This window comes from Colwellia psychrerythraea, assembly GCF_000764185.1.
Classification (GTDB): Bacteria; Pseudomonadota; Gammaproteobacteria; order Enterobacterales; family Alteromonadaceae; genus Colwellia; species Colwellia psychrerythraea_B.
The window spans coordinates 1-115,343 of the sequence record NZ_JQEC01000045.1 but is presented as its reverse complement, the minus strand read 5'-3'; the positions used below and the strand labels follow the sequence as shown (position 1 = coordinate 115,343).

The following is a 115,343-nucleotide window of genomic DNA, read 5'->3' as shown; positions in this document are numbered from 1 at the left end:
AAAGCCAATTGATAGGGTACGGCGAAGAAAATACCTTGAATAGATAGTTGTGGATTAGACTGGGTAAACTTTCTTGAATTGATACCCACTAAAATGCCATTGCTGTTAATAAGTGCACCACCTGAGTTGCCCTCATTGATAGCAGCATCCATCTGTAAAAACTCTAAGTAACTGGTGTTGCTAAGACCATTACGGCCGGTCGCGCTAATTATGCCTTGAGTTACGGTTTGGCCCAAATTGAGTGGATTACCTATGGCAAGTACGATATCGCCTACTAATGATGTTTGTTGCTCTTTTTGTGGTATCACTGGCAAGTTACTTGCGTTGACTTTTAAAACAGCTAAGTCAGTGTAGTGATCAAAGCCTATGAGTTCGGCTGGGTATATTTGACCACTTTGCAGTAGTACCTGAATAAGGTCTGCTTGGCGAATGACATGCAGGTTAGTTAAAATATATCCATGTGTATCCATAATTACCCCTGAGCCCAAACGAGTGCTTTTACGGGCTTTACGGCCATATTGGGGGTTCACTTCAATTTGTTCAGAGTAAATATTGACAACGGCAGGGCTGGATATGCTAACTGCTTTGGCAAAAGATAATGGAGCTTGTTGTGCTTGACTACCCTTGAAGAGGCTAGTAGCTAAACTGGTATCATCTAGTCCGGGGATTAATCCTGGCATGAGCAGCAATAATGCTACCGCCAATAAGACGCCGTAACTGATTGCTGTGAAGGTATATTTGATTGAAGAGAAGAATTTCAAAGGGTATCTTATTTTATCTGTACTAATATTTTTTAGTGTAACATAAAACAAGCTGATGATATTGACTGCAATTTTTAATGCCTTGCTGTCAATATCATCAGTCTAAGATGGAAAGCTAACAATTTAAAATAGCTTATTATCGGATCATAATATATTGGGCATGATTATCGCGAACAATGTTTAGCGCTAGTACACCAGTTTTATCTTTAAGGAAGTCACGCAGTTGTGCAATATCTTTAATACGGCTGCGGTTAACACCAGTGATTATATCGCCTGCTTTTAACCCAGCAATTTGCGCTGGTGAGTCTTTAGCAATTTGTTCTATAATTACAGCCTTCCTCTTAGTATCATTCTCTAATTGAGCACCATCTAACATACGGTGAATACTTGCTGCGGTAATCTCGCTACTTTGGTCTTGCTTTAATTTAACTGTAAAAATTTTATCATCGCCATCTCTTATTACTGTTAATTTGACTTTTTTATTAGCGCCAATTGAACCTATTTTTGCACGAAGTTCAAAGAAGCTTTTAATTTTTTTACCGTTCACTGCAATGATCACATCACCGGCCTTAATACCTGCTTCATCAGCGGCTGAGTCGGGCATTACCTGCTCAATAAAACCACCTTGACTGATATTTAACTCCATAGCCTTGGCAATCTCGCTATTAACACTGCGACCTGATACACCAAGAATACCGCGATGTACTTCACCAAATTCAATTATTTGCTTAATGAGGTTGTGCATCATATTACTAGGAATAGCAAAACCAATACCTACATTGCCGCCACCTGGCCCTAAAATAGCTGTATTTATACCAATTAATTCACCGCGTAAGTTAACGAGAGCACCACCCGAGTTACCACTGTTTATTGCCGCGTCAGTTTGAATAAAGTCTTCATAATGCTCAATATTCAAGTTACTACGGCCAAGGGCACTAACAATGCCTGAGGTTACTGTTTGCCCTAAGCCAAAAGGGCTACCAATAGCCACAGTGAAGTCGCCGACACGTAAGTTATCGGAATCGGCCAGTTTAATTTCACTTATATTTTCAGATTCTATTTGCAGTAAGGCAATATCACTCTTTGCATCACTGCCTAATTTTTTAGCTTCTAATTGACGGCCATCTTTTAATGTGATCATTATCTGATCGGCATTTTCGATAACATGGTTATTAGTAACAATATAACCTTTGTCGCTATCAATAATTACGCCTGAGCCTAACCCGCGAAACGGTCGTTGTTGTGGCTGGTTTTGTCCTTTATTGCCAAAGAAAAACTTGAAGGCATCAGGTACATTTTCTTGTGGTACTTTATGAGTACCTATTACTGAGATACTGACAACAGCGGGCGTGGCATGTTCAAGCATAGGAGCCAAACTTGGCATAACGTGTCCATCTACTTGTGCTGGCCAATTGGCTAGGGCAGGAGCGCTAGATAGCGCTAGCGTAGATGAAAATATTGCCGCACTGATAACTAGGGATAATTTAGAATGCTTCGACTTTGATAATTTAGCTGGATTTTTCATATTTAAGAGTTCTCCGAGAATTATTGTTATTTCAACAAAAAAAGTTAACAACAGTTAACTTTTATAAATACTCCCAAATAGACTGCTCTAAAAGGCTTTAGTTCAGTCGAGTGAGTATCAAATTACTCTGCAGTTGTAACTGTTTGCTTCTGATCGGCGAATAAACCGCTTGGGTTATCAGAATAATCTAGTGGTGCTTCAGTGATAGAATCAACCGTATCAGTGCTTCTTTTTTGATGACGTAATGTCGCTGTTTGCGCAAGTTGCTGTTGAGTCTCAGCAGAGAAAAACGGCATGTTTTCTACTTCAACAGTCGTTGCTTGTTGTAATAATTGAGTGCTCTCTTGCATCTGTTTCATTGCCGTTTGACAAGTACTGTTCATTTGTTCCAATAACTTGGCGGAACTTGATAAATGATCGGCAACATCTAGCTTGTACTGATCTAAAGCCGCTTCACTTTTGTTGACTTGTTCAGCTAATTTACGTTGTTCTTGGTTGCTATTAGAAAGAAGACGAGTTGCGAAAAAACCACCAATGCCGCCGATGATAAAAATGACTAGAGCGATTACTATATTCATAGGGTGTACCTTACATTGTGAAGAGAAATTAATTCGTTTGGGTAAATATGGTGCTTGTTTGGTATAAATATGGTGCCGAGATAGATTATACTACCATCAAAACAATTTGCTGAGCTAATGCTTAGTTAAATATCTTAAAAAATAGCTCTTTTTCAAGTGAATGGTAACGGATATATGTACCATTAAGTATTGATTTAAATTACATAGGCTCTCAATGATAAAGCTCTCTCCTATTAATAAATATAAGCAAGATTTAACTAGAGATGATTTTCTTTTTGATGCGGCACAAGAAAATGCTGTTATTCATCTTCAGCGTTTATATGACGATTTACAAAACAAACCCTTAGCAGTATCAGGTTTTAAAAAAGTACTTAATCGCTGGAAAAAAATATATAAAAAACAAGAGCAGAAGCCCATTAAAGGCTTATATTTTTGGGGAGGCGTTGGTCGAGGCAAGACCTACTTGGTTGATACCTTTTATGACAGCTTACCTTTTACTAATAAAACACGTGTGCACTTTCATCGTTTTATGCACAGGGTACATCAAGAATTAAAAGCGTTAACTGGACAATCTGATCCACTGAAAATCATTGCTAAAAAGTTTGCTGATGAAACTCAAATAATTTGCTTTGACGAATTTTTTGTCTCAGACATAACTGATGCCATGATCTTAGGTACTTTATTTGAAGAGTTATTTGCCCATAATGTCACCTTAGTGGCAACATCTAATATCATCCCTGATGACCTGTATCGTAATGGTTTACAGCGAGAGCGATTTATACCGGCAATAAAGTTGATAAACGAACATACCCTTATTGTTAATGTCGATAGTGGCGTTGATTACCGCTTGAGAACGCTAGAACAAGCTGAAATATTTCATTTTCCCCTTGATGTACAAGCTGAGGAGAACTTAAAACATTATTTTAAGCAACTATCTGTAGATGATGGCAAAGCAGGGCAATCGATAGAGATTAATAATCGCCAATTAGAAACTGTTTTGGTCAGTGATGGTGTGGTATATTTTGACTTCTCTGTACTTTGTGAAAGTGCACGTAGCCAAGGTGATTATATGGAGATTAGTCAACTGTATAACACAGTGTTAATGGCTAATGTTAAAGAAATGGGCCCTGATACAGATGATACCACGCGCCGATTTATAGCCTTAGTTGATGAGTTTTATGAACGCAATGTAAAGCTAATCATGTCTGCAGAATTGGCCTTAGAAGACTTATATAGCGGTGGTCGTTTAGCCTTTGAATTCAAGCGTTGCTTAAGCCGTTTACAAGAAATGCAATCACACGATTACCTTGCTAGTGAGCACATTCCCTAAGCCATAAATATTAGCCCAGCACTAGCTAGTTTTTAACTGAATATTAAAAAAGCCCGACTCACGATTAAAATGAGTCGGGCTTTTTATTGTGATTTATCCACGCTTAGTACATTAGGTTATGAGTACATCACCTATTACCACAAAGCATTAATACATTAACGTATATAGTTTTCGACGAAATTTTGCGGCAAGAGGAGCGCCATCAGGTAAGGCTTTTAATACATCTAAAAATAGCTCTTTACTTTTCTCTTTAGTACTCTCATCACCTGCTTGAACTAATCGAAATAAAATTGTTAAGGCTTCTTCTTGGCGGTTAACTTGGCTGTACTGAGTGGCAAGCTGCTGATTGAGATTAATATCGTCAGGTGCTGTTTTTAATTGCGCTTCTAATGCTTTAATCTCAGGTGAGTTTTCCGCTTGCTCTGCTAGTTCAACTTTCGCTACTAATGCTTGATATTCACTATCTTGATCAACCATCATTATGGTGTCTAATAATGCTTTCGCTTCAGCGGTTTTTCCTGTTTGTAAGTAAACGTCAATTAATACTAATTTAATGTCCGCACGACTATTATCAATTTGGTAGGCTTGGCTGATGGCATTTTGTGCCTCGACCAGCTGATTATCGCTAAGTGCTGCTTTCGCTTGTCCTAATAATATATCTTCTTGCTTAGGCAAGTGTTTACCTAAAAATTCAGCAATACTAGCATCATCTTGTGGTCCGGAAAGACCATCAAGTGGCTGAGCATCTTTTAGTAAAATAGCGGTAGGTAAGCCTTTAATGCCAAATTGCTCAGCGATCTGACCTTGGCTTTGACAATCTACTGTCGCCAACGTTATATGGTGACTTAATCCTGATAGCTTAGCGGCTAGTTTATCTCGCAGCTCAACACTTTCGGGAACTTGTTGGGCCCAAAAGCTAACCAGCACTAATTTACTTTTTGACTCTTCTACAACGACTTGTTGAAAGTTATCTAGGGTAACGGCAATCATATCTGTTTCTCAAATGTGTTGGTGTTGATGATCTTAATTATTAAAATTTTCACTATAAAACGGACAACTACGGAACGTTTTAACATGTCATCGGTGATGTTTTTTATTTACTTGATGAGCCTAACCTAAGATAAACCAAAGTAAGCCGAGGCCTAGGACTAGCCGGTAGATGACAAATGGCATCATGCCTAATTTTTCTAATAAAATTAGGAAGTAATGAATACAAGCATAAGCACTGACAAAAGCTATCAAACTGCCTAAGCCCATGGCAAACCAATCAACTGCTTCACTGGATAAAACCAATTTTAAGGTTAAATAACTCCCAGCCATTGCTATGGCTGGAATAGAAAGTAAAAATGAAAAACGAGCGGCGTTATCACGGCTTAAACCCAGCATTAAACCAATGGTCATAGTTATACCTGAGCGAGATGTACCAGGTATTAAAGCAATCGCTTGTGCTAAGCCAATTAACATTGCGCCTTTAAGGCCTAATTTTTCCATCGGTTTATGTGTCGTGCGCTTACCTGCTTTTATATCAGCAAAGCCTAAAAGGAAGCCAAACAATAAGGTTGTTGAGGCAATTACTAAGGCTGAGCGTAAATGTTCTTCGATAAAGTCTTTACCTAATAAACCAAATAAACCTGCTGGAATTGTTGCCAATAAAATCCACCAAGCGAGTTTACCATCAAAACTATCGCGACCTTTTTCAGGGCCAACATCAACAGTGCCTAACCAGGCAACAGCCATTACACCAACTTCTTTGCGAAAATACATTATCACAGCTAACAATGTACCTACATGTACGGCAACGTCAAATGCTAACCCTTGATCCTGCCAGCCTAAGATTTGAGAGGGCAATATGAGATGGGCAGAACTGGAAATAGGTAAAAATTCGGTTAACCCTTGCAATAGGGCAAGGATAATAATTTCTAAAGTAGTCATGTGTCGTTAGTTGTCCTTTAACTTGTAATGTGAACGTTTTATGCGGGTCACTCTACCAGCAGTTAGCGACAATGCTAAGCTGTTGTGTGTTTTTATTGTAATCTTGCCACAATTTTTCATAACAATTATTTAATATTGGGTGGGCTAATTTAGGTGCAACTTGACTCAGAGGCCATAAGACAAAAGCATTTTTAGTGATTTCATCGCGAGGTAACTGCGCCGGTTGGTCAATAACTAAATTATCATATAATAATAAATCTAGGTCTAAGGTACGTGGACTAAACTTTTTTGCGTTATGGTCGCGACCGTGAAAAAACTCTATTTCACGTAACATAGTAGCCACCTGCTCGACACTGTGTCGGCATTTTATACCTATCACCATATTGTAAAAATCAGGCCCATTAAAGCCTATCGCTTCACATTCAAATAATGAAGATAAAGTTAACTGTTCAAATGATAGATCAAATGCTTTAGCTAATGAGATTAAGCCTTGTTTAACATTTTGCTCACGTTCAACATTACTGCCTAATGAGATATAGATTTGAGCCATTAAAGTATTGTCTCTGTGGTTTGTTTACCACGTTCTATTTCTACACCAACAGTTTGGGCATTGTGTACAGCGCCAGGTTTTCCAATGAAGAGCTTTAGCCATGGAATTTGGTATTGAGTCATCAAATAGTGCGCTAAACGCTCTGCCAGCGTTTCAATTAAATCAACGGGGTTTTCATTAGCAAATCGTTCGATAGCTAAAGAAATATCGGCATAATCTAAGGTTTTAGCTAATTCGTCATTTTGTGCAGCGTTGGCAGTATTCCAGCCCATGGCAAGATCAATGACCAAGGTTTGTTTTATCTCTTTCTCCCACTGAAAAAAACCAATCGTGGTTTGAATACTTAAACCTTTAATAAACACCTTATCCATGACTTACCTGTTACGTTGTTAGAAGAACTATTGCAGTAATTATGCAATTGTTACAAAATAAGGAGCGATTTTACCTGCGAAGTGCTAGAAAAACTAGCAGAGATGGAGATAGAATAATAATTCTATTCTTTTTATGCCAATAATGGATTTAGTCTTTTAAATGTTATTACTCACGTTCACTATGATCATTGTTGCTTATTTTATTGGCTCTATTTCTAGTGCAATATTAGTGTGCAAATTTTTAGGCTTGCCGGACCCTAGAACTACGGGGTCAAAAAATCCTGGTGCGACCAATGTTTTGCGCATGAGTAATAAGCTTACTGCGGCAACAGTATTATTTTTAGATATTCTCAAAGGTACTATCCCTGTATGGGGAGCGTATTTTCTAAAAATAGAACCAATATATTTAGGGTTTATTGGTGTGGCCGCTTGTTTAGGTCACATGTATCCAATATTTTTTAATTTTAAAGGCGGGAAAGCAGTAGCAACAGCGCTAGGTACTTTGTTACCTATTGGTTTTACTTTGGGGGGGTTATTAATTCTTACTTGGGTATTAGTGGTGAAGCTTACTAAGTATTCAAGTTTAGCGGCTATTGTCACTGTATCTATTGCGCCAGTTTTTGTCTATTTCTTAAAACCTTTGTATGTTTATCCAACCTTGATGCTTAGTGCTCTAATAATATTTCGACATCGCGAAAATATTAAACGTTTATTTAAAGGCACAGAAAGCAAAATTACCCATAAAATATAATAAAGCCCTTAATCTGAGTTATTCAAAATTAAGGGCGACACATAAACTTGCTTGCTATTTTACCAGCGGCAATGAACCTAGCACCCATCTCGGGTTGGCTTTAAAAGTCAAGTCAGCATCAGTACCGGCTTTTAAACGCTGCAAACCGGCATAAGCTATCATGTAGTCCCGAATATTAGCGGTACAAAACTCAGGGTATACTATCGATAATTTGCTATTTTACCGGCGGTAATGAATCTAGCGCCCATCTTGGGTTGGCTTTAAAGGTTAAGTCAGCATCAGTACCGGCTTTTAAACGCTGAAAATCGGCATAAGCTATCATGTAGTCCCGAATATTAGCGGTACAAAACTCAGGGTATACTATCGATAATTTGCTATTTTACCGGCGGTAATGAATCTAGCGCCCATCTTGGGTTGGCTTTAAAGGTTAAGTCAGCATCAGTACCGGCTTTTAAACGCTGCAAACCGGCATAAGCTATCATGTAGTCCCGAATATTAGCGGTACAAAACTCAGGGTATACTATCGATAATTTGCTATTTTACCGGTGGTAATGAATCTAGCGCCCATCTTGGGTTGGCTTTAAAGGTTAAGTCAGCATCAGTACCGGCTTTTAAACGCTGCAAACCAGCATAAGCTATCATGGCACCGTTATCAGTACAAAACTCAGGTCGAGGATAAAAAACGCTGCCGCCAAGTTTTTTAGTCGTTACGCCAAGTTTCTCACGTAGCGCTGTGTTGGCACTAACACCACCGGCAATGACTAATCGACTTAACTTCTCTTGTTGTAGCGCACGTTTACATTTTATTGCTAAGGTCTCGACTACCGCATGTTGAAACGCATGGGCGATATCAGCATGGGTTTGCTTTAATTGACTGTCCGATAAAGTCGGTTCAATGTTAATACACTCTTTTCGCACTAACGTGCCCGCAGCTGTTTTTAAACCACTAAAGCTAAAATCTAATCCTGGTCTGTCTGTCATCGGACGAGGTAATTTAAAGCGTCCGGCAAGTCCACTTTCAGCCATCTTAGATAACGCAGGACCACCAGGGTAATCTAGCCCTAGTAATTTTGCGGTTTTATCAAAAGCTTCACCAGCGGCATCATCAACCGATTCACCCAGTAATTTATATTCACCAATAGCGTCGACACGTACTAACATGGTATGTCCACCAGACACTAATAAAGCGACAAAAGGAAATTCAGGCACATCATCTTCAAGCATAGGTGCTAATAAGTGACCTTCCATGTGATGCACAGGTACGGCAGGTAAATCCCAGCCATAAGCTAAACTTCGGCCAATTGAACAACCTACTAGTAATGCGCCAACTAAACCCGGACCTGCAGTGTAAGCAACGCCGTCTAAATCTTGTGGAGTAAGGTTGGCATCGGCTAATACTTCTTTGATCAGAGGAATCGTTTTACGAACATGATCTCTTGAAGCAAGCTCAGGTACCACGCCACCGTAATCGGCATGAACGGCAATTTGACTATATAGGCGGTGGGCGAGTATACCTTCGGGACTATCACCTTGGCCGTCATCATAAATGGCGATGCCTGTTTCATCACAAGAAGTCTCAATACCCAAAATACGCATAAATATATAATCTCAAAAAAAGCTTAAAAGGAAGGATCAAAAAATAGCAAAAATAGCCAGTAATTACTTGTTTAAAGCAGATTCAAAACCGGCGCGGCAATTTTACTTTGTTTATAAGATAGACACCAGCGTAATTAGCTAAATGTTATTAAATTACGCTTTACATTGCTACGCGGTTAGCAGTAGAATATGGCACCAATTTTTAATAGAGTGGGTGTGGATGAGGCAAACATTACAACTATTTGTATTGTTCAGTCGAAATCAGTCACCAATTTATATAGCTACCCTAAGGTAATAAAGTACATGCCAGTAATTAAAGTAAGAGAAAACGAACCATTTGACGTTGCATTACGTCGTTTTAAACGTTCATGTGAAAAAGCAGGAATCCTTTCAGAAGTTCGTCGTCGCGAATCTTATGAAAAGCCGACTTGGGAACGTAAACGTAAGAAAGCCGCTGCTGTTAAACGTGCTGCGAAAAAAGTTTCTCGTGAGAACGCTCGTCGCGTTCGCATGTACTAAGAAATATCTTAGTATAACTATTCTAAGAGATTGCCTATTAAGGAGAGAAAATGTCACTTCTAATACAACTCAAAGATGAAATGAAAATTGCTATGCGCGCCAAAGACAAGTTACGTCTTGGTGTCATTCGCATGGCACTTTCTGCAATAAAACTAGCAGAAATTGATCACAAAATCGAAGCGACAGATGACAATATTATTGCCTTGCTAACCAAAATGGTTAAACAGCGTAAAGAGTCAATTAAAATGTTTAGCGAAGGTGGTCGTGATGAATTGGCAGAGAAAGAAGCGGCTGAAGTAGTTGCTATCGAATTTTTCATGCCGCAACCGCTTAGTGCAGAAGAAATCAATGAATTAATAAGTAAAGCTGTTGCTGAATCCGGAGCTGCCTCTATGGCTGATATGGGCAAGGTAATGGCGGTGTTAAAACCTTTAATGCAAGGCAAAGCTGATATGGGCGCGGTAAGCGGTCAAGTTCGTGCTAGTCTGCAAGCGTTATAGTTAAAGCTTTATAGCTAATACTGCTTTTAGTACATTAAATAAAACCGCAACGGCTTCGGCTATTGCGGTTTTTTTATGTGTTTTTCCTTATCTTTATTTAGCTGAGAGCTAAAAATTCCGACAACTTCCTCACCGTTATTGTGTAGAATAGCTAGGTGATATTTTTCCTTTGATGATGATGATTTTTTAAAACTATGGCTGGACGCATTTCTCGACAATTTATTGATGATTTACTTAGCCGAGCAGATATTGTTGAGCTAGTAGATGGTAGAGTGCCATTAAAAAAGGCAGGTAAAAACTATCAAGCCTGTTGTCCATTTCATAATGAAAAATCCCCCTCTTTTACGGTAAGTCAAGATAAGCAGTTTTATCACTGTTTTGGCTGTGGCGAACACGGTAATGCTATCTCTTTTTTGATGGAATTTGATCGACTCGATTTTGTTGATGCCATTGAAGAACTTGCTTCTCATTGCGGTATGGACGTTATTCGAGAAGAGAATACTGCTAGCCCTGCAGAGCAACGTAGACAGCAACAAATTTACCAGAAAAAACAAGATGACTATGAGCTCATGGCGCAAATTAGTCAGTTTTTCCAACAACAATTAAAAGTTGCTAGTGATAAAGACAAGGCTATCGATTATTTAAAAGGTCGCGGACTTAGTGGTGAAGTAGTTAAGCGTTTTGCTATTGGCTATATCAGTGATGCTTGGGACGGTATGATGAATTCCTTCTCGCGCAATGGCCAAGCCAATCAACAATTAATCGATCTAGGAATGGCCATTTCTGGTGATAAAAAACGCCCTTATGATCGGTTTCGTGGTCGCATCATGTTTCCAATCAGCGATAAGCGTGGTCGAGTCATTGGTTTTGGTGGTCGTGTTTTAGGTGATGAAAAACCCAAGTATTTAAACTCGCCAGAAACGAGCCTTTATAATAAAGGCAAAGAGCTTTATGGCTTACATGAAGCAAAACAAGCCAATAAACAACTTAAGCGGTTGGTTGTTGTTGAAGGTTATATGGATGTTGTTGCTTTGGCGCAACACGGAGTTGATTACGCGGTTGCATCACTTGGCACAGCGACAACTTTCGAACAGTTACAAACCCTATTTCGTACTGTGCCTGATGTCATCTGTTGTTACGATGGTGATAGAGCAGGGCGAGATGCAGCATGGCGTGCTATGGAAAATGCCTTACCACTCATTCGTGATGGTTTCTCGTTGAGGTTTGTTTTTGTACCTGATGGTGAAGACCCTGACTCTTTGATCAGAAAACAAGGGCAAAAAGCCTTTGAAGATATTCTTGATAAGGCTATGCCGTTATCTAAATTCTTGTTTGAGCACTTAATGCAACAAGTTGATATGGGCTCTCTTGAGGGAAGGGCGGCTTTAGTTGAGTCATTCCAGCCCTATTTAGCCAAGTTACCTGATAGCATTTTAAAAGATGCCATGCTTAATGAAATAGCGAATAACTTTGGTACGGGTAGTGAACAGTTTTTAGCAAAATTCACTAAAAATATAAAAGGTGAAGTTGCCAAGCCTAAGAATAAAGCGCGCACAAAAGTTACGCCAGTAAGGTTAGCTCTTGCTTTATTGTTAGAGCACCCCCATATAGCAAGTAACTTAGATGATATTGCTGTATTACAGCCATTAACTGCGCCAGGTATAACATTGTTAATGCAGGTGCTTGGTGTTTGTCAGCAAAATCCTGATATTAAGCCACCACAATTACTAGAGTACTTTCGTGGTACTGAGCAGGGAACGCAATTAGCCAAATTGATGTGTTGGCAACATCATGTTGAGGCTGATGCTGCTATAGATGTGTTTCTTGATAGTATTGAAAAGTTACTGAATGACTTTGTTGAGCAACGTGCTGAAGTATTATTACAAAAAGCCCGAGCTGGACAAATGACTGTACAAGAAAAGCAAGAGCTACAAGCAATACTCAATGCTTAACGGCTAGTTTTAGCTATACTTAGCAAGCATGAATGAGTTTTAAGCTATTATTTTAGCTTAAAACTTTAACAAGCGATTAAGACAGGATATTTGCTGGTAACTGTCTAAAAAATTCGCTATAATTTCCGGCTTTATTGCGTCATTTATTAGCCTTTGCTAATATTTAAAACGCATACTTTACATCCCATATTTATATAATACAGGTGGACACTCGTCAATGGAACAAGCCCCTAAATCTAGACTTAAAGAGCTGATAACCAAAGGTAAAGAACAAGGTTATTTAACATTTGCTCAAGTTAATGATCATCTTCCACAAGACATTATTGACTCTGATCAAGTTGAAGATATCGTTAGTATGATCAATGATATGGGCATTCAAGTATTTGAAAATGCGCCGGATCAAGATACCTTGATGATGAGCGAAGGCAATACTGATGAAGATGCAGCCGAAGCTGCAGCTCAAGCATTGGCTACCGTTGAAAGTGAAATTGGTCGTACAACAGATCCCGTACGTATGTATATGCGTGAAATGGGTACCGTTGAGCTTCTAACACGTAAGGGCGAAATCGTTATCGCTAAACGTATAGAAGAAGGTATCAAAGAAGTACAGCGTAGTGTTTCTGAATACCCGCCTGCAATAAATTTTTTACTAGACATGTGGGATAACTTTGAAGCAGAAGAGCTTCGTCTAACTGATATTATCACAGGCTTTCTAGACCCTGATGCTGAAGAAGAAGATGTACCCGCTGCTGCAACTCATGTAGGTAGCGAATTATCGAAAGATGAGCTGGCTGATGAAGATAAATCTGATGACGATGAGGATGAGGAAGAAGAAGATACTGGTCCTTGCCCCGAATTAGCACGTGAGAAGTTTACTGCTTTACGCGAAGCATATGAACATTCCAACAAAATTATCGAAAAACACGGTCGCGGTCATAAAGATGCCCAAGAAGCTATCGATGCAGTAGCTGAAGTCTTTAAAGAATTCCGTTTGATCCCTAAGTTATTTGATAAGTTAGTTAAAAACATGCGTAGCATGATGGACAGATTACGTGTTCAAGAGCGTTTGATCATGAAACACTGTGTTGTTGGTGCGAGTATGCCTAAAACAACCTTTATTAAATTATTCCCAGGTAATGAAACCTCAAAAGAATGGTTTGAAGCAGAAAAATCTGCCGGCAAGCCATACTCAACTAAGCTTGGCGATGTCGAGTTAGATGTAGAACGTTGTATCTACAAACTAAATCAAATTGAAGAAGAAACGCACCTTAATATTCATGGCATTAAAGACATTAACCGTCGTATGTCAATTGGTGAAGCAAAAGCGCGTCGTGCCAAAAAAGAAATGGTTGAAGCAAACTTACGTTTAGTTATCTCAATTGCTAAAAAATACACCAACCGTGGTTTACAGTTCCTTGATTTAATTCAAGAAGGTAATATCGGCTTGATGAAAGCGGTTGATAAGTTCGAATACCGACGTGGTTATAAGTTCTCAACTTATGCAACGTGGTGGATTCGTCAAGCAATTACCCGTTCTATTGCTGACCAAGCACGTACCATTCGTATTCCTGTGCATATGATTGAAACGATTAACAAACTAAACCGTGTTTCTCGTCAAATGTTACAAGAGATGGGACGTGAGCCTACGCCAGAAGAATTAGCTGAACGTATGGTTATGCCTGAAGATAAGATTCGTAAAGTATTGAAAATAGCAAAAGAGCCTATTTCAATGGAAACGCCAATCGGTGATGATGAAGATTCACACTTAGGTGACTTTATTGAAGATGGTAGTGGTGAACTTCCAGTTGACTCAGCGACTTCAGAAAATCTTAAAGGTGCTACTCATGAAGTACTTGCTGGCTTAACAGCTCGTGAAGCTAAAGTACTTAGAATGCGTTTTGGTATTGATATGAATACTGACCATACTTTGGAAGAAGTAGGCAAACAATTTGACGTAACACGTGAGCGTATTCGTCAAATTGAAGCGAAGGCGTTACGCAAGTTACGTCATCCTTCTCGCTCAGAGCAGCTAAAAAGCTTCTTAGACGGTGAATAAATACTAAAGTTTAAAATATTATTTAAATTCTGTTTTAAATTCTATTTTAAATAGACATAAAAAAGAGTAAGTTAGTAACCCTAGCTTACTCTTTTTACTTTCTAAGATAAGGAACTTATATGCGCGTTTTTATCGCTATCGCTTGTGCACTTGTTATCACTTCGATGCCTTCTGTGGCAAAACAAGCTTTGAATTTTGAAATTACCCCATTAATTGGTTACCGTTTTGGTGGAGATTTTGATACGACTCGAGACAAGGTACATAATCGTATCGAGTTAAGTGAAGAAACCAGTTATGGCTTATTAACGGCTTGGTCTTTTGATCGTAAACGTCAAGGTGAATTCTTAATTAGTCATTACAATACTAATTTCTCAGCTTCAGATGACTTCTCAGCAAGTAATACCGAACTTGGTATTACTTATGCCCACATCGGTGGTAACGTGCCTGTCTCTGATGGGCCTATTCCATTTTATGTTACGGGTGGTTTTGGTTTAACTCATTTAGCTCCTAAAGATGATCAACTTAGTGATGAAACTCGTTTTTCGGTGAATGTTGGCTTAGCAAGTAAAATAGAGCTCACCGAAAGTTTGAGTTTAAGGTTAGATAGTCGCTTATACGGAACCTTCTTCAACTCTGATAGTGCAATATTTTGTGATGAAGAAAATTGTGCAATATACATTTCTAGCGATATTTGGTTTCAAACTGAAGTAAGTGTTGGTTTAACCTATCGTTTTTAGCCCTTGAAGGTGCTTAGTTGTTTAAGAAATAAGCGGTTAGTAAAAAAAGCATAACTATTTAAAGTTCAGTAGGTGACAACAAAATAAAAAATGCTTATACTGCACCCGCTTTGTTAGTTCATACATTTGAACGTATTAATAAAGGCATTAGAATACCCAGGCCATAAATGTGAAAATGGGCCTTTAGCTCAGTTGGTTAGAGCATCCGACTCATAATCGGCAGGTCCGCAGTTCAAGTCTGCGAAGGCCCACCATTTTCATATTGTAGTACAACATTTTTAGGCCATTAAAACCTACCAATCGTATAGTCATTACTAGTAACAAACCACTTTGCATATCAATACAATACGTATTAATTTCTATGTATTATGGTAATTTCATAAACCTTTAAATACAGATTTTTAGTCCCATTAAAAATAGGCCTAAAATAACAATATACTGAAGTTATTCTTAGTGAAAAATAGATAATTGCTGTCGATGCCCACTTATCCATTTTTTATTAGTATGACAGGCAAATTGGGCTAGCTTATCTAGCGAGCCAACTGCTTGGTGATACGTTTTACCAAAGTGTTGGGCTAACGCTAGCCAGTCTTCACTGTTAATACCAAGCTGTTGTAAAAGCGGCTGAGTATTCTCAGCTATGTAACCTTTCTTATCTTCTCTGATAATCTTTCCTGTTGCTTCAATTAAGGTCAGGTAATCCAGTAGGGAAAAAGCAATACCGCAAGGTGAGTCTTGATGAGAGTTACCGATAAAACCCAGTAAGGGCTTCGTTGTCGAAGACATTTCGTTAATGCTATCCTTATTGCTTGCTTTACCGTGAATGCGTTCAAAAATAGAGGTGAATTCTGATGTCTCTGGGGTATAGGCTATTTTGGCTCGTATTGGATTTAAGTCAACATAGGCCATGCATGCTAGCACCGCTTTTTCATCGAGTAAGGCTTGAGATTTAAACCTGCCTTCCCAGAATCGTCCTTTGCAGACATCTTCCTTATTCGCTTTCCTAGCAATATATTCATTTAAGTTACGCATTAACCATGAAATATCGGTAAGTTGCAGACGCCATTTTTCAATGATTACTAAAGCACAATCAACTTCAGCTTGGCAACTGCTGGTATTCATTAGCAAACGTTTAACCAGAGGGTGACATTGGTATAACTGCCCCCAACGTTGACATACCTCTTCAATCGTCCACTCTTTCGCTTGTGCTTGATTAACATGTACCACTAAATGGTAGTGATTTGACATCACCGCATACGCGGCAACATCAATGGAAAAAACAGTGCTAAGGAACCTGATACGGTCAACCATCCATTGCCTACGGTGTTCAAAGCTCTGCTTAGTTTGTTTATCGACACCACAAAGAAAAGCACGCCTTACACAGCGGGAGATTAAGTGGTAATAACAGGTATCCTGCAATGATATTTGGCTACAGCGTGATTGTGTCATAATCATTCCTTGATCATTAACGGCTTGAATCTTTAACTATAGGTAGCTTTGTTTATATATCAAGTTTGTGGATGTCCTACCTTATTGGAGATTAAGTGGTAATAACAGGTATCCTGCAATGATATTTGGCTACAGCGTGATTGTGTCATAATCATTCCTTGATCATTAACGGCTTGAATCTTTAACTATAGGTAGCTTTGTTTATATATCAAGTTTATGGATGTCCTACCTTATTATTTCAAGTTTGTGGATGTCCTACCTTGTTCTTTTTATGTCAGTCCAATTTCGAATAAGCGTTCCTACTTAATGGTTATGATCAATTATGTAGAAATATGCTTAAGCTTTGCTGTTTTATATGAAGGTTTTGCCTGTATTACAGGTTTAAAAAACACTGTGGATGCAATTTACTTTAGTTTTATTACCGCAACTACAATTGGTTATGGCGATATGCTTCCTAAAAATTCAGAGTCAAAGTTATTGGTCATTATACAATCCATGTATACGTTGGTATTAATTGGTCTTGTATTGACTAATTTCACATCAAACATTAACTATAAAAATGGGACTTATAAGCCAAAGTCTAGTAAGAAAATATAACAAGCGCGTTTAAAACCAAACTAAAATAGTTGATTGATTTCGCTCTACGACACATTATAACCAATAATTTTAGTCCGCTTAAAACGGCGTTATACCTACAGGAGAGTGTGGTTTCATGTCTAGCAATTGGAATGACTTTAAAGGTTGGGTTGGCACTAATATAAATACAGGAAACAAGTATTACTTTAGAGGTCAAAGTGATAGTTCATGGAAACTAAAAACTAGCTTTCACAGAAGTATTACTAACAAAAATATATCAATGGAAAAGTACCTAACCAGTATTATGCAGGATGTAAATCATCAGGTTTCAAGCTTTGATAAACCAGTAAACCTTACTGACAGTCAAGAATTTGGAAATCTATTAGCTAGATTGCAACACCATGGATTCCCAACTCCGTTATTAGATTGGACATTATCTCCTTATATTGCAGCTTACTTTGCTTTTAAAGGAGCATCATTAACTCCTAAGCCAAATGAAATGGTTTCAGTATTCATATTTGACATTGATCGTTGGGGGAGTACTTTCAAGGCTCAGAGTGATTTACTGATTCCTTCCGAATTTGTAAGTAATTTTGTTCCATTTGTTACTGATAATCCCCGAATGTCTAGACAAATGGGAGTAACAACACTGACCAACGTATCAGACTTGCAAACATTTATACTATCTAAGCGCCACAATGTAGGCGGTGAATTATTATGGCAATTTGATATGCCTGCTTCTGAACGTAGTCATGTCATGAAAGAATTAAATTTAATGGGGATCAATGATATGACAATGTTCCCAGATTTTGATGGGTTGTGTAAACATCTAAAAGAAGTACATTTTGATAACCAGCAGAAAATATTGCCACCACCACCACCACTCGTACCGCCACCACCGCCAAAATCGGCATAACAAGTTATTACAAAAGGCGAAAAAACAGTTGATTTTACTCCTTCGTCGCTAATTTTAACCAGCTATTCTTTGCTTGTTAATAGGGCGTTATCGATACAAAATCTAATCCAACCTGTCCAATTAGCTGTAATAGCTTATGTCTTCTTTGTGGTATGAGTTAACCAAATTAATCTACCCCAAGCGGTTCAGTTTCTGGTTTCTAAATTAATCAAATGCTAACGACTTCTTGGTGCGCTATAGCAGACATTAGATTAAAATTTTTAGCAATAAATTTTCTATGTTTATCATATAAAACAGAACAAACTACTAATTATTGGACAAACTTTGTGTTTCGGGGTAAAACCTATGTAATTCATTTAATTATCTTTAAAGTTACGCATAGTTCCCGCATAAATGTTTATATTTTAAAAGTTAATACATCAAATTTTCAGAGGACATTAGCAGGATGCTAGCAGACAATTCATTTGACTATTTAGTCTCTCAAATCTTGAATAAAAGATGTGTTCCGGTAGCCGGAGCTGGAATTTCACTATCTAGTAAAGACCCCGATAACGAAAATGTCCACAATGTTGATTGGATGGTAGGTGCCTTAAAAAAAGAATTAACAAAAAAAAGGTTTGCACGTTATGACAAGTCTCTCCATGGAAACGTTTGTAAATGGGGATGTATTGAAGAACTTTCTAAGTTTGACCTCAAAATAGTAGAGCAAGACTTATGTCACTTTAATTGTTTTTTTTGCGATGTATTTATGGCAGGAAAAGCCAAAAAGCTAGGTCATTTATGTGAACTTTTTTTGTGGGAATTTGATTCATTAAAAGATGCATATCAAAGTTTAGTTAAGCTTTTAAAAATTGCAAAATATAAGGATTTACTACCTACACCTGCCCATATGTATATAGCAAAACTTGCAAGAGAAGGCTTATTGTCAGAAATTTTAACAACTAATTATGATTGTAATTTTGAAAAAGCTTATGACCTTGTTACTTCCGGAAAAAATACAGATGTTATAACTAGTTTAGATGATTACCGTAGTAGAGGTGTTCAATCGGATGACCTGAATCGCTTACAAGTTTATAAAATTAATGGTTGTGCAAAAAATCTAGGTGATGCTAGCGAACCAGAAAAATGTGAATTGATACTATTAACGGAACGACAACTTCAGAAATGGCGAAATAGGCAATGGGCAGCTGATCTATTTCGCGATAGGTTACGTAGCAACTCATTACTATTTATTGGATTCGGAAGTGATGAGCCTCAGGTTCATCATACACTTCAAACGGTACTTGATGAATATACTGATGATCCTATAAATAATGGTCGAAAATTGCTAGAAACTTTGAATGCTCCTATAGTTGCGACTTTTGATCCCCAACCAAGTTTTCATCAACAGCAAATTGTTAAAACTTATGCTCAGCACCATAAACAAGCGGCCAAACAGGGGGATGAATTAATAATCCGCCACCCTGAACTTAACAAAAATCTTTCTGCTGATTTATTATGGCATTTCCTCTATGAACGTATAATAAGAACAAAAGTGATTGAAGCACTAAGATCGAGTGCACAATCTGCAAATGCTAGTTTCACATCAATCATTCCATTTTCGTCAACTATTTTGACTCACGCACTCACTTCATTTGAACACGGAAAAAAAGGTGATAATAATTTTGTCTCCACATCCCCAAGTTGGTTAGAGGATTTTTTCACTGCTCCAACAGTTGATCAAAAAAATAGTAATAAATTTGAAATGTTAGTTCATTGTCTTTCTCAACTGAAAGGAAATTCTTCTGATTACTATGAACCTGTAATTAATAACCAGGCATTAATATCTGAATTTGTTTTACTAATTTTTTTATTAAGAGGTTATGTATCTACAGAGAACGATGGTGACCCGGAGCGAGGGTTATTGCTTAATGTAAAGTCAAAAAATTCAGTAAGAAAAGAGCTTTATTTAAATGATCTTCCAATAAAAAGTACGGGTATGGAAAGAGCTAATAAGTTAATGGGTAATACTCACTTAATACTAAAGCTTGGACTGGCAAGAATTCACTCTATTCCTAATATGGAAAGAATAAAAAACGTTAATAATAAAACTGGGTCGATAACACTAGAAACAATTATTACTTTGAACTGGAAACATATATTCACTAGCAAGTCATATGAAGGAAACATGGAGTCGGTAGCTGCAACCATAAAAGATGCAATAGAGTCCCCAACAAACTATTACTTTTCCAATCAACCTAGTATAAAAAAACGGACGTTTTTGAGGGAAATAAACGCATGAATAATATTTTAGATATAGAACTACCTCAATCTGAGAATAATACAGAACAAGTAATACCAATTTCAGTTCATTGTAGCTCGGTATGCAACTTATTAATTTTTAGATCGCAGATTCAATCTGGCGAAAAAGTTGATTGGAATGATATTAAAATAATATTTGCCAGATTAATAGATAGACTGTCAGATCTATTACGTGATTATCAGCAGTTTTCACCTCTAATTATCCTTGTAGAAGTTGAACAGCCAATAGACGAATGGAATCAACTTATGGGAGATCAAGATTGGCACCGTGGTCGCTTTGTGATGCAGGAAGTTAAACTTTATAAAGGTCAAACTACAGACGAGATAAAACAAAGATGGCTCTCTCCATTAAAAACAGGCGGTTATAATCCGGTAAAAATAACAGCAGAAGGTTTGTCTAAATTAGTGAAAGAGGCTTTAGTTTATTCAAACCCACCAAAAGGTTCCTCTCCACAAATGTTTGACAGGTATGTTGAAAATCTAATTTTTGTCTTAGAAGAGAGTGAATCATGGCAATTTTCTATATTTTGGCGAGATGAGTTGCTAAAAGACATAAATAATGTTCTTGGTTATGAACTAGTTGAGGGGCATGACTTTGCGAAATAATATTGAATTTATAAATAAAATAGAACTAAAAAACTATAAAGGTTATCGTCAAACAGAAAATGGTGAACCTAGAGTTTTTGACTTAAATGCGGATCTAATACTTATCACAGGAAAAAATGGGGTAGGTAAAACAACGCTACTTGAAGCACTTGATTGGGTACTTAATCATCCAGAGACAAATAATGGTGATTCTATTACTTCAGGTGAGAAAAATGGATTCATAAGAATAAATGGAGAAGAATTTCCTGTTATTGGTAAAGGGTCAGTTGACCGACAGAATTTAAATACAGTGTCTTCATTTTTTTACCAAGAAAATGTAAAAGCATTAGCTTGCAATGAAGTGATTCAATTATTAGAGCCACAGAGCAATCCATCCGTTGAAATTAAGCAAGGTTTGAAAGAAATACAGCAAGATTTAAACCATTGGCAGAACCAATTAAATACTTTGAAGTATAAGAAAGATTATAAAAAGGCTCGAAAAATTTTAGCTGGAAAAATAAGTGAAGTAGTAGACCAACTACCTAAGGAATCTGAGATAAAGCTCAGATTGAAAGAGAGAACCTTTATTATAAGTAATGGTAATTTATCAAGTGGCTGGGTTTCGCAAGTAAATAATCTAGTTAAATCAATTGGTGAAATTAGTAATCGTGTTGAACCTGTAGGAGCAAAACTAGCTGAAAAATTTATACACATAGGAACCAGTTTACTTGAGTACAAAAATCCTAAACAAGAAAATTTAGATAGGGATGAAAAGCCAGTTCAATTGAACCAAAATTTACTTAAACATTTGCAGCTTCTTCCAATTAACTTTTCTTTCATAAAACAATCTAAAACAGATAGTGAAACTTTTGATAAATCATTATGTCTTAAATATATAACACCGACTGTAAGTGCTATGTTAAATGGTCACTTAACTTCAATTGATAATGTTAATGCTTACTCATCACGTATAAAGAATCTTGAGAAAGAACAAGAGAAGTTAAGGAAAGATTACCGAAACTCATCTGAACAAAAAGTCATTATTTCAGATGAAAACTTGTCTGTAATTGATTGGATTGAAAGTTTTAAAGGAAATATAGATAAGTGGTTACATGCATGGGATAACCATTTGGATAAAGAAAATGTATCATCTATTCAACAAAAGCTGAAGACTGAATTAAATGAACTGATGATACTTTCGGTTAAACGAAATGAGGAAATTAAAATTGAGTTATTATATATTGAAAGCAAGGGAAAAGAAGTATCTGGGGAACTAAATCTTCTTGTTCGTGCCTTTAATGTGCTGAGAGATATTGAAGAAAATGCGCAGCAATTATTACCTATGTTAGAAAAAGATTATTTTTCATTAAGTGAGCTACAAAAATTTGTAGAAAACCTACTCACTAAATCGCAGGTGAAGGATGCAAAAGAAGTATCAAATGAAATTGGTCTTATTGAGGAGTTAGGTTATACATTTCAACAGTGGGGGGAACTTGAAAAAGAAAAAGAATACGATGAAAAAAATGCTACTGACTTAGATAAACTAGATGTGGTTGAATCGATGATTTCTAGTGCAAATGTTATTTGTAAATCAGAAATTAGCTCAAAAAGTCAATTTCTCTCACTAATAGGCACTATACCTAAAGTAGAGTTGGAGTTACTTGTTGCAAATATGAATCAACTATTAGCTAGTTTTCATTTTCCAGATGACTTTTTACCTATCACTCTAGAAAATAATGGAAGAGGGGTTAACTGGGGGTTTAAAACAAACTCTGGTGTTAAGTTTGATGATCTATCTACGGGGCAAAAATCTCAATTAGCTATTTGTTGGACAATAAATCTAAACTTGGTACTTACGAAACGATTAGGCCACAAAGTAATTGGTTTTGATGATTTTACTACTTCGTTAGATATGAATCAGATGATTCCAGCCTCAGTGTTACTCAGAAAATTAGCTTATGCTAATGAGGATGATACAGCAAAAAGACAGGTTATAATTACCAGTCACCATGAGGATCTTACTAATCGGCTTTTAGATTTTCTCCTCCCGCCAGATGGCAAAACGATGAAGGTAATTCAATTTGAAGATTGGTCTGTAAGCAATGGTCCTAGTTATAAGTGTTATGACGTTGAGATGAACAAATTAAATCAAGACGGGCTAGAAGACGCAATAAAGGATGTTATGAGTATTGATTAGTATTAAATTTTTGAAAAGTAATGAGTGCTAAATAACTATCCATGATAAGGGATTTTTATTTTTCAATATAAAATAGAATGCAATACAAGCATTATTACTTTGAAGCTTATGTCTCGAATATGCGCATTCCGGACGTTAGCCTTTAATTTTTTGCCTTATATTTTCTAATGAATATTTTATGTCATGTTACTGAGCGGGTTTAGTAACATCTATCTTTTATTAAATAATTGGTTGCAGTGGTTTCTCATTCTTTGAATTTGTGGGACATTAATGTAAATTAAATTTTAATTATAGAACGGACATTACTGAGCCGGCTCCATAATAAGCTGTTAGGTTTCTATTGAGTATAGAGTTTTGATTAAATCATATTCCAGTAAATTAAGTTTAGTTAGTCATCCATTCACAAATAGTGAGATAAGCAAAAAAAAACCTCGTGATGCGACAAAAGAATCCCTATCTGGTGCCAATATATATGTACTTGCTCAAGTAAGGTATCCAAGAATTTTTATTGAAAAAAATAATTCTTCTTCATCTGTTGATATAACACTATCAAATGGAATAACAAAATCTAGCGGCAGCTTAGATATACATTATATATTAAATGCTAACCATCCCAATTTGTTTAAAGATATCGCTAACGGGAAGTATGGTGATGTTGTTTTTAGCTTTAAGGTCTATTCAAATCCAGATTGTTATCTTGTTGTTTTTTTAAAGGACAAAAGAACAAAAAAAATTGTATCAGAAGCTTTAATTGAAATAACAGGATGGCAATTTTTGTTTTATAAAAGTAATAATCAGACTTTTATTAAAGGGTTTGAAAACTATATCGATTTTTTTAACTTTAAAATTCATTATGTAGGTAAAACATCAAAAAACATCTTTGAAAGGTTATCAAAAGGACATCATGCACGAGGCGATATATTAAGTTCAGAAAGGGTTATCGATAATAAATCTATTCTCGGTGAAGAATTATTAGTATTACCATTCAAGGTTGTTAAATCATCAAAAAGTAAGTCCTGTATTCTCAGTATTAAAGAGGAAGTTGATTTCAATGAAAAATTATTAATATGCGCATTACAACCTGAGTATAATCAAATTAAATACGATAATTTGATCGAAGAGTTTTCAAAGAATTGTGAGTTCGATCGTTATCAATTGCATATTAATAACGGAATGGTTTTGTCGACAAGTTTTGCTAGGTTTACGACTAAGTTACGCTATATTCTACTTGATCATAAAGAAATTAGAATATATTAGCTTGTGTCTAAAACCTAACAAGGCGTTCAAACTGCTAACAGTTGGCTAGGTTCATTTTAGCCAACTATAATTTTCCGCTTATTGCGGTGTTAGGTCAATTTAACTATTCTTTAATTGGCTAAATTTTGAAGGAAAAACATGGAAGTAAAAATTTTAAATAACCGATTGATCGCTTTTCTTGATGTACTTGGCTTTACTGCTTTTTTGAAAAAAGAATCCCTTGAAAATGTGCATATGAAATACTCTGAGTTCATTGATGAAGCTAAAACAAGAACATTTTTTCAAGCTGAAGGTGATAATACTGGAAGATCAAACTTTGAATATGCAGAATTTATATCTGATTCGATTATCTTAGTTTCAAACCCAATTGACGATGTATTCAATGTAAACAGCTTTGTTGCTGCTGTTTCATTTCTATTCGAAATGGGGTTTATTTCAAACCTTCCATTGCGAGGTGCCATTGGTAAAGGCGATTTCCTTATTGATATCAAAAGAAAAATATTTATTAGTAAAGAGTTTGCTAATGTAGTCCACTTTGAAGGTCAGCAAGAATGGTCCGGGTGCGTGATACTGGATAGCGCTGAAGATATTGTCATCGAGTCTATTTTTGGTGAAATTGATAAGGAACGTCTTAAAACAGATCAAATGGGTAATAATTTGGTTATTAACTATGACGTACCATTAAAAGAAAAAAAGTCTATTAATCTATTTGTTGTTAATTTTCTGATCTTCTTAACTAAAGAACAAATTTTTTCTGGAATTGATTACCTTATAAATCCAAAAAAAGAAAATAATAAAAGGTTTTTTGAATTCTTAAATACGTTGCCATTTGAATTTCAGATGCTTCCTCAAGAGTTTCATCCTGCTGTTAAGACGCTTATGACAAAAACTAGAAGTGGAATGCGTATTTCGTTCTTAGACTCCAATGGTAATCCTTGTCAGCCAGGTGTTAAAGAAATTCAGTGGATGGCTGTCGGGAGATGGAAATAAACAATGACCTAACAAAAAAATAAACTCGGGCGTTATCGATACAAAATCTAATTAAATCTGCCCAATTAGCTGCAATAGCTTATGTCTCCTTTGTGGCTTGAGTTCAATCGGTGGATGCAACACATTATATGCTTAACTAATATCCTCTTATTACTCTTTTAGAAAGCACCCGTAGGTGAATGCCTCCGCATTAATGAATATAGATAAGCTATTAACCAATATCTGACAGTATTAATTGGTAGATAATCTAGCTTCATTAATACAGCCTTAGATTTGGATTTACCTTAGTCATATAATGTTGATAACTTCAAAGAAAAAACTAATGAAATTATTAGTGATCTTATATTTTGTAATTATGGGTTCTAAGTGGAGGGGCATATAAAATTATTTTAAATTATTTTTACGTTCTACGAGTGACATTTACTTAATGTACCAAAGGATGTACCACGTTGTGTCTTTTTGTTTTTATAATTGTTGTTATATCAATGTTTTGGTGTTTTTTATTGAGTCAGCGAAGGCCCACCATTTTCATGTTACTGTACAACCCTTCCAGGTCAATTTACTCAAAGCTTAATTTCCCTATTGCAAAGTTCCGGGCCATGGCTATATCAAGTGTCTACTGTTGTTGAATCTCGACGACTGCGACAACAAATCTACTGAAAATTATTAATATTCCCCCATTCAATCTCTATCTTTCCTTTACTCAAAAAAGTTAACTATTAGCTAAAACACAATCAAATCAACATTTGATAAAGTTACTTCAAAGCTCATGAATAATTTATAGTCTTATTTTTACTTAGCAAGTTAATTAAAAAACTCAAAATACATAGTTAAAATTGAAGAGAGTATTAGTTTACCGTTGATATACTTTCACTCAACAGTCTCGCTCAAACGCATTTAAAAAGCATCAAAAAATTTAGCCAATCATTGGCGACGACGATGTCAAATGCTGTAAAGTCGAGTATACTGTTGATTTTTGAAGTAGGTATTGACGATAACTGGGATGAGGAGCATTAGTAACTAAAAGTCGAGCTTACAACCACTACCAATATTGACAAACCTTTCTGTTTCGCCACTTTGTTGAAACTCAATTAATGCTAAATTGATATCATCAAGTAAGTCATGCCGTTTTGGGTACATTTTACTGATGGCAAAATAAAGGTGGTTATATTTTAAGGCTGGAATTACTTGTTCAACTCCGTTTAATAAAGCTTGTTTATTGTTATTAGATAATTTTGAGTAATTAACACTGAAGTTAAAAACCTTGGGATCGCCAACAATCAAATCTACCCGCTTAGCCACTAATAGCCTCATTAGTTGTAATTCATCAACAGCATCGATTGTAGAAAATTGCTCACTATCCATCATGGCATCAAATTCAGGGGTGTTTTGATAGCCACGCACGACACCAATCATCTTATCCTTAAGGTTACTTAGATCTGCCTTTAACTCAAAGGACTCTCCCTTTCTTTTTAGTAGTGATAATTCACCGCCGGAGAATTTATTTGATAGCACTAATAACTCTTCGCGCTTTTTTCCTGGTACAGAATCTGACGGAGAAGAACTTTCAATAAAGTACTCAGGAAAAAGAATATCCATTTTTCCTTGCTCAACCATTTTTACTGATCTTGCCCAAGGATAAAAGTGAATATTTACCTGGTAGCCTTTGCTGACTAACAAGGCGACGGTAAATTGAAATACCCAGCCCTTATTACACACACTTTCACTAATATAAGGAGGCCAGTTTAAGGTGGCTAGGTTTAGAACTTTATCTGACTTGGCATTAAAGCGGTAACCTTGGGCTGTTTGTTCACCTTGAATTGTGTATTGCTGACCATGTTGGGAGTAGCTAACTGTTAAGTTATTCTCTGTTGCTAGCGTGTTTGAGCTTAGTAAGCTTACAAGCAGCCCTATAGAGAAAATTATTTGAGTTATTTTAGCTATAGCTCGTATTGTTTTCATAATGGCTAACCAAAACCGTGGCTTATAGAAAGTAATAGCTTAGTATCACCATAATCCTCTAGGTCGGTTCCATGTAAACCAAGTGAAAAATCAAAATGTTTGAAAGAATAAGTTACGCTGATTTGTCCGTGAATATAATCATCATCGTTAGCTTGCCACTGCCATTTGTTACTATCTAGGCTAGTCGACTTATCAATGCCAACTAGTATGGATAAGCTGTCCGTTAAAATGAAGTTGTGGCTGGCCATAACAATATAATGGCCGGCATCAGTGCCGAAATAATCCCATGCATACCAAAAGGCAATTGAACTTTGTGATAAGTGATATTTAATGTATAACTCAGCATAGTTTATTGTTGAGCTATTGCTGCTACCGAAATAGTTATACTGACTAATGCCAAAATCTAGACTATTTTGCTCATTGAGGGAAAGACTATAACCTAAGTAGGCATCGAGCTCAAAATTGGCTAAGTCATCATAATCAACATTAGATGCCCAAGTACCTGCATAAAGTCCATTTTCAGCTGACCATGTCAGGCCTGCTTGTAAGGCTGGTTTTTCATCGGTTTGGCTAACACCATTAAATAGATAGTCGCTAGCAAGGGTTATATCGCCATTCCATTGTGCATAAGAGTTTGAAGCAAGGGGCAAGGTTAACACTGAGGTGAAAAAGCAGACTGTACAAATGGTCAAACAGCTTCGTAATGTCTTCATTATAAGCAAATTCTATGGTGAACTTGTACTAAATAACTATAGTCGTTAGTTGCGAATAGTTAAAGCTGATACCCTGAGTATTACCTTGGCATTACCTTTACTAATAGACATTTTAATAGCGTTCTTTATTGCCTAACCAGCGTAGAATAAGTACTTGAGTAGAAGCTGGATGTTGTCGTTAAATTAAATAATAGTCCTATTTAATAATTTTAATTTTTTATTAGCATTTAGTGAAAAATAATGCCCCTATCATTAATGATAGAGGCTTTTTAGGTTACCCAAATTGGCTTAAATGAAGCGATTACTAGGCCGCTTATTAAGCAGTTTTATTTTTTCCATTCATTGCTGGTATCAGGTTGACTACCTTTGGTCCACCATTTAGCTGTATAAACGATATCGTTATATGTCGCTTGCTCACCGCCGTGATATACGGTGCCTATATCCCAAAGTGCTATGCCAGTAGGAGGTTCAGTTGGCGGCTCAGTAGGAGGCACTGGTTCTGTCGGCGGAACTGTTGGCGGCTCAGTAGGTGGCACTGGCTCAGTCGGCGGAACAGTTGGCGGCTCAGTAGGTGGCACTGGCTCAGTCGGTGGAGTACTAGGAATGAGCAACCATGGCCCACCCTCTGAAGGTGTATCACCTTGAGTCCACCATTTAGCTTTATATTGTTGTTCTAAATAACTTACTAGCGTGTTTGCTAGATATACTTTGTTCGCAGTCCATTCAGAATCATTGGTTGGCGGCTCAACGGGATCAATTATTTGCTCAACTATGCGTACAGTTGGCCAGTTAACATGTGATTCATAGAAATTTGTCACACACTTTTCATAGTCACCAGCTACCAGCGCAGAATATGCTGTTTGATAACCCACTAATTTACATTCAAATGAGAAACCACCGGGGCGATCGGCGTAATATTGCCAGTCACCTTCCCAATTGGTGTAGAGCACATCTTCGGCATTGCTCAAATTCAAGCTACCGAAGGGGGTTTGTTGCCAGCAGGTATTCTCTTCATCCGCTTGTTTAATAATTTGGTAGTGATCAGATAAACCTACCCAATAACTAATGCGGTTAACAGGTTGGCCTTTATCTCTGTTCTGCGCGCCACATTCGATGCCACCATTAATAATATTAATCGTTGTACCAAAGCCGTAACCTATACCGGCGGCTAATTCGGTTGCTGATGGTTGCCAAGTACGGTCAATAACATGCAGCATTGCTGGTTTTGGGGCTTGTGGCGTTAAGAAAAACCACACAGCAGACGCTAAATTTAACCAAGAGTCAGCAACCTGTGCAGGGTCGTTAAGTAACACGGTTGCGTCGCCATCAAACATGACTTCTGAAAAGGCGCCATAGTTGAAGTGATAGGATAACTGCTTTGCACCACGGCCAAAGTAGCCTTGATTTGGCGCACATGGCCAGCGTCTATTTTGCCAATCGTCTTGACCACAACCGGTGGTATAACCTTTTTCACCTTCAGACCAGCCCATTTCACGCACATGTACTAAGGCTTGTTGCCATTCTTCAAGCTGTGCAGGGTTATCTGAAGTGTTATCTGGAGATATATGGCCGCCAGTTTCTTGGGCAAAGTGAGCAAAAGCGGTAACAATCGATTTTTGACAAATAGCATCGGCATCACGGTTATCGGTATAGTCGCCACAAAAGGCGGGGAACTTGCCTATAGCCTTGAGAAATCGAGTATAAGTGTATTCTGGCGCAGCCATTTCTGTTAAAAAATTCCACTCATGTTGGCCAAATACTCTTTCAGCTCGCTTTACATTTTCTGGGTTAGTATTTGAGTTAGGTGAAATAGCATTAACGATAGTATTACTTTGTGTTCTAAGTGCTTTAGACCATATGTCATACATGGGGTTAATTGTTTTTTCTTTTTCTGTTGCGTGTATGTCTGTTTTAGAGAGAATGTAGCCACTCGGGTTGTCGGGATCTACCTGCGGCTGGGTAGCATTTATCGATAGTGAAGTGCATAGCGCGGCCACTATGGTTGGTTTAATCAAGTTTTTAGTATTCATCAGTCAGCCTATTATTATTGTTGATTCTTAACTGCTTATTTACATAGTCGTTACAAGAGGGCTTATTATTTAACCTAAATGACAGCGTTGTCAAGTGGCTTGTAAATATTAGTTAGAGGTATGACCTGATCTATTTGGCACTATTTAACAACTTTCCTGAACTGTTATTTTCATTGCACAAAAAATCTATAACCATCATTAAATCGAGCTGAATCAATAGTTAATAAATAGTAAGTCAGTAACTAATGAGCAAGCAATAAATCTGTTTAATATTTATTGCTTGTCAAATCATTACAACAAAAAATAATTAGGATTTTTTTAGCAAAACTAACTTATGTCGACAAACAACAATGATAGCTAAATGGAATTAGTGGGGTTTACTACCCAAAGTTAGAGAAATAATTTACAGTGTTTATATAAATTCTAATAATAAACAGATCAGCCATGCAAATATCAAATAAACCTATTAATTTCAGCAACCTTTATATCTACTTCCTAGCCTTTAGCAGTGGCTTTTCTATTATGTGTATTGAGCTGTTAGCGGGTCGAATTCTAGCGCCATTTTTTGGTAGTAGTGTGCATATATGGGGCAGTATTATTACTGTTTTTATGCTTAGTTTATCTTTCGGATATCTCTTGGGTGGTAAGTTTTCTACTCATTCAGCTTCACTTAACCGTTACGGCGCTATTTTTATCATTGCTGGCCTAACCTTATTGCCAATAGTTACTTCGAGTGTTTGGTTGATGGAAAGTATTTTTCTAGCAGTCGAAGACTCTCGTTATGGCTCTTTGTTAGCATCGACAGCGCTATTCTTTATTCCTACTATCGTCTTAGGCATGTTGTCCCCTTATTCAGTTAGGTTACTCGTAAAAAACTCTAATGAAAGTGGCCAGGTTGCTGGGAAATTGTACTTTGTATCTACCTTAGGAAGTGCCATAGGTACCATTATCACGTCTTTCTATTTGGTGATGTGGTTTGATATAGATACGATTGTATTGAGTGTGAGTTTAGTACTCAGTTTGTTAGGTATCACAACGATTGCAGTGGCAAAAATGAATGCCAGTTTATCTAAAACTAAAATACAACGAGATGTTAGTCATGCTTAATTCAGTCAATAAATTTATCAGCAGTATCTGTTTTGTACTGAGTGTTTTTATCATTAATAATGCGATGGCAGAAGTTGTTCACAGTGAACGTTCTTTATATCGAAATATAATTGTGGAAGATAAAGGCGATTTACGTTGTTTGAAATTTAATGTAAAGAGCAGTAAAACACGGCAAAGTTGCCTACTTAAAAGCCAACCACAAGAGTTAGTATTTAATTACACCAAACAACTATTAACTGGCTTATTAGTTAACCCTGAGCCAAAACGAATTTTGATTATAGGTCTTGGCGGCGGCACAATGTCGAACACCCTGCATCAGTTACTGCCTGAAAGTTTTATTGATAATGTGGAGATAGACGAGAGTGTTATTAAAGTGGCTAGACAATATTTTGGTTATTTAGAAAATGAACAAATAAAAACGTATAGTCAAGATGGTAGAGTTTTTGTCAAAAGAGCACTGTTAAAGAAACAAGAATACGACTGGATAATATTGGATGCTTTTAACGGTGACTATATACCAGAGCATTTGATGACCCAGGAATATTTAGAGGAAATCAAACGTTTACTTTCATTAAGTGGCATACTTACGGCGAATACTTTTTCATCGAGTAAGCTCTATGCGTATGAGTCTGCAACGTATAAATCTGTTTTTGGTGATTTTTATCAGGTGAGTAATTCCGATAGTAGCAATCGAATAATTTTAGCCCGTAATAATGGTTTAGAACAAAATGTAGATAGCGGGAAAAATGAAAATGTCAGTAAATTAGCTATAGATTTATTAGCCATTGGTGTTGATGTGAAAAAGCTTTATCAGAATATGAGGTCAACCGCAGCCCATCAAGATTGGCCCGACGATAATCCGATATTAACAGATCAATTTGCTCCAGCAAATTTACTTAATATTGATACAGATTAATTAATAAGTAACTTAAGTGAAGTAGCTTTTACTTGAGTTACATGAAAATAAGTATGAATTATTATTCTAGTTAAACTAAGTGCTCGTTAATTTTTCCTCAACGATAAAACTATTTATCCTAGTGATTGTTGATCTTGGCGAGCCAAAAGGTAAATAGCGATAAAATCCCTCTAATATCTGGCCAATTTATGTGAGAATAAGAAAACTTACTTTTCTTTCATTGGATAAAAAACATGTCAGTACATGAAATAAAACACCCGCTCGTACAACATAAAATTAGCCTAATGCGCGCCAAAGATATGAGCACTCGTGACTTTCGCCAACTATCTGCTGAAGTTGGCTGTTTATTAACTTACGAAGCGACCAAAGACCTCAAATTGGAAGATTTTCAAATGCAAGGTTGGGATGGTGAACTTACCGGTCAGCGCCTTATCGGTAAAAAAGCGACAGTAGTACCTATTCTACGTGCTGGTATCGGTATGTTAGATGGTGTACTAGAGCTAATGCCCAGTGCAAAAATTAGTGTTGTTGGCCTGTACCGCGATGAAGAAACGTTAGAGCCGGTTAGTTATTTTGATAAGTTAGCGAGTGATATAGATCAACGTATGGCTTTGATCATAGATCCTATGCTTGCTACTGGCGGCTCAATGAATGCGACTATCGATATTCTCAAAGAGGCTGGTTGTACAGACATTCGTGCTTTGGTACTGGTTGCAGCACCTGAAGGTATTGCCAAAGTAGAAGCTGCTCACCCAGATGTAGATATTTATACAGCATCTATTGATGATCACTTGAATGAAAATGGCTATATCATCCCTGGGCTTGGTGATGCCGGTGATAAAATCTTTGGTACCAAGTAAATACAGCTAATTAATGAGACTAAGCAATAGTTACTAAGTTATCAGCCATTAAATAGGCGATAACTTAGTCAACAAATTAAGCTAACAATTTATGGTAAGTAAAACCACTATCAAGGCAATCTTATGACCGAACCGTCTTTAAATCAAAGCAGTTTTAATCAACCTACTTGGCGTAATGCCCTTGCTGGTCTGCAAATGCTGTTTGTCGCTTTTGGCGCGCTGGTTTTAATGCCATTAATCACAGGGTTAGACCCAAGCGTAGCGCTATTTACCGCAGGTATTGGTACGCTGTTATTCCAATTCATTACCAAGCAGCAAGTCCCCTTATTTTTGGCCTCTTCGTTTGTTTTCATCGCGCCAATTGCCTACTCAGTACAAACCTGGGGCATTGCCGCGGCTATGGGCTCATTATTTGTCACCGGGTTAATGTATGTCTTGATTGCCGCAGTAGTAGCAGTTCGTGGTGCTGGATTTTTACATAAGTTGATGCCACCAGTGGTAACAGGTCCAATTATCATGGTTATTGGGCTTAGTCTTGCACCTATTGCAGTGAATATGGCAATGGGTAAAACCGGTGATGGTGCCGCTGAGCTTTTTCCTTATGCTGATTCTTTGATAGTTTCAATGTCAGCTTTATTAACGACAGTCTTAGTAGCGACCTTAGGTAAGGGGATCTTTCGTTTAATCCCCATTATGGCAGGCGTACTGGTGGGTTATATCATGGCATCTGTTATGGGCATGGTGAGTACTGACGCTATTGCAACCAGTGAATGGTTTGCTATACCTAATTTTATTACACCTGAATTTAATCTTAGCGCTATTTTGTTTATGTTACCGGTAGCTATTGCTCCTGCCATAGAACATGTTGGTGATATATTAGCCATTGGCAGTGTAACGGGCAAAGATTACACCAAAAAACCTGGATTACACCGGACACTATTAGGTGATGGCCTAGCCACTTCTTTAGCTTCTTTATTCGGCGGACCGCCTAATACTACTTATTCAGAAGTTACTGGCGCTGTAATGCTCACCAAAATGTTTAACCCTAAAATTATGCTCTGGGCAGCGGCTTTTGCTGTTGGCCTAGCTTTTGTTGCTAAATTTGGTATCGCACTGCAAACTATTCCTGCGCCCGTTATGGGCGGTATTCTAATTCTACTTTTTGGCTCTATTGCTGGCGTAGGCATGAATATCTTAATAAAAGCTCAAGTAGACTTATCTGAGCAGCGAAACCTTGTCATAGTCTCAACTACGCTAGTCTTTGGTATTGGTGGCATGGCTATTGGTAATGCTGACTTTAGCCTGACAGGCATTAGTTTATGCGGTTTAGTGGCAATAGCTCTAAATGCTATCTTGCCACAGGAACACCAGAAAAAAGAGCAAAACTAATGTACGCACTCACAGTCTATTGAAGTAACTGAAATAATAAATAGCCGATTATGGTTAATTAACATAATAAGGCTTTATTGTTCATATTAACTCTGCTGCATTTTACATGGTGGAATTGGATTTCATTTAATTCATTTATTGAGTTACTGACTAATGGTGTACCATTGTTGTATATATAAAGTAATAAATATCAAATAGAGAGTATTGTTATGAAATTAGAAGTATATCTTTCCGGAGAAATTCACACAGATTGGCGTGAAAAAATTATTTCAGGCTGCCAAGAGAGTGGCTTAGACATTACTTTTACTTCTGCAGTAACTCATCATGAAACAAGCGATAGTGCTGGTGATCACCTCGGCGCTGAAGAAAAGCAGTTCTGGCGAGATCATAAATCAGCCAAAGTAAATGCAATGAAAACCAAAACATTAATTGAGCGTTGTGATATTGCTGTAATTCGTTTTGGTGATAAATATAAACAATGGAATGCTGCTTTTGACGCGGGTTATTGCGCTGCACTTAATAAACCTTATATAACCTTACATAGTGAAGATATTATTCACCCGTTAAAAGAAGTTGATGCCACGGCTCAAGCTTGGGCGACCACTGTTGAAGAAGTGATCACTACGTTAGAGTATATTTCTCGCAATTAATTAAAAATATTAGCCACTAATGGTATTAGTGGCTAAAAATATAAGTTTTATTAGCTATACAACAATCTAATTCCATGGACTTTTCTAGCAGCCGCTACTGAATTTATGGTCGCGTACAACAAAAAATAAGCTTCATGACATTCCCTTTCGAACATTTTTATAAAAGTTTTTTACGTAGCTGTGGCCAAGTTATGCTGCAAGGTAACGCTATTACTGGTTTGTTATTCCTGCTCGGCATTGCTTTAAATTCAACTACTATGCTGCTCGGCATCACCCTAGCTATAATATCAGCATTAGCTGTCGCTAAATTATGGCAGTTTGACTTAACAGTGGTACAAGATGGTTTGTATGGTTTTAATGCCGCACTTGTAGGTGTTGCTGTTTTTTATTTTTTACCCGTTAGTTTTTTTTCTACTTTAATGGTTATTTTTGGCGGTGCTTTCTCCACGGTGTTAATGCATTTTACGTTGACTAGGATGGCAAGAATTCCTGCTTTTACTACGCCTTTTATTCTCTCTACTTGGCTGATATTGCTATTTATTGAATATACTGAATTAACCATTATTGTCAGTCATAGCCTAGATGAAGGGTACTTCGGTGGCAATAATACCGCTACTGTTATCGACTATTTCCAAGCAAGCATGCGAGGTATTGGTCAAGTAATGCTACAAGGCTATTGGCTCTCGGGGCTGTTTTTTTTCTGTGCTTTATTCATCCATGCTAGAAAAGTAGCGGCTTGGGCATTGTTTGGCTCGTTCACGAGTCTATTGATTGCCACTGGTTTAAACTTTCCTCAAGAAAAAATTATAATGGGGCTTTATGGCTTTAATAGCTGTCTTGTCGCTATCGCACTTTCTGATCGTTACCCAGCAAAACCATGGTTGATTACTTTAGCTGTATTAGTTTCAGTTTTACTCACTAGGTTGTTTGAACTCTTAACCTTACCAGCATTGACCGCCCCTTTTGTTATAACAACTCTGCTTTGCATTGGTTTAGTTAATTTAAAAAACTTTTATGACGCTAAAAGAAGCGCTAAAAATCTTTTATTTTAGTTCTTGTCTTACGCCAATTATTTATAGCCGACTATAGATCAATCGAGCACCTTTTTTGTTTTTCCTGCAAATAACAATATAAAAAACTTAATAGAGCCGGTATTTGACTTATTCAAAACGATATTTGATTCAATATGGATTAGCCATGTGTTTATTTGAGGTTAGCTATCATTGATAAAATAAGTGTATCGGGGAGGGTTACCAAGGTGTTTATTTTACTATGATTTTTGAATGACCTAGCCTTGGAAGTAGGCTAGGTATGTTTGTACAGTTAATCAAAATCGTTAGATTAGGTTGATTTGTAAGTTATCAATCAAGCGCGCTTTGCCGCAATGTGCAGCGGCTAAAATGACTAGCTGGGTATCATCTTCACTTGCAGGTTGTAATGTTTGTGCGTGGCATACGTGTAAGTAATCGGTGTGTAAACCCGCGTGATTAATGGCCTTGGCAGCTTGTTTTGCTAAGCCAATAAAGTCGATACTGTCTTGTTGAGCAAAACCTGCAGTTATTTGCTCACTGAGCCATTGCAAATTTTGCTGCAGGGCCGGTGCAATAGCTTTTTCATCCGCGGTTAAATAACCATTACGCGAACTTAACGCTAAACCACTTTCTTCTCTGCTGGTTATTACGGGTACTATGGTGATTGGCATGGATAAATCTTCAACCATAGTTTGAATCACTTGTACTTGCTGATAATCTTTTAAACCGAAACAAGCTACGTCCGGCTGAACTAGATTAAACAGTTTACAAACTACTGTGGCAACACCACGGAAGTGGCCAGGGCGACTTTCACCGCAATAACCGTCAGAGACATTAGGTACTTCAACAAAGCTTTGTTTAGCTAAACCTTGAGGATATATAATGTCAGGTGTTGGCGTAAAGAGTAAATCGGTAGCCGCAGCTGTTAATTTTTGCTGATCCTCGTCCATGGTGCGAGGGTAATTGTCGATATCTTCATTGATGCCAAATTGCATGGGATTAACAAATATACTGGCAACAACTTTATCGGCATGTTTGTGCGCTTCAACAACCAAAGAAATATGACCAGCATGTAAGTTACCCATAGTTGGCACAAAGGCCACTGTTAAACCTTGCTGGCGCCATTCTTTGACTTGTGCACGTAATTCACTGATTTTACTGACTGTTTTCATAAGCTTATCTTGTTTTTTTATAGTTATTTAGTGTTTTTTTTCGAATGTTAAGTATGTAACTTAACCAATAACGTATTTAATTATTGCTTATCACGGTATTTGTTAATACTTATTTAAAGATATGTTCGTCAGCTGGGAAGTTACCCAAGCTCACTTCGCTGATATACAGCTCAACCGCTTTTTTTATATCGCCGGTATCTTTTAAGAAGTTGCGTGAAAACTTCGGCATATAATTACAGGCAATGCCTAAGGCATCGTGCATCACTAAAATTTGTCCATCAGTATCTTTACCTGCCCCAATGCCAATGGTTGGAATAGTAAGTGCTTTAGTGATGGCCTGACCTAAACTTGCAGGAATGCACTCCAGCACCAATAATTGCGCGCCAGCAGCTTCGAGTGCTTTGGCATCTGCAATCATTTGTTCAGCTTTATCATCTTCACGGCCTTGAACTTTAAAGCCGCCAAAAATATTGACCGATTGTGGCGTTAAACCTAAATGAGCACATACTGGGATGCCACGCTCAACTAAAGCAGAAATGGTTCCGTTAAGCCAAGCGCCACCTTCAATTTTTACCATGCTAGCACCGGCTTGCATTAACAATGCGGCATTTGACATTGCTTGCTCTGTTGTCGCATAGCTCATAAATGGCATATCAGCGATAATGAGTGTTTTTTCAACGCCGCGTTTTACGCATCGGGTATGATAAGCCATATCTTCGATTGATACAGGTAATGTGCTGTCTTGGCCTTGCAATACCATACCTAAAGAATCACCAATAAGTATCGCGTGTATACCTGCTTGGTCAAAGAGCTTTGCAAAGCTGGCATCATAAGCGGTAATTGTTGATATCTTTTCGCCTTGTTGCTTCATCTTTAGCAAGCTTGCCGTCGTTATTTTAGCCATGGGTTTTCCGAATAGGTTAATGAGCTTATTAATCAATTTTCTATAAGCTGTTAGTGCTAATTATAGTGCTAAGGATTGTATTGCTAATATTTAGGATTTCAATATTTATTAGTTAAATAGTTATTATGGCAATATTATAGTTTTACTATGCCATTGCAATTGATTTCGCTAGCAAGTGAGCTGATTGATGTACCATCAGGTAATGATAGATTCGGCGCAATCTCTGCCAGTGGCAGTAAGACAAACTCACGCACTGTCATGCCGTAATGAGGAACAGTTAGGCGCTCATTGTCTATATTTTTATTACCATATAATAAAATATCACAATCGAGAATTCGAGCGCCCCAGCGGTTATCTTTTCGCACACGGCCCGCTGAATTTTCGATTTTCTGTAAGGCGTTTAACAAATCAAGTGCTGATAAACTGGTTTCTAAGGAAACTACCGCGTTGATATAATCGTCTTGATCTTGAGGACCCATAGGTTTACTCAAATACAAAGACGACAGTGCAATGACCCTACAATTAGTAATATCAGCTATTTCTTTAGCCGCATTGCTTACCTGTACTTTTGGATCTGATAAGTTGCTACCTAAACCAATATAGGCAATGGTTTTTTGTTGCATCAGCTATTACTTATGATTCCGTTGTTTTTGCACTAGGCTTACGGCGTTTTTTCGGATTACGTCGCTTTGGACCTTGCGGAGATTTAACCCCTTTGATCATTTGTAAGCGGGCTTCATTTGATACTTCTTGAAAGTCTGTCCACCACTGCGCTAACTCAACTAATTCAGCTGTTGCTTCGATTTGTGCACGTAGTAACAAAAAGTCATAACCGGCTCTAAATTTAGGATGCTCGAATGTTTTAAAAGCTCGTTTGCCATCGCGGCGAGCTAACTTCTCTTGCAGGATCCAAATATCTTTAATAACAGCTTGAAAACGTTTAGGTATGGCAATACTACGCTGTTGCTCTGGCATTATTTCATTCAATGCGGCAAAAAACACATCTTGTGGAGTTAGTTGCGTAGTGACTTTAATTTGTTGGATATGCTTTTGTAAGGGATACCAAAGCATGGCAGCGAATAAAAATGCCGGTGTTACCCGTTGATCGTTATTAATGCGTTTGTCAGTATTTTCCATCGCTAACTTAATAAAGGCGAGTAAAAAATCTTGTTCTTGGGATTCTTGGTTAAGTGCTTGTTCAACAGCGGGGAAGAAGTAGCCAAACAAGTTATAACTACGTAGCTGTTCAAAGTTAGCAACAGCTTTACCTGAAATGAACATTTTCAAGAATTCTTCGAACAAACGCGCCGCAGGAATATTGGCCATTAATGAAGATAGCTCTTTAATTGGCGCTTTTGTGTCATCACATATTTGCATATCGAGCTTAGTAGCAAAACGAATCGCACGTAACATGCGTACTGGATCTTCACGGTAACGAGTTTCGGGGTCGCCAATTAAGCGAATAACTCTATCGTTGACGTCTTGAACGCCATTGGCAAAATCGTATACTTTAAAGTCTTTAGTCGAGTAATAAAGAGCATTGATGGTGAAGTCTCTACGCTCGGCATCTTCTTCTATGCTGCCGTAGATGTTGTCACGCAATAACATGCCGTCTTCACTTTGTTTTGAGGTTTTCTTGCAGCCTTTCTCTTGCTCAGATGCATTGTCGTGATGGCCTCTAAAAGTGGCAACCTCAATAATTTCTCGGCCAAAAACAATATGTGCTAAACGAAAACGTCGGCCAATTAAGCGACAATTTCTAAATAAAGCTTTAATCTCATCAGGTGTTGCGTTAGTCGCAATATCAAAATCTTTAGGCTTTAAACCTAATAAGATATCACGAACACCACCACCAACAAGATAAGCATCAAAACCACCTTTATTTAAACGATATAATACTTTAAGTGCACTTGGGCTCAATAATTGACGTGAAACAGGGTGCTGATCTCGCGAGAAAATCAATGGATTATCAAAGGATGCAGTTGCAGGCTTAGTATTACTGCTCGCGCTTTTTTTAGCGTTCTTTTTAGGGGTCGTTCTTGCCGCAGTTTTACTCACTTTTTTGGAGAAAACTCTTTTGCATAAATTAATAACGCTTTTGATAGTCACAGGCCTTTAAGACAGACATTAAATAGTGGCGCAATGATATAACAGTGCAGGGCAAAAGAGAATAACAGACGGGATAAATAGCATGAAAATGCAGCAAAAAATTGACTCAGAAAGAAAGGCGAGAATCAATGCTCGCTTTTTCTTCTTTAAATTATGCCACTTGCTATGGTTACCAAGGCAAGGTCTCACCATTAGAGTGTTTAAATACACCGGAGTCAGCCATGGTTAAGTTATCCATTAAGGTAATTAAGCGTTGTGCAGCAACCGTAGCGCTGATATCGCCATTATTTAATACGCCATTGTTATTTACCATTTCAGTTTGTACATAACCAGGGTGATAAATACCGACAGCGATACTTTCATCACTTAAATCTCTTGCCAAGGATACTGCCGCGATATTTAGGGCCGCTTTTGACATGCGATAACCATAACGACCACCTGAAGTATTATCAGTGACTGAACCCATTCTTGAAGTGATTAAGGCAATTTTACTGCCTGAAGATAAATTATCTAACAACGCGTGGCTTAAGAATAGTGGTGCAAGTGCATTAACATTAAATTGCTCAACAATCGTTTCTTGATTTAAGTCGTTAAGTTGCTCGTCGCGCAAAATACCGGCATTGTTAATCAACAAATCAATAGTAATGCCACTAAGTGCAGATACAGCTTTATCAATGCCAGCTTGTGTAGAAACGTCCACTTGCTCTACCACGTTTACGCCCAGTGCATCTAACTGAGCAGAACTCTGGCGACAAAGGGCATAAACGCTATCACCACGTTGTTGAAAAATTTTAGCCATAGCATAACCAATACCGCGATTGGCGCCAGTAATTACAATAGTGTTTGCTGTACTTGTAGACATAATATTTCCTTTGAGTAGTTTTAGAAACAGTTTTTAGTCGTTATTTAACTGACTATTTTCTAGTGAACAAGGCTTAGTAACTTGTAGTTCTGTTAATCAATCGATGTTAATTTCAATTACTTTGGGTACAAGACTTCGTTGCCAGTGTTTGCTTGCCCATTGAATTATTTCATCAACACTCGCGTTGGTTAATTCTGGCAATGGCGATTGCCCTAAAAATGTTAGCGCAGCCATAAGTGCAGGCTGAGGTATTGCGTTATTTATTGCAGGGGCTTTGTTTTGTTTACTGAGCTTATAACCGTCATTGGTTATTGCTAATGGGATATGACCATATTGTGGTGTAGTACATTTCAAAAAACTATCATTGAAGGTTTGAAATAGTGTCAATTGCCTTGCTGTGGGTTCAAGTAAGTCACAGCCACGCACAACGTGAGTGATTTTTTGGGCTATATCATCCGCTACTACCGCTAGCTGATAAGCAAATAAGCCGTCTTTACGATGAATAATAAAATCTTCATTGGCTAATGCTTGGTTACAAACCACGTCACCTTGAAAGAGGTCGTTAAATTGATGTAAACCGTTTTGGTTAATCAGCCTTAAGGCGCTGCCTTCTGGTTGGTGATTCTTGGTAAGGCAATGACCTTGATATATGCCACCCAGAGCCTTAATGTTTGCGCGAGTACACTGGCAAAAGTAACTTAATTTTTTTTGCGTTAAGTCAGATAATATTTCACGATAATATAAACGTTGCTTACTTTGATAAAGCTCAGTTTCATCCCAGTGTAGGCCAAAAGCTTCAAGTGTTTTGAGTATTTCGGTACTGGCACCTGTTTGCTCTCGAGGCGGATCAATATCTTCAATGCGAACCAGCCACTTTCCTTGCTCACCACGTTTATTAATAAACGCTTTTGCATCAAGAAAACTCGCTAACGCAGCGATAAGAGAACCGAAGTGGAGTAAACCAGAGGGGGATGGAGCAAAGCGACCACGATATTGGATAACCTGTTTAGGCTCCTGTGGTCGCTTGATATGCACGTTTTGCATTTGAAATGTATCGAACTAAGGTTAGCTAAGAATTAGCCAGCCATTTGGCGCTCTTTAATTTCAGCTAACGTTTTACATTCAATACAAAGATCTGCAGTTGGACGGGCTTCTAAACGACGAATACCAATCTCTATTCCGCAAGACTTACAAAAACCAAAGTCGTCATCTTCAATTAACTGTAAGGTTTTTTCAATTTTCTTAATCAGTTTACGTTCACGGTCTCGTGTACGTAATTCAAGACTGAACTCTTCTTCTTGAGCTGCTCTGTCTACAGGATCTGGAAAGTTTGCTGCTTCGTCTTGCATATGCATTACGGTGCGATCAACTTCTTCCCGTAATTGTATGCGCCAAGCATCTAGAATTTTCTTAAAATGCTCTTGTTGAGGCTCATCCATGTACTCTTCGCCGGCTTTTTCTTGATATGGGGCGACGCCCGCTAATGCAAGAATACCTAATGGCTTGTGTTTTTTTGTTGGCATGCTTTTCTCCCAATGCTACATAGACCAAGGCGATTTACTAATATACCACGTTTTATATGGTAGAGCGCCTTTGTTGTAAGTGCCAATATTTTATATATGACCCGATGAATCAGGACTATATTGTGTCTCTCATGATAAAAATCAACAAATTAGCGAAAATAAATATTTTATCTAATAATATCAATTAGTTAATGGCAATGAAATTATTGTACAGTTATTTAAAAATTTTGAGCAAGCTTTTTTAGCAAGTTTTACTAGTATAAGTCAATCATTATCGCTCAATAAACGGAATTTTTTTACATATATTGAAATCAAGTACCCCTGAAGTAAGAGAAAATTCAGCTTTATAGGCAAGAATCTCAACACCAGCAATATGGGCTTCTTTGAGTAATGTAGCATAAGTCGGATCAACATGCCTCGCGACAGATATAGCGTTGATGCCACTATGTAAAACGGCATACAGTAATACAGCCTTATGCCCCTGCTTGACCATATCTATTAATTCTCTTAAATGTTTTTGACCGCGAGTGGTAACGGCATCGGGGAAATAGCCATGGCCACTTTCTAATAAAGTTACAGACTTTACTTCAATATAGGTATCGGGAGCATTTTTAAATGTCGCTAAGAAGTCTATGCGACTATTTTCATTACCGTACTTTACTTCTCGCTGTAATAAATCAAACCCACTTAATTCACTAATTACGTTTTTATGTAATGCTTCTTCTATCAATTGGTTAGCACGTAAAGTATTTACACAAATAAAATCACCCGCTTGGCTTTGAGTAATTTCCCAGCTAAATGGATATTTTCGTTTACTATTATCTGAAGTACTATACCAGACAGTATCGTTAGGTTCAGCGCAGCCTTTCATTGCGCCAGTATTAGCGCAATGTATGGTTGTTTCCTCATGACTACTTAGTTCTATGTCGGCTAAGAAACGCTTATAGCGCTTAATTAATTTGGCAGGTTTTACGTGAAGTATCATATTAAAAATGAGCTAATTAACTGTTAAGCTTATCATAACGTAGTTTTTTGTTGGCGTAGTTATTTTAATTAACCAATGTCGTTTTTCGTTGTTTATTTTTTAACAAGCTGGCTTGTTCAATAAAGCCATTAAGCCAGGTTGTTGCACTTTCGCTATCACTAAATACATGAAATTCTATCTGACAATCGTGATAGATGCGTTGTAATTGCATTTGCTGCATATCAGCGTAGGCGCTGTTTAAAATAACCACCGCAATGGCAATCATGCCTTTCTTTTGCCGATACAGGGTCGTTTCTTTTAATTGCAACTCTGCATCAGGTGTAAATACACTATTACCTCGAAAGGTAATGAGGGAGCCCCATGGTTCGCCAGTCATTTTTTCTGTTAGTTGTTTAATATCTTGGTGATATTTTTCAGCAGTGATCTCATTAAATGGTCCTTGTGCGTCCACCAATAAAATATTATCTTTCTGCTCAATAACATAACTTCCATGTGCGGCGTATTCCATGTTAATCCTTTTTGATAATCTATAATTAATTAAGGTGGAACGTTTAGTAATAACAGCCTTTAAATAGCTTGCCAAGTAAGCAGATATATTTATATTTACAAGTTTTTAATGAACTTTTTACGCAATTTTTTTTAATTTTTACTCATAGCACTGTTAACACTTGGGCTCGCGTGGTTTTTTATTTCCAGCCAAGCTGTTCTTCAAAGTCTTGATCTAATTTAATTGCAAATTCTTTTGCGTGCATGGCCACTTGCTCTAACTTTATCTCTTCTTCATTTTGCGGATCAAATTTTTTGACTTTTACTGGATAACCACTTTCATCTGTTGCCATGAAAGTAATAAAACAACGGTTGGTTACTACATAGCTATGCTCTTTTGGATCACAAGCCCTCACTACCACATAAATGTGCATACTGCTGCGACCAGTGTGCACTATTTGTGCTGTTACTGTGATCATTTGACCGACTAATATTGGGCGGATAAAGCGTATGCCGTTGGCAGAAACGGTGACGCTGTAACGTTTGCTCCATTTGGCTGCACATGCATAAGAAGCTTGATCAATCCATTTCATCACCATACCGCCATGAACCTTACCGCCAAAATTTACATCAGTTGGCTCAGCTAAAAAACAAAATTCAACCATATTACTGAGAGTTTTTTTCATTATAGAGACACCTTGAAGGGGTTTAGGTAAAGTTAGCTTCATTATAGACAAGTTCAATTGCTTATCTAATTATGCCCTGCAAGTAATAGTTGTTATGATGCGGCTTTGGTATTAATAACGTTAGTTTATCGATGAAAGTGTCTACTTCTCTACCCATAGAAGAAATCAAGCAGCAATTTTGCCAAACCCTTAACGAGCAAAATACCCTTATATTATCGGCTCCACCTGGAGCAGGTAAATCTACGTGTTTACCGTTATGGTTATTAACCTTGCCCAGTCTGGTGAATAAAAAAATATATTTGCTGCAACCTAGGCGCTTAGCCGTTAAAAATATAGCCACTTTTTTAGCCGCACAACTTAATGAAAAAGTAGGTGAAACTGTTGGTTATCGCTTGCGTAACGATAATAAGGTATCGAAAAATACGCGCCTTGAAGTGATCACTGAAGGTATACTAACGCAGATTATTCAACAAGATGCCGAGTTATCTGGTACTGCGTTAGTTGTTTTTGATGAATTTCATGAGCGAAGTTTGCAAGGGGACTTAGCTTTTGCGCTCACCCGTGAAGTGCAAACCGAGCTGCGTGATGATTTAAAAATCTTACTTATGTCAGCGACGTTGGATACTGAGTATTTAATCAAAGCTTTACCTGATGCTCATCTGCTTTGCAGTGAAGGCAGAAGTTTCCCTGTTGATGTGACTTATCAAGCCCCTAAAAACCATCAGCGTTGGCGGGAACACGCACTTGCTGTTATCAAAGATAAGATGTTTAACCATGTCGGTTCAGTATTAGTTTTTCTACCCGGCATTGCAGATATTCGTTTTTTAGTTGAGCGTTTAAGCAACCAACAAGTTGAAGCTGTACAGGTTTGCCCTTTGTTTGGCGAATTAAGCCTAAAAGAGCAACAACAAGCGATAGCGCCATGTTCAAAAGGGTATCGGAAAATTGTTTTAGCCACTAATATTGCAGAAACCTCTCTGACTATTGATGGCATTGAACTTGTTATTGATTGTGGCCTTGAAAAAGTTGCTGTTTTTGATAGTGCTAGTTTGATGGACAAGTTGACGCAAAGACAGATTTCTAAAGCGTCCGCAGTGCAGAGGGCAGGGCGTGCTGGTCGCTTAATGCCTGGGCAGTGTATCCGCTTATATGGTAAAGATGAATTCGAGCGAAGGCCTTTGCACAGTGTAAATGATATTCAACAAGCAGATTTACTACCTACGCTAATTGAAGCTGCGCGTTGGGGAGTAACCACCTTAGCTGATTTGCCATTATTAGAATTGCCTAGCAACACTAGAGAACAACAAGCTTGGCAAGAATTAAAAAGTTTGACCATAGTAGATGAAAAATTATTATTAACTGCGCATGGCGAGCAAGCTTCAAAATTACCTTGCCACCCACGTTTCGCTCATATGATTTTAATGGCAGAGAACCATGGACAGCAAGCACAAATTTTAGCTTGTTTAATTGCCGCGACACTCGAAGAACGTGATGTTTTCAAGGGGGAACAGGCACAATTTGATTGTGATTTAGCTCATCGGTTACAATTACTTATACAAGATAAAAGTAATAGAATCCCCTTGTTGACTCGAATTTTACAGCAAGCTAGTCGACTTAGTCGGCAGGTTAAATTATCGTTTAACATAAAATCATTGGATTTAACAAAAGCAGGCTTTTTACTTGCTTATGCTTATCCAGAACGAGTAGCCATGGCCCGTAGCAAACATGGTGATTATATTTGTGTTAATGGTAAAGGCGCGACAATACATGAAGAAGATGTATTAGCCAATGAAAGTTTTATTGTTATAGCTCAGGCAAGTCAACGTGATAGCAAGTTAACAATACGATTAGCCAGTCAAATTAGCTTAGCAGAAATTAACGAGGTGTTTTCTGATAAAATCATAGAAAAAAACATTGCAAAATTTGATGACAAGAGCGGTAGGATAATAGCCCGAAAGCAAACCTCACTAGGTGCGATAGTCTTATCCGAACAAGCATTGAAACAAGCAGTGACCACTGAAACTATTAGCGCTATGTGGTGTGAGTTAGTGCTAAATAAAGGGTTGGATTTTCTACCTTGGCAGGCTAAAGATTTATCACTTATGGCACGTTGGCAATGGTTAAATAAGTATTTTCCGGAATATGGCTTAGCTATTATTGATGACAATAGTTTATTAGCTGCACTATCAAAATGGTTTGTTCCTTTTGTTGGCGATATAAAAACTAAAACACAATTAGCCAAGTTAGACTTGTCACAAATGTTATTATCTTTGCTTAATTACCAAGAGCAAAAAATATTAAGCAAAGCAGCACCTACTGTTTATGTAGGACCTACCGGCAGACATTGCCCGATAAGTTACTCTCAAGATAGGTCCCCCAAAGTTTCATTACCCATGCAAGAATTATATGGCTTAACACAAACTCCAGATGTTGGTATTGTCGAAGGCGTTGCGGGAATAAAACAGGGAGTTCCCTTGTTATTAGAGTTACTTTCACCAGCACAGCGCCCGATTCAAGTGACACAAGATCTTGTTAAATTTTGGTCTGGTAGTTATCAAGCCGTACAAAAAGATATGAAAAGCCGTTATCCTAAGCATTATTGGCCGGATGACCCAGCCAATGCAAAGGCAACCAACAAAACTAAACGTCATATAAAAGAATAGTCACGTTAGATAACTAAGCATATTGAAAATGTCAAAAAATAAAACACAAAAGCAAAGCGCTCCAGCAGATAAGAAAAAGTCATTATCAAGTAGAATAGGGCTCACCCTAGGGAAATTAATGATTGCCACTATTTTTGCATTAGGTATTTTTTCAATTTACCTTGATGCAAAAGTTAGGAAAACTTTTGAAGGTCAACGTTGGCATATACCCGTACAGGTTTACGGTCAATTACGAACGTTACAACCAGGCGAACGAGTAGATCTAAACGAAATAGCTCAATCATTAATTATTAATGGCTATAAAAAGGTCAATTACGTTACCAGAGTTGGCGAGTTTTCTCACTCAGCAGAGCGATTAATTATTTTTCAACGTGCTTTTGATTTTGTTGATAGCGCCAATCATGCACAACAGCTAAGTATTGATGTGGTTAATGATATTGTTGTGACTCTAAGCGTTGATGAGCAACCTGTTGCGAGGGTAACCTTAGAGCCAAAACTATTAGCACGATTAGTTCCTGATAATAAAGAAGACCGTGTACTGGTGTCGCTAGAAGAAGTTCCTAGTCAATTGATTGATACATTATTGCTAATTGAAGACCGTGATTATTATCACCATCATGGCATTTCACCTCTTGGTATTTTTCGAGCGCTATTTAATAATATTCGTGCAGGACGCACGGTTCAGGGCGGTAGTACTTTAACCCAGCAGTTAGCTAAAAATATGTTTTTGAGTCGGGAGCGAACCCTATCTCGAAAGATTAAAGAAGCACTAATGGCGTTGATTTTAGAGTTGAGGTACAGCAAAGACCAATTACTTGAAGCTTACATTAATGAAGTCTATTTAGGACAAAACTATGCCAATGGTGTTTATGGTTTTGGTTTGGCTGCGCAGTTTTATTTTGGCAAAAGCATTAACGAAATAAGCCACGCGCAAATGGCACTGTTAATAGCACAAGTGAAAGGGCCAAGTTATTACGATCCATGGCGACACCCAAAGCGTGCTAAAGAACGTCGAGACCTTGTACTTAGATTAATGTTTGAACAACACTTATTATCTTTAGTTGATTTTGAGCTGGCTGCGGAGTCTGAGTTATCGGTTAGATCCCATCGACGATTAGCTAAAAAGAATTACCCGGCCTATTTACAACTCGTGAATGCTGAATTAAATCGGCACTTGTCTAGTTTTACCCAAAAATCGGGTATCAAAGTATTTACCGGTTTCTCTCATCGCAGTCAGCAATTATTAGAGCAAAGTGTTGCGCAACAATTACCATTACTTGAGCGACAATATAAGCAAAGCGATTTAGAAGTGGCAATGATAGTCACAGATATTGCTAGTGGTGAGGTTCGGGCTCTAGTTGGTGGTAGAGAAAGTGGTTACGCGGGTTTTAACCGAGCCATCAATGCTAAACGTCATATAGGCTCTTTAATTAAACCTATTATTTACGCTACTGCATTGCAGCGTTATCAACAATATAACTTGGCAACACCTCTTGATGACAAGGCAATCACTTTACAAAGTGGCTCAGGTAAGAAGTGGCAACCAAAAAATTATGATGGAAAATATCGAGGGCAGGTTTCTTTAATTGAAGGATTAGTTTACTCCCTTAATATACCCACTATTAACCTTGGTATGAGCTTAGGCTTAGATAGCGTAGCTGATACCATTAAAGCATTAGGTTACATGCATAAACTACAGATGCGACCATCGGTGCTCTTAGGTGCGATCAATATGTCGCCACTGGACGTTAATCAATTATATTTACCCATTGCTGGTAAAGGTTACTCACAAAAGAGTCATACCATTACTAAAATATTATCTCCAAAAAATGAGACCTTATGGCAAAATAACTTAATAAGCGAGCAACGTTTATCGGGCAATACAGCTTATCTAGTTGATTATGCTCTGGCACAAGTAACTAAAGTGGGTACGGCAAGATCACTTACTTGGCGTTTAAATAACAAGCAAGTCGCGGGGAAAACGGGTACGAGTAATTCTTCGCGGGATAGCTGGTTTATTGGTTATGATGATAAACATCTAATCACTACTTGGTTAGGAAAAGATGATAATACTTCAACAGGGCTAACGGGCAGTAGTGGTGCGCTACCTTTATTTGCAAGTTTTATGAAAAAACAAGGCGTGGTAAATAAAATCGAAGAAAAGCCTGCTGGGATAGTAGTCACTTTATTTGAACAACAAACGGGTAATGCGGTTACAGATGCATGCGCAAATACTGTCATTTATCCGGCAATCCGTAAGGGTATTTTTACTACCAAGCAGTGTTTACAAGCAAAAGAAGATAAACGTTCTTGGTTTGAAAAAATATTTGGTGAGTAGCATTCTCCTGTAGATAATAGTAAATATGAACGCTCAAAAATATAGTGTTGAGCGCTCTTATTTAGCCGTCATCTTAAAAAGTTACTTTTACTTTTGATATTGCTACAACATCAGTAATGCTTACTTTACCAAGGCTTTTTTGAAGTCTCGCTGCAGTTTTATCTGCGCCATAGCTTTCAGCAAAACTAATAACATCTTCACCATTACACATTAACTTTAAGGCGACAGTTTTATTTTTTAAATTGTATCCTTGTGTGGTGTTATTTAGTTTAATAAGGCTGTTACTCTTGGCTGCTTTACAAACATCAATTAGGGCTTTTTCCATATATGGGCTAATTGCTGCTTGGCTAGGTAGACTGATAGCTAAAACAGGTAAAGCGGCGGCAAGTGCTAATAAGGTTTTTTTAAATGTAGTCATGGTAATTCTCCAAAGTGTTTTTATATTTAGTTAGTGTTTTAACGTGCTTAGTTATGCAAGGCACAACATAATAGTGGACTGTTTTTGGTTAAAAGTTGTAACCATTTGAACCGAGGATGTAAGGAAAATTCTGGCGATTAATACTCTATATTTGCTAAGTGATTGATTGTTTGTTTGTTCAACAATGAATAATGTTATAAGGTGAAATTAATATTTACATTTGCTGGTATTTTGACATACGAAACTTATAGTAGAAGTGATTGGTCTTGCGATAACTGACTCGTATTTTTCTTGTTTTTATGAAAGTTTGAATCCAAACCGTACTTTAACTGGTTTTTTATACAGCTTTCTGTTGTGACTGTGTTATTGTGACTTATATTATTGGAATAAAGTTAATTTAATGCTTGATGCGTTAATTTTAATTATATAACGGGCGTTTATTAAGCTCATATGTAGAGATAGGGAAAACTAATGGCAGTTGAAAGTCGGTTTGTAGTAATTAGAAACGGGGTAGAGGCAAAGACATTTATGGATAAGAAATCAGCAGATGAATATGACAAAATGTTGGATATGGCTGATAACTTAAGCCAAATGTTCTCTCAATCTTCGGTAGAGTTAAGTGATAGCGCTAATGAAGAGTTAAGTATTTTCCTCGCCCAGCATAGAGAAGAAGTTCTTGTGGCGTTATTAGCGAAGAAGCCGGCAAAAGTAGCAGATAAAAAATCAACGGATAAGGGCGAACTTATGCCTGTGATTGAGGGAGATGACAAATCTTCAGCAAAATCGACCAGCGATAAAGGCCCAGTACCTAAGGCTAAAAAAAGTAAAGTTAAAGCGACTACCGTTAAGTTAAGTTAAGTTAAGTGCAGCAAGCTAACTGAATTTCAATGTATTGTGGCTAATATTTGATGTTTGAATACCAACTTATTCGAAGTAAACGTAGAAGAACCTTGAGCTTACAGGTTAAGTATGGTCAAGTGACGGTGCGGGCCCCTTATAGCGTGTCCTCTACTTTTATTGATAGTTTTATCGAAGAAAAGTCTGCTTGGCTACGAGCAAAGTTAGTCGAACAGCAAAGTGCACTCGACTTTTGTGATTATAGCCAAGGCTCATCTTTGTTATACCTAGGTGAGCAAGTCAGTTTAAACATATCTATAGCAAAAAAATCGGCTGTTTATCTCAATGAGATAAAGGTAACTTCTTTAAGCCATACACAGCCAGTGGTAAGGCAGCTGAATGTCATAATTAGTGAGAAAATTAATGTTCGCCTTAATAATTCCTCACTTAAGGCACAACAAGTTAAAAAGCAGCTAGAAGGTTATTTTAAACGGTTAGCAGAAGACGTTATATCACAGCGGCTTGAACTTATTAGTAAACAAACATTACTGATGCCGTCAAGCATGAATATCCGCCAATATAAATCTCGATGGGGTAGCTGTACTAATCTAGGCGCGTTAAGTTTCAATTATCTCTTAATGATGACCCCATTATTTGTCATTGATTATGTTGTTGTTCATGAGTTATGTCACTTAGAGCATCTTGATCACTCTAAAAATTTTTGGCAGCTGGTTGAAAGACATTGCCCTGATTATCAAATAGCTAAACAATGGCTTAATAGCCATCAATCACAGTTATACTGGAAAAAACCTCTGTAAACATTACAAAATACCTCAAAATCCATGATCTTAGTCACGAACTTAGACAAAATACCAACCATTAACTACACTTTTTTGTGTATCGACGAATTATAATTACTTTCACGAACTAACTTTACTTTTTTATTGAAATTTGAAAGGCAATGTGATGAAAATTAATTTACATAGTATCAAAATTACCATGGTTTATATCAGCTCAGCTTACCTATCTCTTGTCTGTGCATCTTTGATCCTTGGCGGTTAACCTCCAATTACCTCTATTATTTTTCCTTGAGTTGTGAGTCACTAAAGAATGTCTACTCATAGATATTCATAGACGAGATCAGCCTTTAAGGACCTTGTGAATTTAATTTACCCTAAAAATATGTAATTGTTGATTAACAATTACATATTTTTAGGGTAAATTAAGAGCAATAAAATAAAAAATAATAAGGTCCTCCCTTTATGAGCCCATCGGTGCTTATTTGTGATGATTCGAATATGGCTAGAAAGCAAGTGCTTAGAAGCCTTCCGGAGCAATGGCGAACATCTGTTCAAACAGCGAGTAATGGTGCTGAAGCGTTAACCATTTTACGTGATAATAGCGTGGAGGTTTTATTTCTAGATCTCACTATGCCTGGAATCGATGGTATTGGTGTCTTACAAGGAATACAAAAATTAAACCTTAATTGCAGTGTTTTTGTCATTTCAGCAGATATTCAACCTGAAATGCAATCTAAGGTGAAAGCCTTAGGAGCGAAAGAGTTTATACGTAAACCGGTAAAGTCCGATATTTTAATTACTCACTTGCAACAACATGGCTTGTTATGAGTGAATTTCACCTGACTGAAGACCAGCAAGATTGCCTGCAAGAGCTAATTAATATTGCAATGGGACAAGCAAGTGATCAACTTGCTCGTTATCTTGATACCTTTGTGTACTTGAAAGTACCTAGTATAGAAAGCGTTGCAGCTGTAGAGTTAATACAAACCTTGAGCCAGCAACAAAATACGATGGCAGTTGTTAGCCAAGGTTTCTTTGGTTATGAAGGTATAAGAGGTGAAGCGTTATTAATGTATCAAGAAGAAGACTCTGGCCGTATTGCAGATCTACTTGGTTATGAACCCGACGAATTATCTCAAGATGAGCAATTAATTGATATTAGTTCGATTTTAACGACAACTTTTTTGAATGTATTTGCTGGGCAAATAGATAATCAAATGTCATACAACGCGCCGAAATTACTGCCTAGTATACAAAACAGCATATCTGAACATTTACAACAAATGACCTTTAATTGGGATTTAGCGTTAAAAGTAAATATTAACTACCAAGTTACCGATTATTCTTTTAATTGTAATATGATTTTATTGATTCCTGAAACAGCAATCATCAATATCAAAAATGTGCTTGATCGAATATTGGCTGAGTTTTAGTGTTTGATTTAAATGCACTCCTTACCCAAAAATGTAGCACTGAATCAACTTTAACCGAATCCATGCTTAAGCAGATAAACTGTCAAATTGCTAATCAGCTTAATACAGGGGTTTTGGTGGTGGATGCAGGATTTAACATTGTTCTTTGGAATCGTTTTTTACAGGTGCATACCGACAATATTGTAGACAACATAATTGGTCAATCAATTTTTTCAGCTTTTCCTGAATTACCAGAACGTTGGTTATCCCGCAAACTGACTTCTGTTTTACAATTAAATACCCCAAGTTTTTGTTCTTGGGAGCAAAGACATCATTTGTTTGAATTGCCCCATACTAGGCCTATCACTACAGATAGTGAGTTTATGGCACAGAATTGTACTTTTCTACCGATAATCATTGAAAATAACAGTAAACATATTTGTATCTTAATTGAAGATGTCACTGATGTTTGCCATTACCAAGGTCAATTACAAAAGGCCTTAGATGAAGTTGCTCAATTGAGCCGAATAGACGGCTTAACGCAAATTTATAATCGCAGGCATTGGCAAGAGTCATTAGCGCAAGAATATGCTAAAGCACGCCGTCATGATAAAAAATTATCATTAATAATGCTGGATTTAGATTACTTTAAATTACTGAATGATAATTATGGCCACCAATGTGGCGATATGGTGTTAATTGAAGTGAGCGCATTAATTAGCTCCCTTTTAAGAGTTGAAGACCTTTTTGGGCGATATGGTGGTGAAGAGTTTGCCATAATTCTACCTGAGACAAATTTAGCCGGTGCAAAAGAACTTGCACAACGTATTTGTGACAAAATAGCCACCACGCTTTTAAATTATAATGCTGAGATAATAAAAGTTACCGTAAGTTTAGGTGTTACACAGCTTAATGGTGCTGAAGCTAATTATGAAGAGCTAATAACCAAAGCCGATGAGGCCTTATATCAAGCTAAAGCTTTGGGGCGTAACCAAGTTTGTAGCGCGATTTGTGCTAAAACGTTGGTAATCGACTAACATCAACTTTAACCTCTCTTTGACGTTTTATTCAATAAACCAGCAATAAATTAACTTTTATGCATAAAATATAACGTTTTATTTAATATTTTTTGTCATTAATGATTGACAGATATCTTAAGTTAAGGCATTTTAGACTTATGAAAATAAACAGCAGCCATATTATTACTATTCTTACCACCACCACCCGAATTAGGATGGCGGTCGCTGGCTAACGTGTAAAAAATAACAATTTTATCGAAGCCCGTGACCTGAAAAGGTTACGGGTTTTTTTATGCTTACAATGACGAGTATTAGCTCTAATATTATCGCAAAGGTTTACCGCCTAACGAGAATAAGAGTCCTCTTACTCATTGTTTCTTTACAAAGGAATAAAACATGCGTGTACTTAAATTTGGTGGCTCTTCATTAGCTTCTGCTGAGCGTTTTCGTCAAGTTGCCGATATTATCAAAGGTCAAAGTGAATCATCTAATCTCGCTATAGTGGTATCTGCACCACAAGGTGTAACTAATCACTTAGTTGCCATGGCTGAGAATATTAGCGATGAGGCAAGAATGGTAACCGATTTAGGTCATTTTAAACGTGCAATTACCACCATCATTGACGATTTATCTGCAAGTATTAGTAATTTTAATAATCAGCATTGTGAGCAAGCATTAACCAATTACGAGCATCAGCTTGCCCGTTATATGCAAGGAGCTACCTTACTGACGTATTGCCCTGATCATATTCGTGCTCGTATTATCAGTACTGGCGAGCGCTTAAGCGTGGCAATTTTAGATGCCGTATTACAAGCTTATGGGTTACAAGTGTCTTTATTAGATCCGGAAAAATTTTTATATACCAATAATTCTTCGCTTAATGCGGTAGCAGATTTAGTGCTATCAAAAGATAAATTTTCAAGTGAATATAGTAATCTGAGCCAGGTAGCTCTTATGCCGGGCTTTATCGGTGTTAATGCCGATATTAACAGCGATATGCCACAGGTAACAACACTAGGTCGAAATGGCTCTGATTATTCTGCGGCAGTATTAGCTGTTTGTGCAGAAGCGGAATGTTGTGAAATTTGGACTGATGTTGACGGCGTATATAACGCCGACCCGCGTTATATTAAAGAAGCAAAATTATTAGATTACTTATCTTATCAAGAGGCAATGGAGCTATCTTATTTTGGTGCTAGTGTTTTACACCCAAAAACAATAGGTCCTATCGCGCAATATCATATCCCTTGTTTAATTAAGAACACCAGTAATCCAAGTGCAGCAGGTACTTTAATTTCTAATGAAAATGACCAGCAAAAACGTGTTAAGGCGATTTCAAACCTTGATGATTTAACAATGGTTAATGTCTCAGGTCCAGGCATGAAAGGTATGGTCGGCATGGCGAGTCGTGTTTTTGCTACCATGAGCAGAGAAAATATCTCCTTGGTTATGATCAGCCAGTCGTCAAGCGAGTATTGCATTAGCTTTTGTATTTATTCAAGTGATAGCGAACGTGCCAAACAAAGCTTACAAGATGAATTTGAATTAGAGCTGTTAAACGGCCTACTTGAACCTTTAGCATTAAAGGGCGAACTATCAATAGTCTCCTTAGTTGGTGATGGTATGCATCATCAACGAGGCGTAGCGGCTAAGTTCTTTAGTTCACTAGCGCAAGCACGTGTCAATGTGATTGCTATTGCGCAAGATTCTTCAGAGCGTAGTATCTCAGTTGTTGTTGAGCAAAGAAAATGTATGGATGCGATGAAAGTCAGCCATCAAAATTTCTTTTCACACAAACCAACTATCGATGTGTTTTTAGTTGGTTGTGGTGTTGTTGGTAGCGAACTTATTGCACAAATATCTCGCCAACAAAGCAGCTTAAAAGAGCAAAATATTGTATTAAAAGTCTACGGTATTGCTAACTCTAAAGGCATGGTATTTGACAAAGAAGGCATTGATTTAAATAACTGGCAAGAAGTTGTTTCCAAAGCAGAAAAAGTTTTACCTGTGAGTGTTGAAAACCTGAAAGCGTTTGTCCGTGATAATCATTTAATCAACCCTGTTTTTGTTGACTCAACCTCTAATGAAGCCCTAGCAATGAGCTATGTCGATTATTTAGCAGAAGGCTTCCATATTGTTACGCCTAATAAAAAGGCGAATACAGATTCTTGGGAATATTACCAAAAGTTGCGTACTACCGCACAACAAACTAATCGTCGTTTCTTATATGAAACTACTGTAGGTGCGGGTTTGCCAGTTATTGATACTTTGCAAAGTTTGATTAAAGCGGGTGATGAACTACAGCGTTTTGAAGGCATATTATCAGGCTCTTTATCTTATATGTTTGGTAAACTAGAAGAGGGCATGTCTTTATCAGAAGCAACAGCTATTGCTAAAGAAAATGGCTTTACCGAGCCAGATCCTCGTGATGACTTAAGTGGTATGGACGTTGCGCGTAAATTATTGATCATGGCACGTGAAGCTGGCATGCAATTAGAACTGTCAGACATCAATATCGAGTCAGTATTACCGAACGATTTTGATGCTAGTGGTGATGTTAATCAGTTTATGAGTAATTTATCTAAGCTTGATGGTGACTTTGCTGAACGTGTTGCTAGTGCCAAAGCGACCGGTAAAGTATTACGTTATATCGGTAATATCGTTGACGGTAAATGCCAAGTATCTATTGAGACTGTTGGTATTGACCACCCATTATACAGTATTAAAGATGGCGAGAATGCCTTGGCTATTCACAGTCGTTATTATCAACCACTGCCATTTGTTTTACGTGGTTATGGCGCAGGCGCAGCAGTGACTGCCGCTGGCGTATTTGGCGATTTATTAAGAACGTTAGCATGGGAGCAGCAACACTAATGTCGACAAATAACTCAAGTGTTGCGGTTTTTGCCCCTGCTTCTATAGGCAATGTCAGTGTCGGTTTTGATGTTTTAGGATTGGCAGTAAAACCCGTTGATGGTTCATTACTAGGTGATGTAGTTAAGGTAAGTGCAAGCTCAAGCAGTGAAAATAGCCTCACAGTTATCGGTAACTTTGCTGACAAATTACCGAGTAACAAGGAAGATAATATTGTTTGGTCTTGCCTATTACTTTTTAATAATGAATTAATCAATACAGGACAAACGCCTGTAGCCGTAGAGCTTATTTTAGACAAAAAAATGCCCGTCGGTAGTGGTTTAGGCTCTAGTGCTTGTTCTGTTGTTGCCGCGTTAGCTGGCTTGAATGCTTTTTATGCTAAATACCAAAAATTCAGTTTTGCTGAAAATGTGTTATTAAAAATGACTGGGCAAATGGAAGCACAAATTAGTGGTAGCTTACATTACGACAATGTCGCGCCTTGTTATTTAGGTGGTTTGCAATTGATGGTGCCAGATGAAAATGTCATTTCGCGCAGCTTACCTAGCTTTGATGATTGTTATTATGTGATGGCATATCCGGGCATAGAAGTATCAACAAAAGCAGCAAGGGATGTTTTACCAACAAATTACAGCCGCAGTGACGTTATCAGTTATGGTCAAAACTTGGCAACATTTGTCGATGCATGTCATCGTCATGACAAGGACCAAGCATTCTCGGTATTAACGGATGTAGTTGCAGAGCCTTATCGCACTAATTTATTACCAAGATATCAAGCTTCTCGTGATTATTTAACTGCACAAGGCGCTTTAGCTGTAGGGATTTCAGGCTCAGGACCGACACTTTTTTGTGTCTGTGATAGTCAACAACAAGCAGAGCAATTCGCTCTATGGTTAGAAGATAATTATTTACAAACAGACTTAGGTTTTGTTCACGTATGCAAAGTAGATGAAGTGGGTGCTACAGAGCTTTAGCTTATTTACTTATTAATTAATAGCAATCGGCTTTAATAGATAAGCGCCGATTGTTAAAAAACTTAGTAAACAGATTATTAGGAACAGCAGTGAAATATTATAATTTAAAAGAAAATGATGAGCAGGTAAGTTTCGCACAAGCAGTTAAACAAGGTTTAGGTAAAAATCAGGGCCTGTTTTTCCCAAGTGTTATGCCTAAATTAGATAATATAGACGAATTACTCGCCTTACCTTTAGTTGAGCGTAGCGTCAAAATATTACAACCGTTTGTTGAAGGTGATTTAACCAAAAGTGAATTAACTGACATTGTTACCGATGCTTTTAACTTCCCTGCATTATTACAACCTATTAGCCCTGAGCGCGCTATTTTAGAGTTGTTCCACGGGCCAACATTAGCGTTTAAAGACTTTGGCGCTCGATTTATGGCGAAATGTTTACAAGCTTTTGTTGCCAAAGATAGCAAAGCCAGCGGCGAAACTAAGCCGTTAACCATTTTAACAGCAACCTCTGGTGATACGGGGGCAGCCGTTGCTCATGCATTCCATGGTATTGATAACATTCGTGTTGTTATCATGTATCCAAAAGGCAAAATTAGCTTATTACAAGAAAAAATGTTTACAACCCTTGGTGGTAATATTGAGACGTTAGCTGTTGATGGTGATTTTGATGATTGTCAGGCATTAGTCAAAAAATCATTTGATGATAAAGAGCTGGCTAACACTATAGGTCTGAATTCAGCCAACTCAATCAATATCAGTAGATTGTTAGCGCAAGTATGTTATTATTTTGAAGCGGTAGCACAACTATCTCGTGCTAAAAGCGACCTAAGCCAAATCGTATTCTCAATCCCAAGTGGTAACTTTGGTAACTTAACTGCGGGCTTATTTGCTAAAGCAATGGGTTTACCCATTAAACGTTTTATTGCCGCTACTAATGCCAATGATACAGTGCCACGTTATCTTGAAACTGGCGAGTGGACACCCAATAAAACAATAGCGACTATTTCAAATGCTATGGATGTTAGTAACCCAAATAATTGGCCGCGCGTTGAACATATGCTTAAAAACGGCATAGTTGAGCAAGGTTGTGTGAGTTCAGTAGCTATAGATGAAGAACAAACTCAATCAACAGTAATTCAACTTAGTAAATTGGGTTATATTAGTGAGCCTCATGCCGCTGTTGCTTATAAAGCATTACAATATAGCGCTACAGAGGACGAATTTGGTGTCTTTTTAGGCACTGCTCATCCGGCTAAATTTAAAGACGTTGTCGAAAGTATTCTGGGTCAACCGCTGGGTTTACCAAAAGAGTTAGCAGATTGTGCAGGCGAGCCAACTTTATCGCAAGACCTAAGTGCTAATTTTAGTGACTTACGTAGTTATTTATTAGCTTAGTTGACCGCTGATTCAGCTCAATATTATATTTGAGTATGCTAATCAGTTCTAGTTACCGTAAAATATGAAGCTATCACCGTCGGTGATGGCTTTTTTACTTTTAAGCTATTATTTTAAGGCATTAGTTTTAGGAAAATTATGATCAAACCACAATGGCAACAATTAGTTAATCGTGAAGCCAACAAAGACTATTTTCAAAGTTTAACTAGTGAGATAACAAAACAAAGATCGTCTGAAATTGCTATTTACCCAGCAGAAAAGTATGTTTTTAATGCCTTCAATTATGCTGATATAGCTGATGTTAAAGTTGTTATTTTGGGGCAGGATCCTTATCACGGAAAAGATCAGGCTCATGGTTTAGCCTTTTCGGTACAATCTGGTATTAAAGTGCCACCATCCTTGGTTAATATATATAAAGAGCTAAGCACGGATATCAAAGACTTTAACACGCCAAAACATGGCTGCTTGACTCAATGGGCAGAGCAAGGAGTATTACTGTTAAATACCGTATTAACAGTACAACAAGCGAATGCTCACTCTCATGCAAAACTCGGTTGGGAAACGTTTACTGAACAAGTGATTACTGAATTAAATGAAAATAATGATGGCTGTGTTTTTATCTTATGGGGAGCTCATGCTCATAAAAAAGGTAAAAACATTAACCAAGACAAACATTTAGTTTTAGCTGGACCACATCCGTCACCACTTTCTGCCTATCGTGGTTTTTTTGGCTGCCAACACTTTTCTCAAGCCAATACTTGGTTAGCTAATTATGATATTCAGCCAATAAACTGGCATTTACCTATAGAAATTTAAGTCAAAAGAGCTTGATATTAATTAGCTTTGGGTAAGAAATGAAACACCTCTTGGTAGTATTTTCGAAGCTTAGGTAGATCACCAGTGAGCAACCACTTTTCATGAGCAAAATAGAGCTCATCGCTAAGATATGCCTGTTGAAGTATGCCATTAATACTATCAATTATTTTCTGTCCTGATGCTGTTTTTGAGCAAGAAACGTGACCAATAAAATAGAGTGGACTGTCAGCGATAGTGTAACTTTCTAAATGCACAGCATCTTGGTTAATAATATTGATATCTTGGGGGTAAGAAATAATATAATCAATTCTATTTTTGAGTAACATATTCATTAACGATTCAATTCTATTGGCTCCGGCACGTATAAAAATATTACTATTACTCAGTTTTGCTATTTGTTGGTCTATCCTTACGCCATATGAAACTCCGCTTCCTATAGCCAATACTTGTTCAGGGTAATGAGCAAACAATCGCGCTAAGCTAATGATTTCTCCTTGATTATTTAATACATTATCATTTAAGGGCAAAGCCTGTGTTACTCGGTACAATTGTTGTCCAAGGTAAATTTCGTGTGGTTGGCTAAAAATAGAGAACTTTTCACGTGTGGTGTTTTTTATGCGGCTGGAGATACAGGCACTAACTTCGTTATGTAACATTCTTTCAGCCCTATCGCCGGTCGCTTTAACAAATTCTAATTGATAACCAAGCTCCCCTAAACCGCGCATGATTATGGTAGCAGTTTCTTGTGAAGTGGTTTTATAGATTTTATTGATATAATCTTGCCATTCAAAAGTATCTTCAATTATCCAGATTATTTTCGGGTTATTAGCAGCTGAAGGTGGGGATATTTGCTCAAATGGTAACGTTGTAGTGGCAAGTAAGGTTATCAAACATAGGCAGAAGTATCGTAATAGCAATAACATAATATCCTTCCAGTAAATGAAACTTAGTGAGTAAAAAGCACTACAGCTCATTTGAGTATAATTCAAGTGGATAAAAATGTTAGTTAGGAGGATTGCTATCGATTTTATAAATGATTTAACTCTGCTATATTTTAACTATAGAGGATATGTTGAAAAATAAAGGAAATAAGATGAGTGTTAGTTTTGACCAATTTGATGAGTCGGCAGTGGTTATACTAAAAGTGTTGGCAGAACATTTTCCTATGCCAACAGAAATTGGTTTTAATGATGTCTTTCCTGAACTTGATGGTGATGTAAGAAAACGTGCCGTCCATATTGGGACGCTGGCTTTTTTACGCCATGAAGATCTTATCGCCCATGACGTAGGTAGCGCCTCATCTTTCATCATTACTCGCAAAGGCTTAGCGCTATTTAATGAGGATATTTTCAAACATATAAAAAATTTGCTCAATAGTGAAGCCGATAATATTGAGTTATAGTTTCAATCTAAACAAAACTAAATTTATTTGAGCTTAATTGAATTAACAGCTTACTCTTAATACATCCCCCCAGCCTCTAACGCTATCAGCTATCAAAATAAATAATCATCTCGGCGGCTTCGCAATGACAATCATGGCCACATAAAATGCAGTTGTAACCTTGTTTACTCTCTTCATTCCATTTATCTGGATGAGAAGTTATTAATTTTCCGCCACATTTAGTGAAATATGACACAGCACTATTATTGGGGCTTTGTTTCCATAAATGACTTATGCCCGCTTGAGCACCTTGTTTTTTTGCCGCTTCAATGGCAAGTTTTAATAGCTGCTTACCAATGCCTAAACCTCGGTGTTTTTCATCAACAGTATTGCATTTGAAGTAACAACATTTTTTACTGTCTACTTGCCATAAATCAGGGCTGCACCACTGATCTATCTGCCATGTATTGGCTGAATAAGTACTGCGAAAGCCAATCACTTTGTTATCAAGTACGGCAACAAAACTGCAGTTAATGTTATTAATTGTGCCTTTATCTGTCCACTTTACCAATTTATCAATATCCAAATAACCCTCGCCATGAACAAGGTTGGCTAGGGTTATCACTTGTGAAAAATATTCTAATGTTAAGGGGAAATAGTCAATGTTATCTTTTAAATTTGTCATGTTTTTTATAATGCATTTGTCTGATTATCTCAATGCTAAGATAACAAAGCTGTGGTGAAGTTAAAGTAAATTTCTATGAAAATTATTTAACGCGTAATTTTAAATTAATTAATTTGATATAAATTAGTCTAATCGGTTTACAGACTCGCCTTGCTTAAATGCATGGATATTGTCGCTTAATAAATTAATCAGTCGCTGTTGTGCCTCAATACTTGCCCAAGCAATATGGGCGGTAATTTTAAGGTTTGCTAACTTAGCGTTAAGCAGTAAATGATCTGCTGGCGGCGGTTCTTGCATTAAAACGTCTAATACAGCATAAGCAATTTTTTTGTTTTTTAAAGCACTTAGCAAAGCCGTTTCATCAACCAATGCCCCGCGGGCTGTATTGATTAACACAGCGCTATTTTTCATCTGTGACAAAATCTCAACATTGATTAAGTTCTCACTTTCAGGTGTTTGTGGGCAATGTAAACTAATAATGTCGGCTTGCTCAATAACTTGATTAAAAGCTGTTCGCTCTGCTCTAATCGATTTCGCTTTTGGGCGCTCAGCAATAAGTACCTTCATGTTAAAAGCGTGGGCGATAGTTGCCACTGCTTTACCTAAACTACCATAACCAACAATGCCGATGGTTTTACTGGCAAGCTCATTAATGCTGTTACTGTGGTAACAAAAGGCGCTACTTGTTGACCATAAGCCTTGTTCAGTATTGTTATTATGATGACTTATTTGCTGATAATATTCGAGCAACTGAGCGAATACATATTGGGCTACTGATTGTCCTGCGTAACCACTAACATTGGTAACGGCAATATTTAAGCGGTTTGCCGCTGTTATATCAACATTATTGTAACCAGTTGCGCTAATACAAATGAGTTTCAACTTAGGTAACGCCGATAAAATATCTGCGGTTAAAAGTACTTTATTGGTAATAATAACTTCGGCCTCAAGGCAGCGATCTATTATTTCACTTGGCGAAGTATTGGCATAACAAGTTAATTTAGTAACTTGTTGTTCAATAGCTGATAGGTCGATGTTTGAGCTGAAAGTTTGTTTATCTAAAAATACCGCACGCATGAATGTACTCTATGGTTTTAGGGGAATTAGTTAATTTTTTCTGACTGGAAATACAATAAACCAGCGAGTACATTTAATACTAGCTGGCTTATTAAGTGAAGCTTTACTTAGGTTTCACGCAGATTTACCTAACTGTGATTTAACTTTTACGTAGCTTTGAGTCGGTATAAGCTAAGTGTTAGCTAACTAAAACAATCAGCTGTACTGACTGTTTACCCCGGATATTAGCTTAGCCAGGTCGACCATCTTTTCTGGCGCTCATTAACATAGGTCCATAACCGACAATAAAGATAACAAAAGCCATAATCCAAAAGCCGCCACTTATATCAATAAATAATAAGGTTTTATCAGGCACAGCCCATGGACCGAATGCACGTAGTAGTGCAGCTAAATTTATTAGGATATAGGCTATGGTCATTGCTTTTGGTGGTGTTAAAGGGCGGCCAGTATGACCTAAGGAAACACGGGAAATCATCGCTAAAATCAAACCACCCATACCGCCAATAGTCAATAAATGCCAAACGTGATTACTCGGTACGTCAGAGATTAAATAACTGATACCAAGCACAAATAAACCAAAGCAGATAAATTTCATCGCGCCATGTATAGACCATAAAAGTGGTACGTTTAAGGTTATCCAAGGATGCCATCTTAACCAACGTATAGTTTGAAATATGCTTGCCACTATAAGTAATATGCCAAAGAATATTGGAGAAAAGCCAACTAAAGGGTGAAGTAGCAAATTGAACATAGCAATAGCTAAACTGCCATTTGCCGCTTTATCTAACCAAGGTAATGGCGTTGCCTTGGGGGTTTTTGTACCATTTGCTGTAAACATAGGCGCAACGCGGCCAGCCATGACAGACATTAAAAATGTCACTAACATAACACCAGCATAACCAGAATATACGCTATTGAATATTTCAGGATAGTATATCGCTAAATGCATTTCTAAATTAGCGAAAGTAAATAAAGCTAATAGCGGTATAAAGAATAAATTTCGATACTGTTTTACCGCAATAATGGGTTTTGCTAAAACAAAAGCAACGGCAGGTAGAAAAGCTAAGTCGATAATACTGGTTAGCGTTAGACCCAATAATTCGGGTATTACTAGAAAAATACGACCTGCTAACCAGAGCATAAATAAAGCTAATAATACATTTCCTTGCGCACCTCGTGTGCCAGTCCAGTTTTGTACAGCAGTTAATAAAAATCCGGCAATGATGGCACCGCCAAAACCAAAAATCATTTCATGGATATGCCACCAGTAGCCGCCACCAAAGGGGGATAAGCTGATAGCGCCTTTATACATTAATAACCAAACCGTGATGGCTAACACGCTAAAAACTGCACCGCTAAGGAAAAAGGGTCTGAAGCCTAAACGTAACGGCGGTGGAATTTTTTGTTCTGTTTGTAAGTCGTTGATTTGCATCATTTGTGTGCCTTTTATACATCTAAGATGATTACGACGTTATGATTAATAATGACTGTAGTGAATAGTAAGTAATGATTGTAAAGAATATCAAGTTACTATGTCTGAAATAGATCAATGAAAAGTAGATTACTCATATAAAAATAGTGCTAAAACGAATAATGAAATTGATGCCAAAGTTAAAGTTGTCCAAGCATAGTATGAATCTAAGCTAGGTTATGTTGATAACCTATCCAGCTATAAATGACAATTTTATACCTGGATAGGCTGCAATGTAGATGTTTAGGTATTAAGTAATAAGGCTAATTTTGTTGAATAAATTGCGTAACTTGGCTAACAGAAGCTGCACCAACTTGTGTTGCCACTAATTCACCATTATTTATTAACAACAATGTTGGAATACCTCGTATACCAAATTTAGCCATAAGCGCTTGACTGTTATCAGCATTGATTTTTATTACTTTAATATCCGCATTATCTTGGGCTATTTGCTCAACTACAGGCGCCAGCATTTTACATGGCGCGCACCATGGCGCATAAAAATCTATTAATACTTTACCTTTGGCTTGTTCTACTTCTTGATTAAATTGTTCAGCTAAAATTTCTTCAACCTTTACTTGTGTCTCTGTGCTCATGATGTACTCCATTATGTGGCTATGTGTTGTTAGTTGTAAGCAACTAACAACCAGTCAAACAAGTGTACTTAAGTTGTAATTGTATTATTAGATGTGTTTAATAGAATTCATTGTTCTATAAATGAAACAATTTACAGGTGAAGGTAAGGTGGCATGAAGTTGAGTAATTTAGACGATTTACATTTATTTGTCAGCTTAGTAGAAGCAGGCTCGTTTACCTTGGCAGCAAAAGAGCTAGGCATAGCAAAATCTAAGTTAAGCCGACGTTTGGTCTTATTAGAAAAAAAATTAGGTTGTGAACTACTCTTACGCACAACACGTAAGCAAGAACTTACTGAAAGCGGTCGCTTACTTTTTTGTGCCAGTAAAGAGCATATTGATGCGTTAACTAAAGTTGAAGAGCAACTTTTTTCTTCACTGAACCAAGTTCAAGGTAAGCTCAATATTCTCTTACCGTTAGAGTTTTTTAATAAAATAATTAGTACTTTAATAGGTGACTTTCTGAGACGTTATCCTAAAATCAACCTTAATTGTCAGCACTACTCAGGCGCTATTCCTGAATTTGATCCTAAGTTTGATCTCTGTTTTGTTTTACATGAGCAAGTCTTGCCATCATCCAACTGGATTGCTAAAGAACTAGTCAGTTTTCCACAGTCCATTTATTTTTCACCTTTAATGGCTGCTACAGTAGAAATTAAGTTGCTTGCTAACAAAAAGGTAAGTCCTGAGCAGCTTAGCCAGTTTGATTGTATTTTGGCCGATGAAAATCAGCCTTGGCACTTTCGTAATATTGATAAGGTAGAGCAGGTAAATGTTAGCGGTAAGTTAGTACTTTCTAGCCCTGAAATGCGTCTGCAAGCAGCAGAGCAAGGTTTAGGTCTATGTAAATTACCGGATTATGTAGTAAAAAATAATCTAAAAAGAAATAAGCTATTAAAACATGATGCACTCAGAGATGAACAATTCAATAATATTGGTCAACAACAGGGGCTACAACGGTTATCGCTGAGTCGGGAAAGTGTTGCACAGCGATTAAGTGTACTTTATCAAAGTCGGAATATTGCTCGTAAAACCAGAACATTTTTAGACTATTTTCAAAGTAATGTTGGTAAGTTACTGTAAGAACAAGTTTTTTAGGTGGAGCTAGGGTAGCTTTAAGTAAGTTAGAGCTAATTATTAACTGCAATTTTGCCACAAGCATCAACGGTTGTTATGATGTGGCATCTTTTTACTAACGAATAAATGATTGAACTTTATGTCAGCAACGCCACTTGAACGAATTACCGTAGAGCCAAAATCCCCTGCAACTTCCTGTGTAATCTGGTTACATGGCCTGGGCGATTCAGGCGCAGGATTTTCCCCAATTGTACCTATGTTAGCTTTGCCCAAAAATCACGGTATTCGTTTTATATTTCCTCATGCCCCAGAGCAAGCCGTAACCATTAACCAGGGTTATGTTATGCGCTCTTGGTATGATATCAAAAGCATGGATTTACATAACCGCGCTGATATGGCTGGCGTGCTTGAGTCTGAAAAACGTGTGCAAGCGTTAATTAAAGAGCAAATCGATTTAGGTATAACGTCTCAAAACATCGTTTTAGCGGGTTTTAGTCAGGGTGGCGTATTAAGTTTGTTTACCGGTCTACGGTTTTCACAAGGTTTAGCCGGTATTTTGGCATTATCTTGCTATTTACCAACAGCAGATAAATTACCTGAGCAATGTCATGCAGCCAATGCTGCAACGCCTATTTTGCAAAATCATGGTGACCGAGATGATGTGGTACCAATGAGTGCTGGTAAAATGGCAAACTCATTGTTAATTGCAGCTGACTATAAAGTAGCTTGGCAAAGTTACCCAATGGAACACTCGGTATTACCAGAGCAACTGACAAATATTTCAGCTTGGTTACAAGCTAGGCTACTTAATAAATAGCGATTAAGGCTTGATAAGTGCTAATCATATTAACTTTAAGATTAGTTTTAGCGTTTTATTGGTAACCGAAAAATAGATTTAGGGGGGGAGAATGGATAAGGTCAACCTACAAAAGGGAATTGAAAGACAAGTGAAGAACAAGTGGCTCGCTAGCTGGATTACTGGTATAGACTTAAGTGTTGCCAACACCATTAAAGTTATTGCTTTTATCTCCTTGTGCCTTTTTATTTATAATAAGTCGACTCAATCTCAACAAGAAAATGATGAGAGTTCACTTTATCTTTCCAGCCCTAAAATTAATGATATTTACTTTTTAGACTTTCGTTTACTGAGTGATTCACTTAGGCCAAAACAAAAGTATCGCATTGCCAAAGTAGTCGATATCACGGGTGATATCGTGACACTGCTTTATGGCAATATGTTTTACCTACGCCAACAGTCACTTAAAGATAGTATCCGTTATGGCCAACTAAGGTTTAAAGATTACTTCGAGACCAAGCGTTATGATTTACCCCTAGTACAGTTAGAGAGCATGTATGACTCGAAAGCAATTTATATGATAAAAAGGCCGGATCAAAATATGCTGTATGGCAACTATATCAATGAGCCAGAGTCTGAACTTAGCACAAAAGTGTATATTCCGGGTAAGCGAGAAAACCTTGAAGGATTAAGCTTACTTAAGTCTAATTATTTAGAAAACAACTTGCAGCAAGCTTTCCAACGATTTAGTCAATCAGCTCAATTTGGCTTTGCAGAGGGACAAGTGAACTTGGCGCAAATGTATTTGAACGCTCAATACCTTGATAAAGATTTAGAGCAAGCAATGTTCTGGTTCAAACAAGCAGCACTGCAAAGTAGTAAAGCTGGCGTGTTAAAATACGTTATTGTTTGTCGGCAGGTGAGTTATTGCCAGGAAGGTGATTTTTACCAGGAGTTAAGCGATGCTGGCGTAAATATTAAAGTAAGAGCGTTAGATTTTAAACTTAATTAACTTTAAAACTAATTCACTTAATACCTCAAAAAGTAAGTCACATTGAGTCATTGTGACTTACTAAGCTGAATATGTTCTTAGTTTTAAATCTTGTTTAATAGACAACTTTAATCTTCACGATATGATTCAGCGACTAAATGATGACGATTGAGTAATTTATAAAACTCGGTACGATTACGCTGAGCAATTCGCGCTGCTTGTGAGACATTCCCCGCGGTAATCTTTAATAATTTTGATAAATAATCTCGTTCAAAATGATCTCGCGCTTGTTGAAAAGACGGAAACTGGGTTGAATCATCACGCAAGGCATTTTTTACTAAACCCGCACTGATAACACTCTCACTTGAAAGAGCAACACTTTGCTCTACCACATTTTGTAGCTGCCTAATATTTCCCGGCCAAGGAGCACTAATTAGTAACTCCATCGCTTCTTGGCTAATGCTTTTTATCGGCATGTTAGAACGTGCAACGGCTTGATTTAAAAAGTACTGCACTAATAACGGAATATCTTCACGGCGCTGTACTAGAGTAGGCAGCTCAAGCTCAACAACATTGAGACGGTAATATAAATCTTCTCTAAAAGTACTGGCTTTAATCGCTTTTGTTAGATTAACATGTGTTGCCGAAATGATACGAACGTCGACTTTTATTGCTTGAGTACTCCCTACTGGGCGTACTTCTCGCTCTTGTAAAACGCGCAATAACTTTACTTGAAAGCTAAGCGGCATATCGCCAATTTCATCCAAAAATAAAGTGCCACCATCGGTGGCTTGAAATAAACCTTGGTGATTGCGTTCAGCGCCAGTGAAGGCGCCTTTAACGTGGCCAAATAACTCAGACTCGAGTAGTTGTTCTGGTATTGCCGCACAGTTTATCGCGGTAAAAACCTGGTCTTTTCGTTTACTGGCTTGATGAATTGCTTTGGCCAATAGTTCTTTTCCGGTACCACTTTGACTGTGAATAAGCACACTGAAATCACTGTTAGCGACCTGTTTCGCTTGTTGCAATAGTGAAGTCATTACCGTGCTACGACTAATGATGTTATTTCGCCACAGCTCAGTTTCACAAGTTGCCTCACTACTCGACGGTTGTAAACGAATAGCTTGTTCAACAGTGTCGAGTAACTCTTGGCTTTCAAAAGGTTTTGTTAAAAAGCTAAATACGCCTTGTTTAGTGGCGTTTATAGCATCGGGAATGGTACCGTGCGCCGTCATTATCACCACAGGAATATTAGGATGCTGTACTCTAATTTGTTCAAATAAAGCCATGCCATCCATACCTTCCATACGTAAATCACTAATCACTACTTGCGGGATGAAATGCTGTAAAGTTCCTAGTGCTATTTTAGCATTAGCAGCCGATTCAACGTTATAACCTGCAGCGGACAAACGAATACTAAGTAAACGTAATAGGCTAGGATCGTCATCGACTATAAGTATTTTTGCCGAATTTTTATTTGCTGGTTTAGTGCTTTGGCTCATAAAACCTTCTCTCTTTTCATGGCTTAGCCACGCTCATTAATGTTCTGGTCAATTCTCTTCAACAATATTAGCTGCTGGTTCACTTGCTCTAATTGTTGAGTTAATTCTTTTATAATACGGTGATGTTCATCTGCCTGATTATTGAAATTAATTCTCGCCGCTTGTTGCTTTTCAAGTAAACGCAGTTGGCTGTTTAGTTGGTCTCTAAGTAACATGGTAAAGGCAAAATTTTCTGCACTTATTTTATCACCAGCGAGTAAGTGTTCATTGAGTAACCGTTTGGCCTTGTATGGACTATGAAGTTTTGTATTAGGTAAGCTGTAAATTAAAATTAGCTTGCCTTGATTAGATACTTGATCCTCTCGGTATTTAGTATTAATTAGGATTTCAAGATGCTTTTCTTCAGCAATAATTTCTTTATTGGATAAGTGCTTTAGCGATAAATAGTATTGGCTATAATCAACAACATTATTGGTATTAGTAATGGGTGTTGTCATTTGGCAAGCACTAGATAAGCTAATTAGCAGAGTAATCAGCCCCATTGACAGCCAATGTTTAACGCGAAACATAATTACTGCTGTTAAGCTTTGTTTGTTTTGCTTCATAATGATTTATCTGTTGGTGTATTAGGTAAAGTAATGGTGACACAAGCACCTTTTTTGTTGGTGGCGCTGATTTTTTCTGCCTCGGTAACCTTAATACTGCCATTGAGGCGCAGCAATAGCTCTTTAACTATGGTGAGACCTAAACCACTACCTTTAATCTGGCTGTTCTGTGGAGGTTTACCCTGATAAAAGGCGTCGAAGACTTTATCACTGAGCGATGCTTCTATACCTGGGCCTTGGTCAATAATATTAATTGTTAAGCACTCCTTGCTACTTTGGTAAGTTATCTTGATAACGCCATTTGTGGGCGAATATTTAATCGCATTAGATAGAATGTTATCTAAAATGACGCTGAGTTGTTTGCTGTTGCTGTTAAGAAAGTAGGGGCTGTTATTACACTTTAAGGTCAAGTTCTTTGATTTTATGTCGAGCTTTCTTAACTGACAGGCGTCACTTATCAGTTGTGCTAAGTTGATTTTTTCAGAGCCATATAAACTGGTTGAATCTAAGACAATATTAAAATCCAGCAGATCTTCAATCAAGCGTTGTAAGCGATTGACACTAACACGAATAATATCGCAGATTTCTTGTTGTTCGTCGTTGAGCGGACCCACGCTATTATCATAGATAAGCTCAGTACCTTCTCTAATTGCTGCTAACGGGGTTTTTAATTCATGGGATATATGACGAATGAAACTCGACTTTTGTAACTCAAGAGTATGAAGTCGTTGACGCATATTCTCAAGCGCATCAGCTATTTCTCTTATTTCAGCGGGGCCATGTAAATTAATTTCTTGTTCAAAGTTACCTTGCTCTAGTAGCTGAATTTTATCAGTGAGTCGTTTTAACGGTTTAGTAATTAATATGATAAATACACCCGCTATGAAAAAGGTAATAGGGATAATATATAAACGCTCAAGGATACTTTTACTAATGTTTTCGGTAGTAAGGTGTATATCAAGTACCTGCTGATTAACGACAAAGTTACTGCGTTTTTTTAGCTGCTCACCAATACTGCGTAATTGCTTAAATTCTGTTTGCGTCTGCTCTAACGAGAGTAAAACAGCACGATCACTAGCCATCAACTTTTCTATTCTTTCACTCTCAATTTTTAATGTGTTTAATAATTCCTTTAATACTATATCTTGCTGCATAAACACAGTTTCTTGGATTATGCTTGCTAATATCTGTTGCTGGCGGCTAAAAAGGGTGAGTAATTCATTATCTTTGAGTACAACATACTGACTAGCATAACGCTCAACTCTTGCGATAGTGTCATCAAGTTTGTTATTTAGTTGAGTTAGTTGAGCAACATGATAAATAGCGCTAGTACTTTGCTTTGCTAATTGACTGACTTTGTTAGCGCCAAAAAGTAAAGCCATCACTAAAGGTAAAGCTACAAAAATAAAGCCTATTAATGTCAGTTTATTTATAGAAATTTTATTAAGTAATGATTGGCTAAAAATAAAAAATGACAAGGATAATTTACTTAATATCGCTTTAATTTTTTTTAGGTCATTAAGGTAAACCATGAGAATTTAGCCTGAAGTCTTTTAAGGTGAATAAATCTGCAGCTACTTTGTCTGAAAAATCAATCAAAAACAAGGGTGTCTTTATTTGGAGACGGGGTGGGTGTCTGAGGTGTTTTTCGTTAAGTTATTGTATTTGTTTTGTTTTGATTTGTATTTGTAACTACTTTGTTTATGGATTTCTATAATTATTTTAACCTGTTGGTCATCAGCGACAGTTTTAGGGGGGCTTAACAGAGGGGAAAGCTTATGTTTTTATAAAAAACCTTTTAAATCAATGTTATGTATTATGTGGCACGCTGTGTGCTATAGCTTTATCGATAATGAATTTAATCAGCGAAATTGCTCGCTTTAATTATTTAAAAGAGGTTTACCATGAATAGTATCAGTTTAACGCAAGTAACCGCATTTGTAGTCGCCGTAAGTATGGCTTCTTTTCTTGTCAGTGCTGATGATGCTCATGCTCATAACACTGAAGATAATAAAGTAGCACATGTTGAACATTCAGCCAGCCCTGCTGTTGCCGAAGAGATAAAAGCAGTAAATGACAAGTTTACTTTCACTTCGCTAGACAGTGATAAAGATGGCAAATTAAGTCAACAAGAAGTACTTGCAGGTAAAAATGATTGGTTAGTAAAATCTTTTAAAGCAATCGATAATAATGCTGATGAATTACTGACAGAACAAGAGCTAGTTGATTTTGTTGCTAAAAATACAAGCAAAGCGACAGACTAATTTTTAAAAAAGTAAGTTGTATGCAAATAATGAATAAAAACTTACTTACACAGTTTAAGGGGAGCTCCCAACCCATATCAAATCGTTTCGTTGTCATTCTTAAGGACTGAGAAGGACTAAATAGACTTGTTATACTCCACTCCCCTTTAGGCCGGCTACGTTTGTAGCCGGCCTTTTTTATGTCCTAAATTTGATGCTCAAGCTGAAATAAGTTTAGTTGTCCTGATCTTGCGATAGATTGTCATTTGAGGCATTTCGCCTCTACTCTATGCTTGATACACTAAAGGGAATTACTATAAAAAGAGAACATTCAATGAAAGCTCAGTTTATCAAAGCATTTTTAGTTTCTAGTATTTTGATGGGGTGCTCAACAGTAACCGAAACTACTGATGTTCAGCCAGCGCCTAATACATTAAATAAAGTGACTCGCGTGCAAACAGTACAAGAGTCACAAGAACTTCTTTTGGCTAAGTGGCAAGGACCTTTTCAGGGGGTACCAGCCTTTGATAAAGTCACCCAAGCAGGTTTAGTGCCAGCGATGGAACAAGCAATGGCTGATAAACTAGCTGAAGTAGAGCTTATTGCTAATAACAGTGATGCACCTACCTTCGAAAATACTATTGTCGCCATGGAAAAAACGGGTGCTGAGCTAAGTCGACTATTCACTTATTACGGTATTTGGCGTTCAAATAAATCAAGCCCTGAATTTAGAACATTACAAAGTGAAATAGCGCCAAAATTGTCAGCGTTTTATTCGAAAATCAATCAAAATGATAAATTATTCAAGCGTATCTCAGCGGTTTATAACAGTGATGCAACTAAAGCGATGAGCTCAGCTAATCAGCGTTTAGTGTTATTAACTTATAACAGTTTTGCTCGCAATGGCGCGACCTTAAATACCGCAGATAAAAAGCGTTATGCAGACATAAACCTACGGTTAGCGCAGTTACAAACTAAGTTTGGTAATAATATTTTAGCGGACGAAGAAGGCTATGTATTGTATTTAGATAAGTCACAATTAGGTGGTTTGCCTGAGTCAATTATCAGTGTAGCGGCAGCTGCAGCAGAAGCGCGTGATCATCAAGGTCAATATGCTATTACCAATACACGTTCGTCAATGGACCCATTTTTAACTTACTCAACGGAGCGTGATTTACGTAAAACAGTGTGGAATAGTTACTATAGCCGCGGTGATAATGGCGATCAGTATGATAACAATGCCATCATTGCGGAAATATTACAGTTACGTCACGAACGTGTTGGTTTATTAGGTTATAAAAACTATGCATCATGGCGCTTAGAAGACCGTATGGCTAAATCGCCGGAAAATGCTATTGCTTTGATGGAATCAGTTTGGCCAGCAGCCATTGCCCGTGTTGATGAAGAAGTTGCTGACATGTTAGCTATCGGTAAAAGAGAAGACGGTATCGAGCAAGTAGAAGCATGGGATTACCGCTTTTATGCTGAAAAAGTTCGTAAAGATAAATACAATTTAGACTCTGATGAAGTAAAACAATACTTACAACTTGATAACCTTCGTGAAGCTATGTTTTATGTAGCAGGGCGTTTATTTAACTTTAACTTTAGTGAAATTACTGATGGCTCTGTGCCGGTATTTCATCAAGATGTGCGTGTTTGGGAAGTAAAAGATAAAACCTCAGGTGAACATATTGGTTTATGGTACTTAGACCCGTTTGCTCGCCAAGGTAAACGTTCAGGTGCTTGGGCAACGACTTATCGTTCTCACACTACCTTCCAAGGTAAGAAGAATGTTTTATCTTCTAACAACTCAAATTTCTCTAAAGCTGCTGCCGGACAACCTACGTTGATTTCTTGGTCAGATGCCGAAACTTATTTCCATGAGTTTGGTCATGCATTGCACTTTTTAGCGTCTAAAGTTGAATACCCAACACTAAATTCTGGTGTACGTGATTATACTGAATTCCAATCACAGTTATTAGAGCGTTGGTTATCAACAGATGAAGTGATTGATAACTACCTAGTGCATTATAAAACGGGCAAGCCAATGCCTAAATCACTGGTAGAAAAAATTAAACAAGCAGCAACTTTTAACCAAGGATTTAGTACCACTGAGTATTTAGCGTCAGCGCTAGTTGATATGGAGTTTCATACAGTAGATCCAACAGGTATTGATGCCGATAAGTTTGAACGTGAAACTTTAGCTGCCCTGAAAATGCCTAAGCAAATTGTTATGCGTCATCGTAGTCCTCAGTTTGGTCATATCTTTAGCAGCGAAGGTTATGCTTCAAGCTATTATGGTTACATGTGGGCAGAAGTTTTAACCTCTGATGCGGCTGAAGCCTTTGCTAAAGCGCCAGGTGGTTTTTACGATAAAGAAGTTGCCGATAAACTTGTTGAACATTTATTTAGTGTGCGTAATGCCGTTGATCCAAGTGAAGCTTATCGTGCCTTTAGAGGTCGTGATGCTAAAGTTGAAGCGTTAATGCGTGATCGTGGTTTTCCGGTAACAACTAAATAAATCATCATATAATTTAGACATAAAAAAACTCGCTTAGGCGAGTTTTTTTATGTCTTTTCGAGCTTACAGACAATAACAAAAAACAACAATGTTGTAGCGTAAAAACTAAAGTAGCCAGTGTTAGACTTGCGGAAAATTATCTAATGGAATTGTAGTTATGCGTCATTTATATAAATCAATAGCGGTTATTGCTATAGCAAGCTTAGTTTTAACTGGTTGCGGCTCAGACGATGAAGAGCCTGTAAGCCATGTAACCAGCTCAGGTGTGATCAGTGGCTTTGGTAGCGTTTATGTTAATGGCGTTCGTTATACCACTAAAGACAGTTACATTATTGCTAATGGTAGGAAAAGTGATGAAGCGGCGCTTAAAGTGGGCATGAAGGTGGTTGTTGCGGCGAAAAAATCATCTACTGATGATCCTAGTGCACTTGAGGTGACATACCTTGCTGATGCTGTTGGCGCTATCGATGCTATTGACCTAACTACTAGATCGTTAACTATACTAGGGCAAACTTACCTGATCACCGAAGCGACTAATCTTGATAATGCGCTTTTTAGTGAATTAACTGTCGGCTCATTTATTGAACTAAGTGCCTTTGAAAATGAATACGGTAACTTTGTGGTTAGTTATCTAGAAATTAAAGAACAGCAGGCGGAGCATCAGCTAACAGGTACGATAAGTAATATTAATAAAGTAAACAAAACCTTCACTATAGGCCAGTTGTTGGTAAGTTATGTTGATGCGGACATTACCGGACAATTGAATGCTGGCTCTCTGGTACAAATCAAAAGTAAGTTCTTCCCTATTAATAATGAATTTATTGCAGATGAAGTGACAGCTCAAGGCCTAACTTTATTTATTGATGGTACATTAGAGGTTACCGGCATTGTTGAGGATATGGATAAAGCAGAAGAGACAACAATAATAAAGTTATCAGGCCGAAAATATGTATTGACGGATAGTTCTGACTTTACTCAAGGTGATGATGATGATTTACAAATAGGTAGACAAATTAGCTTAGTTGCCACCGTCATTGAACAAGAGTCAACAACACCTATTTATCCAATTAACAGCATTAGAGTCGAGTTAGAAAATGAAATTAGCCTTGAAGGCATTGTTGAGTCAGTGACAGACACTAGCTTTACCCTCTTTGGTCAAGAATTTACTGTAGATGAGTACACTCAGTATAAGGATGAGTCAGAGCAAGCATTACGTTATTTTAATTTCACTGACATCGCCATTGGTGACAAGCTAGATATTGATGCATATGAAGTTGATAGCGTTTTAATCAGTCGTAAAGTTGAACGTGAAGAAACTGGCGGCATTGAGCAAGACTCCTATGATATTGAAGGTGTTGTTGATAGCTTTGCATTACCAAGTTTCTCAGTAAAAGGTATTACTATTTTAACGAATGGACAAACTAAGTTTGAAGACGCTCATGGTAATACAGTTAATCAAGGTGACTTTTTCCTGACTATAACTAAAGGTGATGAAGTAGAGACTGAAATTACCTTCACAGAAAATGGCTGGTTAGCACTAGAGGTTGAGATTGAAGGTGAAGATAACGATGTTGAATTGTTAGGTACTATTGATACCTTTACCAGTGTTATAAACTTTATGGTAAATAGCCATCAAGTCACGACTAATCTACAAACTGAGTTTGAAAATGGTAATGCCAGTAACTTGAGCAAAGGTGTATTGATTGAGGTTGAAGGAACAATTAATAGCAAGGGTGAGTTAGTGGCTGAAGAAATTGAATTTATTGAGACTGAAGCAAATTAGTTCAATTCAACAACTCTAACTTTACGCTAAAAAAACCGCAGTTAATTCCTTAATCGCGGTTTTTTATTACCCGTAGCATCTTATTCACTTTGATAAGAATATAAATTAACTGACTGGTTTCTCAATTTCATTAATGCCTTCTTCAACCATCTCACTAACATGTTCTAGCTTTGCAACAATAATAGTTTGTGCATCAAACAAACCACGATTATAAAAATAAGCGCCAACTTCTTTTGAGAAAAAACCCAATAAAAACTCAGCATCAAACTGACCAAGGTCTTGGTCTAATTCCTTAGCAAAATAACCTTGGATTTTAGTCACCAATTGCTCTGTTTCTGAGCTTGAAAATTTAATGTTGCTCATCGCGACCTGCTCACAATATAGGGAGTTTAGAAAGTAATATACTGCCTAGTATACCGAGTGTATTGCTTAAGTTGTTAGTGCTTTGTTTGGTAACTTACGATTGTGTGTATCTGTAAGGGTTTTGTATAAAAAATGTAAGTTTATTAGAGGATTAGTAGATTAATAAAACTATTAGTGTCATATTCACTCTAATTTTTCATGGACAATAAAATAATAAGGATATTCACGATGAAGCAAGCAACTTCCATAAAGCTACCATCTCTTATAAAACTATCAAGCATAGCTTCAATACTTATCGGTAATGCGGCTTTTGCTGAAAGTTATCAATCTTTTTCTTCGTTAGCTTATTCGCAGGATAACACTACGTTAAGTATTCCTTTGGCTGATTATCATAGTAAATCGGACTCAGATAACCTTTCTCTATTTAGCCAATATTTTTTCGAAGAGCGGCAGGCACTTGGTCCCTTAAATGAATTTGATTACATTAATAGCAGCAGCAATATTTATGCTTTGCTAAGCAATAATGATTCTGAAAGTTCTACTGCATACCAAGGCAATGATTTTGGTTGGGAAAATAGCAGCAACAGTCTAAATATAGGGGGACAATGGATTAGCCATCATTTCTTAGTTGGTGCTGGTTATAATTATACTAAATATGATGTTACCTATGTAAGTGATGCATCTGACAGTCCCTCCGTTGATAGAAGTGATAAGGGGTACTCAGCCTCGTTAGGGTATTTTCTTTTAGAGAATTTAGTTATTCGCGCTGATTATTATTATGACGATACTAAGCATGACTATTATAATGTCGACAATGATTATTTTAATTATAGCGCCAGTTATAATTTGCAATTATCGGGCTCTGACTACCTAGGTTTTACTTACAATGTTGACGAAGACTTTGATATTCATCAGCTTTCTTCTCGATACTTTTTATCGTTAACACAAGAGAGCTATTTAGTTTTGGGTGGTGATTACACTATTGATAATAGTGATAACTTTTTTGCTGAGGATCGCTGGAGTATTAACAGTAGTTATTACTTTAATACACAAACGTCAGTGTCTGTTTTTTATAGTAAGGATGATGCTTTTGATATGGCGGACACTTATGGTATAGCTGCTAGTTATTTCATCAATAATAATTACTCAGTGCAAGCTGGTTATAATACCAATGATAATGACAAGTATGAGGCTGACCAAGATGGTTACTCGCTTAGCTTTTCTGCACAGTTTTAGTTAAAAACCTACCCTTACGCCGGCGTAATAACGTCGGCCGTTTTTATAAATGCCAATGGGTGCATATTCATTGCGCTCATAGGTATAAATAATCTCATCAGTTAGGTTAATACCTTCAAAAACCAATGATAAATAGTCAGTTACGCTAAAGGATACGTTGATATCCCATTGGCCATAATCATCCGTTATTTCTTCACCTACGCCTGTAGCAAACTCAGTTCTAAAGTTATATGACAAACGTGTGCTTAACCAATCATTTTCATAATAACTGGTTAGGTTGGTACTGTGTTTTGAGTTACCCGGAATATTGATGTTCTCACCGGTTAAAGTGTCTTTTCTTTCACCTTCAACTAAGGTGTAATTGGCAATAAGGCCGAAGCCATAAAAAAGCTCTTGTTGTAGGTTTAATTCCAATCCGTAAATACTACCGCCGCTGCCATTTACTGGGCGGTTTATTATCATACTCTTACCTTCATAAGTTTCTTGGTAACGTTTAATATCGATAAACGATTGAATATCTTTATGGAATGCAGCCACAGAAAAAAGTGCGGCTTCGTCAAAGTACCATTCTACTCCTAGATCAAAATTGGTTGCTCTGAAAGGCTCTAACTCTGGGTTACCACCGGCGCCCTGACGCTGCGTAACATTATAATTAGTCGATGGCATTAAGTGATGGTATTCAGCCCGAGACATGACTTTTGAAGCAGCAACACGAAAGAGTACATCTTCATTAAAATCCATAACAATATTGATACTAGGCAAAATGTCGGTATAACTTTTATCAGTGTTATACCACTGGTAATCATTATAGATAGTTTCAACTTCTTCTACCTTTTGAAAGGCCGAAGCATCTTGTAGGGTATGAACGACTCGAATACCTAGATTTCCTCGGTAATCTTCACCAGAAAAATTAATTTTACCGTAGGCAGCAAAGGTACTTTCGGTAATGTCGAAGGTACTCGGTTTTTCTTCACCTTGAACAAAGTTCAAGGTTTGATAACTTTGTTCAAGAGAATTTATATCGGCAAAAGCATAGTTTTTCAATGTTTGGCTTGAACCAATTCCATCAAGATAATGTGAGGGGAAGGGCGCAGCATAATCTGCCAATGTCCAGCCTAGATCACCGGCCATACCTGTATAACCACCATTTTTAGAGCGTAATCGGTAAAAATCTCTTTGGTGTTGCTTGTATTTACCACCAAACTTTATTGATTGTATAAAAGGTCGGTCAAGTTGATGTTCAAAGTCTGCTTGTACAAAAAACTCACTGTCTGTTGAGTTTTGTGAATCCTCACGAACTTCACTAATTTGCCAAGCGCTGGCATCATTTGGATCAACTTGATAGCTTGCTATAATATCTTTATTTTGCTGTAAATCTACTGAATACTCAGTATTGGCAGACCATTGTGAGGTTGAATCTTTGCTGGTACCACCGTCTGCTTGGGTAATGCCTATTTGGTATTGGGCATGCCAGTAGTCAAAATCATGCTCAACCATAAGGTGTACTAGGCTGGTAGTGATTTTTGATTGTCGCCAAATGGCTTCCATTGATGTATTAAAAGGCACACTTTCAGCGTTTGTTTTAGGTACCTGGCTATATGTTGCCTGCACTAACGTATTATCAATGATGGTGTGCTCAGAAATATGGCCACCTCTGTCATAAACCGAGCTAGGTTGCCATAAAAAATTCTGGTTTGAATTATCGGCATTTAATACCGAGTACAAGGTATTTAATTCAATATTCCAATCTTGGTTTGGTTGATATTGCGCAGTAACCATAGCACTAGTTAATTCACGTTGTTGTTCAAATACAGCTGATCCACCACCACCGGCAGACCAGATATTGGTTAAATCAGCGGTCGGGCTTTTAGTGGCAGTTAAATTGCCTTGGGCATCTTGATTAAAGTTTCTTTCAGCCCAGCCCCAAGACTCTAAACCATCACGCCTAAGACTTCGTTCGTGACGAGTTAGAGAAACTAAAAATCCAAAATCTTTATCGTCATTAATTTGGTTGAAAAATAACGACAACTGCGGATCGCTCTCTCCGGATACATCACTGTATTGCATTTGTGCAGTGCCAATAAATCGATTGTCGGGAGTATCTAATGGCGCGTGGGTTTTAATGTTAATTGAACCGCCTAAAGAGCCTTCGTCATGATCTGCCTCGGGTGACTTTTGCACTTCCAATGAACTCACTATTTCAGCTGGCAGTAGAGTGTAGTTAAAGCCACGGTTGGGTTGTGATGAAATCCACCAATCTGCGGAAGCAATGTTTTGGCCGTTGATATAGGTTCTGTTTTGACTTGGAGCTGTACCACGAACACCAACGCGTTCACCTTCTCCTTGCACACGAGTAAGCGATACACCGGTTATTCTTTGTAGGGATTCGGCTACATTTTTATCGGGAAATTTACCAATATCTTCAGCGGTGATAGCATCAACTATCGTATTACTATAACGCTTAGTTTCTATTGATTTGACAATACTACCGCGGATGCCACGAATTTGGATTTTCTCTAAGGAATCTAATTGACTGTTTTGTTGAGAACCTTCTTTTTCTGCAGCTAAAACAGTCGAAGAATTAAGACTAAAAAATAGCGAGCAAGTTAGACCTAAAGCCGTTGAATTTCTCATTTTTATTATATTCCGAAGCCTTTAACTTTCAATTGATATAGATGCCTGTGCAGCATAGAATAGTGCTTAAGAATAATACCCTTTGTTACGTCGATTGACCAATAATTAGCCCTAAAATTTGTAATAAATTCATGCCACAAAGCCAATTAGAAAAAGTTAAAGTTAATGAGGTTGAAGTCGATTTTATCGCACTTAAACTATGCATTAACCAACAATGGCATGATATTGAAGCTAGACAGCTGAATTTACTCAAGTTATTGATTGAAAACTATGGTCAGGCAGTATCACGTAATCAAATTATGGATGCGTTGTGGAACGACACAATCGTTAGCGATAACTCGGTTTCTCAAGCTATCACTCAATTACGTAAATCTCTGCATGATGATAAAGAAACCCCACGTTTTATTAAAACCGTACCTAGAGTCGGTTATCAACTTATTGCCGAGTTGGTTTTTCCTGAGCCGCTCTCTGAACATGTAGAGCAATTTAAAAAGAATAAATTTAACCTCAGCCTAGTTGCGATTGCTAGTGTTTTATTAGGCATTAGCATTACCATAGGTATTATTGAATTAACAAAGCCGAGTTTACAGGTACCAGAATACAGTTATGAGTCTCGGTTAACTTCAACCCCAGGGCCTGAAAACTTTCTACGTTACTCACCTAAAGGCCGCTATTTAGCATTTAGTCAAAGTAGTAATAATCGTGATCAAATGGATATGGCGGTGTTTGATGCTCAAACCCAAGCTGTGCATGTTATTAAAAGTACCGGCTATAGTGAAGAGGCTCCCGAATGGTCGCCCGATGGCAAATGGTTAATCTATTATCGACATGATCCTATCAGCTGTGAAATTAGGGTAATGTCAGTTGTTAATCCGGTTGAAACTTGGCGTTTGAGTCCTGATTTTCACTTGAGCGATTGTCAGGTTGGTTTTAGCCGACAAAAAATGCATTGGCTAACCGACAACAGTTTATATGTGCAAGGCTGGCAAAATAACTCGCCCATTTTAACTAAATTAACTTTAGCGACAGAAGGTTATCCAAGCCTTATTGAGCAGGAAAATATTAACAGCATTCATCCGATATTAATGGATATTGATAAAGTGACTAATGAGTTGCTTTTTGTTGAACAAAGTTCGCAAGGTTATATTTTACAGCATATGGATCTTGCCAGCGCTAAACGCCATATTATTGAAAGTAGACAGCAAGAATATTGGGGGCTGAAGTGGCATGAAAGTGGGCAAAGTTTTTGGCTAGGTAATGAGAGTTTACGGTTAATGTCAGTTGATGGCAGTAGTGAAGTTGTGCACCTACCTATTGGCTTTATTCCAGATATCGACTTAAATCCGCAGACTAAACAATTAGCACATGCGGAAGGTTTAGTGAATGTGAACTTATATGATTTACAGCTAAAGTCACTTAATAATCACCAAGAAGTGTTGGCTAAACAGCTCTCATCGTCAGCGCGTACCGATGTGTTACCCACCTTGTCGAAAGATGGTCGGCAAACAGCTTTTATTTCTTATCAAAGGCGCTCAACAGATGGTCTAAAACATATTGAAATATGGCTAAAAAATAAAGATAAAAAAGCCGCTAATTTATTAGCTAACTTACCTGAAAATATTCATCCTACCTATTTATTATGGTCACCTAATGGTGAAAACCTTTTATTAGGGGACAGTCGACAAAATCTTCATTTGATCAATATTTACAGTAAGCATTTAGTGGCTATTATTTTTGATTATAAAAATATTGATGAAGTAAATTGGTCTAGTGATGGTAAGTTTATAGTCTTTAGTGCCACAAATGAAGACAGTAAGCAGCTGTGGCAATACGACTTGCAACTTGCTAGCACAAAACTGCTCAATGAACATAAGATTCTAGAGAGTCAGCTAACTCATTCACAGCCTGAAGATAATGCTCAAACTAGACCTAATAGGCAAATCAACGAAATATTATCAGTAGCAAAAATGAAGCAACTTAATCCTTCATACCATCATTATATATCTTATATAGCGTCATTTTTAAGTGCCCATGCTATAGAGCAATTGCCTGTAGATAATCTAGCGCCATCGTTATTATTGTATCGACCGCATGTTTTTGACTTAGGCATTTATTATATAGTGAAGCAGGGGCATCAATTAGGTTTGTATTTATACAAATTTTTAGAGCAAGAACATATACATATTGCAAACATTGGTCAACATGAGCAAGACATCAATTTAATGCTGAACATCAGCTCATCTAATGACGGTAAACAATTGGTGTTTTCAAAAGTAGAAGGCTTTGAAACGGATATATTGTTACAACGAAAAGCGAAAGAATAGTAGGAAAAATGAAAGGGTAACAGGCTCTGATAAATATCAAGTATCAAATCTTAAACATTAAGCAACAAACAACAATTTCTAACCTTCAACCTCTAAATTTGAAGTGCTCACGACTAATTAGGGTTTACAAAGTCAGTTAAGGATTAGCTTTATCAATAATCTTTTTTTTATCGATAAATTTAGCGATATCTGACAAGTACCACTGACGTGATTTTGCTTGCTTTAATGCATCTGCTGCTTTTTTCTTACTTTGTTTATATTGCTTTTGTTGCTGTAGTATCTTTGCTTGGGCTAATAATAAATCAGGATGGTCATCATCTTGTTTGAGCGCAAGTTTGAGATATAGCGCTGCATTTTTATAATCATTTGCTGCTAGTTCAATGGTGATGAGATCTCGTAATGCTCTAAAATGACCTTGTTCGGCGGCACTTTGTAACCAGCGTTTAGCCTTTTCGGCGTCATATTCAAGGGTTTGCTTATCTAATAATTCACGTCCAAGTCGATATTGGGCATAAGAAAAACCTGATTGAGCAGCGTTTAACAACCAGTTCAAACCTTTTTGCCTATCAGCTTGAGTATATTCACCACGTAATAAATTACTGCCCAATCGGTATTGGGAGTTTGGATAACCATTTATCGCTGAAGCTAGTAATAAATCTGAGCCAGCGGTTGCTTGTTGCCAATGAGAACGTAATAGGCGAGTAGCATTATGTTCATCGGCTACTAACCAGTTAGCTATATAATATTGAACTAAAGCATTACCTTGCTCAGCACCTTCTATAAGTTGGTTAATTTTCTTTTGGTAACTTTTCTTTTGTTGGCTAAAACTGGCTTGATAGCGTTTACCTTTGAAAGTGGTGAAATGATAAAGCAATGACCGACTGGAGTAATTTTTCGCTTGCCCTGAAATCATCAATGGTTCGTAGCGCCAGCGACGCACAGCGTTATAAATCGCGCGATTAAACGTTTTATTTGGAAATGCATCGATGATATCAACATCTTTGACCGCGCCAGATTCATCCACGTCGAACTCTAACCATACCCAACCTTCAATGCCTTTTTCATAAGCTTCCTTCGGGTATTTAGCATCAACCTTATGGATTCGAAGTGGCGGAATATTAGCGGTTAGTTGATATTGCTTATCGTTAAAAATAGGTAATAGGGTATTTTGGTAATGTCTATAGCCAAATGTTTGGTTTAGTTTTCTTAAACGCCTACTAAGTAATTCAGGGTATTCTTTATCAGTCAGCTCTTGTTTAATTAATCGCGCTGCAGAACGAGCGTCATCTAAGCCATAATCGGCAGCTAAAGAAAACCATGAATGTGCATCAATCAAGTTTTTACTCACACCTTGGCCATAGAGGTACATTACGCCAATATTATAAATGGCATCTTTATGCCCCAGTTTTGCTAAACGTTGGAATTCATCAAAAGCGGGTAAGTATTTTCCGGTGTTGTAATCTAGGGTCGCCGAGAGCATGTCGGCTTTAGTCTGCAAGCTGAGTATTAGGGAAAAGAGTAATATGACAGTGGTGAATAATTTCATTGTTAAAGTCTGCTGAATTTATTCAGACGTTTACTTAAAATAAGTATAAAAAGAGGGGGGAAGTGCATGCACAAACTCAATATCAACAATATCTTTAGCAATGAAAGGGATAAATTTATTCTACTGTGTTTATTTGTTGATTGCTCTACTTTTTTAAGCTTTAAATAAAAAAACGAGTTTTAACCTGACGGCTAAAACTCGCGAAAAAACCAAGAGTGTGTGTAAGGGTAAAATCCTTGTCTTGGTCATAGCCAAATAACCTTAATGCTTACTTTAGTCAGTATTTAAAAGTTACTTGGCTATGAATTGTCGCTAGTAGAATAAGAGACTACTAGCGACAAACTGGCTTTGTTATTATTGCTTAAAAATTAAAGCGAACACCTGCAACAAGTCTTCGGCCGTCAGCGTAATAACCTGTTAAGGCTTGTTTAACGCCTTTTTCTTGGTAGCTGAAGGTTTTTTCATCCGTTAAGTTAATGCCTTCAACGATAAAAGTAATATTTTCATTAAGGTTATAAGAAAGGTTAGCATCTACTTGGCCATAATCATCAACATATCCAGGCCAGCCTTCACCTGTGTCATAACCAGTGCGATAGTTATAAGAAATTCGGCCACTAAAAGTGTCTGTTTCAAAGTAACTACTTAGGTTAACTGTATGGTCTGAATTGCCTGGAATTGTGACATTATTACCCTCACTGTCTTTAGCTTCGCCATCAACATAAGTGTAATTAGCCGAGATACCAATCCCTTCATACAATTCTTGCTGGTAACCAAACTCTAGACCTTGAATCGTACCGCCTTTACCGTTTACTGGTCGGTTAATTAATATTTCAACACCTTCATGGGTTTCTAGCGTCGCTTGGGTATCTATAAATGATTGAATGTCTTTTAAGAAAAGTACTGCTGAAACAATACCTGCATCACTAAAGTACCATTCTAAACCTAAATCGAACTGTGTTGCCCGATACGGGTCAATGCCTGGATTACCACCAGTACCCGTTTGTGTTTCTTTGTTGTATGACGTAGATGAGGTCATTTTAGCGTAGTCAGGACGAGACATTACTCGCGCAGCACTCATACGAAGTAATAAGTCTTCTTGTAAATCAACGGCAAGGTTTAAGCTTGGTAAAATATCAAAGTAACTCGTTGACTCATCAGTCCAAGTTTCGCTGCCAGTGGCGCCAACATAAGCTGCCGAACTTTGGTCGGTATAAACTAAGCGTACACCCACGTTACCGCGTAAACCTTCAGCATCTATATCTGCTTTAATGTAAGCGGCAGAAATTTTTTCACTGATATCAAAAGTACTGGCTTTAAGTAGTCGGTAATCCCAGCCTAAAGCATCACCTTCACTACGAATTTTATTTGAATCCGTTATTGCATAATTTTTTAAAGTACCAGCAGAGCCTTGGCCAGATAAAAAGTCTGAAGGCATCGCTAGTGAGTAATCAGCCAAGCTCCAATTCAAATCTTCGCGGGCATCGGTAGTATGTTTGGTATTAAAGCGCGCGTGATCACGATATTTTGCACCAAACTTAATTGCGCTAAATACACCAAGGTCAAGGTCACGACCAAAATCTACTTGTACATAGCTTTCATCATCTTGGGCATCGTTACTGTCGTAGCGTAAAAAGTCTAATCCCCATTTGCTGCCATCAGCTGGATCTGCGCCATAGCTAGTTTTAACATCCCTAGCCGCTGAAGCATCATAACTATGTTCATAATTACCACCCCAACCAACACTACGATCAGCCTGTGAACCACCACTACCTTTGGTATAACCAAAATGAATACTGGATGTCCAAACATCCCCCTCATGATCAATTTTTAAATCATATGAAGTTGTTTTCAATTTTGAGTTACGTACTTTGGTTTCATCAAGAATATTATTGCCACCAGGTGATAACCCTAAAGTGCCACCAACGGCCATTGCACCCACTTGGTCATGCTCAATAATGGTAATATCAGTGTATTCCGAACCACCATAACCCGGTAGCCATAAGAAGTTTTGGTTTTCATTGTCCATTTTCATGGTGCTATCAAGCGCATTGAAGGTCATTTCAGTGGTATCAGTTGGACGATACTGCAGGGTTAGGTTGCCACCAGTACGAATACGTTCTTGGCTAAACATTGCTGATCCACCGCCACCTGGGCTGTAAACATCTTCATGGACAGTGCCATCAGCCATGGTGATATCACGGTCGGTCCAACTCCATGCTTCAATTCCATCACGACGTAAGTTACGCTCTTGTCGGACTAAGGAAATTAAAGCACCAAAGGTTTCATCTTCATTTTTCCAGCTGTAAAGGGCTGAAAGCTGTGGATCTGTCTCACCAGAAACATCAGAGTATTGAGCTAAAACAGAACCCGCAAACTTATTGGCTTCTAAATCTAGTGGCTTACGTGTTCTAACAATAACGGTACCACCAATTGAGCCTTCATCGATATCTGCTTCAGGTGTTTTATAGACTTCTAAACCTGAAACAATTTCTGATGGAAGCATGGTGTAGTTGAAGCCACGACTTGCGGCTGAGTTTGTCCACCAGTCAGCTGATCCTACCGCTTGGCCATTCAGTAATGTTCTATTTTGACTCTCGGTTGTACCACGAATACTGACACGCTCACCTTCACCAAAACTACGGGTAATTGACACACCAGTGATACGTTGGAGTGACTCGGCCACGTTCTGATCGGGGAATTTACCAATATCTTCAGCTGTTACCGCATCTACTACTGAATTGGCATAACGTTTGGTATTTAAAGACTGCACGACACTGCCACGAATGCCGCGCACTTGTATTACTTCTACTTCTTCAGTTTTGGCTAATTTTGCTGTGCTTTCTTCAGCAAAAGCTATGGTGGTGCTAGTAAGTAAACCTAGCATAAGTGCAGATTTTACTGCGCTATTCAACTTGTTAAATTTGTAGTGTTTCATATTGTATTCCACTTATTATATTTTTTATGTTTTTGATGATTTGAAAGAAAGGTAAATATCTATGGTGTTACATACATACATACATATATATACATTCCTTGCGAACTTATTTGTTGCAGTAAAAACAGTCGCGGATTTAGTAAAGTATCTATTACCAATAAGCCGTTTTTTTGTGTTATTAATGCTTTATTGCTGGTAAAAACATCAACACTAGCTAATTTAAAACTGAAAAAATTTACATTCGGCAGTTAACGTTAGCGCAACGGCATTCATCTAAAACTAAGCGGTTTGAAGAGTCTTGAATTGGTGTGAAAAGTTGTGAAACATTAAGGGGGTATTGTTATGTATTTGTTTTTATAGTGAATTTAGTTAAGGGTTTATTTTTATTTTATTGCTTTATTTTAGGTGAAAGGTGTTTTTTTAAAGTTATGAAGTGAGTTTACTAACCGTTTAAATGAATTTTTATGCAATAAAACAATAAAAACGGTCAGTGATTGGTGATTTAACTTATGTTAAATGTAGTCAACTGGCAGGGCGGTAGTGTATTTTATTTCTTCCATGGCGAAGCTAGAACTGATGTCTGAAAAATCTACGCGGGTAATTAGCTCTTTATAAAAGTGATCGTAAGCTTTCATATCAGGCACAACCACACGTAATAAGTAATCAACATCACCACTCATGCGATAAAACTCAACTATCTCAGGAAAATCATCAGCAACTTTGGCAAAGGTCGCTAACCAGTCGGGGTTATGCTGATTAGTTTTCACCATAACAAAAATGGACAAACCTACATTGAGCTTTTCAGGATCGGCTAAAGCGACGCGACCTTTAATCACTCCTGATTTCTCCATGGCCTGAATTCTTCGCCAGCAGGGGGTTGTTGACAAGCCTACTCGCTCAGCAACATCACTGGTTGAAAGGGTGCAATCTTTTTGCAAAATGCTAAGAATATGTTTATCGAAAGAATCCATTTTGTTGCCTGTAGATTATTTATGGAATTTAAAACTAATTACTTGTTTGTTAGTGGTATTGTATTTTACTTATCAGCGATTGAAAGGAAAATAGCATAAATACTTTGCAGTAAAGTGAAATAATTAAGGTATTAAATAAAAGCAGTATAATAATTATTTTGTTGAGAAGCTGAATATCAAGAAGAAAATTGATATGAGTAATCTAGTTGAATATCAACAAACTGATTTAGTGAATAGTTAGTGTTAATTTCAGTAGGTAAATGTCATATCGCAAGTGTTCTATTTATTCATATAACAAATGATATACTGGTGAGGCAGCGTTTTCACGGTTGGATTAAGCATGAAGAATTTAAAAAATTGGTGGCATACAGACTGTGCTTTTTGTCGAAAGGCTAGGTTGCTATTCATCTGGTTTATACTAATGTTAATTATAGATTTATTTTTCTTTCAATTGTTATTTTAGTGTTCAATGTGATTTATCTGCTGAAATAACCTTGCTAACAATGGGTAAAAACATGGCAGCTGGACTTCTATGGAGTGATTCTCAAGAGATTGCGTTGGATTTAATTGAGCAACATCCTGATGTAGACCCTTTTAAGTTACACTTCACCGAATTAAGGTTATGGGTACTTAATTTAGAACGCTTTGACGATGATCCAGAGCACTGCGGTGAACGAGTACTTGAAGCCATTCAACTTGCTTGGATGGCCGAAGTAGATTAATAGTAACTATCTTACCTATAAATGTATTTCCACTAAACAATCTGGTATTTTATTACTCGGTAAACAATATTTTTCACATAGTAGAATCGAAATATCTTTTTCAACTCTATTATTACAAATCATTCTCCTAAATCCTTCGTACTTTTAACAAATTCAATCACTGTCTTGCTTTGCAGTAGGGCTAATATCATCTATACTTTTAGCCGATTTCCACATTCATCAAACATATAAGCAGTCAGCCAAATGCCCCAATCTCAACGCCCACTTTACATCCCTTATGCAGGTCCTTCATTATTAGAAACCCCTCTACTGAATAAAGGCAGTGCCTTTAGCAAAGAAGAGCGCGATAGTTTCAACCTAACAGGATTATTACCGCCACGTTTTGAAAGCATTGATGAACAAGCTGAACGTGCATATCGCCAGTATAGCTGCTTTAATACAAATATTAATAAGCACATATACTTACGTGCTATTCATGATAATAATGAAACGTTATTCTTTAAATTAGTGCAAAACCACCTGGCTGAAATGATGCCAATTATCTATACACCAACGGTTGGCGATGCTTGTGAACAGTTTTCTGATATTTACCGCAGCTCACGTGGTTTGTTTATCTCTTACGAAGATAGATTTAATATTGACGATATGTTGCGTAATGCTACTAAAAACAAGGTAAAAGTGATTGTAGTTACCGATGGTGAACGTATCTTGGGCTTAGGCGATCAAGGCATTGGCGGCATGGGCATACCCATTGGTAAGTTGTCTTTGTATACTGCTTGTGGTGGCATAAGTCCTGCTCATACTTTACCGGTAATGCTTGATGTCGGTACGAATAACCAAAAGTTATTAGACGATCCTATGTATATGGGGGCACGCCATAAACGCATCGACCAAGATTCATATGATGAGTTTGTCGAGTTATTTATAAGCGCAGTCAAACGTCGTTGGCCCCATGTTTTATTGCAATTTGAAGATTTTGCCCAACCTAATGCTATGCCCCTATTACAACGTTATAAAGATAGAATTTGTTGTTTTAATGATGATATCCAAGGCACAGCATCAGTTACTGTCGGCACTTTACTTGCTGCTTGTCGTAGTAAAGGCTCTAAATTATCAGAGCAGAGTGTTGCTTTTGTTGGTGCAGGCTCGGCAGGTTGTGGAATAGCAGAACAAATTATTAGCCAAATGGTTAGTGAAGGCCTTTCAACAGAACAAGCACGTAGCCAAGTCTATATGGTTGATAGATATGGCCTATTAACACAAGGTATGGCAGAATTGCGTGATTTCCAGCAAAAATTAGTACAAAGCAATGAAGCGCTTGCAACTTGGGATATTAAAGGTGAGTTTGCCACACTTGTTGAAGTTATGCATGGTGCTAAACCTGATATTCTCATAGGTGTTTCAGGTCAGTCAGGCTTATTTACCGAACAAGTTATTACCGCGATGAAGTCTCATTGTGAACTTCCTATTATCTTCCCGTTAAGTAATCCATCTCGTCAAGTGGAAGCAACACCAAGCCAAGTGATTAACTGGACCAAGGGGGAAGTGATTATAGCCACTGGTAGTCCATTTGAGCCGGTTGAGTATCAAGGAAAAATTTTCCCGGTCGCGCAGTGTAATAACAGTTACATCTTCCCAGGTATTGGTTTAGGTGTTGTGGCGGCAAATATTAGTCGTATTACCGATGATATGTTACAAGTTGCCAGTGAAACCTTAGCAGCGGCATCACCTCTTGCTAATAATGAATCGGATGAACTACTACCACCATTAACCGCCATCGCACAACTAAGTAAGGATATTGCTTTTGCTATTGCACAAGTCGCCTTTAAACAGAACTTAGCATTATCTATGAGTGATGATGAGTTACTTGCCAAAATTGAGCGTAACTTCTGGAAACCGGTTTATCGTCAATACCGCCGTACCAGCGTTTAGGCACAATCTGTAAGTAACAGCTAGTCAAAAGTAAGGTCAACAAAGTTTAACTTACTGTTAGCCAACCTTAATAAAACTAGTGATATAACCTAAGCATAAGCTTAAAAGTAATATCATTGGTTTTTTACCTTCATTTCGTCTATAATGCGCCCAAAATTATAGCCGTTTTAACAAGTGGCTAGCTATACAGTTAAATTTTAACTTAACTTAAATTAAATTATAAGGGCTTATCATGGCTATCGAACGTACTTTTTCTATCGTAAAACCAGACGCAGTTGCTAAAAACTTCATTGGTCAAATCTACAACCGTTTTGAAACTGCTGGTTTAAAAATCGTTGCTTCTAAAATGATCCACTTAAGCCAAGAAAAAGCTGAAGGTTTTTACGCTGAACATAGCGAACGTCCTTTCTTTGGCGCTTTAGTTTCATTTATGACTTCAGGTCCAGTTATGGTTCAAGTTTTAGAAGGCGAAAACGCTGTTCTTAAAAACCGTGAAATCATGGGTGCTACTAACCCTGCTGAAGCACTTGCGGGTACTATCCGTGCTGATCTTGCAGATTCAATTGATGAAAATGCTGCTCACGGCTCTGACGCTTTAGAATCAGCTGCACGTGAAATTGCATACTTCTTCTCAGATGATGAGATTTGTTCACGTACTCGTTAATTTCTATTTAATCGCGCAATCACCTTGCTTTCGGCGTTGCAAGTGCTCACCTAGTAAACTAGGCTCCGCGCTAGCGCCTTGCTAACAAAGTGATTATCTGCGCTTAAAAGAAATTAATATTTAAAAGGATTTTACTGACTCGTTGGTAAAATCCTTTTGTTATTTTTAGTGGATCATAAATCCATTGAAGATAACTTAGTAAAATTGCGATTGTTGCTTGAAAAGCGTACAATACGCGCCTTGTTTTTTAGGCTACTTTAATGAGTAGTTTAACCTTAGTTATTGAGAGTTTGTTCTATGAGTGATGTAAGCAAAAAAGTTAACCTACTTAATTTTGATCATAAAAGTATGCGTGAATACTTTGAGTCTATTGGTGAGAAACCATTTAGAGCTGATCAGATCATGAAGTGGATTTATCACTTTGGTTACAGTGACTTTGAGCAAATGACTAATATCAATAAGAAGTTACGTGAAAAACTACAGCGCAATTGTGTGATATCAGCACCCGATATTTCTGAAAAGCAAATTTCAGAAGACGGTACTATTAAATACGCCTTAAAACTTGAAGGTGGTCAAGAAGTCGAGACCGTTTGGATCCCTGAAAATGATCGAGCCACCTTATGTGTGTCATCTCAAGTGGGTTGCGCATTAGAATGTACTTTCTGTGCTACGGCTCAGCAAGGTTTCAATCGCAATTTAACTATGTCCGAAATTATCGGCCAAGTATGGCGTGTTGCCAATGATATTGGCGCAACTCGCATTGCCGGTACTCGCCCTATTACCAACATTGTTATGATGGGCATGGGCGAACCGCTATTAAATATGAAACATTTAATCCCTGCATTAGATACCATGTTGAACGACTTAGGTTATGGCTTGTCCAAACGCCGTGTCACGGTAAGTACCTCAGGTGTTGTTCCTGCTTTAGACATGCTTAAAGAAAAAATTGATTGTGCTTTAGCTATTTCAATTCATGCTCCTAATAATAAACTGCGCGATGAATTGGTGCCTATCAACAAAAAGTACCCGTTGGAAGATTTTATTGCAGCAGCTGGGCGATATATTGATGGTTCAAAAGCGAATAAACAAGCGACTATTGAATACGTTATGCTTGATCATGTGAATGATAGTACTGATCAAGCACATGAATTAGCACACGCATTAAAAGGCTTACCGAGCAAAATAAACTTGATACCATTTAATCCATATCCAGGATCGCCCTATAAGCGTTCAAGTAATTCACGTATTGATCGTTTTGATAAAGTATTACAGAGTTATGGTTTAACGGTTATCACTAGGCGAACTCGTGGTGAAGACATTGATGCTGCCTGTGGTCAACTCGCGGGTGATGTCTTCGACAGAACTAAGCGTAGTGCTTTTAATGTATCAAGAAATGCTGAAATAAGTTCATTGAAAGATCAACCTAAAGCTGACACTATCTCTATAAAATCAATTTAAGCATTAGCGCATTGTTTTTAGTGAAAAATACGACCAAGCTCATTCATAGGGTTAGCGTTTCCATTTTAAAAGAAGCATTGAGAATAAATGTTAATAACAAAGCTATTGACGTTGAAAGAGCGATAATATTGCCAATGTAGGCAATTTGAAACGTTCACTTAATGAGTAAGTTCGGTATAACAATAAGAGGCGGTTAACGCATTGCATATTTTGGATAAAGCTATGGCTAAATATATTCTTCCAACAATTTTAGCAGCGGTTTCTCTATCGCTGTTAAGTGGTTGTGTTACCCAAAGCTTTGAAAATAATGAGCCTATTGTTAAAAACCAAGCTAATCGTGATGAAATGGCGGCTACACGTGTTTCATTAGGATTAGGTTACCTAAAAATGGGTGACATGTCTCAGGCAAAGCTTAACTTAGAAAAAGCGAAAAGGTTCTCGCCAAATTTAGTGCAAGTGCACACCGCTTTTGCCCATTATTATGAAACTGTCGGTGAAAGTGAACTTGCTATTGCTTCATTTGAACAAGCTTTAATTATCAAGGCGGACAGTGCTGATACCCTAAATAACTATGGGGTGTTTTTGTGTCGACAAGATAAAATTGCCGCTGCTGAAGTTCAATTTTTAAAAGCGATTGCTGTGCCCAGCTATATTTTGGTTTCGCAAAGTTATGAAAATCTGGCCTCTTGTTATTTACAGAGTAATGATTTTGAAAAAGCTGAAATGTATTTGAATAAAGCTATATTTCATAGCCCGAATAGAACGGCAACCTTGTTACAAATGATACGTTTACAATATGCCATGGGAGATTACAAAGAAAGTAAACGCTTTCTACAGAAGTTTGAGCGTAAAACCCAACGATTTACCGCAGACTCATTAGCACTCGCCTATAAATTATATTGGAAACTAGGTCAGCGACGCACTGCAAATAATTACGCGAACATGTTAGTGAAAATGTATCCGCAATCGTGGGAAGGCAAGCAGTACCTACTTAATGAATTAGAGTATATTGATGCCGATGATTTGGCGAGAAAATACCAAGTTAGTGAAAAAGAAAAGAACCAACATTTATCTCCGTCTAGTAATAAACGAGTGGTAAAACTTTCACCAAACAAAACAAAAAACTCGCCTTATACCAGTAGTGTTAAAACGACGATTCCAGCAACTAATAGCAAAAAGTTGCCAGCGGTAAATTCAGCTGCCACAGTAGTAACCACACCGATTATCGAAAATACTGTTGCAACAAATACTGCCGTAAATAGTGCAACTCAATCTGCACTGGGCTCAGGTACTACATTATTATCAGCTACTGTGGCTGGAGCAGTCGTGGTGACAAACCTTCCGGTAAGTCATGCCTCAACTCCAGTAGCAAACACCGCAGCGGCTAATACTAAAGAGCTTAATCCTGTAATTAATGAGACAGGGAATGTTGCAGCAGAGGAAATAACTACAACAGCGGTATTAGCTCAGTCTGACGTTAATACACTTGAGCCTACTTCAACAAAACCGGTGCCGGCAACACGTGATGTACCGCTACCTGAAGCAATACATCAAGAGATGGAAACCGTAGTAACAATTGCTGAAATACATGAATCCGCAGCAACTATTACTCAAGAATCGATTAAGGTTACGACACCTATTATAGCTTCAGCAGTCCTCGCAGAGTCAGTTGGTAATAGCGAAGTTTTAGATGAAGAAGAAGTTTTCCATGCCGTGAAGCCGGGAGAGAACCTTTACAATATTTCGGTGAAATATAACGTTAAACTCGATACATTACGTAGGTGGAATAACATATCTGAAAAAAATAAAATCCGTATAGGCGATAAACTCTATGTGGTTGACCCTCAAACAGTGAAAAATATTAATGATTAATGATGTTACCCCTGCCAATCAAGCAGGTGAAGAAGAAAATAAAGACGAACAAATTACAGAGCTAAGAGAAGACATGGAAATGGTAAGCCCAGGCGCTATGTTAGGTGATGCTCGTAAGGCGTTATCACTCTCTCAGGAGTACATTTCCAGTAAACTGAATTTTAAAGTCGGTATTGTTAAAGATATGGAAAACGATATCTTTGACCCCTTAATGCCAGTGACCTTTAATCGCGGGTATTTAGCTAATTACGCTAAATTAGTTGGTGTTGCCGTTGATGAAGTGTTGGCAAGTTATGATGCGCTTGATGCCGCGAGTATTCAGCGCAGTGAAATGTTAAGTTTCTCTAGAGAAACAGCCAAACAAGCAGAACATAGCCGTGTTATGTGGTTAAGTTATTTGATTGTTGCCGTTTTAATCGGGTTGACCGTTTTATGGTGGCTACAAGAAGGTAACCAACAAACCTCAAGCTCTTCGGTGAGTACATTTGAAAACGTTACTGAAGATATTAGTGAAAATACTGTTCAAAATAAGGCAGAACCTTCACCTGTTAAAGAGGTGCAAAAAATTGATATGACGAGTGATGATAATTTGACTTTAAGTACTGCTCCCGAGCAAGTGCTTGATGAAAATATCATCAACTCAACTAGCGCTTTAACAAGCGAAGTTAAACCTGAAAAAGAGCCTGAGACAGTTGCAACGCTAAGTACCGCAGTGTTTACTTTTAAAGGCGATTGCTGGGTAAACATTTATGATGCAACGGGTGAACGAGTTGCTTGGGGCGTTAAGAAGTCAGGTTATGTAATGACAATTCAAGGCAAAGCCCCTTTGCGTATTACAGTTGGCAAACCAGAGTTAACTAGCATTGTTTTTAATGGCCAACCAGTTGACATGTCGACTTTTAATGTTGGCAATATTGCTAAGTTTAACTTACCTATTGTTGAGTAGTTTGTTACTTAGGGGTTTACTTCTAATTAACGACTACCTTATATAAAGAAAAATTATGTTTAAAGAATCTCCAATTATACGTCGTGTCTCTCGCCAAATTATGGTTGGTAACGTACCCGTTGGTGGCGACGCGCCAATTACTGTGCAATCAATGACAAATACCTTGACCACAGATGTAGCCGCAACTGTGGCGCAAATAAAGGCGCTAGAAGCTGTCGGTGCCGATATAGTACGGGTAAGTGTACCAACTATGGACGCAGCAGAAGCATTTCGTGAAATCAAAAAGCAAGTTGATGTGCCGTTAGTTACTGATATTCACTTTGATTACCGCATCGCACTAAAAGTTGCTGAATACGGCGCGGATTGTTTACGTATCAATCCAGGGAATATTGGCAATGAAAGTCGAATTCGCAGTGTGGTTGAGAGTGCTAGGGATAACAATATCCCTATTCGTATCGGTGTTAATGGCGGCTCATTAGAGAAAGACATTCAAGAGAAATATACTGAGCCAACGCCAGCAGCACTGTTCGAGTCTGCTATGCGTCATGTTGATATTCTCGACAGGTTGAACTTCGATCAGTTTAAGGTCAGTGTTAAGGCCTCAGATGTTTTTCTAGCGGTTGAATCTTATAAATTATTAGCTAAACAAATTGATAATCCATTACATTTAGGCATTACCGAAGCTGGTGGTTTGCGCTCTGGATCAGTTAAGTCGTCAGTTGGGTTAGGTTTATTACTAGCACAGGGCATTGGTGATACCTTGCGTATCTCATTGGCGGCAGACCCAATTGAAGAAATTAAAGTGGGTTTTGATATTTTAAAATCACTTAAATTACGTAGCCGTGGTATTAATCTTATTGCTTGTCCAAGCTGCTCACGTCAAGAGTTTGATGTAGTGGCAACGGTCAACGCATTAGAACAGCGAATTGAAGATATTATGACACCGATGGATGTATCTATTATTGGCTGTATCGTCAATGGTCCAGGTGAAGCTATGGTGTCAGACCTTGGTTTAACTGGCAGCAGTAAAAAAAGTGGTTACTATCTTGATGGCATTCGTCAGAAAGAACGCTTTGATAACAATGACCTTGTTGATCAGCTTGAACAGCGTATCCGTGCAAAAGCTCATGCCATGGACGAGCGCCAAGATGAAAAAAATAAGATAGACTTTAAATCAGTCGATTAGGGTCTATTAAAAATAACTTACCCTAAGCCAGACCTCTAAGTTAGGACCCAGTACTAAGCACTTTAATCGTTACGGTTTATTAGCGCCCTGTTATTAGGTATACTGCGCGCTGCGTAAATTTAAAGCAGCACTTAACATATTAATTATGCGTAAAGCTGAAGGCCTTCTATATGATGGTAACTTTCAGCTTTACCAAAAGAATAAGAAAGAGAGACTCCTCAGTGGCTAAACAAAAGGCTCTACAAGCAATACGTGGCATGAATGATTGCCTCCCAAGTGAAACAAATATTTGGCAAATGGTGGAATCGGTATTACGTCGCGTTGCCAGTAATTATGGTTTTGCTGAGATTCGCATGCCAATTGTTGAGTCAACCGCACTATTTAAACGTGGTATTGGTGAAGTCACCGATATTGTTGAAAAAGAAATGTACACTTTTGATGATCTTAATGGTGATAGTTTAACATTACGCCCAGAAGGCACAGCAAGCTGTGTCCGCGCGGGTGTACAACATGGTTTACTGTATAATCAAGAGCAACGACTCTGGTATATGGGACCTATGTTTCGCCACGAAAGACCACAAAAAGGTCGTTATCGTCAGTTTCACCAATTTGGCCTAGAAGCCTTTGGTATAGCGACTCCAGACATTGATGCTGAAATTATTTTACTGACAGCACGTTTATGGAAGGAACTTGGCATCAATGAGTTTGTCACACTAGAGTTGAATTCATTAGGATCTAACGATGAGCGTGCAAATTATCGTGAAGCTTTGATTGCCTATTTAGTTGAACATGAAGCGTTACTTGATGACGATTCTAAACGTCGTATGCACACTAACCCGTTAAGAGTGCTGGACAGTAAGAATCCACAGGTTCAAGAAGCATTAGTGAATGCACCTAAATTATCAGATCATTTTGGTGAAGAAACACAAACGCATTTTGATACCTTGTGTGCGCGTTTAGATGCCGCAGGTATTAGTTATGTATTAAATGAACGTTTAGTACGTGGCCTAGATTATTATAACCGCACAGTATTTGAATGGGTTACTGACACATTAGGCGCACAAGGTACTATTTGTGCTGGTGGTCGTTACGATGGTTTAGTTGAACAACTTGGTGGTAAAGCAACACCCGCTTTTGGTTTTGCTTTAGGTATTGAACGTTTAGTTCTAATGCTTACCGAGTTGGACAAAGTCACTAACACACGCCCTCAGGTAGATGCCTACGTGGTTATATTAGGTGATGATGCGCAAGTGACAGCAAATAAGTTAGCTGAGCAATGGCGTGATCAAGTACCAGATATTAGATTGCAGTGTCACTGTGGCGGTGGCAATATGAAGAAACAATTAAAACGTGCCGATAAATCAGGCGCACAAATCGCGTTAATCTTAGGTGATGATGAAATTGCTCAAGAGAAAGTTATGGTGAAATACCTACGCGGACAAAAAGAACAGGAAAGCGTGGAATTTACTCAAGTTTCTAGCTTGTTAACTGAATTAACTCAAGGGCTTTAAGCCAAGGTGAAGTAGTGGAAATTTATCAAACGGAAGAACAACAAGTAGAAGCAATTAAAGGTTACTGGGCAAAAAATGGCATGACCATCAGTGCTGGTATATTTTTAGGTTTCGCCGGTTTTATTGGTTTTAATTTTTATCAAGATAGCCAGCTTGAGCAAGAGATAGCGGTGTCTGATAGCTATCAAACGCTTATTGAACAAAGCGGCAAAGATGCAAAAGTATTTGCTGAGAATGGTGAGAAATTTATCAGTGAGAATGGCAACAATAGCTATGTCGCTTTAACTGCATTAGCACTAGCAAAAGATGCTGCGTCACACAAAGACTGGGCATTAGTGCAAAAGCAATTAACTACTGCCATTGATACTGCACCAACAGACGGTATTAAAGCGATTGCCAGTTTACGTTTGGCGCGTGTACAAGTGCAGCTTGAGCAATACTCTGAAGCCTTAGCAACACTTAATAGTAATTTACCTGAGTCATTTACTGCAGCGATCGAAGAAATTAAAGGTGATGCGTATTTACAACAAGGTAAACCTGACCTTGCTCGTAATGCTTATCAAGCTGCTATAGCTGCTGATGGCATTGCTACCAGCCCAAGTTTACAAATTAAGTTAGATGATCTGGCCCAAGTAACTACCTTACCTACTTCTTCAGAAGTTGTAGCTGAAACGGTTGTTGCAGAGCCTGCTGCTAAATAACCTAACGGGTAATCTAGCAAGATCATTTACTTTTGTTAATAAGGCAAACTATGCGTTGTTTTGATAAAAATTTTTTTAAGGGTTTTAGTGCTAAAAAAGCACTAGCTATTGTCTTGTTATCTTCAAGCTTATTGGCTTGTTCGTCGAATGATGATGAAGACCCTAGTACAAAAGTTGCAGAGCTTAGTGATTTAGATAATGCTTTTGACGTTGAAGTATTATGGGATCGTAGTGTCGGTGATGGCGTTGATGACTATTTTTCGCGCTTGAAGCCTATCGTAGCTTACAACAAAGTATATAGCGCCAGCCGTATGGGCGATGTAATTGCTTTTGATAAAGAAAGTGGTCAAAGAGTTTGGACGGTTGATTTAAGCGACATAAATAATGAACGTAGCTTCTGGGATAGTCGTCTTTCTGCCCTAGTTGCTGGTGGCCCAACAGCAGGCCTTAACAAAGTCTTTTTGGGTACTGAAAATGGTGATGTCTTTGCTTTAGATGCTGAAACCGGTGAGCTGGTTTGGCAGGCTAAAATTAAAGGTGAAGTCATCACACCTCCTGCTATTGACTCTGGAATTTTAGTGGTTAACTCCGCATCAGGTTTGATTAAGGCATTTGACGCTAATACCGGTGATGAGTTATGGAAAGTTGAGCAAGATGTACCACCATTAACATTACGTGGTATCAGTACACCAGTAATCGCTTCCGGTGGTGTCTTAGTCGGCTCAGGTAAAGGTGAAATTAGCGTATATATTCTTGAAAAAGGCCAAGCTGGCTGGACCTCAGAAGTAGGCGAAGCAACAGGATCTACAGAGTTAGAGCGTGTAATTGACGTTGATTCAGCGCCCGTAGTTTTTGGTGATAAAGTTTATGCTATCTCTGCGCGTGGTAACCTAGTTTCTATAGAGTTAAAGACCGGTCGTATTTTATGGAAGCGTCAATATTCGTCATATAGACAAATTGCTGTTTATCGTAATGATATTTTCTTGACTAATACCCGTGGTCATATTTATGCCCTAAATCGTGTAAACGGCATTGAACGCTGGAGTAATGTAGAGTTAACAAACCGTGCGGTAACTGGTCCTTCAGTAGTTGATAGATACATAGTTGTAGGCGACTTTGAGGGTTACTTACATTGGTTAGACCAAGATACAGGTGAAATAGTCTCTCGTCATAAAGTTGATGGTAGTGGTATACATTCCACACCAACAGTTGTCGATGATATCTTATATAGCCAATCTCGTGATGGTGATTTACAAGCCATTATCACACCAAAAATTGTCAGTGCTGCTCAATAAATTGCACTGTTTGTAGCTACTTCTTTTTTAAAGAAAAGTAGCTAAAGTTAATAACGGCTCCTATGCAAAGTGCATAAGGAGCCGTTGCTTGTTTTTAGCAATATCATTTTAGTAATATTTTGTTTAGCTAAGTAGGCTAACTATCTTGCTATTTATACTTGATATATATTTGTTTGAAAACCATGCATTACTCGCTTGCATGGTGATTTTTTGAGGTACTTATGCTTCCTGTAGTTGCTCTTGTTGGCCGTCCTAATGTAGGAAAATCAACGTTATTTAACCGTTTAACCCGTAGTCGTGATGCGCTTGTTGCTGATTACCCAGGTCTAACTCGTGATCGTCAATATGGTCAAGCTGAAGTAGAAGAACATCCTTTTATTGTTATTGATACCGGTGGTATTAATGGTGATGAAAAAGGTATTGATGTGCTTATGGCGGAACAGTCGTTAATGGCGATAGAGGAAGCCGACGCGGTACTTTTTTTGGTTGATGCCCGTGATGGCTTAACCGCAGCAGACCACGGTATTGCTGATCATTTACGTAAACAAAATAAAAAAATATTCGTCGTTGCTAATAAAATTGATGGTATCCATGGCGATTCCGCAGTGGCTGAGTTTTATTCATTAGGTTTGGGTGAACATGTTCACCAAATTGCAGCTGCGCACGGCCGGGGTGTTACGCAACTGTTAACACTTGCCTTAACACCTCATATCGAAGCCTTGGCTAACCCTGTTAAGCCTAAAGAAGAAGGTGAAGAGAATGATGAGTTTGCTGAAGACGTTGAACTAACAGAAGAAGAACTTGCTAAAAAGCTTGCAGATGAGCCACAAGAAAATGACAAAATAAAGCTAGCTATTATCGGTCGTCCTAATGTTGGTAAGTCAACACTAACTAACCGTATATTAGGTGAAGAACGTGTTGTTGTTTACGATATGCCGGGTACTACTCGCGATAGTGTTTATATCCCAATGGAGCGTAATGGCCGAGAATATACTTTAATTGATACCGCTGGTATTCGTCGTCGTAAGAATGTTACCGATGTGGTAGAAAAATACTCAGTCATTAAAACCTTAAGAGCTATTGAAGACGCTAACGTTTGTCTACTTATCATTGATGCACAAGAAGGTATTAGCGATCAAGATTTAAGCTTGTTAGGTTTTATTCTTGAAGCCGGTCGCTCTTTAGTCTTAGCGGTTAATAAATGGGATGGTTTAGAGGATCATGAAAAAGACCGCATTAAGACTGAACTTGATAGACGTTTAGGTTTCATTGATTTTGCCCGGATACACTTTATTTCAGCGTTGCATGGCACCGGTGTTGGTCATTTATATGAGTCAGTAGAAGAAGCCTTTGTTTCAGCAACAAAACGTATCTCTACTGCTATGGTCACTAAGATATTAGATATGGCCTCTTTTGATCACCAGCCTCCTTTACACCAAGGACGACGCATCAAGCTTAAATACGCGCATGCTGGTGGTTACAACCCGCCTATTATTATCATTCATGGTAATTCAGCGAAAAAACTACCAATGTCTTATAAGCGTTACTTAATGAATTATTACCGTAAGTCATTAAAAATGATGGGTACACCTATACGTATTCAGTTTAAAGATACACTGAACCCATTTGCAGGTAAGAAAAAATTGACTTATACCGAGCAAAAGAAAATTGCTCGGGCAACGCAAGGTTATAAAAAAGACTAGATTGAAAGGTACACACCAAGTGTTTTATTGCAACTTACTGTTTTAATAGTAAGTTGCAATATTTGCCTGATTTTACTAAGGTAACAACCACGTTCCACGTTTTATGATATTGAAAAATATGTCTGGACAAGAAATTTTAACCGATCCAACTAAACCCTCTGCACGTAACTTAGCTTTTTTAAAAGCGGGTGCGCCTATCACTATTGATATCTCTACTCCTGCTGGGCAAAAGAGAAAATTTCACACGCATTTTATTGGTTATTTACCTAAAAAGTATGTATTAATCGAGTTCCCTGATGCAACAAAATTAGGCTCTTTTTCTCAATATATTGGTCAAGGTACTGTAGTCACAGTGCGTGGTCTGATTGAAGGTCGTGATGGTGCAGCAGTAGCTTTTATCAGTACCGTTAGACAAACCTTGCAAATCCCCTCGCGCATTATGGTATTAGATATTCCTAATACTGTGACCTTGCAAAAATTGCGTTCATCAGTGCGTATAGATACTCATATCTATGCCAAAATAAAAATTGACGGTATTTATTGGCAAACGACCATGACAAATTTATCAGTTGAAGGTGGCCAGCTTGATATAATCAATGGTGAAAAACTGGTATTGGCAGAAAATAAAGTAATAGATATTGTTGTTGAAACCGATGCTGGGGAAAATAATATTAAACTTAACGCCACCATATGTAATGTTAAGCAACAAGTTGATGGTCTATCATTTGGCGTTAAATTCAATCAAGTGAGTAAGCAGCAGGTCATTGATTTACTCTATCAAGCGTTAAGCTGAGACAGTACAGTTTTTTCCTGTTGATTTAGCCTTATATAAAGCACCATCCACGCGCTTTAAAATAGCATCGATTTCTTCATCCCCAGTGACCGAGGTTGCTCCTAAACTAATAGTTACTGGCTTTTGGCTAAGTAGGGACAGCTGATTGCTATTAGCGACTTGTGAGCGTAATTGCTCAGCAATGACTTGCGCTTGATTAATGTCAGAATCGATTAAAAGTATAATGAACTCTTCACCGCCCCAGCGAGCGACAAAATCACTTTTTCTAACATTGGTATTTAATGTTGTTGCTAAAGCTTTTAGTACTTTATCGCCAACGTCATGGCCTCTAGTGTCATTTATAAACTTAAAGTCATCAATATCGATAAATAAGATAGATAAATTATTGTTATTACGTTCCTTCAGTAATAAAAATTGCGCTAGTTTTTCATGAAATGAGCGCCTGTTTGGTAAACCTGTAAGGTGATCATTACTCGCCAGTTTATCAAGTTTTAAATGAATTTTTCTAACGTACAATACAATGATTAAACTGATAAGTAGAGTGATAATGGCTGATAGTAGTATATTGAAATAAAAGGTTTCTGTGGCTGTTTTGGTAAAGTAATTAACCCTGGCTTCAACGATAAGATATAAGTCTAACTCAGCAATATATTTCCTATTAAGTAAATAGGCTTCTCCTGCTCGTGTGTAATCAAACACCTGACTTCCTTTACCGATAATGTCTGGAAGTTGCTTGGCTAATTCAGGGATATCGCTAAGTTGCTTTAATTTTTTAACATTTTGTTCGGCAATAACTACCTTGCCAGTATCATCAACAAAGTACACTGAAAATTGATAACGTTGCCTAAATACTTTCAGCATATCGTTGATATAAGAAGTTTTTAAGCCGATACCTGTTGCCCCAATCATATGATAATCATCATTAAGAATTTTATGGTTGATAAACATAATAAGTTCGGTGCCCATATGGGTATTGTAATCTATATTGATTTCGCTTAGTTCTGCGGTCTTTTTAAAATCAAAATACCACAAACTATTGGGACTATTTATATCAACCTTATCTAATACTCCTTTAGCAGAGTAGTAGTTTTTGCTTTTATCGGAAACTAAAAAAGCGGTAAACATTTGGTATTTATTTTGAATCGTTTCTAAATACCTTACTATTTGCTGCTCATCATCTTCTTCATGTGATAACCAATCAATCAAGAAGGTATCGTGAGCCATCATCGAGGCAATAAGGTTAGGTTCAATTATATTTTTTTGAATTTCAGTGTATATATTATCTATGGTTAATGGCAGGGCGCTGTTTTTGAGTTGCTCACGTGTTGTTTCCATCGAAGTTAGATAGTTAATTACCGTTAAACTGGTAGATAAGGTAAAAACCAAGGCGGTAATAATGAAAACTATTCGGTAATTAAAGCGCATAATGTAGCGTGTATTAATAGGTTTATAGCTAAATCATATCAGTTATCTAGCTATCTTACAGTAGGATTTATTGAGTTATGTCTCTAGCAAAGCAGGGTAGTTATACTACCTTGGCATTAATATGACCATCACTTAATTGCACGCTAATCTCTTCGCCTTTATCTACTTGAGCTACTTTAGTGACCACCTTATTGCTGGTATCACGGGTAACACTATAACCTCTGGCTATAGTGGCTAATGGGCTGACAAGTTGTAATTGCTCAAGAAGATGTACAAATAGTTCACTTTTATGCTGTAAGGTATTTTGCATCGCTTGAGTAATTCTGTACTCATTTTGACTCACTTTTTGTTGTTGAAATTGAACTACTTTTACTGGTGATTGTTGTAACAGCCGTTGATTAAGCTGAGCAGGTCTAGTTTGGCTCTGGACAATAATACGCTTCATCACTTGTTTCAAACGTAAGCCCAATTCATCGGCTTTTTGTTGCTGTAATTGTAATTGTTGTTCAGGGTGGACTTGCGATAATCTGTGTTGTAAATAATTTCTTTCATTGCCTAAGTGGGCTAGTTTTACTTGTTGAGCTTTTAGCAAGCGCTGTTTAAGCATTACGACTCGGTTAAGCAGCTCACTACTATCGCTTGAGACTAACTCTGCGGCGGCAGAGGGCGTAGCGGCTCGTAAGTCAGCAACATAATCACTTAGCGTGGTATCAATTTCATGACCAACGGCGCTAATCACTGGCAACTCACTTTGATAGATAGCGCGAACAACACTTTCTTCATTAAACGGCCATAAATCTTCTAAAGAGCCACCGCCTCGACCAACAATAAGTACATCACATTCTTGGCGACTATTGGCACGTTCAATGGCATGGCAGATATCACCTTGAGCATACTCTCCTTGTACCAAAGCTGGATAAATAATAGCTTTGACATTTGCATTACGGCGCTTAAGCACGGTTAAGATATCTTTCACCGCTGCGCCGGTAGGCGAGGTAACAATACCAACACAGTTAATGTGTTTCGGTATTTGTTTTTTATGGCTTAAATCAAATAAGCCTTGAGCATTTAGTTTGTTTTTTAATTGTTCAAATTGCTGACGCAGCATGCCGGCACCAGCATCTTCCATGTGTTCAATAATTAGCTGAAAGTCACCACGAGGTTCATATAAAGACACTTTAGCGCGTACTAAAACTTGTTGACCATTACTTGGTTTTGCTCCTGTGCCTAAACGAACTCGCCTATTACTGCCCTTAAACATGGCGCATTTAACTTGTGACTTTGCGTCTTTCAACGATAAGTACCAATGACCAGAACTAGCGGCAATAAAGTTGGAGACTTCACCGGTTAACCAAACCGTATTTAGTTCACTTTCCAGAATAAAGCGTACTTTTTTAGTTAATTCACTTATTTGTAATATATGCTGTTGGCTCATAATGCAGAGGTAATAGTGATTTTGTTTAGGCAATTAGCTAACTAGTATATCAAGTCTACTGACATAATACCGAACTCATCATTGTAAATTCACAGGTGTATCTTGCTTAATATTTGTGTCTTTCACGTAACCTTTGAGTATTTGTGCAATGTGGTTTGTTACCTGACACATCTGTCAATAATTAGCTAAAAACCTATTAATTAAAATTATATTCAGGTAAATAATGTATTTCGGCATTATTTTTGCGTTGTTTTATAGTGAGTTGATAAAACTTTAAAAAATAGGTTTACCTAAAACAAGAAAACGGTTAAAATTCTGCCGCAATATTCACTCCCTAACCAACCTTTTTAGAGAGATGTTGCGATGCTAAGAATTGCCCAAGAAGCTTTAACTTTTGATGATGTATTACTTGTACCTGCTCATTCAAAAGTACTCCCCCATACGGCTAGTTTAAAAACTAAATTGACCCGTAAAATTGACTTAAACGTACCGATGATTTCTGCGTCTATGGACACAGTAACCGAAGCGCGTCTAGCGATCACGTTAGCGCAAGAAGGTGGTTTAGGTTTTATTCATAAAAACATGACCATTGCTGAACAAGCTAAAAATGTTTCGCAAGTGAAAAAATATGAAAGTGGCATTGTTTCAGATCCAGTAACGGTAAACACTGATTTTACTATTGAGCAAGTCATGCACAAAGCGGATGACTTAGGCTTTTCAGGTTTCCCTGTTGTTGATGATAACAATAACTTAGTAGGCATCATAACCGGACGTGATTTACGTTTTGAAACGGATTTATGTAAATCAGTTTCTTCACTAATGACAGTAAAAGAAAATTTAGTGACGGTTAAAGAAGGTGCTGCTCGCGAAGAAATTTTAGGTTTAATGCACAGCAACCGCATAGAGAAAATCTTAGTGGTTGACGATGCGTTTAAATTAGTAGGTCTTATTACGGCAAAAGATTACCAAAAAGCTGAAAACAAACCTGATGCTTGTAAAGATGAATTTGGTCGTTTACGTGTAGGTGCTGCTGTGGGTGTTGGCGCAGGTACTGATGAGCGCATTGACGCCTTAGTTGCTGCGGGTGTTGATGTTTTGTTAATCGATACCTCACACGGTCATTCACAAGGTGTATTAGATAGAGTTAAAGAAGCCCGTAATAAATACCCAGACTTGCAAATTATTGCCGGTAATGTCGCGACTGCATCTGGCGCAAAAGCCATGGCTGATGCTGGTGTTGATGCCGTTAAAGTAGGCATAGGCCCAGGGTCTATTTGTACTACACGTATTGTTACTGGTGTCGGTGTGCCACAACTAACTGCTATTTCAAATGCTGTTGAAGGCTTGAAAGGCACAGGTATTCCAGTGATTGCTGATGGCGGCATTCGTTTTTCTGGTGATATTGCTAAAGCCTTAGTTGCTGGCGCGCACTGCGTTATGGTCGGCAGCATGTTGGCTGGTACAGAAGAAGCACCAGGTGAAGTTGAGCTTTACCAAGGTCGTTATTACAAGTCTTATCGCGGTATGGGCTCTTTAGGTGCTATGGCGCAAAAAGATGGTTCAAGTGATAGATATTTCCAAAAATCTGAAGGCGAAGCAGACAAATTAGTGCCTGAAGGTATTGAAGGTCGTGTTGCTTATAAAGGTCCTGTTGCGGCAATTATTCATCAGCAAATGGGTGGTTTACGTTCTTCAATGGGCTTAACTGGCTCTAAAGATATTGAAACTATGCGTACCAAACCTGAGTTTATGAAAATAACCTCAGCAGGTATGGGTGAATCACACGTACATGATGTAACAATCACCAAAGAAGCACCTAACTATAGAACGGGCTAGTTTTACTTTGTATTTTTCATGATAAGCGCATCAGAAGTGCTCATTGACTAACGTCAACTCCGCGCTTCTTCTTTCTTATCGAGTAAAACTACTTTGTAAAAATTATTTATTTCTTTCTAAGTAATAGAAAATAAAAGAATTTTTGTCAGGCTGAACTATGAATAAATTAGTTCAGCCTGTTTTATTTAAGATACCACGCTCTAAATGAGCGAGCTTTAGGCAAGGCTGTTGAGTCATTAAACAAATGAGTTTATGTTTATAAATGATTTTGTTTCATTACGAAAACAACGCAGTATAAAGTTTGCCCATGACGAGCGTTAACAGTAGGAAAACAACCATGAGTAAAGACATTCATGATCACCGCATACTAATATTAGATTTTGGTTCACAATACACTCAACTTATCGCACGTCGTGTACGTGAGATTGGTGTTTACTGTGAACTTTGGTCGTGGGACGTAACTGAAGAGCAAATTAAGGGCTTTAATCCTACGGGGATTATACTTGCTGGTGGTCCAGAGTCAGTTACTGAAGCTAACTCACCGCGAGCTCCTGAATATGTTTACACTGCTGGTGTACCGGTATTAGGCATTTGTTACGGCATGCAGACTATGGCTGAGCAACTGGGTGGCGGTGTTGAAAGCTCTGATCATAAAGAATTTGGTTATGCTGCTGTTGAGTTAATTGCTGAATCTGCTTTATTCAACAAAGTTGAAGATAGCGTTGGTGATAATGGCAATGCGTTACTTGACGTTTGGATGAGTCACGGTGATAAAGTATCAGCAATCCCTGAAGGTTTTGTTACTGTAGCCCAAACACCAAGTTGTGCTTTTGGCGCAATGGCTAACGAAGAGAAAAAATTCTACGGCGTACAGTTTCACCCAGAAGTTACCCATACCAAACAAGGTTTACGTATTTTAGAAAACTTTGTTGTTGAAATTTGTCAGTGTGAAAAGTTATGGACTTCAGCATCAATCATTGATGATGCTGTTGCTAAAATGAAAGAGCAAATAGGTGATGACGAAGTTATTCTTGGTCTTTCTGGCGGCGTAGATTCATCAGTTGTAGCCATGTTATTACAGCGCGCTATTGGCGATAAACTGACTTGTGTATTTGTTGATAATGGTTTACTTCGTTTAGACGAAGGTCAGCAAGTGATGGATATGTTTGGTGATCATTTTGGTTTAAATATCATTAAGATTGATGCTGAAGATCGTTTCCTTGATCGTTTAGCTGGTGAAAGTGAGCCAGAAGCGAAACGAAAAATTATCGGTAATGTATTTATTGATGTTTTTGAAGAAGAGTCTAACAAGTTAGAAAATGCTAAATGGCTAGCACAAGGTACTATTTACCCTGATGTGATTGAATCAGCAGCTTCAGCTACCGGTAAAGCACATGTAATCAAATCCCATCATAACGTTGGTGGATTACCTGATTACATGAAGTTAGGTTTAGTCGAGCCATTACGTGAATTATTTAAAGATGAAGTACGTAAAATTGGCTTAGAGCTAGGTTTACCTTACGATATGCTTTATCGTCACCCGTTTCCTGGTCCAGGTTTAGGTGTTCGTATTTTAGGTGAAGTGAAAAAAGAATATGCAGACTTATTACGTCGCGCCGATGCTATCTTCATTGAAGAGTTACACAAACATGACTTATACAAAAAAGTAAGCCAAGCGTTTACCGTATTTTTACCGGTTAAATCGGTAGGTGTTATGGGTGATGCGCGTAAATACGACTGGGTTGTCTCTTTACGTTGTGTAGAAACCATTGATTTTATGACCGCGCGTTGGTCACATTTACCATACGATTTTTTAGGGTTAGTTTCTAACCGTATAATTAATGAAATTGAAGGTATTTCTCGTGTGGTTTACGATATAAGCGGCAAGCCACCTGCGACTATTGAATGGGAGTAATTTAGTTTTAGAGAAGTTAAATCAAACAACTTGCTCTAACCTCTAAATTTAACGACTCAATTTATAAAAACCTCATTATTGAAAAGTAATGAGGTTTTTTGTTACTGAATATAAGGTGGTATGGTTATTTTTAGTCGGGGTATTTGTTTTGCAAATACATTGCTAAGATTTGGTTTGCATAAGCGAACGTATTTTGGCTGGCATCATTACATAGAATTGCCATCGAAAAACTTTCTTCAGGAACACGACCATAAAATGCACTTACCCCTTTCCATTGCCCGCCAACTATATATGCTTTTCTGTCGAATATATCAATAAGGAATTGCCCATTGGCATATAATCCGCCGTTTGCCTCAAATTGGCTATTGGGTTGAATAAATAAGGCCAGTAGTTCCTCTGAGTTTTGACCAACTATAGGATTATAGAAATTTTGATCCCACTTCAACATATCATCAACTGTTGTATGTAGGCCACCATCACCTACCCAAAATAAATTGGTCATATCGGCCTGATAACCTCCGCCTTCTTTAGGCTTATAACCACTAGCTCTATTATTCACAATTTCAGTAGAATCATCGCTGAAAAATGTATTTTTCATGCCTAAAGGTTTAAATATTCTTTTGTCTGCATAAACCCTTAAACTTTCACCAGAAACCTCTTCTACTAACATAGACAGTAAAAAGTATGCAAGATTACTATATTGCCATTTTTTTTCAGGCTTATGGCGCAGACGTACTTTTTTGACCACATCATAAAACTCTTCAATGGATAAATAATCTTCAGTTCCTAAACGAAAAGGTCCTTTAGCTACAGAACGTAAATTTAAGCCGCGCCTAACCCTTTTACCTTCACCTGCTGAAATATAGTCATAATCAGCCATGCCACTAATATGTCCTAACATTGCATTAATGGTGACTCTTTTACGGTAATGTCTCAGTTCTGGCAGGTAAGTTCGAATGTCATCTTGTAAATCTATTAGGCCTTCTTCTGCTAATAAAAGCACTGACATAGCGGTAAATTGCTTTGATACAGAGGCAATGCGATGAACATTGTCACCATTTAATTTTACCTCTAATTCCATATTTGCAAGGCCATATCCAGCTTTATGTATTAATTCCCCATTTTCGATCAAACCTACGTTACAACCTGGAGCATTACTCTGGTCAATTGAGCTAAATAAAGCATCTACATTATCATTAAACTCATTGGCAAATGATATTGCTGAGGTGAACGCAATTAGCAGTGGCATTGCTAAGATAATTTTCATAATTTTTCCTTGTCGTTTTTCTTTATGTGGCAAGTGTTTTATTGAGCTATCAAAAAGTAACTACTATTTAAGCAGTCACAGTTATGCTCTTGAATTTATTTACACACAGTGTATTTTCAATAATTAGTCGGGTTATTTGTCTAAAAAATGATGATTTTTATGCACCTCCTTTGTATTTATTAGGCAACGTCACTTCTTTATATTTGAATTGAGATTAAAAACCATAACCTTGATATAATGAATTAATGATGCATTTATTCACTTTTAATATCAGTTGGTTACATGGAAGAGTTGGCAGAAGGAAGCTTCAAGTTAGGTGCGTTTTTAGTACAGCCTGAACATAACAAGCTGACAACAAATGAAGGGGAATTCAAAATTGAATCTAAAATAATGCAAGTATTGTGTTATTTAGTGAAGCATAAAAACCAAGTAGTAAGCCGCTCTCAAATTGCTGAAGCATTATGGCCTGGTAGTGTTACTGGTCTGGAAGTAGTGACTCGGGCAATATACGAGTTAAGGAAAACCTTAAAAGATGATGCAAAAAAACCAATTTATATCGAGACTATCGCTCGTAAAGGTTATTGTTTTATTTATGACTTTCCTCCCTTAAGTACAGCTAAAACGAATAATCTTTTTAGCCAAATAAAACTTACGTTTAAGGCTAAAGCTAAAATTTTTCTTGCTATAAATATGGCTATTCTACTTCTGTTGTTATTGAACTTTTTACCAAGTAAATCGGTTGAAATGAAAGCTGTTATTTTGACGGACCTAACTTCATTTTCTGATATGCCAGCGATTTCGCCGGATGAAAAGCAGTTGTTATTTGTTAAAAGTAGTCACTTCAAAGAAACTTATAATCAGCTGATATTACTTGACTTGGCATCGCAAAAAAAAAGAGAGATAACGCTTGTAAATGCCAATTACAAAAGCCCTGTTTGGTTAGCTAATAGTGAATATTGGTATTACATTCGTTGTAAAAAAAAGCTGTCTTGTGAGGTCATAAAACATAATATCAGCAATGATAAGTTTGAAAGTATATTATCGATAGAGCAACAGCTTGTCTCTTTTACTATTTCAAGCGATCACACCTATTTAGCTCTAGCTTTTCTTAAAAAGAACAACGTAGAATTAGCGTTAGTAGATCTCAACAAGCAAAGTAGTCAATTACAACTATTTGACGATTCCATCACTTATTCATTTAAAAGCCACCCCGTCTTTAGCCATGATAATAAATCGGTATATTATATTTCAACTACTCGTGATGAAGCTTCACAGATATACCGTTATGATCTAAATAGTCTAACTTCAACACCGCTTTCAAGTGACTATGACCGTATTAGAGGCTTAGCCCTTAAGAATGAAAACTCACTTTGGGTATCAGGTTATAAACAAGAAACAAATGGTATTTGGATATTTGATTTGGCTGATAACCAATCATCAATTGCCTTTAAAGCCTTTCCTGGGAGCTTTCCTGCCTTAATAAGTAGTCAGCTAAATGCTGATAAATTAATTTATACCAATGTTTCACGTACAATAGATCTTTTTGCTCAAGGGGTAAGTGATTTAAATAATTTAACAGGTGTTAATAGTTCAATGATAGATATGAGCGCAGTGTACTCAAGTAATTTAAAAGCACTCTATTTTGTCTCTAATCGCAATGGCCTTTATGATATTTGGCGTTTTAAAAGTAATACAGTGGATAAAGTCACTAATATCAAAGCAAACATGATTGAGCGTCCAATTTTAAATTTACAACAAGATAAGCTTGCCTATTTATCAAGAAAAAATTCGAAAACAATGATGACTTTATTTGACCTACATAAGAACGTTGCCATGAAACAGATTAAATTACCTAATAAAGTATTATTACTTTCATGGTCAAATGATCAGAAAAATATCTATTATGAACGTTTTGAAGACGGGCAAAATAATGTCTACAAGCTAGATGTTGAAACGGGAGACAAGCAGAGGATCTTATTAAATGCAGGTGGCATAGTTCAAGAAAGCGAAGACGGACAATCTCTGTATTATGGCGATAGGCACAATGAACAACTTATGCAAAAAATGATATCAGGTGAAATCCGAGTGTTGTTCAAAATACCGGATAAAGAACAGCTGTTAAGCCCTTATGGTTTAAAAGTAATCGGTAATGGTTTTTATTTTGCGTCTCAAAAAGAGAATAAACACACGATAAATTATTATTCATTTGAAGAAAAAAGCTTGAGTAAATATATGGATTTGCCTGAAGGTGCATTTATTACTGATATAGTTAAAGATGATGTGATTGGTGTAATATATGATCAATATGAAAATGATAATTCAAACTTAATTGAGCTAACAAGGTAAGCAATCTATCTCAAGCTACAGTAATATCTTTTAAAAATATTTTGAACACTTAAAGAAGATAAAAAATTACTTAGGGCATTTAATGGCTAAAATCGAAGGCCTTTTTTTGATGAGCTGTCTTAAGTATTTGAAAGGAAGGTGTCTTATCAAAGTAAGAAGGGGTTAGTTAAAAAGGTGTTAGTGTATAAATAAACAAGATGAACGTTGTAATTGAATAATCAAATAAACTTATTGAAAGGTTGAAGAAGTACAAATGACTATAGAAAGACTAGAAACAAAACAAAGAATGAGTAGAATTGTTAAACATAACGGTACGATTTACTTATGTGGTCAAGTGGCTGCTGATGCCACTAAAGATATTACCGAGCAAACACAAACCATGCTTGATAAGGTTGATGCTTTATTAATACAAGCAGGTAGTGACAGAAGACACATCTTATCAGCGACTATCTATGTGAAAGACATGAGCTACTTTGCCGATATGAATGCCGTTTGGGATGCTTGGTTGCCAGCAGGACATGCACCGGCACGTGCTTGTGTTGTCGCTAAAATGGCACGAGAAGCGTTACTCGTTGAAATTTCAGTGGTAGCTGCTGAAATATAAGCTTGCAGCTATATCTAGTCGTACCTATTGATGCCTATCCAGTACAACTACCAAAGCGTAAGTGCTGTCACTTTTCATCAATAATAAATAATAGGTGCTGTTACTTCCTACAGCGCCTATGATGATAATTTCAAATACGCTCTTTTTTAGAAAAAACAGAGTAAGCTCTTTCAAACCAGCGAATAGTATTTTCAATAGACCTGTCTTAATCAGCAACTTCTCTACGTTTCTTAATGCCTATTTTAATAGCTTTAAAAATCCCTCAAAAATGTAGTCACTAATATAGCCAAAAGTTAGTGAAATTTATGCCAGTTTAGTCCAATTTTATCCACGTATTGAGTAACAATTTATCCAGAGAAGTAAATGCCAATCAACCTTTCGAATAGTTACCTTGACCTAGGGCAAAGCTTTTCCCAACAAAGCTTACCTTCACCTGTTGCTCAGCCAATATTATTACTGTGGAATGGACCTTTAGCACAAACACTTTCAATAAACTATTCTAGCCAAAAAGATAGTGAACAGCTGGCACAATACTTCTCAGGTAATCAGTTGATTGTTGGTAGTAAGCCGATAGCACAAGCTTATTCAGGTCACCAA

Annotated in this window: 95 protein-coding genes, 1 tRNA gene and 3 pseudogenes (1 of these 99 running past the window's edge); 58 read left to right on the top strand and 41 right to left on the bottom strand. The window is 37.6% G+C overall.

What is annotated here, in order from left to right; translation table 11 throughout:
* The 3 genes from GAB14E_RS06285 to GAB14E_RS06295 all read right to left on the bottom strand — a co-directional run.
* A protein-coding gene (locus tag GAB14E_RS06285; RefSeq protein WP_033083435.1) for a trypsin-like peptidase domain-containing protein crosses the window boundary here: on the bottom strand, positions 1 to 761 show its 5' portion. Its footprint begins 310 nt before the window's first position; 761 of the gene's 1,071 nt are visible here — the first part of the coding sequence; it begins with the start codon at positions 759 to 761; the stop codon falls past the left edge of the window.
* A 136-nt stretch (positions 762 to 897) separates the two neighbouring features.
* Entirely contained in the window at positions 898 to 2,286 is a 1,389-nt protein-coding gene (locus GAB14E_RS06290; RefSeq protein ID WP_052093893.1) for a Do family serine endopeptidase, read from the bottom strand.
* A 122-nt stretch (positions 2,287 to 2,408) separates the two neighbouring features.
* Positions 2,409 to 2,864 carry a Z-ring associated ZapG family protein gene (locus GAB14E_RS06295; protein WP_033083434.1) on the bottom strand — a complete coding sequence of 152 codons (456 nt, stop codon included), beginning with the start codon at positions 2,862 to 2,864 and terminating at the stop codon, positions 2,409 to 2,411.
* Positions 2,865 to 3,078: 214 nt separating this feature from the next.
* Here GAB14E_RS06295 and zapE point away from each other — a divergent pair, with 214 nt between their 5' ends.
* The gene (zapE, locus tag GAB14E_RS06300; protein ID WP_033083433.1) at positions 3,079 to 4,194 is read left to right on the top strand and encodes a cell division protein ZapE; all 1,116 of its coding nucleotides are present in this window, start codon (positions 3,079 to 3,081) and stop codon (positions 4,192 to 4,194) included.
* Positions 4,195 to 4,341: 147 nt separating this feature from the next.
* Here zapE and GAB14E_RS06305 read toward each other — a convergent pair whose 3' ends face one another.
* The 4 genes from GAB14E_RS06305 to folB form a co-directional block, all read right to left on the bottom strand.
* Complete coding sequence (locus GAB14E_RS06305; protein ID WP_033083432.1) at positions 4,342 to 5,184, bottom strand: tetratricopeptide repeat protein; 843 nt, start codon at positions 5,182 to 5,184, stop codon at positions 4,342 to 4,344.
* A gap of 120 nt (positions 5,185 to 5,304) precedes the next feature.
* Positions 5,305 to 6,126 (bottom strand): undecaprenyl-diphosphate phosphatase, encoded by an 822-nt coding sequence (locus GAB14E_RS06310; protein ID WP_033083431.1) that lies wholly within the window; start codon positions 6,124 to 6,126, stop codon positions 5,305 to 5,307.
* A gap of 52 nt (positions 6,127 to 6,178) precedes the next feature.
* Positions 6,179 to 6,676 (bottom strand): 2-amino-4-hydroxy-6-hydroxymethyldihydropteridine diphosphokinase, encoded by a 498-nt coding sequence (gene folK, locus GAB14E_RS06315; protein ID WP_033083430.1) that lies wholly within the window; start codon positions 6,674 to 6,676, stop codon positions 6,179 to 6,181.
* A complete protein-coding gene (folB, locus tag GAB14E_RS06320; protein WP_033083429.1) occupies positions 6,676 to 7,047 on the bottom strand; it encodes a dihydroneopterin aldolase in 372 nt (123 codons plus the stop codon). Before folB ends, folK (GAB14E_RS06315) begins: the two co-directional genes overlap by 1 nt.
* Positions 7,048 to 7,207: 160 nt before the next feature.
* Here folB and plsY point away from each other — a divergent pair, with 160 nt between their 5' ends.
* On the top strand, positions 7,208 to 7,798 hold the full coding sequence (gene plsY, locus GAB14E_RS06325) for a glycerol-3-phosphate 1-O-acyltransferase PlsY (RefSeq protein ID WP_033083428.1): 591 nt from the start codon (positions 7,208 to 7,210) through the stop codon (positions 7,796 to 7,798).
* A 214-nt stretch (positions 7,799 to 8,012) separates the two neighbouring features.
* Here the strand turns inward: plsY and GAB14E_RS24905 are convergent.
* The 3 genes and pseudogenes from GAB14E_RS24905 to tsaD all read right to left on the bottom strand — a co-directional run.
* Positions 8,013 to 8,162: pseudogene (locus tag GAB14E_RS24905) on the bottom strand (tRNA (adenosine(37)-N6)-threonylcarbamoyltransferase complex transferase subunit TsaD); the annotation flags it as partial.
* A 10-nt stretch (positions 8,163 to 8,172) separates the two neighbouring features.
* Positions 8,173 to 8,322, bottom strand: a pseudogene (locus GAB14E_RS24900) (tRNA (adenosine(37)-N6)-threonylcarbamoyltransferase complex transferase subunit TsaD); the annotation flags it as partial.
* A 10-nt stretch (positions 8,323 to 8,332) separates the two neighbouring features.
* Positions 8,333 to 9,394 carry a tRNA (adenosine(37)-N6)-threonylcarbamoyltransferase complex transferase subunit TsaD gene (tsaD, locus tag GAB14E_RS06330; protein ID WP_033083427.1) on the bottom strand — a complete coding sequence of 354 codons (1,062 nt, stop codon included), beginning with the start codon at positions 9,392 to 9,394 and terminating at the stop codon, positions 8,333 to 8,335.
* Between the two features lie 303 nt (positions 9,395 to 9,697).
* Between tsaD and rpsU the strand changes: the two genes are divergently transcribed.
* The 6 genes from rpsU (at position 9,698) to GAB14E_RS06355 (ending at position 15,412) form a co-directional block, all read left to right on the top strand.
* Positions 9,698 to 9,913 carry a 30S ribosomal protein S21 gene (rpsU, locus tag GAB14E_RS0123280; protein WP_011045067.1) on the top strand — a complete coding sequence of 72 codons (216 nt, stop codon included), beginning with the start codon at positions 9,698 to 9,700 and terminating at the stop codon, positions 9,911 to 9,913.
* 50 nt (positions 9,914 to 9,963) lie between these two features.
* Complete coding sequence (locus GAB14E_RS06335; protein WP_033083426.1) at positions 9,964 to 10,413, top strand: GatB/YqeY domain-containing protein; 450 nt, start codon at positions 9,964 to 9,966, stop codon at positions 10,411 to 10,413.
* 194 nt (positions 10,414 to 10,607) lie between these two features.
* Positions 10,608 to 12,365 (top strand): DNA primase, encoded by a 1,758-nt coding sequence (dnaG, locus tag GAB14E_RS06340; protein ID WP_033083425.1) that lies wholly within the window; start codon positions 10,608 to 10,610, stop codon positions 12,363 to 12,365.
* A 217-nt stretch (positions 12,366 to 12,582) separates the two neighbouring features.
* On the top strand, positions 12,583 to 14,421 hold the full coding sequence (rpoD, locus tag GAB14E_RS06345; RefSeq protein ID WP_033083424.1) for an RNA polymerase sigma factor RpoD: 1,839 nt from the start codon (positions 12,583 to 12,585) through the stop codon (positions 14,419 to 14,421).
* A gap of 119 nt (positions 14,422 to 14,540) precedes the next feature.
* Positions 14,541 to 15,158, top strand: a complete 618-nt coding sequence (locus GAB14E_RS06350; RefSeq protein WP_033083423.1) for an outer membrane beta-barrel protein — start codon at positions 14,541 to 14,543, stop codon at positions 15,156 to 15,158.
* Positions 15,159 to 15,335: 177 nt separating this feature from the next.
* Positions 15,336 to 15,412 (top strand) — tRNA-Ile (locus GAB14E_RS06355).
* A 196-nt stretch (positions 15,413 to 15,608) separates the two neighbouring features.
* Here the strand turns inward: GAB14E_RS06355 and GAB14E_RS06360 are convergent.
* Entirely contained in the window at positions 15,609 to 16,607 is a 999-nt protein-coding gene (locus tag GAB14E_RS06360) for a transposase (RefSeq protein WP_033083422.1), read from the bottom strand.
* Positions 16,608 to 16,823: 216 nt separating this feature from the next.
* Here GAB14E_RS06360 and GAB14E_RS25670 point away from each other — a divergent pair, with 216 nt between their 5' ends.
* The 7 genes from GAB14E_RS25670 (at position 16,824) to GAB14E_RS06390 (ending at position 25,429) form a co-directional block, all read left to right on the top strand.
* Positions 16,824 to 17,204 (top strand): potassium channel family protein, encoded by a 381-nt coding sequence (locus GAB14E_RS25670; RefSeq protein ID WP_414734065.1) that lies wholly within the window; start codon positions 16,824 to 16,826, stop codon positions 17,202 to 17,204.
* 115 nt (positions 17,205 to 17,319) lie between these two features.
* Positions 17,320 to 18,099 (top strand): FRG domain-containing protein, encoded by a 780-nt coding sequence (locus GAB14E_RS06365; protein WP_033083420.1) that lies wholly within the window; start codon positions 17,320 to 17,322, stop codon positions 18,097 to 18,099.
* A 445-nt stretch (positions 18,100 to 18,544) separates the two neighbouring features.
* Positions 18,545 to 20,380 carry an SIR2 family NAD-dependent protein deacylase gene (locus tag GAB14E_RS06370; RefSeq protein ID WP_033083419.1) on the top strand — a complete coding sequence of 612 codons (1,836 nt, stop codon included), beginning with the start codon at positions 18,545 to 18,547 and terminating at the stop codon, positions 20,378 to 20,380.
* Positions 20,377 to 21,006, top strand: coding sequence for a hypothetical protein (locus GAB14E_RS06375; protein ID WP_033083418.1), 630 nt, complete (start codon positions 20,377 to 20,379; stop codon positions 21,004 to 21,006). The genes GAB14E_RS06370 and GAB14E_RS06375 overlap by 4 nt, the downstream gene beginning before the upstream one ends.
* Positions 20,996 to 23,182, top strand: coding sequence for an AAA family ATPase (locus GAB14E_RS06380; RefSeq protein WP_033083467.1), 2,187 nt, complete (start codon positions 20,996 to 20,998; stop codon positions 23,180 to 23,182). Before GAB14E_RS06375 ends, GAB14E_RS06380 begins: the two co-directional genes overlap by 11 nt.
* Positions 23,183 to 23,536: 354 nt before the next feature.
* Entirely contained in the window at positions 23,537 to 24,439 is a 903-nt protein-coding gene (locus GAB14E_RS06385) for a hypothetical protein (RefSeq protein WP_033083417.1), read from the top strand.
* Positions 24,440 to 24,577: 138 nt separating this feature from the next.
* On the top strand, positions 24,578 to 25,429 hold the full coding sequence (locus GAB14E_RS06390; RefSeq protein ID WP_033083416.1) for a hypothetical protein: 852 nt from the start codon (positions 24,578 to 24,580) through the stop codon (positions 25,427 to 25,429).
* Between the two features lie 1,020 nt (positions 25,430 to 26,449).
* Here GAB14E_RS06390 and GAB14E_RS06395 read toward each other — a convergent pair.
* The 3 genes from GAB14E_RS06395 to GAB14E_RS06405 all read right to left on the bottom strand — a co-directional run bounded on the left by GAB14E_RS06395 (position 26,450) and on the right by GAB14E_RS06405 (position 30,134).
* Positions 26,450 to 27,391: a substrate-binding periplasmic protein gene (locus GAB14E_RS06395; RefSeq protein ID WP_081967867.1), complete on the bottom strand. Its 942-nt coding sequence runs from the start codon at positions 27,389 to 27,391 to the stop codon at positions 26,450 to 26,452.
* A gap of 5 nt (positions 27,392 to 27,396) precedes the next feature.
* The gene (locus GAB14E_RS06400) at positions 27,397 to 28,104 is read right to left on the bottom strand and encodes a TorF family putative porin (protein WP_081967866.1); all 708 of its coding nucleotides are present in this window, start codon (positions 28,102 to 28,104) and stop codon (positions 27,397 to 27,399) included.
* 326 nt (positions 28,105 to 28,430) lie between these two features.
* A complete protein-coding gene (locus tag GAB14E_RS06405; RefSeq protein WP_081967865.1) occupies positions 28,431 to 30,134 on the bottom strand; it encodes a chitinase in 1,704 nt (567 codons plus the stop codon).
* 444 nt (positions 30,135 to 30,578) lie between these two features.
* Here GAB14E_RS06405 and GAB14E_RS06410 point away from each other — a divergent pair, with 444 nt between their 5' ends.
* From GAB14E_RS06410 to GAB14E_RS06435, 6 genes are all read left to right on the top strand, one after another.
* Positions 30,579 to 31,241 (top strand): fused MFS/spermidine synthase, encoded by a 663-nt coding sequence (locus GAB14E_RS06410; protein WP_033083414.1) that lies wholly within the window; start codon positions 30,579 to 30,581, stop codon positions 31,239 to 31,241.
* On the top strand, positions 31,234 to 32,157 hold the full coding sequence (locus GAB14E_RS06415; protein ID WP_033083464.1) for a spermidine synthase: 924 nt from the start codon (positions 31,234 to 31,236) through the stop codon (positions 32,155 to 32,157). Before GAB14E_RS06410 ends, GAB14E_RS06415 begins: the two co-directional genes overlap by 8 nt.
* 233 nt (positions 32,158 to 32,390) lie before the next feature.
* Positions 32,391 to 33,017, top strand: a complete 627-nt coding sequence (upp, locus tag GAB14E_RS06420) for a uracil phosphoribosyltransferase (RefSeq protein ID WP_033083413.1) — start codon at positions 32,391 to 32,393, stop codon at positions 33,015 to 33,017.
* 123 nt (positions 33,018 to 33,140) lie between these two features.
* On the top strand, positions 33,141 to 34,406 hold the full coding sequence (locus tag GAB14E_RS06425) for a uracil-xanthine permease family protein (RefSeq protein WP_033083412.1): 1,266 nt from the start codon (positions 33,141 to 33,143) through the stop codon (positions 34,404 to 34,406).
* A 209-nt stretch (positions 34,407 to 34,615) separates the two neighbouring features.
* Positions 34,616 to 35,056: a YtoQ family protein gene (locus GAB14E_RS06430; RefSeq protein ID WP_033083411.1), complete on the top strand. Its 441-nt coding sequence runs from the start codon at positions 34,616 to 34,618 to the stop codon at positions 35,054 to 35,056.
* A gap of 134 nt (positions 35,057 to 35,190) precedes the next feature.
* Entirely contained in the window at positions 35,191 to 36,108 is a 918-nt protein-coding gene (locus GAB14E_RS06435; protein WP_052093891.1) for an urea transporter, read from the top strand.
* Positions 36,109 to 36,392: 284 nt separating this feature from the next.
* Here the strand turns inward: GAB14E_RS06435 and panC are convergent, their stop codons facing one another.
* The 10 genes from panC to GAB14E_RS06485 form a co-directional block, all read right to left on the bottom strand.
* The gene (gene panC, locus GAB14E_RS06440) at positions 36,393 to 37,259 is read right to left on the bottom strand and encodes a pantoate--beta-alanine ligase (RefSeq protein ID WP_033083410.1); all 867 of its coding nucleotides are present in this window, start codon (positions 37,257 to 37,259) and stop codon (positions 36,393 to 36,395) included.
* Between the two features lie 109 nt (positions 37,260 to 37,368).
* Positions 37,369 to 38,163 (bottom strand): 3-methyl-2-oxobutanoate hydroxymethyltransferase, encoded by a 795-nt coding sequence (gene panB / locus GAB14E_RS06445; protein ID WP_033083409.1) that lies wholly within the window; start codon positions 38,161 to 38,163, stop codon positions 37,369 to 37,371.
* 134 nt (positions 38,164 to 38,297) lie between these two features.
* Entirely contained in the window at positions 38,298 to 38,786 is a 489-nt protein-coding gene (gene folK, locus GAB14E_RS06450) for a 2-amino-4-hydroxy-6-hydroxymethyldihydropteridine diphosphokinase (RefSeq protein ID WP_033083408.1), read from the bottom strand.
* Between the two features lie 10 nt (positions 38,787 to 38,796).
* On the bottom strand, positions 38,797 to 40,221 hold the full coding sequence (gene pcnB / locus GAB14E_RS06455) for a polynucleotide adenylyltransferase PcnB (RefSeq protein ID WP_081967864.1): 1,425 nt from the start codon (positions 40,219 to 40,221) through the stop codon (positions 38,797 to 38,799).
* Between the two features lie 220 nt (positions 40,222 to 40,441).
* A complete protein-coding gene (locus GAB14E_RS06460; RefSeq protein WP_033083407.1) occupies positions 40,442 to 41,134 on the bottom strand; it encodes an SDR family oxidoreductase in 693 nt (230 codons plus the stop codon).
* Between the two features lie 96 nt (positions 41,135 to 41,230).
* Positions 41,231 to 42,178 carry a tRNA glutamyl-Q(34) synthetase GluQRS gene (gene gluQRS / locus GAB14E_RS06465; protein WP_052093890.1) on the bottom strand — a complete coding sequence of 316 codons (948 nt, stop codon included), beginning with the start codon at positions 42,176 to 42,178 and terminating at the stop codon, positions 41,231 to 41,233.
* 32 nt (positions 42,179 to 42,210) lie between these two features.
* A complete protein-coding gene (dksA, locus tag GAB14E_RS06470; RefSeq protein ID WP_033083406.1) occupies positions 42,211 to 42,657 on the bottom strand; it encodes an RNA polymerase-binding protein DksA in 447 nt (148 codons plus the stop codon).
* 271 nt (positions 42,658 to 42,928) lie between these two features.
* Positions 42,929 to 43,642, bottom strand: coding sequence for a DNA/RNA nuclease SfsA (sfsA, locus tag GAB14E_RS06475; protein WP_033083405.1), 714 nt, complete (start codon positions 43,640 to 43,642; stop codon positions 42,929 to 42,931).
* A 64-nt stretch (positions 43,643 to 43,706) separates the two neighbouring features.
* Positions 43,707 to 44,150 carry a hypothetical protein gene (locus tag GAB14E_RS06480; RefSeq protein WP_033083404.1) on the bottom strand — a complete coding sequence of 148 codons (444 nt, stop codon included), beginning with the start codon at positions 44,148 to 44,150 and terminating at the stop codon, positions 43,707 to 43,709.
* A 178-nt stretch (positions 44,151 to 44,328) separates the two neighbouring features.
* Complete coding sequence (locus GAB14E_RS06485) at positions 44,329 to 44,814, bottom strand: acyl-CoA thioesterase (RefSeq protein WP_033083403.1); 486 nt, start codon at positions 44,812 to 44,814, stop codon at positions 44,329 to 44,331.
* A 131-nt stretch (positions 44,815 to 44,945) separates the two neighbouring features.
* Here GAB14E_RS06485 and hrpB point away from each other — a divergent pair, with 131 nt between their 5' ends.
* Positions 44,946 to 47,477: an ATP-dependent helicase HrpB gene (hrpB, locus tag GAB14E_RS06490; protein WP_033083402.1), complete on the top strand. Its 2,532-nt coding sequence runs from the start codon at positions 44,946 to 44,948 to the stop codon at positions 47,475 to 47,477.
* Between the two features lie 28 nt (positions 47,478 to 47,505).
* Complete coding sequence (gene mrcB, locus GAB14E_RS06495; protein WP_033083401.1) at positions 47,506 to 49,815, top strand: penicillin-binding protein 1B; 2,310 nt, start codon at positions 47,506 to 47,508, stop codon at positions 49,813 to 49,815.
* A gap of 73 nt (positions 49,816 to 49,888) precedes the next feature.
* Here mrcB and GAB14E_RS06500 read toward each other — a convergent pair whose 3' ends face one another.
* Positions 49,889 to 50,233 (bottom strand): DUF3718 domain-containing protein, encoded by a 345-nt coding sequence (locus GAB14E_RS06500; RefSeq protein WP_033083400.1) that lies wholly within the window; start codon positions 50,231 to 50,233, stop codon positions 49,889 to 49,891.
* A gap of 471 nt (positions 50,234 to 50,704) precedes the next feature.
* Between GAB14E_RS06500 and GAB14E_RS06505 the strand changes: the two genes are divergently transcribed.
* The 9 genes from GAB14E_RS06505 to ung all read left to right on the top strand — a co-directional run bounded on the left by GAB14E_RS06505 (position 50,705) and on the right by ung (position 60,359).
* On the top strand, positions 50,705 to 51,091 hold the full coding sequence (locus GAB14E_RS06505) for a YebG family protein (protein WP_033083399.1): 387 nt from the start codon (positions 50,705 to 50,707) through the stop codon (positions 51,089 to 51,091).
* 50 nt (positions 51,092 to 51,141) lie between these two features.
* The gene (locus GAB14E_RS06510) at positions 51,142 to 51,888 is read left to right on the top strand and encodes a M48 family metallopeptidase (protein ID WP_033083398.1); all 747 of its coding nucleotides are present in this window, start codon (positions 51,142 to 51,144) and stop codon (positions 51,886 to 51,888) included.
* Between the two features lie 444 nt (positions 51,889 to 52,332).
* Positions 52,333 to 52,698: a response regulator gene (locus tag GAB14E_RS06515; RefSeq protein ID WP_033083397.1), complete on the top strand. Its 366-nt coding sequence runs from the start codon at positions 52,333 to 52,335 to the stop codon at positions 52,696 to 52,698.
* The gene (locus tag GAB14E_RS06520) at positions 52,695 to 53,303 is read left to right on the top strand and encodes a hypothetical protein (RefSeq protein WP_033083396.1); all 609 of its coding nucleotides are present in this window, start codon (positions 52,695 to 52,697) and stop codon (positions 53,301 to 53,303) included. The genes GAB14E_RS06515 and GAB14E_RS06520 overlap by 4 nt, the downstream gene beginning before the upstream one ends.
* Positions 53,303 to 54,319, top strand: coding sequence for a GGDEF domain-containing protein (locus GAB14E_RS06525; RefSeq protein WP_052093888.1), 1,017 nt, complete (start codon positions 53,303 to 53,305; stop codon positions 54,317 to 54,319). The genes GAB14E_RS06520 and GAB14E_RS06525 overlap by 1 nt, the downstream gene beginning before the upstream one ends.
* A 378-nt stretch (positions 54,320 to 54,697) precedes the next feature.
* A complete protein-coding gene (gene thrA / locus GAB14E_RS06530; protein ID WP_033083395.1) occupies positions 54,698 to 57,175 on the top strand; it encodes a bifunctional aspartate kinase/homoserine dehydrogenase I in 2,478 nt (825 codons plus the stop codon).
* Positions 57,175 to 58,149, top strand: coding sequence for a homoserine kinase (gene thrB, locus GAB14E_RS06535; protein ID WP_033083459.1), 975 nt, complete (start codon positions 57,175 to 57,177; stop codon positions 58,147 to 58,149). The genes thrA and thrB overlap by 1 nt, the downstream gene beginning before the upstream one ends.
* A gap of 89 nt (positions 58,150 to 58,238) precedes the next feature.
* The gene (gene thrC / locus GAB14E_RS06540; RefSeq protein WP_033083394.1) at positions 58,239 to 59,543 is read left to right on the top strand and encodes a threonine synthase; all 1,305 of its coding nucleotides are present in this window, start codon (positions 58,239 to 58,241) and stop codon (positions 59,541 to 59,543) included.
* A 138-nt stretch (positions 59,544 to 59,681) separates the two neighbouring features.
* Entirely contained in the window at positions 59,682 to 60,359 is a 678-nt protein-coding gene (ung, locus tag GAB14E_RS06545) for a uracil-DNA glycosylase (RefSeq protein ID WP_033083393.1), read from the top strand.
* A gap of 17 nt (positions 60,360 to 60,376) precedes the next feature.
* Here ung and GAB14E_RS06550 read toward each other — a convergent pair whose 3' ends face one another.
* Complete coding sequence (locus tag GAB14E_RS06550; RefSeq protein WP_033083392.1) at positions 60,377 to 61,282, bottom strand: hypothetical protein; 906 nt, start codon at positions 61,280 to 61,282, stop codon at positions 60,377 to 60,379.
* Positions 61,283 to 61,452: 170 nt separating this feature from the next.
* On the opposite strand from GAB14E_RS06550, the gene GAB14E_RS06555 reads away from it, so the two are divergent.
* Positions 61,453 to 61,761 (top strand): hypothetical protein, encoded by a 309-nt coding sequence (locus tag GAB14E_RS06555; protein WP_033083391.1) that lies wholly within the window; start codon positions 61,453 to 61,455, stop codon positions 61,759 to 61,761.
* An 85-nt stretch (positions 61,762 to 61,846) separates the two neighbouring features.
* Here the strand turns inward: GAB14E_RS06555 and GAB14E_RS06560 are convergent, their stop codons facing one another.
* From GAB14E_RS06560 to trxA, 4 genes are all read right to left on the bottom strand, one after another.
* The gene (locus GAB14E_RS06560; RefSeq protein WP_033083390.1) at positions 61,847 to 62,425 is read right to left on the bottom strand and encodes a GNAT family N-acetyltransferase; all 579 of its coding nucleotides are present in this window, start codon (positions 62,423 to 62,425) and stop codon (positions 61,847 to 61,849) included.
* A 123-nt stretch (positions 62,426 to 62,548) separates the two neighbouring features.
* Complete coding sequence (locus tag GAB14E_RS06565) at positions 62,549 to 63,502, bottom strand: D-2-hydroxyacid dehydrogenase (protein WP_033083389.1); 954 nt, start codon at positions 63,500 to 63,502, stop codon at positions 62,549 to 62,551.
* Positions 63,503 to 63,731: 229 nt separating this feature from the next.
* On the bottom strand, positions 63,732 to 64,937 hold the full coding sequence (locus GAB14E_RS06570; protein WP_052093886.1) for an NnrS family protein: 1,206 nt from the start codon (positions 64,935 to 64,937) through the stop codon (positions 63,732 to 63,734).
* Between the two features lie 299 nt (positions 64,938 to 65,236).
* Positions 65,237 to 65,569 (bottom strand): thioredoxin, encoded by a 333-nt coding sequence (gene trxA / locus GAB14E_RS06575; RefSeq protein WP_052093885.1) that lies wholly within the window; start codon positions 65,567 to 65,569, stop codon positions 65,237 to 65,239.
* Between the two features lie 153 nt (positions 65,570 to 65,722).
* Here trxA and GAB14E_RS06580 point away from each other — a divergent pair, with 153 nt between their 5' ends.
* The 3 genes from GAB14E_RS06580 to GAB14E_RS06590 all read left to right on the top strand — a co-directional run bounded on the left by GAB14E_RS06580 (position 65,723) and on the right by GAB14E_RS06590 (position 68,493).
* Positions 65,723 to 66,691, top strand: a complete 969-nt coding sequence (locus tag GAB14E_RS06580; protein WP_033083388.1) for a LysR family transcriptional regulator — start codon at positions 65,723 to 65,725, stop codon at positions 66,689 to 66,691.
* A 133-nt stretch (positions 66,692 to 66,824) separates the two neighbouring features.
* A complete protein-coding gene (locus GAB14E_RS06585) occupies positions 66,825 to 67,502 on the top strand; it encodes an alpha/beta hydrolase (RefSeq protein WP_033083387.1) in 678 nt (225 codons plus the stop codon).
* Between the two features lie 91 nt (positions 67,503 to 67,593).
* Positions 67,594 to 68,493, top strand: a complete 900-nt coding sequence (locus GAB14E_RS06590) for a tetratricopeptide repeat protein (protein WP_052093883.1) — start codon at positions 67,594 to 67,596, stop codon at positions 68,491 to 68,493.
* Positions 68,494 to 68,600: 107 nt separating this feature from the next.
* Here the strand turns inward: GAB14E_RS06590 and GAB14E_RS06595 are convergent, their stop codons facing one another.
* The 3 genes from GAB14E_RS06595 to GAB14E_RS06605 are packed head-to-tail and all read right to left on the bottom strand — an operon-like array spanning position 68,601 to position 72,111.
* Complete coding sequence (locus tag GAB14E_RS06595; RefSeq protein ID WP_033083386.1) at positions 68,601 to 69,974, bottom strand: sigma 54-interacting transcriptional regulator; 1,374 nt, start codon at positions 69,972 to 69,974, stop codon at positions 68,601 to 68,603.
* Between the two features lie 23 nt (positions 69,975 to 69,997).
* Positions 69,998 to 70,579 carry a hypothetical protein gene (locus tag GAB14E_RS06600; protein WP_033083385.1) on the bottom strand — a complete coding sequence of 194 codons (582 nt, stop codon included), beginning with the start codon at positions 70,577 to 70,579 and terminating at the stop codon, positions 69,998 to 70,000.
* On the bottom strand, positions 70,576 to 72,111 hold the full coding sequence (locus GAB14E_RS06605; protein WP_033083384.1) for a sensor histidine kinase: 1,536 nt from the start codon (positions 72,109 to 72,111) through the stop codon (positions 70,576 to 70,578). The genes GAB14E_RS06600 and GAB14E_RS06605 overlap by 4 nt, the downstream gene beginning before the upstream one ends.
* A 372-nt stretch (positions 72,112 to 72,483) precedes the next feature.
* Here GAB14E_RS06605 and GAB14E_RS06610 point away from each other — a divergent pair, with 372 nt between their 5' ends.
* From GAB14E_RS06610 to GAB14E_RS06620, 3 genes are all read left to right on the top strand, one after another.
* Entirely contained in the window at positions 72,484 to 72,843 is a 360-nt protein-coding gene (locus tag GAB14E_RS06610) for an EF-hand domain-containing protein (RefSeq protein ID WP_033083383.1), read from the top strand.
* A 313-nt stretch (positions 72,844 to 73,156) separates the two neighbouring features.
* Entirely contained in the window at positions 73,157 to 75,343 is a 2,187-nt protein-coding gene (locus tag GAB14E_RS06615) for a M3 family metallopeptidase (RefSeq protein WP_052093882.1), read from the top strand.
* A 157-nt stretch (positions 75,344 to 75,500) separates the two neighbouring features.
* A complete protein-coding gene (locus GAB14E_RS06620; protein ID WP_033083382.1) occupies positions 75,501 to 77,126 on the top strand; it encodes a DUF5666 domain-containing protein in 1,626 nt (541 codons plus the stop codon).
* A gap of 105 nt (positions 77,127 to 77,231) precedes the next feature.
* Here the strand turns inward: GAB14E_RS06620 and GAB14E_RS06625 are convergent, their stop codons facing one another.
* On the bottom strand, positions 77,232 to 77,489 hold the full coding sequence (locus tag GAB14E_RS06625) for a DUF2164 domain-containing protein (protein WP_033083381.1): 258 nt from the start codon (positions 77,487 to 77,489) through the stop codon (positions 77,232 to 77,234).
* Positions 77,490 to 77,717: 228 nt separating this feature from the next.
* Here GAB14E_RS06625 and GAB14E_RS06630 point away from each other — a divergent pair, with 228 nt between their 5' ends.
* Positions 77,718 to 78,725 carry a putative porin gene (locus tag GAB14E_RS06630; protein ID WP_033083380.1) on the top strand — a complete coding sequence of 336 codons (1,008 nt, stop codon included), beginning with the start codon at positions 77,718 to 77,720 and terminating at the stop codon, positions 78,723 to 78,725.
* On the opposite strand, the gene GAB14E_RS06635 is transcribed toward GAB14E_RS06630, so the two are convergent.
* Positions 78,726 to 81,359: a TonB-dependent receptor gene (locus GAB14E_RS06635; RefSeq protein ID WP_033083379.1), complete on the bottom strand. Its 2,634-nt coding sequence runs from the start codon at positions 81,357 to 81,359 to the stop codon at positions 78,726 to 78,728.
* 131 nt (positions 81,360 to 81,490) lie between these two features.
* Between GAB14E_RS06635 and GAB14E_RS06640 the strand changes: the two genes are divergently transcribed.
* The gene (locus tag GAB14E_RS06640) at positions 81,491 to 83,683 is read left to right on the top strand and encodes a winged helix-turn-helix domain-containing protein (RefSeq protein ID WP_033083378.1); all 2,193 of its coding nucleotides are present in this window, start codon (positions 81,491 to 81,493) and stop codon (positions 83,681 to 83,683) included.
* Between the two features lie 136 nt (positions 83,684 to 83,819).
* Here the strand turns inward: GAB14E_RS06640 and GAB14E_RS24255 are convergent, their stop codons facing one another.
* From GAB14E_RS24255 to GAB14E_RS06650, 3 genes are all read right to left on the bottom strand, one after another.
* A complete protein-coding gene (locus tag GAB14E_RS24255; RefSeq protein ID WP_052093880.1) occupies positions 83,820 to 85,229 on the bottom strand; it encodes a TonB family protein in 1,410 nt (469 codons plus the stop codon).
* A gap of 361 nt (positions 85,230 to 85,590) precedes the next feature.
* Positions 85,591 to 88,113 carry a TonB-dependent receptor gene (locus GAB14E_RS06645; protein ID WP_414734066.1) on the bottom strand — a complete coding sequence of 841 codons (2,523 nt, stop codon included), beginning with the start codon at positions 88,111 to 88,113 and terminating at the stop codon, positions 85,591 to 85,593.
* A gap of 563 nt (positions 88,114 to 88,676) precedes the next feature.
* Positions 88,677 to 89,135 (bottom strand): Lrp/AsnC family transcriptional regulator, encoded by a 459-nt coding sequence (locus tag GAB14E_RS06650; RefSeq protein WP_033083377.1) that lies wholly within the window; start codon positions 89,133 to 89,135, stop codon positions 88,677 to 88,679.
* A gap of 515 nt (positions 89,136 to 89,650) precedes the next feature.
* Here GAB14E_RS06650 and iscX point away from each other — a divergent pair.
* From iscX to GAB14E_RS06710, 12 genes are all read left to right on the top strand, one after another.
* Positions 89,651 to 89,857, top strand: a complete 207-nt coding sequence (gene iscX / locus GAB14E_RS06655) for a Fe-S cluster assembly protein IscX (RefSeq protein ID WP_033083376.1) — start codon at positions 89,651 to 89,653, stop codon at positions 89,855 to 89,857.
* Positions 89,858 to 90,100: 243 nt separating this feature from the next.
* Positions 90,101 to 91,789, top strand: coding sequence for an NAD-dependent malic enzyme (locus tag GAB14E_RS06660; RefSeq protein WP_033083375.1), 1,689 nt, complete (start codon positions 90,101 to 90,103; stop codon positions 91,787 to 91,789).
* 232 nt (positions 91,790 to 92,021) lie between these two features.
* On the top strand, positions 92,022 to 92,453 hold the full coding sequence (ndk, locus tag GAB14E_RS06665; RefSeq protein ID WP_033083374.1) for a nucleoside-diphosphate kinase: 432 nt from the start codon (positions 92,022 to 92,024) through the stop codon (positions 92,451 to 92,453).
* A 297-nt stretch (positions 92,454 to 92,750) separates the two neighbouring features.
* Positions 92,751 to 93,911, top strand: coding sequence for a dual-specificity RNA methyltransferase RlmN (rlmN, locus tag GAB14E_RS06670; protein ID WP_033083373.1), 1,161 nt, complete (start codon positions 92,751 to 92,753; stop codon positions 93,909 to 93,911).
* Between the two features lie 222 nt (positions 93,912 to 94,133).
* Positions 94,134 to 95,783 carry a type IV pilus biogenesis/stability protein PilW gene (gene pilW / locus GAB14E_RS06675; RefSeq protein WP_033083372.1) on the top strand — a complete coding sequence of 550 codons (1,650 nt, stop codon included), beginning with the start codon at positions 94,134 to 94,136 and terminating at the stop codon, positions 95,781 to 95,783.
* Positions 95,776 to 96,729 carry a RodZ domain-containing protein gene (locus tag GAB14E_RS06680; protein WP_033083371.1) on the top strand — a complete coding sequence of 318 codons (954 nt, stop codon included), beginning with the start codon at positions 95,776 to 95,778 and terminating at the stop codon, positions 96,727 to 96,729. The genes pilW and GAB14E_RS06680 overlap by 8 nt, the downstream gene beginning before the upstream one ends.
* A gap of 55 nt (positions 96,730 to 96,784) precedes the next feature.
* A complete protein-coding gene (gene ispG, locus GAB14E_RS06685; protein ID WP_033083370.1) occupies positions 96,785 to 97,915 on the top strand; it encodes a flavodoxin-dependent (E)-4-hydroxy-3-methylbut-2-enyl-diphosphate synthase in 1,131 nt (376 codons plus the stop codon).
* Positions 97,916 to 98,136: 221 nt separating this feature from the next.
* Complete coding sequence (gene hisS, locus GAB14E_RS06690) at positions 98,137 to 99,426, top strand: histidine--tRNA ligase (RefSeq protein WP_033083369.1); 1,290 nt, start codon at positions 98,137 to 98,139, stop codon at positions 99,424 to 99,426.
* 14 nt (positions 99,427 to 99,440) lie between these two features.
* Positions 99,441 to 100,127: a YfgM family protein gene (locus GAB14E_RS06695; RefSeq protein ID WP_033083368.1), complete on the top strand. Its 687-nt coding sequence runs from the start codon at positions 99,441 to 99,443 to the stop codon at positions 100,125 to 100,127.
* Between the two features lie 50 nt (positions 100,128 to 100,177).
* On the top strand, positions 100,178 to 101,422 hold the full coding sequence (gene bamB, locus GAB14E_RS06700) for an outer membrane protein assembly factor BamB (RefSeq protein WP_052093876.1): 1,245 nt from the start codon (positions 100,178 to 100,180) through the stop codon (positions 101,420 to 101,422).
* Between the two features lie 221 nt (positions 101,423 to 101,643).
* The gene (der, locus tag GAB14E_RS06705) at positions 101,644 to 103,125 is read left to right on the top strand and encodes a ribosome biogenesis GTPase Der (protein ID WP_033083367.1); all 1,482 of its coding nucleotides are present in this window, start codon (positions 101,644 to 101,646) and stop codon (positions 103,123 to 103,125) included.
* 118 nt (positions 103,126 to 103,243) lie between these two features.
* Positions 103,244 to 103,918 (top strand): PilZ domain-containing protein, encoded by a 675-nt coding sequence (locus tag GAB14E_RS06710; RefSeq protein ID WP_033083451.1) that lies wholly within the window; start codon positions 103,244 to 103,246, stop codon positions 103,916 to 103,918.
* Here GAB14E_RS06710 and GAB14E_RS06715 read toward each other — a convergent pair.
* Complete coding sequence (locus GAB14E_RS06715; RefSeq protein WP_033083366.1) at positions 103,910 to 105,343, bottom strand: sensor domain-containing diguanylate cyclase; 1,434 nt, start codon at positions 105,341 to 105,343, stop codon at positions 103,910 to 103,912. The genes GAB14E_RS06710 and GAB14E_RS06715 overlap by 9 nt on opposite strands.
* 100 nt (positions 105,344 to 105,443) lie before the next feature.
* A complete protein-coding gene (xseA, locus tag GAB14E_RS06720; protein WP_033083365.1) occupies positions 105,444 to 106,778 on the bottom strand; it encodes an exodeoxyribonuclease VII large subunit in 1,335 nt (444 codons plus the stop codon).
* 363 nt (positions 106,779 to 107,141) lie between these two features.
* Between xseA and guaB the strand changes: the two genes are divergently transcribed.
* Positions 107,142 to 108,614 (top strand): IMP dehydrogenase, encoded by a 1,473-nt coding sequence (gene guaB / locus GAB14E_RS06725; protein ID WP_033083364.1) that lies wholly within the window; start codon positions 107,142 to 107,144, stop codon positions 108,612 to 108,614.
* A gap of 337 nt (positions 108,615 to 108,951) precedes the next feature.
* The gene (gene guaA / locus GAB14E_RS06730) at positions 108,952 to 110,529 is read left to right on the top strand and encodes a glutamine-hydrolyzing GMP synthase (protein ID WP_033083363.1); all 1,578 of its coding nucleotides are present in this window, start codon (positions 108,952 to 108,954) and stop codon (positions 110,527 to 110,529) included.
* 130 nt (positions 110,530 to 110,659) lie between these two features.
* Here guaA and GAB14E_RS0123265 read toward each other — a convergent pair whose 3' ends face one another.
* Positions 110,660 to 111,796 carry a serine hydrolase domain-containing protein gene (locus GAB14E_RS0123265; RefSeq protein ID WP_052093874.1) on the bottom strand — a complete coding sequence of 379 codons (1,137 nt, stop codon included), beginning with the start codon at positions 111,794 to 111,796 and terminating at the stop codon, positions 110,660 to 110,662.
* 282 nt (positions 111,797 to 112,078) lie between these two features.
* On the opposite strand from GAB14E_RS0123265, the gene GAB14E_RS06735 reads away from it, so the two are divergent.
* The 3 genes and pseudogenes from GAB14E_RS06735 to GAB14E_RS06745 form a co-directional block, all read left to right on the top strand.
* A complete protein-coding gene (locus GAB14E_RS06735; protein ID WP_033083362.1) occupies positions 112,079 to 114,142 on the top strand; it encodes a winged helix-turn-helix domain-containing protein in 2,064 nt (687 codons plus the stop codon).
* A gap of 253 nt (positions 114,143 to 114,395) precedes the next feature.
* Positions 114,396 to 114,746, top strand: a complete 351-nt coding sequence (locus GAB14E_RS06740; RefSeq protein WP_033083361.1) for a RidA family protein — start codon at positions 114,396 to 114,398, stop codon at positions 114,744 to 114,746.
* A gap of 363 nt (positions 114,747 to 115,109) precedes the next feature.
* Positions 115,110 to 115,343, top strand: a pseudogene (locus GAB14E_RS06745) (hypothetical protein); the annotation flags it as partial.

Bases quoted from the DNA above. Each gene is read 5' to 3' on its own strand.
- GAB14E_RS06290 (WP_052093893.1), bottom strand. From the start codon at position 2,286: ATGAAAAATCCAGCTAAATTATCAAAGTCGAAGCATTCTAAATTATCC.
- GAB14E_RS06295 (WP_033083434.1), bottom strand. From the start codon at position 2,864: ATGAATATAGTAATCGCTCTAGTCATTTTTATCATCGGCGGCATTGGT.
- zapE (WP_033083433.1), top strand. From the start codon at position 3,079: ATGATAAAGCTCTCTCCTATTAATAAATATAAGCAAGATTTAACTAGA.
- GAB14E_RS06305 (WP_033083432.1), bottom strand. From the start codon at position 5,184: ATGATTGCCGTTACCCTAGATAACTTTCAACAAGTCGTTGTAGAAGAG.
- GAB14E_RS06310 (WP_033083431.1), bottom strand. From the start codon at position 6,126: ATGACTACTTTAGAAATTATTATCCTTGCCCTATTGCAAGGGTTAACC.
- folK (WP_033083430.1), bottom strand. From the start codon at position 6,676: ATGGCTCAAATCTATATCTCATTAGGCAGTAATGTTGAACGTGAGCAA.
- folB (WP_033083429.1), bottom strand. From the start codon at position 7,047: ATGGATAAGGTGTTTATTAAAGGTTTAAGTATTCAAACCACGATTGGT.
- plsY (WP_033083428.1), top strand. From the start codon at position 7,208: ATGTTATTACTCACGTTCACTATGATCATTGTTGCTTATTTTATTGGC.
- tsaD (WP_033083427.1), bottom strand. From the start codon at position 9,394: ATGCGTATTTTGGGTATTGAGACTTCTTGTGATGAAACAGGCATCGCC.
- rpsU (WP_011045067.1), top strand. From the start codon at position 9,698: ATGCCAGTAATTAAAGTAAGAGAAAACGAACCATTTGACGTTGCATTA.
- GAB14E_RS06335 (WP_033083426.1), top strand. From the start codon at position 9,964: ATGTCACTTCTAATACAACTCAAAGATGAAATGAAAATTGCTATGCGC.
- dnaG (WP_033083425.1), top strand. From the start codon at position 10,608: ATGGCTGGACGCATTTCTCGACAATTTATTGATGATTTACTTAGCCGA.
- rpoD (WP_033083424.1), top strand. From the start codon at position 12,583: ATGGAACAAGCCCCTAAATCTAGACTTAAAGAGCTGATAACCAAAGGT.
- GAB14E_RS06350 (WP_033083423.1), top strand. From the start codon at position 14,541: ATGCGCGTTTTTATCGCTATCGCTTGTGCACTTGTTATCACTTCGATG.
- GAB14E_RS06360 (WP_033083422.1), bottom strand. From the start codon at position 16,607: ATGACACAATCACGCTGTAGCCAAATATCATTGCAGGATACCTGTTAT.
- GAB14E_RS25670 (WP_414734065.1), top strand. From the start codon at position 16,824: ATGGATGTCCTACCTTATTATTTCAAGTTTGTGGATGTCCTACCTTGT.
- GAB14E_RS06365 (WP_033083420.1), top strand. From the start codon at position 17,320: ATGTCTAGCAATTGGAATGACTTTAAAGGTTGGGTTGGCACTAATATA.
- GAB14E_RS06370 (WP_033083419.1), top strand. From the start codon at position 18,545: ATGCTAGCAGACAATTCATTTGACTATTTAGTCTCTCAAATCTTGAAT.
- GAB14E_RS06375 (WP_033083418.1), top strand. From the start codon at position 20,377: ATGAATAATATTTTAGATATAGAACTACCTCAATCTGAGAATAATACA.
- GAB14E_RS06390 (WP_033083416.1), top strand. From the start codon at position 24,578: ATGGAAGTAAAAATTTTAAATAACCGATTGATCGCTTTTCTTGATGTA.
- GAB14E_RS06395 (WP_081967867.1), bottom strand. From the start codon at position 27,391: ATGAAAACAATACGAGCTATAGCTAAAATAACTCAAATAATTTTCTCT.
- GAB14E_RS06400 (WP_081967866.1), bottom strand. From the start codon at position 28,104: ATGAAGACATTACGAAGCTGTTTGACCATTTGTACAGTCTGCTTTTTC.
- GAB14E_RS06405 (WP_081967865.1), bottom strand. From the start codon at position 30,134: ATGAATACTAAAAACTTGATTAAACCAACCATAGTGGCCGCGCTATGC.
- GAB14E_RS06410 (WP_033083414.1), top strand. From the start codon at position 30,579: ATGCAAATATCAAATAAACCTATTAATTTCAGCAACCTTTATATCTAC.
- GAB14E_RS06415 (WP_033083464.1), top strand. From the start codon at position 31,234: ATGCTTAATTCAGTCAATAAATTTATCAGCAGTATCTGTTTTGTACTG.
- upp (WP_033083413.1), top strand. From the start codon at position 32,391: ATGTCAGTACATGAAATAAAACACCCGCTCGTACAACATAAAATTAGC.
- GAB14E_RS06425 (WP_033083412.1), top strand. From the start codon at position 33,141: ATGACCGAACCGTCTTTAAATCAAAGCAGTTTTAATCAACCTACTTGG.
- GAB14E_RS06430 (WP_033083411.1), top strand. From the start codon at position 34,616: ATGAAATTAGAAGTATATCTTTCCGGAGAAATTCACACAGATTGGCGT.
- GAB14E_RS06435 (WP_052093891.1), top strand. From the start codon at position 35,191: ATGACATTCCCTTTCGAACATTTTTATAAAAGTTTTTTACGTAGCTGT.
- panC (WP_033083410.1), bottom strand. From the start codon at position 37,259: ATGAAAACAGTCAGTAAAATCAGTGAATTACGTGCACAAGTCAAAGAA.
- panB (WP_033083409.1), bottom strand. From the start codon at position 38,163: ATGGCTAAAATAACGACGGCAAGCTTGCTAAAGATGAAGCAACAAGGC.
- folK (WP_033083408.1), bottom strand. From the start codon at position 38,786: ATGCAACAAAAAACCATTGCCTATATTGGTTTAGGTAGCAACTTATCA.
- GAB14E_RS06460 (WP_033083407.1), bottom strand. From the start codon at position 41,134: ATGTCTACAAGTACAGCAAACACTATTGTAATTACTGGCGCCAATCGC.
- gluQRS (WP_052093890.1), bottom strand. From the start codon at position 42,178: ATGCAAAACGTGCATATCAAGCGACCACAGGAGCCTAAACAGGTTATC.
- dksA (WP_033083406.1), bottom strand. From the start codon at position 42,657: ATGCCAACAAAAAAACACAAGCCATTAGGTATTCTTGCATTAGCGGGC.
- sfsA (WP_033083405.1), bottom strand. From the start codon at position 43,642: ATGATACTTCACGTAAAACCTGCCAAATTAATTAAGCGCTATAAGCGT.
- GAB14E_RS06480 (WP_033083404.1), bottom strand. From the start codon at position 44,150: ATGGAATACGCCGCACATGGAAGTTATGTTATTGAGCAGAAAGATAAT.
- GAB14E_RS06485 (WP_033083403.1), bottom strand. From the start codon at position 44,814: ATGAAAAAAACTCTCAGTAATATGGTTGAATTTTGTTTTTTAGCTGAG.
- hrpB (WP_033083402.1), top strand. From the start codon at position 44,946: ATGAAAGTGTCTACTTCTCTACCCATAGAAGAAATCAAGCAGCAATTT.
- mrcB (WP_033083401.1), top strand. From the start codon at position 47,506: ATGTCAAAAAATAAAACACAAAAGCAAAGCGCTCCAGCAGATAAGAAA.
- GAB14E_RS06500 (WP_033083400.1), bottom strand. From the start codon at position 50,233: ATGACTACATTTAAAAAAACCTTATTAGCACTTGCCGCCGCTTTACCT.
- GAB14E_RS06505 (WP_033083399.1), top strand. From the start codon at position 50,705: ATGGCAGTTGAAAGTCGGTTTGTAGTAATTAGAAACGGGGTAGAGGCA.
- GAB14E_RS06510 (WP_033083398.1), top strand. From the start codon at position 51,142: ATGTTTGAATACCAACTTATTCGAAGTAAACGTAGAAGAACCTTGAGC.
- GAB14E_RS06515 (WP_033083397.1), top strand. From the start codon at position 52,333: ATGAGCCCATCGGTGCTTATTTGTGATGATTCGAATATGGCTAGAAAG.
- GAB14E_RS06520 (WP_033083396.1), top strand. From the start codon at position 52,695: ATGAGTGAATTTCACCTGACTGAAGACCAGCAAGATTGCCTGCAAGAG.
- thrA (WP_033083395.1), top strand. From the start codon at position 54,698: ATGCGTGTACTTAAATTTGGTGGCTCTTCATTAGCTTCTGCTGAGCGT.
- thrB (WP_033083459.1), top strand. From the start codon at position 57,175: ATGTCGACAAATAACTCAAGTGTTGCGGTTTTTGCCCCTGCTTCTATA.
- ung (WP_033083393.1), top strand. From the start codon at position 59,682: ATGATCAAACCACAATGGCAACAATTAGTTAATCGTGAAGCCAACAAA.
- GAB14E_RS06550 (WP_033083392.1), bottom strand. From the start codon at position 61,282: ATGTTATTGCTATTACGATACTTCTGCCTATGTTTGATAACCTTACTT.
- GAB14E_RS06555 (WP_033083391.1), top strand. From the start codon at position 61,453: ATGAGTGTTAGTTTTGACCAATTTGATGAGTCGGCAGTGGTTATACTA.
- GAB14E_RS06560 (WP_033083390.1), bottom strand. From the start codon at position 62,425: ATGACAAATTTAAAAGATAACATTGACTATTTCCCCTTAACATTAGAA.
- GAB14E_RS06565 (WP_033083389.1), bottom strand. From the start codon at position 63,502: ATGCGTGCGGTATTTTTAGATAAACAAACTTTCAGCTCAAACATCGAC.
- GAB14E_RS06570 (WP_052093886.1), bottom strand. From the start codon at position 64,937: ATGATGCAAATCAACGACTTACAAACAGAACAAAAAATTCCACCGCCG.
- trxA (WP_052093885.1), bottom strand. From the start codon at position 65,569: ATGAGCACAGAGACACAAGTAAAGGTTGAAGAAATTTTAGCTGAACAA.
- GAB14E_RS06580 (WP_033083388.1), top strand. From the start codon at position 65,723: ATGAAGTTGAGTAATTTAGACGATTTACATTTATTTGTCAGCTTAGTA.
- GAB14E_RS06585 (WP_033083387.1), top strand. From the start codon at position 66,825: ATGTCAGCAACGCCACTTGAACGAATTACCGTAGAGCCAAAATCCCCT.
- GAB14E_RS06590 (WP_052093883.1), top strand. From the start codon at position 67,594: ATGGATAAGGTCAACCTACAAAAGGGAATTGAAAGACAAGTGAAGAAC.
- GAB14E_RS06595 (WP_033083386.1), bottom strand. From the start codon at position 69,974: ATGAGCCAAAGCACTAAACCAGCAAATAAAAATTCGGCAAAAATACTT.
- GAB14E_RS06600 (WP_033083385.1), bottom strand. From the start codon at position 70,579: ATGAAGCAAAACAAACAAAGCTTAACAGCAGTAATTATGTTTCGCGTT.
- GAB14E_RS06605 (WP_033083384.1), bottom strand. From the start codon at position 72,111: ATGGTTTACCTTAATGACCTAAAAAAAATTAAAGCGATATTAAGTAAA.
- GAB14E_RS06610 (WP_033083383.1), top strand. From the start codon at position 72,484: ATGAATAGTATCAGTTTAACGCAAGTAACCGCATTTGTAGTCGCCGTA.
- GAB14E_RS06615 (WP_052093882.1), top strand. From the start codon at position 73,157: ATGAAAGCTCAGTTTATCAAAGCATTTTTAGTTTCTAGTATTTTGATG.
- GAB14E_RS06620 (WP_033083382.1), top strand. From the start codon at position 75,501: ATGCGTCATTTATATAAATCAATAGCGGTTATTGCTATAGCAAGCTTA.
- GAB14E_RS06625 (WP_033083381.1), bottom strand. From the start codon at position 77,489: ATGAGCAACATTAAATTTTCAAGCTCAGAAACAGAGCAATTGGTGACT.
- GAB14E_RS06630 (WP_033083380.1), top strand. From the start codon at position 77,718: ATGAAGCAAGCAACTTCCATAAAGCTACCATCTCTTATAAAACTATCA.
- GAB14E_RS06635 (WP_033083379.1), bottom strand. From the start codon at position 81,359: ATGAGAAATTCAACGGCTTTAGGTCTAACTTGCTCGCTATTTTTTAGT.
- GAB14E_RS06640 (WP_033083378.1), top strand. From the start codon at position 81,491: ATGCCACAAAGCCAATTAGAAAAAGTTAAAGTTAATGAGGTTGAAGTC.
- GAB14E_RS24255 (WP_052093880.1), bottom strand. From the start codon at position 85,229: ATGAAATTATTCACCACTGTCATATTACTCTTTTCCCTAATACTCAGC.
- GAB14E_RS06645 (WP_414734066.1), bottom strand. From the start codon at position 88,113: ATGCTAGGTTTACTTACTAGCACCACCATAGCTTTTGCTGAAGAAAGC.
- GAB14E_RS06650 (WP_033083377.1), bottom strand. From the start codon at position 89,135: ATGGATTCTTTCGATAAACATATTCTTAGCATTTTGCAAAAAGATTGC.
- iscX (WP_033083376.1), top strand. From the start codon at position 89,651: ATGGCAGCTGGACTTCTATGGAGTGATTCTCAAGAGATTGCGTTGGAT.
- GAB14E_RS06660 (WP_033083375.1), top strand. From the start codon at position 90,101: ATGCCCCAATCTCAACGCCCACTTTACATCCCTTATGCAGGTCCTTCA.
- ndk (WP_033083374.1), top strand. From the start codon at position 92,022: ATGGCTATCGAACGTACTTTTTCTATCGTAAAACCAGACGCAGTTGCT.
- rlmN (WP_033083373.1), top strand. From the start codon at position 92,751: ATGAGTGATGTAAGCAAAAAAGTTAACCTACTTAATTTTGATCATAAA.
- pilW (WP_033083372.1), top strand. From the start codon at position 94,134: ATGGCTAAATATATTCTTCCAACAATTTTAGCAGCGGTTTCTCTATCG.
- GAB14E_RS06680 (WP_033083371.1), top strand. From the start codon at position 95,776: ATGATTAATGATGTTACCCCTGCCAATCAAGCAGGTGAAGAAGAAAAT.
- ispG (WP_033083370.1), top strand. From the start codon at position 96,785: ATGTTTAAAGAATCTCCAATTATACGTCGTGTCTCTCGCCAAATTATG.
- bamB (WP_052093876.1), top strand. From the start codon at position 100,178: ATGCGTTGTTTTGATAAAAATTTTTTTAAGGGTTTTAGTGCTAAAAAA.
- der (WP_033083367.1), top strand. From the start codon at position 101,644: ATGCTTCCTGTAGTTGCTCTTGTTGGCCGTCCTAATGTAGGAAAATCA.
- GAB14E_RS06710 (WP_033083451.1), top strand. From the start codon at position 103,244: ATGTCTGGACAAGAAATTTTAACCGATCCAACTAAACCCTCTGCACGT.
- GAB14E_RS06715 (WP_033083366.1), bottom strand. From the start codon at position 105,343: ATGCGCTTTAATTACCGAATAGTTTTCATTATTACCGCCTTGGTTTTT.
- xseA (WP_033083365.1), bottom strand. From the start codon at position 106,778: ATGAGCCAACAGCATATATTACAAATAAGTGAATTAACTAAAAAAGTA.
- guaB (WP_033083364.1), top strand. From the start codon at position 107,142: ATGCTAAGAATTGCCCAAGAAGCTTTAACTTTTGATGATGTATTACTT.
- guaA (WP_033083363.1), top strand. From the start codon at position 108,952: ATGAGTAAAGACATTCATGATCACCGCATACTAATATTAGATTTTGGT.
- GAB14E_RS0123265 (WP_052093874.1), bottom strand. From the start codon at position 111,796: ATGAAAATTATCTTAGCAATGCCACTGCTAATTGCGTTCACCTCAGCA.
- GAB14E_RS06735 (WP_033083362.1), top strand. From the start codon at position 112,079: ATGGAAGAGTTGGCAGAAGGAAGCTTCAAGTTAGGTGCGTTTTTAGTA.
- GAB14E_RS06740 (WP_033083361.1), top strand. From the start codon at position 114,396: ATGACTATAGAAAGACTAGAAACAAAACAAAGAATGAGTAGAATTGTT.